We start from the raw sequence: 80,802 nt of genomic DNA, 5'->3' as shown, positions 1-80,802 counted from the left end.
GAGCACGTATTTCGCGGTGTACACGACCGCTTGCGTGTCGGCCCAGTTGGCCAGCGTGATCTTGATCGGCTCGGCCGGTTTCGCCGAGAGGGCGAACGTGAACGCGGAGACTGCAACGGCAGCCTGGAATGCGAAGCGTACGGACAAGACAGTCTTCATTTGACGTTCCTTGTGTCGACTTGATCGAAATGACGCTGGATGTGACGCGTGAAGCCGGGCTCCTTCGTTCATCTGTTTGTGGTGATTTCGGCACTTGCTGCGCGATATTCGTCAGCCGACTGAAAATCAGGCGATGTATGCAGGCGCCGCACCCCACAGTATTCGACCGTCAAACGAATCGTCAATATTCTTTTATTGATCCGATCATTGGCGCGCGCCATGCGTGAGCATCTGCCGGGCGCGATGCTTGTCGGGTTTTCCCTGAGCACGATTCATGTCGATTGCTGCGGTGATGCTTCGTCGTGGGAGTATGTCGAGACTCTTCAACCCGAGGTGAGCCAAACATGACTACCGGCACCGTCAATCTTCACCGCGTCCTGCGCGCGACGCCCGAGCGCATCTATCGCGCCTTCCTCGAACCCGATGCGATCGCGAAGTGGCTTCCGCCCTATGGCTGCACGTGTCAGGTCCATCAGATGGAAGCGCGCGTGGGCGGAACGCACAAGATGTCGTTCCGCAACTTCGGCACGGGCAACGGTCACTCGTTCGGCGGCGAGTACCTCGAACTGGTGCCCTTCGAGAAGATCCGCTATACGGACCGCTTCGACGATCCGAATCTGCCCGGCGAAATGCACATCACCGTCACGTTGCGCAAGGTGTCGTGCGGCACCGAGCTGACGATCGTGCAGGCGGGCATACCCGAAGCGATCCCGGTGGAGATGTGCTATCTCGGCTGGCAGGAATCGCTGATTCAACTGGGAAGACTGGTCGAACCCGAAATCCCCGATTGATCCGGAGCGCTTTAGTCGAGCCGCGTTCGCGTGGTGAGTCCGCTTGCCTTGTCCCACTGCTCGGACGTCATCCTTTGCACGGTGACGCCGAAGGTCCAGATATGGCCCTCGGGGTCTTTCGCGCGATAGGTACGGTCGCCGTAGAACTGCGTTTGCGGCTCCATCAGGATCGTTGCGCCCGCGGCGCGTGCGTGCTCGCAATGGGCGTCGACGTCCTCGCCCTCGGCGAGCTGAACATGCACGGACTGCGTGTTCTTGCCGCTGACCGAGCGCGGACTTTTATGGTCTTCGCTCCATTCGCTGCCGATCATGACGACGGAGTTCCCGTAGGTCATCTCGGAGTGGGCGAGATTGCCGTCCGCATCGAGAATGACGAACAGCGGCTCGAAGCCGAACGCGGTTTCGAGCCAGCGAAAGGCTGCCTTCGGATCCTGGTAGGAAAGCGCGCTGGACAGGCCTTTGCTGCGGTAGGCATCGGTCATGTGAGTTCTCCGGGTTGTGGTGTCGGGGAGGACTCGTCCAGCATCGAAACAATCGGCCGGAAATGCAAGCGAAATCCGTTTGCAGCTCGGGCGATTCAGGCGGATGACGCTCTCACGCGACCCTTCAAATCGAGCAACTCCTGCTCGTACACGCGCACGGCGCGTTGCAGTTGCTGCGAGCGCGCGTTGAGATCTCGGATCGAGGCGCGGCACTGCTTGCCCACATGCGCGGACAAACGCAGCACGCTTTCGCGTATGGCTTCCCCCAGCGCGGAGTACAGTCCCTGATAGTCGATTTCGACCGGGTCATCGAAGTCGATTCGCGCGAGCAGCGGATCTGCTTCGACGGTGTAATCGGACAACCGGCTCGCCGTCTCGCGGCTGAATGCTTCGAGCACGGAAGCGCCCAGCGTTTCGCGGATCGCCTTCATGTTCCCGTTGGCGGCGTGAGTGTCGAGCAACGCCGGCAGCGTTGGCGCGACCGTTCTCCAGACTCCGTTCTCGATGTGTCTCTGCTGTTGTTCGAGCGCATCCGGCGCGCTTTGCAAGGACACGTCCAGTTCGGCCAGCAAGGGCAGCACTTCGCAGCACAGCGTACCGAGCACGCGCTCTTCGAGATGATGCAGAAGCGTTTCCGCGAGCTTTCTGCGCTTATACGCGAGCGTCGGTTCGAGAATGCCCAGAAGCGCCGCGTAAAGCGCCTCGAAACCTGCCTCGCTTAAAGCGGCCCGCGATTGTCCCCGATCGCGCGCCGTATAAGTCGATACCGAAACGGGCGGCTTCAGCAGCGCGGCGGGCACGTTCATCGCCGTGAGTTTTTCGAGCGCGCGAGCCTTGACGTCGGCTTGTTGTTGCGCGCGATTCTGCTCGCTCTTGTTGCGAAGGACCTTGCGGATTTCACCATCGACTTCGTCCTCGTCGAACACGTCGCTGCGCGTGATGACGGGCAGCAGCGGCTTGTTCCGATGCAACTCGCGGCCGAGCTCATCGAGTTCCTGCACCTGGCCGGGTGCGGTGGAGCTGGTCAGCCACAGGACGCCATCGGCGCTCTCGGTGAAGCGTTGCGTGAGCGCGGCGTTCTCGGGCGATACCGAGTGCAAGCCCGGCGTATCCAGCAGCACCAGCTTGCTGCCGAGACGCACGCCTTGCAACCGCGCGGTTGTCTCGGTGACGCCTTCCGCGAATGGCTCCGACGTCTCCACGATACGGCCCGCATCGACATGAAAGTACTCGACCGTCTTGCCGTGAGCGGCGAATCGCTCTGCGAGAAAATTGCAGAATGAGCTCTTGCCTGCATTGAACTTGCCGAAGACGAGAAGCAACGCCTTGTCGTCGAAGGAACCGGCCAGGGCCTGTGCGGGTTCGAGATCGGACCATTGCCGTTGCCACGCCTGCGCGCTGTCCTGCAGCAAGTGATTGACGGCCTGCGCCTCGTACGCGAGCGCGCTGTTCGCGTCGAGCCCCGCGAAGGTCAACGGATGCGCCTGCAATTCCGATCTCAGGCGCGCGAGCCAGTTCTCCAGAGAATCGATGATGTGTTCCATGTCGCGCGCGATGAACTGGAACGCGTCGACTTCGGCGAGAAAGTGCTGCTCGTTGCTTACGTCGGACTTCATGCTGTCTCTTCCAGCGTAGCCATTGCGACCGCCGCGCCTTGCAAGGATGCAAGCGCTGCTTCGGCATTTGCGATCTGCGACGCCAGCGCCTTGCGGTCATCCGACAACTCGTAATAGTGCGTGAACGCTTGCTGCATGCGTTCGCGTCCCTGGGCGTCGCAAAACATGCGGCGCAGATCCTTGCGAAACTTCACCGACACGCCCATGACGGCGATCATCACCGTGTTCAGACTGCGCGCGACCGTGTGCTGCTCGCGCGGCAAGCCGATCACGCCTTGTCCCGCGAGAAAGCCGTCGATCTGAATACACGCCTTCGAATAAGCGATCTGAATATGCGCGCGTTCCCGCTTGCCTGCGGTGATGCCGTATGCGTCTTTCGCGGTGTCGGGAACGATAGCGTGATCTGCACCGAGCGCGTTCAGCATCGTCTCGATGTCCACGCTGACTTTTTCGATGACGGCTTTCAGGCCGTCATCGAACGCTTGTCTCTGATGCTTTTGCGTCTGGCGCAAGCCTTCGAGCGTCTGCTGGTTTTCGGCCCGCAGTCGATGCAGTTCTTCGTTGGTTTCGCGTAGCAGTAGCCCCGTCTCATACGCCCGGGCATGGGGCACGCGTGATAGCGCCGTGTCGAGCGCCGCACGCAGCGCAGGCATGCCGCTGCGTTCGAGAAGCAGATTCTTGCCTTCCTCAACGCCTTTGCGATGACGCGTGGACGAAACAGCGTTGAGCATGACGTCCGGCACTTGCGCACGAATCGCATCGCTCACGCGATGCAGTTCGGCTTCGTCGGCCAACTGGTCTATCTGAGACAGCACGAAGAACGTTTGCCGTTGCGTTCTCTCGCCATCCGCGCGCAGTTCGGCCAGCAACGCCAGTTCCTTCGCGTCCAGTTCGCCTTCCTTCGCGGCATGCACGAAGAGACGGATATCCGACGCCAGCCACGCCGCGTGCAGCGCATGACGGTCGTCCTCGGTGCCGACGTCGGCATCGAGACCGGGCGCGTCGAGCCAGCGCACGCCTTGATGCACGGTATCCGAAAGTCGCACGGTCTCGCGGCGGTCGGCGACAGAGAAGGTCTCCGCGCCGATCAACTCGTTCAGCAACCGGCTCTTGCCGTGGTTGTATTTGCCGATGACCGTCACCACGGGCGGATTGCCATTGCGCGACGCTTCGAGCCGCGCCAGATCATGCGCGCGATGGGGAAGCACTTCGATCACTTTTCTGGCTGCCTGCTCGCGAATCTCTGACGACACGTCTTTGCCTCGTATTCTTCGGTATCTGGATGGATGCATGCGCCTTACGCTGGCAGCACCGCCACGGCCTTGATCTCGATGATATAGCCCGCCGCGCCGCCGAGCATATGCGCGCCAATCGCGGTCCACGCGGGTAGCGGATCGGTGTTCAGATAGCGATCCCGTACCTTCATGAACAGGGGCAGGTCGCGCATGTCGGTATGAAACGTCGTCAGGTCGACGACATCGCGCAACGAACCGCCGCCGGCTTCGAGCACGAGCTTCAGATTCTCGAACGCCTGCACGATCTGTGCTTCGCGTTCTTCGACCAGTTGCATGTTTGAATCGCGGCCGATCTGGCCTGACACATAAATCGTATTGCCGACCTTGACGCCTGGCGCATAGCGAATCTTCTCGTAGACCGCTTCCATGCCCTTGGGAATGATGGCTTGTCGATCGCTCATTGCATGCTCCTCCATATCGTTCAAGTGACGAAAGCCGCAACGGCGAATTCACCGATGCAGCTTCAGATAAAGCGTTCTTCGATACAGCTTCAACCCGTGTCGCCGCCCGCGACCGGCAACACCGTGCCGGTGATGTATCCGGCCTCATCCGACGCGAGAAACAGGATCGGCGCGACTTGTTCGTCGATGCTTCCATAGCGCTTCATGAACGTGGAGCCGGTCACTTGCTGCACCGCTTCGTTCATCCATGCCTTCTCCTGCTCGCTGTCGCCGGCGGCGTTGCGCGGAACGCGTCGCGGCGGCGCGTTGGTTCCGCCCGGCGCGGTGGCGACGACGCGAATATTGTGCTCGGCGTATTCCATCGCGAGCGACTGCGTGATCGCGTTGACTCCGCCTTTGGCGGCGGAATAGGGCACGCGTCGAATTCCGCGCGTCGCATTCGACGACACATTGACGATCGTGCCGCCGCCACGCGCGAGCAGATGCGGCAGAACCGCATGGCACGCGTAGAGCGTGGGCATTAGCGAGCGGCGGATTTCCGCGTCGATCTGCGCGGGCTCGAACTCGCCGAACGGACGCATGCGGATCGCGCCGCCCACGCCGTTGATGAGAATATCGACGCCGCCGAATCTTTGCGCCGCGAAGTCGATCGCCGACTTCGCGCCCTCGTACGTCTCGAGATCGGCGACGAAGCCTGCGGTATCCGCGCCTTGCGCTTCCGCCGCGACTTCCGCGACGAAATCCGCGCGATCGACGAACAGCACCTTCGCGCCTTCGGCGGCGGCGCGCAGCGCCACGCTGCGGCCGATTCCCTGCGCGGCTCCGGTGACGACCATCACCTTGCCGTGGAAACGTTGCGCGCTCATGCAGTCACCGGCGCGGCGTTGGGCGTGAACTTCTCATAGTGGAAGCTGTTGGGCTTCACGCCGTTATCGTCGAAGTATTGACGGACCGCATCGACCATCGGCGGCGGGCCGCAGAGATAGACATCGACATCGCCGTCGTTGAGCGACTCTGCGGGCATGTGCTGCGTCACCCAGCCCTTGCGCGGATGATCCGACGCGGTATCCGCCACGACCGTGTCGAAAGTAAAGTTCGGCAGCTTGGCCTTGTACGCTTCGATCGCTTCGACGAGCACGAGGTCGAGATCGCGCGTCACGCCGTAGATCAGGTGCACCTTCTGCTGCGCGTTGGTGCGCGCGAGCACTTCCAGCATGGAGAGGAACGGCGCGAGTCCCGTGCCGCCCGCAAGGAACAGCACCGGGCGTTCGACCGCGCGCAGATAGAAGCTGCCGAGCGGCCCGGTGAGCTCGACCTTGTGACCGGCCTCGGCGGCTTCGAGCCACGTGCTCATCACGCCGCCGGGAATCTTCTTGATGAGGAAGCTGATCTTCGATTCACCCGGCGCGGACGAGAACGAATACGAGCGATGTTTGCCGCTGCCCGGTACGTCGATGTTCACGTACTGGCCGGGCAGGAAGACCGGCGCGTGCGAATCGACATCGAGTTCGAGCACGACTGCGGCGTCCTTGTGCGCCTCGATCTTCGTGACGGTCGCGGCGAACTTGACCTGCTCCGTCTTGCACGCCGTCGACGAAGCCGGGACGGCGATCACGCAATCGCTTTGCGGCACCATCTGGCAGGTGAGCACGAGACCGTGCTCTTTCTCGTCGTCGCTCAGCGCGTCTTCGATGTAATCGTCGCCGAGATCGTAGCTGCCGCTTTCGGCGCGGCACTTGCAGGTGCCGCACACGCCGTCGGAGCAATCCATCGGCAGATTGATTTTGGCGCGGAAGGCGGCGTCGAGAACCTTCTCGCCGGCCTTGCATTCGACGAAGCGCGTCACGCCGTCTTCGAAATTCAGTGCAATGTTGTAGCTGGACATGTTGCCTCCTACTTCGTGTCTCGTTCCTGCGGCGGGCATCAGACGTGATAGACGTCGAGGACCTGGCGGATGTAGTCGTTCTTCAGCGCGATCTTCTTGTGGCAGATCAGCAAGCGGTCGTCGACCTTGCGAAAGGTGACGTACATGGTGCCGAAGAACTGGTCGGTGACCTTATAGCGATGGCTGAGCGTGTTGAAGTTGTAGCGCACGTCGATTTCGTTCTCGCGCTCGGCCAGCACTTCCACGTTGGTCACGTTGTGATTCGTGCGCGGTTCGGGCATCGACGCGCCGCTGCGCTCGGTCTTGATGCGGAACACGCGATCTTCCAGGCCGCCGCGATCCGGGTAAAACATCAGCGAGATCTGGCTCTGGTGGTCATCGGTGAGCTTGTCGTCGTCGTCCCACGCCGGCATCCAGTACGTGACGTCCTCGGTATAGCAGGCGAGCCACTCGTCCCATTGGCGGTCATCGAGAAAGCGCGCTTCCTGATAGAGCGTCGCGCAGATTTTTTGGTAATCGAAGCTCATGACTGTGCCTCCGCTTGTTCCGCCTGTTCCGCTTGTTCCTTCCGCAGGGCGTCGCGCATCACGTTCACCCAGTATTCGTGCTGGACCACGAAGAGGCCTTCGTCCTCGCTGCGCTCTCCCGAGATGAGCGGCTTGATGCCCATGTTCTTCGCGTTCTCGTCGGGGCCGTGCACCCACAGCGGCGCGCCGCGCGAGAGATCGTTCCAAGCCGTGGCCGTGCCACCGTAGCCTGCCTGGCACGCGCGGAACTCTTCGAGGTCGTCGCTCGTGCCCATGCCCGACACATTGAAGAAGTCCTCGTACTGACGGATGCGCGTCGTACGATCCTCCGCGCTTTCGCCCTTGGGCGCGAAGCAGAAGATGCTGACTTCGGTCTTGTCGACGGAGATCGGGCGCACCACGCGAATCTGCGTGCTGAACTGATCCATCAGGAAGACGTTCGGGTAAAGGCACAGATTGCGCGTCTGGTTGACGATGTAATCGGCCTGCACGTCACCGACGCGCGCCTTGATTTCCTCACGATGCTCATAGACGGGGCGCACTTCCGGATTCATCGTCTTGGTCCACAGAAGAATGTGGCCATGTTCGAAGCCGTACACGCCCGCTACCGACTTGCTCCAGCTATTCGCATCGACTGCCTTGGTGCCTTCCACTTTGCGGCGGCCCATCGTCGCGGCGTAGTTCCAGTGCACGGTGCTGACGTGATAGCCGTCGCAACCGTTTTCCATCTGCATCTTCCAGTTGCCGTCGTAGATATACGACGAGTTGCCGCGCAGCACTTCGAGACCGTTCGGCGCCTGATCCACGATCTGGTCGATGATGAGCCTGGTCTCGCCGAGATAATCCTCGAGCGGCTGGACATCGGCGTTCAGACTGCCGAACAGGAAGCCGCGATAGCTCTGAAAGCGCGCGACCTTGCGCAGATCGTGCGAACCCTGCTTGTTGAATTGCACCGGATATTCGGTCGTCTTCTCGTCCTTCACCTTGAGCAGCTTGCCGGTGTTCGAGAAGGTCCAGCCGTGGAACGGGCAGGTGAAGCTGCCTTTGTTGCCATGCTTGCGGCGGCACAGCATCGCGCCCTTGTGTGCGCAGGCATTGATGACGGCGTTCAGTTCGCCCGTCTTGTCGCGGGTCACGACGATCGGCTGGCGGCCGATATACGTCGTGTAGTAATCGTTGTTGTTGGGTATCTGGCTTTCGTGCGCCAGGTAGACCCAGTTGCTCTCGAAGATGTGCTTCATCTCGAGTTCATACAGATCGGCGTTGGTGAAGATATCGCGGCGGCAACGGAAGACGCCGTTTTCCTTGTCGTCTTGCACCGCGGTTTCCAGCAACTCGTTAAGCTGCGCGGACTTGTCGAGAATGGCGGACATGAGTGCTCCCCCCAATGCGCTCCGGCGTGCGGAGAGTTGCATCGGTATCGAATGATTTGTGCGGAGAATGGAGCGGCGAGCGCATCATGCTCCGCCGCATCGTTCGATTTACGCGTTGACTGCGACGCGCAACCGGTTGACGAGCTGGTTATCCTTGCCCTGGACCAGCGTCGTGAGCTGGATATCGAACTCGATTTCCTTGTACGCGTCGGTCTTCATGCCGAGCGCATTGCCGCCGGTCTTTTCGACCACATGCGGCACGAGTTCTTCGCGAGTCGCGTAGGCGAAGTCGTCCCAGATCAGCGGATCGCCTTCGATGTTGATCTGCGTCGTCAGCTTGCGATGATTGTCGCTCGTCACGAAGAAGTGCACGTGCGCCGGACGGTTGCCATGACGCGCGAGCGTGTTCAGCAACTGCTGCGTCGCGCCATGCGGCGGGCAGCCGTAGCCCACCGGCATGAGCGTGCGGAACTCGTACACGCCGTCCGCGCCGGTCTTGACCGCGCCGCGCAGGTTGAATTCGCTTTGCGCGGCGGTCGGGTCGAAGTGCGAGTAGAAGCCCTTCGAGTTCGCGTGCCAGCATTCGACGAGCGCATTCGCGACCGGCTTGCCATCCGGGCCCGTGACCTTGCCGCGAATCACGAGCGGACCTGCATCGGCGTCGGCGTCGAGGTCGATCTTCGAGACGCCGTCGCGCACCGGTGCGCCCGCGACATACAGCGGGCCTTCGATCGTGCGCGGCGTGCCGCCGTGGATATCGGCTTCGCGGTCCGCGGCATCCATGCGGATGTCGAGAAACTTCTCGAGGCCCAGGCCTGCGGCGAGCAACGCCGCTTCGCCGTCCTGACCCAGCTTGTTGAAATAGTTGACGCCGGCCCAGATTTCATCGGGCGTCATGTCGAGGTCGTCGATGGCCTTGAACAAGTCGCCCAGCAAGCGATGCGTGATCTCTTTCGCGCGAGCATTGCCGTCCTGGCTACCGAGGTTGGCAGCGGCCTTCAGAAGGTCCTGCGCTTCCTTCGAATCGAACACTTTGACGCTCATTTGTCTGCTCCTGGCTCTCTATATCTTTGGTGGGGTTAACCCTTGTTTCAGGCCGGTCCGGATATGCTCGGAAGGTATAATCGGGCCTTGAAACAGAGCGTGAATGCAGAATAATGGCCATAAACGGCCCAGTCCAACACTGATTTAGTATTGGGCTATATCCAGGAGGTATTGAGATGGAGCTGCGGCATCTCCGCTATTTCGTGGCGGTGGCAGAGGAACGCAATTTCACGCGCGCAGCGCAGCGGCTTCATATCGCACAACCGCCGCTCAGCCGGCAGATCCAGCAGCTCGAAGAGTCGCTGGGCGTGCAGCTCTTCGAAAGAAACTCGCGTCCGCTGAAGCTCACGGAGACGGGCAAGTTCTTCTATTCGCACGCGGTGCAACTGCTCGCGCAGACCTCGGAACTCGAATCGATGACGCGGCGCGTGGGAAATATCGAACGCAGCATGTCGGTGGGTTTCGTCGCTTCGACTTTATATGGGCTTCTGCCCAAGATCATCCGGCGCTTTCGCGACGAGAATCCGACGGTCGAACTGAGTCTGCACGAAATGTCGACGACCGACCAGATCAGGGCGCTCAAGGACGGACGCATTGACGTGGGCTTCGGGCGCATTCGTCTGGAAGACGCGAATATCCGGCGCGTGGTTTTGCGCGAGGAAAAGATGATCGTGGCGTTTCCGCTCGGCCATCCGCTCGCGCTGTCGAAGCCGGTTTCGGCGTTGCGCGATCTCGTCAACGAAACGCTGATCGTCTATCCGAAGACGCCGCGCCCGAGCTACGCGGATCAGGTTCTCGCGGCATTTCAGGATCGCGGCCTGAAGCCTCGCAAGGTATATGAAGTCCGGGAAATCCAGATTGCGCTGGGGCTGGTCGCGGCCGGCGAGGGCATTTCCATCGTCCCGAGCAGCGTGCACGGACTCAAGCGGGAAGACGTGAGCTACAAGGACCTCGACGATCCGACCCTGGTCTCGCCCATCATCATGAGCACGCGCATGCTGGACGAATCGCGCGATATCCGCGAAATGCTGGAACTGATCTATCGCCTCTACGAAGAGGAGAAAATTCAGCACACACCCCGGCCCGAAGAGGAACATTAGCCTCCTCATACCTCGGGGGTATGGCACTAGACATCGATGGTCTTGGACACGAGTTGTAGACGCAGGCAATACTTTGGCAACCCTATCCACTCCCATCGGTCTAGTAATGAACGCCAAAATCACCTCCGTCGAAGCGATCCTGGTCGATCTTCCGACCATTCGTGCGCATCAGCTAGCGATGGCGACGATGCAGCAGCAAACCCTGACCATCATTCGCCTGCGCTCGGACGACGGCATCGAAGGTATCGGCGAGGCCACCACCATCGGCGGCCTTTCCTATGGTGAAGAGAGCCCCGAAGGCATCAAGCTGACCATCGATACCTATCTCGCGCCGGCGCTCATCGGGCAGGATGCGACCAACATCAACGCGGCGATGGCCCGGCTCAACAAGGTGGCGCGCGGCAACCGCTTCGCCAAGAGCGCGCTCGAAACCGCCTTGCTCGATGCGCAGGGCAAACGGCTCGGCGTTCCGGTCGCGACGCTTTTGGGCGGCGCGGCGCGCGCCACGCTGCCGGTGCTGTGGACGCTCGCGAGCGGCGACACGAAGCGCGACATCGAAGAAGCCGAGATGCTGCTGGCCGAGCGCCGGCACAATACCTTCAAGCTCAAGATCGGCCGGCGCAGCGTGCGCGAAGACGTGGCGCACGTGGCCGCCATCAAGAAGGCGCTCGGCGACCGCGCGAAGGTGACCGTGGACGTGAATCAGGCATGGAGCGAAGCGGACGCCGCTGTCGGCATCGCCGCGCTCGAAGCAGGCGGCATCGACCTGATCGAGCAGCCGACGCCGCGTGAGCAGCGTGGCGCGCTCGCGCGACTCGCGGCGCGCTTCATCGTGCCGATCATGGCCGACGAAGCGGTGACGGGCCCCGAAGACGCACTGGAACTGGCGCGAGGCGCCTGCGCCGATGTCTTCGCACTGAAGATCGCGAAGTCGGGCGGCATCTACGGCATGATGCGCACCGCCGCCGTGGCGGATGCGGCCGGCATCGCGCTTTACGGCGGCACGATGCTCGAAGGCAGTATCGGCTCGATCGCGTCGGCGCATGGTTTCAGCGCGTTGCCGCAGCTTGCATGGGGCACGGAGCTGTTCGGCCCGTTGCTGCTGAAGGATGACATCGTGACCGCGCGGCCGCAGTATCGGGATTTCGATCTGCATCTTCCCGAAGGCCCCGGACTGGGTCTCGCCATCGACGAAGAAAAGCTCGCTTTCTATCGCCGCGACAAACAAACTCATTGAGGAATCGACATGCTCTATCTCGTACGAATGGATGTTCATCTGCCGCACGACATGCCCGCCGACAAGGCCGAGGAAATCAAGGCGCGTGAGAAGGCGTATTCGCAGGACTTGCAACGTCAGGGCAAGTGGCAGCAGCTTCATCGCGTGGTGGGCGAATATGCGAACTACAGCGTGTTCGATGTCGACTCGCACGACGAATTGCACACGATTCTCAGCGGCCTGCCGCTGTTCCCCTACATGACGATGAAGGTCACGGCGCTCGCGCGTCATCCGTCTTCGATTCGCTGACGCGCGAGCGAGCGCTTTCATGAAGCCGGAGAATGTAGCGGTCGCGCGCATTAAGGCAAGCTGGTCCGTGTCGGCGATCACGGCAGGCCTGCTCGCCGTCGTCATCTCGTACTCGGGGCCGCTCGCGATTCTCTTTCAGGCGGCGCGTACGGCTCATGCGGGCAACGATGTCATTGCCTCGTGGGTCTGGTCGATTTCGATCGGCGCGGGCGTTTCCGGTCTGTTCCTGAGCTGGTGGCTCAAGCAGCCGATCATCACGGCGTGGTCCGCGCCGGGAACGGCGCTGCTGGTCACGATGTTTCCCGGCATGCCGATCAGCGAAGCGATTGGCGCATACATCAGCGCCGGGCTCGTCATGCTGATACTTGGCGTCACCGGCCTGTTCGATCGCATCGTCAAACGCATTCCGCATGGCATCGCCTGCGGCATGATGGCGGGCATCCTGTTTCAGTTCGGCACGAACGCATTCAAGTCCGTCGCCATCAATCCCGTGCTTGCTTTGGGCATGCTCGCGGGCTATATCGTTTTTCGTCGTCTGGCTCCGCGCTACAGTCTGCTGCTCGTGCTTGCGCTGGGATGCGCCATCGCAACGGGCCTCGGACTGACGAAGCTCGGCGCGGTCAGTCTGCAGATCACGCATCCCGTGCTGACGATACCCACCTTCACCTGGCAATCGACGATCAGTCTCGCGTTGCCGCTCGTGATCGTGAGTCTCACCGGTCAATTCCTTCCCGGCTTCGCAATTCTGCGGGTCTCCGGTTACAACACCCCGACGCGCCCCGTTCTCGTGACGACCGGCCTCGCCTCGATCGCGGTCGCGCTGACCGGCGGCATCACCATCGTGATTGCGGCGATCACCGCGGCGTTGTGCACGGGTCCGGACTCACATCGCGATCCTTCGATGCGATACATCTCGGGTATCGCGAATGGCGTGTTCTATCTGATCGGCGGCACGTTCGCGGGAACGGTCGTGATGCTGTTCGCGGCGTTGCCGAATGGTTTCGTCGCGGTGCTCGCGGGCCTCGCGCTGCTCGGCGCGATCACGGCGAACGTCGCGGGACTCATACACGACGAAGAGCATCGCGAAGCCTCCATCATCACGTTCGTATCGACGGCCTCCGGCATGAGCTTCATGGGCCTCGGTTCGGCGTTCTGGGGCATCGTCTTCGGGACGCTGGCGTACATCGTCCTTTCGCGGAAAAAGCATCGGCCGGAGTGAGTTCGGCGACTCTATTCCCAAGAGGTATGGAGCGACACTCAATCGGTATTGGACGATGTTCAGGCTGCTCGCCTATTCTGAGCCAACAATCAAATAACGATATCGCCGCGCAAAGCGAACGCGGACGGAGACACCGTCACACCGCAGCCTTGCTGTCCGTCATTTCAAGTCGTCTGTTTCTCGCATTTCCACGTTGACCGAAGTTCGCCGGCTGCGCGCTGACTAACGCGCGCTTCGGTTGGAAGCGCCTTGCTGCGAAAGCGAGGAGGGCGAACTCGTCCCCGAAAAACGAGCCCGCTGTGAGCGATCGAGTATTCGGCGAATACTTAGTAATTCGAAGCAACAAGATTGATTGCCGCGACCAGCGCTCGACCAGTTCGCATTGCCTTTGTGATTCAAGTCCTTAAAAACAGGAGACACCATGCGTCAGATAGACGTTCAGAAGTTAATCGATGAAGCACGCTTCAGGAAATTCCATCTCTTGCTGCTGTTCTGGTGCGCGCTCATCATCATCTTCGACGGATACGATCTCGCCGTCGTCGGAATCGCGCTCCCCTCGATCATGCACGACATGGGCGTGGCGCCGACGAGCGCCGGCTTCATGGTGAGTTCGGCCTTGCTCGGCATGATGCTCGGCGCGGTGTTTCTCGGAACGATCGCGGACCGCATCGGCCGTGTGCCCGCCATCGTCATCTGTCTGCTGCTCTTCAGCGTGTTCACCGCCGCCGCCGGATTGACGAGCCATCCGGTCATGTTCGGCATCGCGCGTCTGCTCGCGGGCCTGGGTATCGGCGGCGTGATGCCGAACGTCGTCGCGCAGATGACCGAATACTCGCCGCGCAGGATTCGCAGCACCATGGTCACGCTCATGTTCAGCGGCTATTCGGTCGGCGGCATGCTGGCGGCGCTGGTCGGCAAGGCGATGATCGAGCGCTACGGCTGGCAGTCGGTGTTTCTCGCGGCCGGCATTCCCGCGCTCCTCGCGCCGGTGATCTGGAAGCTCATGCCCGAGTCGCTCGCCTTTCTCGTGCGCAACGAACGGGCCGACAGCCTGAAGAAGATCCTGCCGGGTATCGATCCCGCATACGTCCCTCGCCAGGACGACAGGTTCTCGCTGTCCGACAAGGGCGCGGCAAGCGGCTCGCCGATCCGCCAGCTGTTCGCCGACGGCCGCGGCCTCGGCACGGTGATGCTGTGGGTCGCGTTCTTCATGTGCCTTTTCATGGTCTACGCGCTGAGCTCGTGGCTGACCAAGCTGATGGCGAGCGCAGGCTACAGCCTCGGCTCGGCGCTCACGTTCGTGCTCGTCCTCAATTTCGGCGCGATGATCGGCGCGATCGGCGGCGGCTGGCTCTCGGATCGCTTCAACATCCGCTATGTGCTGATCGCGATGTATGGGCTCGCGGCGGTCTCCATCAGCCTCCTTGGCGTGAAGGTTCCCACCGGCGTGCTGTTCCTGCTCGTCGGTCTCGCCGGAGCGTCGACGATCGGAACGCAGATCGTCACCTATGCGTTCGCCGGCCAGTTCTATCCGACCGCGGTGCGTTCGACCGGCATCGGCTGGGCGTCGGGCGTGGGACGCAGCGGCGCGATCCTCGCGCCCATCGTGATCGGGCTTCTCGTGAGCCGCGCGTTGCCGCTGCAGCAGAACTTCATCGCGATCGCGGTGCCTGGCGTCATCGCGATGCTGGCTGTCTGCTTCATCAAGGTGCGTCGCGCGCCGCAGGATCGTGTAGCCGATCCCGCGGGCCAGGCCGATCCCGCTTAAGAACACATCGCTGGACAACAAGATTCGTCGTTGAATAACAAGGAGACTTTACGTGCTTAGAAAGTGTTTATCGGTGGGCCTCGGCGTGGCCTGCGTTTCGACCGCGCATGCGCAGAGCAGCGTGACGCTTTATGGACTGGTCGATCTCGGCATCACGTATCTGAACAGCGCGCAGACGGGCCGCAGCGGAGGAGAGCTGAACGGCAAAAGCCAGATCGCGATGAGCGACGGGCACGCGACCGGCCTTTCCGGCAGCCGCTGGGGCCTGCGCGGCACCGAAGACCTCGGTGGCGGCCTGCAAGCGCTGTTCGTGCTGGAAAACGGCTTCATGGCCAACACCGGTTCGCTCGCGCAAGGCGGCGCGGAGTTCGGCCGACAGGCCTATGTGGGACTCTCGTCGTCCAGGGTTGCGACGGTGACATTGGGCCGTCAGTATGACCCGCTGGTCGATACCGTCCAGCAGTTCGCGGCGTCGGGGAACTGGGGCGGCTACATGTCGTCGCATGTCGGCGATGTCGATAATCTGAGCAACACGAACCGCATCAACAACTCGATCAAGGTCGCGCTCACGCCGCTCGCGGGTCTGAGGGCAGAGGCGCTTTACAGTCTCGGCGGCGTCGCGGGCAATGCGACGCAGAATCAGATCTGGTCGCTCGGCGCGTCGTATTCGGGCGGTGCGTTCAGCGTGGGCGCCGGTTATCTCAACGCGCGCAATCCGAATGTCTCGTTCTACGGCAACACGCCCAACAAAGGGCTGGCGACGGCGAACAACATCGGCTCGTTCGGTTCCGCGACGACGCCTCAGGTGTTGCCCGCGTACGCCGGTTTTGCGTCGGCGAACACGTTGCAGATCATCGGCGTGGGCGCGTCTTACACGATCGGCGCGGCGGCGATCAGCGCGGTGGCGACGAACACGCGCTTCCAGGGAATGGGCTCGGCATCCGGCCCGAACCCGCTCGGCTACACGGGCAACGCGACCTTCAACAGCGCGGAGCTTGGCGTGCGGTACTTCATCACGCCGGGCTTGCTGGCGGGCGCCGCGTTCGACTACACGCAACGCAGTTCCGTGAAGGGCGATGGCGGCGCGAAGTACATGCAGGTCGACCTCGGCATGGACTACCTGCTTTCCAAGCGCACCGATGCCTACGTTCTGACCGTGCTTCAGCGCGCGACGGGGCGCGATTCGCTGGGACAGGAGGCGGTTGCGAACATCAGCGGCTTCACGGCTTCGGCGACGGACAATCAGGTTGGCGTGCGCATCGGCTTGCGGCACAAGTTCTGATTCGATGTGGGAGTGAAGCGCGGCCGGGTTTCGAAACCTGACCGCGCTTCGCCGTTTACAACCAGGTGCCGCCTTGCCGATGGTTGGGCTCTTGCGAGAGCGCATCGAAGTCGTGAATCCAGTCCAGGTGATGCATTACCTTCTCGCGATCGCCGAGCCGCGCGTTGCGTTCCTGCGCGGCGTGACCATCGGGCAGATGCAGCACGTCGGCGGTCGTGATCGATGCATATTGCACCTTGCGCGTGCGGCCACGGCGCAGACGCTCATACGCTTCCTGCGCTTCGCGCCAGTTGCCCGGCCCCGCTTTCGCGAGTTGCGCGGCCAGCACCACGGCATCTTCTATCGACTGATTCGCGCCCTGACCGTGATGCGGCACGAGCGCGTGAGCGGCATCGCCGATCAGCGTCACGCGTCCTTTGCTCCAGCGCCCGAGCGGCGGACGATGAAACAGGCCCCAGCGCTGACTGATGGGCACCGCCGTGATCATCTGCACGACAGCCGGATGCCAGTCCTTGAACAGGCGCAGTTGCTCGCCCTCGCTCGCGGGCATGGTCCATTCGCGCGACGGCCACGGCGACGGATGACGCTCGACCAGCAGGAAGTTCTGGTCGCCCTCGCTGCCGATCGGATAGTGCAGCAGATGGCCGCCCGGCCCGACCCAGAACTGGATCGTCTCCGGGTCCGGCAGCAGATCCATGCGGTCGGCGGGCACCACGCCGCGAAATCCCGAGCAGCCCGAATACAGCACGTCGTCGTAGCCGAGCATCCAGCGCCGCGTGACGGAGCGCGCGCCATCGGCGCCGATGACCAGATCGGCTTCGATCGTTCGGCCGTTATCGAACGTGAGGCTCACGCGGTCTGCGTGTTGCGAGAGATCGACCATCCGATGACTGAGACTGATGTGTTCGAGGCCCACCGCCTTCGATAAAACCGCCTGCAGATCCGCGCGATGAATCCCCCAGTAGGAACCGCCGAACTGCTCGCGATAACTGGGCGCGCCACGATGATGCCCGATCACCGCGCCGCTGCGTCCGTCGCGATAGACGAGGCCCGGAACCTCCGCGCACACGTCCGCGAAGGCATCGCGCAATCCCATGCGTTCATAGAACCGCGTCGCGTTCGACGACAGCGCGACTGCCGCGCCCACTTCGCGCAGTTCGTCGGTCTGCTCGTAGATGTGCGCGTCGATGCCGTGCTCGCGCAATGCGAGCGCCAGCGTGAGGCCGCCGATGCCCGCGCCCACGATGGCGATTTTCAAATCCGTCTGCTTCATGACTTCGTCTCCGATCCATGTGTTGTCCGCCGCGCGCTTTCGCTGAATAGCGAATCGCGGTGTGACTTCATTCTCGGCAGGGCGCTCATATTCGGCAATAAAATGGCGAGAATCATCGACATCACTGAAATCAATGAGGCCGGGCGATGGAACTGAGCGATATCGATCTGAACCTGCTGCTGCTTTTTCATCGGCTGTTGCAGGAGCGACGTGTGTCCGCTGTCGCCGAAAAAATGCAGATGAGTCAGCCCGGCGTGAGCAACGCGCTCGCGAAGCTGCGCCGCCGGCTCGGCGATCCACTGTTCGTGCGCGGTCCGGGCGGCATCGTGCCGACGCCGTTCGCGCTTCGGCTGGCCGAGCCGGTGTCGCAGGCGCTCGCCACCTTGCATGCGGCGCTCAATCCCGTCACCGGTTTCGATCCGCTGCGCGCTGCGCGCACGGTGACAATCGGCATGACGGATATCGGCGAAGTGGTGTTTCTGCCCGCGCTGCTGGAGCGTCTGTCGCGTGAGGCGCCCGGATTGACGCTGAACACGGTGCGCGACACGAGCGTCAATCTAGGCGACGAGATGGCCGATGGCCGCGTCGACCTCGCCATCGGATTGCTGCCGCAACTGAAGGGCGGCTTCTATCAACGGCGTCTGTTCGATCAGCGTTATGTGTGTCTGATGCGGCGCGGCCATGCCCTCGAACACGCGCCGCTCACGCTCGCGGCGTGGCGCGAGGCGGAACATCTGGTGGTTGTCGCGGCGGGTACGGGGCACCGCAACGTGGATGACTGGCTCAGGAAGAACAGCGTGCGCAGAAAGGTTCGGCTGACGGTGCCGCACTTCATGAGCGTGGGGCATATCCTGCAACGCACCGATCTGATCGCGACGGTTCCGGAGCGGCTCGCGCTGCAACTCGTCGAGCCGTTTTCGCTCAGCGTGTGTCCGCTGCCGGTGAAGGTTCCCGCCGCGCCGATACATCTGTTGTGGCACGAACGCGTGCAGCACGACGAAGCCAATCGATGGCTGCGCGATGTGGTGATCGGCTTGTTCGCGGAGGCGCCCTCCGGACGAAGGTGAGGCTTATTCGAATGATCCGGTACGCACGTCGCCATGGCGCACGTAGCGCGCGATCACGACGCCGCCGGGCGTGACGGCCGAGTGCGCGAGCGTGAAGGCCGAAGGGCGTGCGTCGTCGTCGAACAGGCGTCGGCCGCGGCCGAGGATGACCGGATAGGTCAGCAGGCAAAGCTCGTCGATCAGTCCGGCGGCGAGCAACTGGCGCGCCATGTCGGCGCTGCCGAAGGTCACGAGATCGGCTCCGTCCTGATGCGTGAGGGCACGCACCGCGCCGGCAAGTTCGCCGTTCAGCGCGTGGCTGTTATGCCAGCGGAGGTCGTCGCCGCGATGCGTGGCGACGTGCTTGGCCACGGCGTTGAACTTGTCGGCGATGGCGCTGCTGTGCGAATCGGCCGGCACGTTCGGCCAGTACGACGCGAAAATGTCGTAGGTGCGACGCCCGAGCAGCAATTCGAACGGCTGCGAGAGCAGCCCGTGCACGTGTGCGCCGATGGCTTCATCGGCATAAGGAACGGTCCAGCCGCCGAAAGCGAAACTGCCGTCACGATCTTCATCCGGACCGCCGGGGGCTTGAATCACGCCATCCAGACTGATGAAAGCAGACACGGTGAGCTTGCGCATGATGTTCTCCAGGTCGATGGGCAGTATCGGTTCGTATAGACGACGAACGAAGCGCGGAGGAATCGACGCGAAGCATCGGCCGTTTTAGCGCGGCCGCAAGCCTTTCAAAACATCAGACAATTGTTCGCTCGGCGGGCTTGCGAGCGCGCGCGGCATTCGCGTTGCGTCGTGCGAGCGGGCTAGGAAGAAATCCGGGAAACATGATCTCGACCAGCGCCGTCAGTGAAAGAAACATGACGGCGACGAGCGCCACTGCACCAAGAAATTCGAGCGACGACATTTTGACCTCATCCGTGCGGCATTGCATTTGTCGAAACACCATGGCAACCAGTATGGATGCCGCGCCGCGGGATCAATGTCGGGAGAAGTCGCCAGAACAGGCCTCTGTTCGAGGCATGAGCGCCATGCCAGGCCGGGCTTTTCCATCGCGGGAATGCTAATGTGACGCCAGTCTGCTCCGCGTGGCCTATTCACTCCATCAGACCGGGACGAAGCTTTGGACCGTCTTGAATCCATGAGCCTGCTGCTCGCCGCCATCGGGAAGGGAAGCTTCTCCGCCGCCGCGCGCGATATGGGCATTCCGGTGCCGACGCTCACGCGAAAAATCACCGATCTCGAAGAGCAGCTCGGCACGCAACTGCTGATGCGCTCGACCCGCAAGCTGACCCTGACCGACGCCGGCATCGCCTATGTGGAGGCGGCGCGGCGCATTCTCGATCTGGTGGAGGAGCAGGAGCGCGCGGCGGTCGGCGAATTCATCGCGCCGCGCGGCGAACTGGTGATTACCGCGTCCGTGCTGTTCGGGCGGCTGCACGTGCTGCCCGTGATTCTCGAATTTCTCGCGCTGTATCCCGAGATCAACATCACGTTACTGCAATCCGACCGCAACGCGGACCTGATCGGCGAGCAGGTCGATCTCGCGGTGCGCGTCGGCAAGCTGCCCGACAGCGGCATGATCGCGACGCCGGTCTGCTCCATGCGAACCGTGGTCTGTGCAAGCCCCGCGCTGCTCGCCGAGCGCGGCACGCCGCAAACGCCCGAAGATCTCTTGCAATTGCCGTGCGTCATGTTCAGCGGGCCGAAGCTGTCGCCGGGATGGCGTTTTCGCGTGCCCGGAACGGATGCGTTCAACACGCTCGCGATCAAGCCGCGCCTGCGCGTCGCGACGCCCGACGCCGCCGCGCACGCGGCCAAGCGCGGCGTCGGCTTCGTGTATCTGTTCGAGTATCACGTCGCGGATGCCGTGGAGGCGAACGAGCTCGAAATCGTGCTGCAGGATTTCGAGGTGGGAACCATCCCGGTTCATCTCGTTCACGCGTCGCGCGCGCAGATGCCGATCAAGCTGCGCCGCTTCATCGACTTCGCGGTTCCGAAGCTGCGGCAATCCTTGTCGAAGCTCGGTCAGCGCTGATCGCCGTGTGCTTCGTGGAGCGCCTTGCAATCCGCGTTGAACACGCGTTCAGCCGATGGCGGGAACTTCGTCAGTTTCGATACGGGCCGTCGCGGACGCGCGACCAGTTCGCCGCCGCAGTTCGGGCATACGCCCTTCAACAGCGTGTCCGAGCAATCGCGGCAGAAGGTGCATTCGAACGAGCAGATGAGCGCATCGGCGGATTCGGGCGGCAGGTCTTTGTCGCAGCATTCGCATCCGGGACGAAGTTGCAGCATGGTGTTCTCCTTTTTGTCGATGTGGGTTATTTCGCGTTGCCGTTCGCAGGCTGATTCGACGCCAGCCAGTCCGCGTCCGGATTCAGCCCGTCCTTGCGATTCCAGCCGCCGCCGAGCGCCTTGATGAGCGAAACATCGGCGGTCATGCGGCGCGTCTGAATATCGATGGCGGAAAGCCGCGCGCCGCGTTCGATATTCTGCGCCAGGATCACTTCGTAGTAGTCTTCCAGTCCGCCCGGCTTCACGTGGTAATGCGAAATGACCGCCGGGGCGACGTTGCGCGTGATCGCCCCCAGCGCGCCGAGCCATGCGCGAGGAAGTCCCGCGCGAGCGCGCTCGCGTGTCCCCACAAGACCTCCGCGATGCCGGAGCCCGCGCTCAGGCGTCGCACGCCCGCGCGGCCGAGTGCATCGGCATCGGCGAGATCGGTGCGCGCCATCACGTTGAGCGGCAAACTCGTGCCCTTCACGACGGCTTCGATATCCGTCAGTTCGACGATCGCGGGCAGAAACATGCCATCGGCTCCGGCGTTGGCGCAGAGACTCACGCGCCGCAACGATTCCTCGACCCGATGCGGCGGCTCCGCGAGATTCGCGAGGAACACGTCGCTGCGCGCGTTGATGAACAGATCGAGCTTCGCGTTTGCGAGCGCGGCTTTGATCGCTCCGGTCTTTTGCGCCAGCAGCGAAGGGTCATCCGTGCCGTCCTCGATGTTGATGCCCGCGTCCCATGCGTTGGCGAGACGAAGCGGCGTCGTGTTTGTCGTGCAAGTCACGGAAGGTTTCGACGAGGTTCTTCATTTGTTTCGCCAGTAAAGAGGCAATCGACTGCTACGGGAAACGATGTAAATCAGATGGTCGCGGCGGCCTTCATCGACTTGCCGTTCTCGACGGCGTTGACACGCCATTGGGCGATTTCGGAGAACACGAGTGCAAGGACGACGACCGCGCTCCCTAGATAGCCGAGGCTGTGGCTGCCGATCACGGGAATCGCGGCAGCGCCCACCGCGCCCGCCACCGACACGCCTACATAAGTCGCCGACGTGTTGAGCCCCACCAGCACGGCGGCCATCGAAGGATTGAGACTCACGAGGCGATATTGCTGCGGCACGAGCACGCCCCACGCACACGCGCCCCAGACGAACATCGCGATGGCGGCGCTCCACAGATGGACGGTCGTCCACGGCATCGTGACGATGGCGGTGATCACGGCGATCAGCATCACGGTGACGACCTTGCGCGAGCCGATCCTGTCGAGCACGCGGCCCGCGAGCAGATTGGAGAACGTGCCGGCCAGCCCCCACAGCACGAGCAGCCCGCCGAGCACGCTCGGGCTGCCGCCGGTGGCGCGGTCGAACACCACCGCGACGTAGTTGTAGATGATGAACGTGCCGATCTGCGCGAGCACGGTCGTGGCGAGAATCAGCCCGACGCGCGAATCGGCGAGCGGCGCGAAGCGCTTGATGAGCGAGATTGCGGGCGGCAGCGGCACTTCCGGCAGCAGCGCCCACACGCCGACGAATCCCGCAATGCCCAGCGCGGCGACGAAGCCCAGCGTCCAGCGCCAGTCGGCCAGACCGCCGATGACCGCGCCCAGCGGCGTGCCCAGCGCGGTCGCGGTGGTGAGACCCGCGACGATCACGGAGAGCGCGAAGCCGCGTCGCTCGGGCGGAACCAGCATCGTGCCGGTGCCGCTCGCGGTCGGCGAGAACATCGCCGCGCCGACGCCCGCCAGCGCACGCGTGACCAGCGCGACGCCGAGGTTCGGCGAGAGGATCGTCCCGACGTTGGCGACGATGAACAATCCCATGCCGCTCAAGAGAAGGTGCTTGCGCGAAATGCCGGCGGCGAGCGCCGCGATGGTCGGCGCGAGCAGCGCGAACGTGAGCGCGTACACGGTGATCAATTGCCCCGCCGCGCCGATGCTGACGTGAAAGTACGCAGCAATGGAAGGCAGGATGCCTCCGAAGACGAAGCTGTCGGTGCCCAGCGCGAACATGCCGAGCGCGAGTGTGAGAAGACGGCGATCCATGGTTATCTCCCTCCGAAGAATGGTGCCTCGGGTTAGTGGTGTGACGAAACTATACGCAACGGAGTTTTGTCACGCCACTATCGATAATCGACTAGCAGTTCTTCGAAATTCGAGGAAATGACGTGATGGGACGCGCGAGACAAGCGGGAAGAAATGCCGTAGAGTTGCGTGAAGAAACTTCGTTCGTCAAGGAACCGGCATGTACAGAAAGCGCTTCGACGGAATGAATTGCTCGATCGCGCGCGCGCTCGATGAAGTGGGCGAATGGTGGTCGCTGCTGATCGTGCGGGAATGCACGCAAGGCACCACGCGCTTCGACGAATTTCAGTCCGAACTCGGCATCGCGAGGAACGTGCTGACCGCGCGTCTCGAACGGCTCATCGAGCTCGATATTCTCGAGCGCTATCCGCTCGCGGAACGAGCGAACACGTTCGGCTATCGTCTGACAGAAAAGGGTAACGAGCTCTACCCGGTGCTGGTCGCGCTCATGCAGTGGGGAGATCGGTGGCTCGCGCCGAACGGCAAGCCGCCCGTCGCGCTCGTCGATCAGGCGAGCGGCCAGCCGGTCAAGTCCATCGCGGTGCAAGGGAAGAGCGGGCGCTCGCTGTCGTTCCGCGACGTGCGTTTCGCGCCCGGGCCCGGTGCGACGACGAGAACGCAATCGGTCATCGAAAACCGCAACCGCCGCGTGCTCGGCGAAGAGAAGAAGAAAGGGTGATGCGCGCGCGGCGGCGCTGAACTATCGCGGATTGATCTGCTTGACGATATCCGCCGCGACCGCGCGCGCCTGCTTGTCGCTGGTGGGTGCGAAGATGCCCTGCCATGCCGACGACGACGTGTTGTAGCTGCGCTCGCCGAACACGCGGCCGCTCTGCAAGTCGCGGAACGTCACGCGCGCCTGAATGAAGGCGTTGCCCGTCATGATGCCGAGCGTATAGCGCGCGCCCGGCGCGACGAAGTGAAAGTCTTCCACATAGACGTCGACGACCGTGCCGCCGCCGCGCTGCTGCGTGCGCTTGACGGTTTCATCGACGAAAACCGAGTTGGCTTCCTGCGATGCGCCCTGCATCGCTTCGCGCCATTCGGTCTGCACGCGCGGCCAGTCGGACGCGCCCGTCGCGACCGATGAGCCGCTCATTCGCAGCACGATGGTATGGGTGGAAGCCGATGGCACCGTGATGCTGGTCTCGGCGGTTTTCTGGCCCGCGGGCGCGGAGCCTTGAGTTTGCAGCGAGGCGGCACATCCACCGAAGAGAATCGTGCTGCCGGTCAGAAGCAGAGTCGAAACAAGACGGTTACGCATGTCGATGTCGTGGGTTGGAGGCGCGTGACAGTATAGCTTCGGGTTGTGTCAGATAAGGGTGCCGACTCGCCGACAAACCATCAGAAGTCGATCTGCGCCGACAGCAGCAAGGTACGCGGCGCGGCGTTGCTGATGTACGTGCCCTGCTGAATCCAGTAACGGCTGCCGAACAGGTTCTCGACATTCGCGCGGAACACGACATCCTTCTGCGCGATGCGCACGCCATAACGCACGCCGACGTCATAACGCGTCCACGCCGGCAGACGCAGCGTGTTGCTCGCGTTGTAGTACTGCGCGCCGGTGTGGATGATGCGGCCGTTCACGCTCAGGCCCGGCACCCACGGCAGGTCGTAATCCGCGCCGAGGTTGAAGGCGAACTTCGGCACGCCCGCCGGATCGTTGCCATCGTTCACACCGCCTGCCGTGCCTTCGAGCTTCGGATCGTAGAAGGTCGCGCTCGCCATCAGGCGCAGGTTGCGGAACGCTTCGCCGTAGGCCGCGAGTTCGAGGCCGCGCACCTTGGTCCGGCCGTCATAGCCATAGATGTTGGTCACCGGATTCGTGACGCCGTTCGGCTGCGAGATCTGGAACACGGACACCGATGTCATCACGCGGCCCCAGTCTGCCTTCACGCCCGCTTCGTACTGGTTCGACTTGTACGGCGCGAAGGCTTGTCCCGCGTTGGCCGTTCCCGCAGGCGCGGTGTTGCCGTTGGAAAGGCCGGACGTGAAGTTGCCGTACACCGAGACATTATTAAGCGGCTTGAAGACGATGCCCGCGAGCGGCGAAATCGCCTGTTGATCGAGCGTGCTGGTGCGCGCGCCCGTGCCGGGGTCGTAGTTGTCGAGCCCGATCGTCTGACGGCGAAAACCGCCCGTGATCAGCAGACGGTCGTCGAAGAACGACATCGTGTCGATTACCTGCTGGCTGTTCAGGCGCGTCTGGCTGGTGCGCTGCATGTCGCCGCGCGGCGTGGTCATCGGCGGCAGGGGCGTCGGACTGTAGAGATTCGATGCCACGGTCTGCGAGACCGGCGCCAGCGCGTAGAAGTAGCCGATCTCCTGATTCAGGCTCGTCACGCCGGTGACCAGCGTGTGCTTGACGCCGAAGGTGTCGAAGTGGAAACGCAAGCCCGCATCGACGGACTTCGTGCGCGTGTACTGGTCGTAGTAGCCGTTTCTGACGTTGAACGCGCCGCCCGCCGTCATGCCCGTCGCCGACGGGAAATTCTGCTCCGACGTGCCGTAGTGCTCGCCCGCCGCGCCGTACACGGTCACGTACTTGTTGACGTCGTATTCGAGGCGCGTCATGAGCGCGGAGTCGCGCAGCTTGAGCTTCGAGCCCGGATAGAGATTGTTGTACGCCGAAGGCACGTCCGGCACCGCGGTCGCCGTCCCCAGGCCGATCTGCGAGCGGAGTTCGTCGGTGTTCTCGGAGACGTTGTAGGCGTCGAACGACCAGCGCAACTGCTTGCCGCGATAGTCGAGCCCGACCGCGCCGTCGCCCTGAAGCTGATTGCCGTGCGCAATGCCGGTCTCGCCGTCCTTGAACTGACCGTTGACGCGAATGCCCCATTGACCTTCGTCGCCGAAGCGGCGGCCGACGTCGGCGGCGACGCCGAACTGCGCCTTCGACTGATACAGCGCGGTGAGACGCGTCAGCGGCTGGTCGTCCGCGCGCTTGGTGACGATGTTGATCGCCCCACCGATGCTGCCGCCCGGTCCCATGCCGTACATGAGCGAACCCGGACCCTGCAGCACTTCCACGCGCTCCAGCAGATTCACCGGCACGCGCGCCGCCGAGACCATGCCGTACAGCCCGTTGAGCGCGACATCGGTTGCCTGGACGGCGAAGCCGCGAATCTCGAACACGTCGCCGAAGCCGCCGGCGCTTTGTTCGGTGCGCACCGATGCATTGTTGACGACGACATCGCCGATGGTGCGGGCCTGCGTGTCGCGGATGAATTCGTCGGTGTAGTTGGTCGTGTTGAACGGCTGGTCCATCACGTTCGCCGCGCCGAGCACGCCGATACCACCGCCTCGCGCCACTTGTCCGCCCGCGTAGGGCGCGGGCAATTCGCCGGGCGTCGCCGTGGCCTTGACCATCACGGCGGGCAGCGCGGTGGTTTGGGGCGCGTCGCTTTCCGTCGTCGCCGCGCTCTGCGCGTAAGCGCTTCCCTGCAGCGCGGCTGCGGCGGCCAGTCCCACGAAAAGACGTTCGACTGCCCATGACACCGCAGTACGTTGATTGAAGTGCTGCTGAGTTCCCCGACGTGACATGGCTCTGATCTTTTGAAGGAAGGGCGGGTTGAATGTTTGCTGGAATGCGAATCGTTCGCAATTGTAATGTAACAATTAAACACGTGGTACAAAACTTTTGCTGCGACGGGAGCGTTGGGAGAAAGCGACGCGGGCGGGGTTCGTGCGGCGCGCGACATTGCGGTACTGGCGCGCGCGCCGGGCGGCCGGACATTTGATGTACCTTAATACCCCGACGCCCCTTTCACACCCAGGAGACCGCGACACATGACGAAGACCAACGAGTATCAGCAGCAGATCGGCGAATCGGTGCCCGACTGGACACCGCGCGAACGGCCCGCGCGCATCGGCATCGACGGGGCGCATTGCCGCATCGAGCCGCTCGACGTCTCGCGCCACGCAGCCGATCTCTTCGAAGCCTATGGCCGCGCGCCGGACGGCAGCGACTGGACCTATCTCTTCGTCGGCCCGTTCAGCGACTTCGACACCTTCCGCGACTATCTGACGAAGGCCGAAGCCTCCACCGATCCGCTTCACTACGCCGTCATCGATTCCGCGAGCGGCAAGGCGGTCGGCACGCTCGCGCTGATGCGCATCGAGCCGGTGCATGGCGTGATCGAAATGGGCAGCGTGACGTTCTCGCCATTGCTCAAGCAGACGCGCATCTCGACGGAAGCGCAGTATCTGCTGATGCGTTATGTCTTCGACGACCTCGGCTATCGCCGCTACGAATGGAAGTGCGACAGTCTCAACGCGCCTTCTCGCAAGACCGCGCTGCGTCTCGGCTTCGAGTTCGAAGGCATCTTCAGGCAGGCGATCGTCTACAAGGGACGCAATCGCGACACCGCGTGGTACGCGATCATCAACCAGGACTGGCCGCGTGTTCGAAACGCGTTCGAGCGCTGGCTCGCCGATGACAACTTCGACGCAAACGGCAAGCAGCGCGCATCGCTCGCTCAGCTACGGGACGAGGACAAGCGCTGAATTTGCTATTCACGTTTCACTGCGTCAGCTAATCAGATTTGCTTCGTTTGATCGTCTCACGGCCCGCGTGAGAATGAGTGAGCAAGGCGCCGCCGGTCGCGCGGCGCCGTAACACTTTCACTCCTGCTCCTCATTCCGATCCTATGAAGGCGTCACTCTCGCATCATCGGCCACGTGCTGGCCGTCACCTGTTGCCTGCGGTTTGCGCGGCCGCCGCGCTGCTCCTGCTAGGCGGGTGCAAGCCTCATGACGAAACGGCGCGCGTCTCCGCGCCGGAGCCCACGCAGGCCGCGCGTCAGGAGGTGACTTACTTCAAGTATCCCGACAACCCCGCGTTCGATCTCGTCTATCTCGCCGACAAGCTCGGCTATTTCGAAGGCACGAGCACACGGCCCAGATACGTCGGGAAAATCTCCGCGCCGCAGATCATTCCGCTCGTCGGCACGGGAGAGATCGATTTCGGCACGCGCATGGTGCCGCTCGTCATCTCGGCGATCGCGAGCGGCGCGGACATCAAGGTCATTTCCGCCGGCGGCGAGACCTTGCCCGACGCGCCGCACATGAAGTACTTCACGCGCGCGGACTCCGGCATTCGCGGGCCGAAGGACTTCGAGGGCAAGACCGTCGCGTTCAACAGCTTTGGCGCGTGCGCGGAATTCGTCACGAAGAAGTATCTGTCGCAGCACGGCGTGGACGTGTCGAAGGTCAACTGGCTGGTCGTGCCGGATAACCAGTCGCAGCAGGCGCTCGTCACGAAGAACGTGGACGTCGCCATCATTCATCCGCCGTTCTCCGGCGCGGCCGAAGCCGATCCGCAACTGCACAAGCTCTGGAGCGACTGGGACGAGGACCACGGGCTCGGCGGCATGGCGCCCTACAGCGTGAACGGCGCGTTCGCGCGCGCGCATCCGCAGGCGGTCAAGGACTTCGTCGCTGCCATCGCACGGGCGGGAAACTGGGTCAACGCGCATCCCGACGAAGCGCGGCAGCTCACGGCCGAGCGGCTGGGCATCGACGTCAAGCTGGTCGAGCGTTACGCCTATGTGAAGGATCTCGTGGTGACGGAGCCGCCGATCCAGTACTACATCGACATTCTGGAGCAGGCCGGCAAGATTCCGAAGGGCAAGGTCCAGGTGAAGGACGTGTACACGAACCAGTACAACCCGCTGGCCGCGAAGGAGTCGCAGGCGAACGCGGCGCCAGCGAACGGATCGCGCTCATGAGCGGGACGTTCACGGCGCGCGAAAAGATCGTCGCACGCGATCTTTCGCTTGCATACCTCAACGAAGCGATGCAGTCGCGGCAAATCGTGCTCGACGGCTTCGACCTTAGCGTGCGCGAAGGCGAATTTCTCGCGGTGCTCGGGCCGAGCGGCTGCGGAAAATCGACCTTCCTCAACCTGCTCGCGGGCTTGACGCCGCCCACTTCCGGTTCGCTCACCATCGACGGTGAGTCCGTCAGCGCCGCGCGCCGCAAGCTCGGCTTCGTGTTTCAGGGCTATGCGCTGTTTCCGTGGCGCACCGTGCGCAAGAACGTGGAAACGGGGCTGGAGATTCGCGGCGTGACGCGCGCGCAACGGCGCAGCGAGGCCGAGCGCTTCCTGCGTCTCGTTGGTCTGCTCGATTTTGCCGATCACTATCCGCATCAACTTTCGGGCGGCATGCGGCAGCGCGTGGCGATCGCGCGCGCGCTCGCCTACGGCCCCGAGATTCTGCTGATGGACGAGCCTTTCGGCGCGCTCGATGCGCAAACGCGCGAATCCTTGCAGCAGGAGTTGCTCGGCATCTGGGAGCAGAGCGCAAAGACGGTCGTGTTCGTCACGCACAGCATCGACGAAGCGATCTTTCTGGCGGATCGGGTCGCGGTCGTCGGGCGCAGGCCGGGCCGCGTGAAAGAGATCATCGAAATCGATCTGCCGCGTCCGCGCCCGGCCTCGGTACGTCACGACGCCGCGTTCGTCGCGTTGCGGCAGCGCGCGTGGGCGAGCCTGCAGTCGGAACTGGATGGCGAGCAGAACGCGCGGCGCGTGCGCGGCGCCGAATCACTGACAGGAGCGTGACGTGGCAGAGCAACGAAGTGTGCGCGGTTTCCCGGTGCCGATCGCATCGCGGCATCGCGGAGTGAAGGCGCGCGGCGTGCGCTGGTCGGCGGCCTTCGAGCGTTCGATCGCCCTCGTCGTGTTCGCGCTGCTGTGGGAATTGCTGCCGCGAACGGGCGTCGTGAGCGCGGCGTATCTGAGCCCGCCGTCGCAAGTGGCGCTCGCCATCGCGCATCTGTTCGACAGCGGCGAAGTCTGGAGGCACCTCGGCGCGAGCGCGCTGCGCTCGGTCAGCGGCCTCTTGCTGGCGGTGGCCGGCGGCGTGGTCTGCGGATTCGCGCTCGGCTGGTTCCGTCGCGCGGAGCGAATCGTCGATCCGCTTTATCAATTGCTCCGGCAGGTCTCGGCGTTCGCGCTGTTTCCGGTGTTCATGCTGTTCCTCGGTATCGGCGAATCGTCGAAGATCGCCATCATCGTGTGGGCCGCATTCTGGCCGGTGCTGCTCAACACCATCTCGGGCGTGAAGCAGGTCGAGCGCGTGTTCATCGATTGCGCGCGTTCCATGGGCGCAGCGCAAGGCTTCATCTTCGCGAAGGTCGTGCTGCCCGCCGCGCTGCCCGAGATACTGACCGGTATCCGGCTCGCGGGCGCGTACAGCATCACCGCGCTGGTCGCGGCGGAGATGATCGGCGCGCGTTCCGGGCTCGGCTTCTACACGCTCAACTCGCAGGAGACATTCCAGATTCCCGACATGTATGCGGGCATCGTGCTGCTCGCGCTCTTTGGCCTGCTCATCAACAAGAGTCTTTCGCTGCTCGAGCGTCGCCTGCTGCGCTGGCGTGTCGGGCTCGCGCAGAATGGCTGAAAGCCGCTACGGGCCGATGCGCGGCTCCAGCCGATGGATGCGCTGGTTCGCCGCGTCCGTGATGGCATGCGTGGCGCTGTCCTCCGTGCCGTGGCGCGATCGTTTCGGCGCGGATCGGCCGTTCGCCGCCGCCGTTGCGCGCGGCGCGCTGATCGTCGCGGTGCCTTCCCGTCCCGCGCCGATGCTCAACGTCGGCCGCGTCGATCATTTCGCGCGGGCGCCGGACGGCTTCGCGGCGGCGCTCGCCGATGACATCGGACGGCGCGCGGGACTGCGCGTCGTGCTGCTGCCGGCCGACGAGCGCGACGCGCGTGAGGCATTGCGCTCGGGCAGGGCGGATATCGCCATCGCCGGGCTTGCCTTCGGCGCGGACCGCGCGCTTTCGTATGCGCCGAGCGCTTATACGTCCGGGCGCGGCGTGGCGCTGGTATTGCGGCATGGCAAGGTGCGCGAATGGCGCGACCTGTCGGGCGCTTCGATCTGCGTGTCGCGCGGCAGTCCGTTCGCACGGGACGCCGCGCGTCGCGCGCACGCGAGCGTGCACGACTACGACCGTCCACTCGATGCGCTGCTCGCCTTTCAGGCGGGCGAATGCGCCGCGCTGGTCGACGACGAGTACGTGATCCGCAAGCTGCTCAGACAGCCGGACTGGGCGTACTACCGGACTTTGCCGGGCACGCTCGGCGCCGCGCCCGCATTCGTCGCGACGCGCGGCGGCGATTTCGCGAGCGCGCTGTTCATCGAAAACGTCTTGCAGGACTGGCGCAGACAACGCTGGCTGACAGCCGCGCGCGAGGACCAGGCGACGCAACTCGCGTTCGAGATGTTCAACGCGCAGAACGATCTGTATTGCCACTGATAACTCAAAGGATCATCCACCCATGACTCGACGAAGCGGGCATCTGCACCTCGGCGCATTTCTCTATCCGACCGGGCATCACATCGCGGCGTGGCGGCATCCGCACGCGGTGGCCGATGCCGGCAGTAATTTCGCGCACTACGCGCAGCTCGCGCAGGCAGCGGAAGCGGCCAAGTTCGATCTCGTTTTCCTGGCCGATGGCTCCGGCACGCGCGGCGACGACGCGCAGTTCCTGAGCCGCACCGCGCACAGCTACGTCGCGCAGTTCGAGCCGCTCACGCTGCTCTCGGCGCTTGCGGCGCTCACGGAGCGCATCGGTCTGGTCGGCACGGCGTCGACTTCGTTCAACGAGCCGTATCACATCGCGCGCAAGTTCGCGTCGCTCGATCACATCAGCGGCGGGCGCGCGGGATGGAATCTCGTGACGTCATCAAGCGAGCATGAAGCGCGCAACTTCGGTTTCGACGAGCATCTCGCGCACGCGCATCGCTACCAGCGCGCCGCGGAATTCGCGGATGTGGTGACGGGCCTGTGGGACAGCTGGGACGAAGACGCGTTCGTGCGCGACAAGGCATCCGGGCGTTACTTCGATACGGACAAGCGGCATGTGCTGAATCATCGCGGCGAGTTCTTCAAGGTGCGTGGGCCGTTGAACGTTGCGCGGGCGCCGCAGGGACATCCGGTGGTCGTGCAGGCGGGATCGTCGGAGGCGGGGAGGGAACTGGCTGCGCGCACGGCCGAGGTGATCTTCACGGCGCAGCAGACGCTCGATGACGCCGTCGCCTTCTATGCCGACGTAAAAGGCCGCATGGCGCGCCATGGCCGTCATCCTGACGCGCTCAAGATCATGCCGGGCGTGATGCCGATCGTCGGCCGCACCGAATCCGAAGCGCGTGCGAAGTTCGACGAGTTGCAGGCGCTGATCGATCCGGTCGTCGGGCTCGCGATGGTGTCGAATCTGACCGGCGGCTTCGATCTGTCCGCGTATCCGCTCGACGGGCCGATTCCCGAGCTGCCCGAGACCAATGCGAGCAAGAGCCGCCAGACCTTGATGATCGACCTCGCGCGCCGCGAGAACCTCACGATCCGCGAGCTGTATAAACGCATCGCGGGAGCGCGCGGACATTGGCAACTGGTCGGCACGCCCGCGCAGATCGCCGATGCGCTGGAGGAACGCTTCGTCCATCACGGCGCGGATGGCTTCAACGTGATGCCCGCGCTGCTGCCGGATTCGCTGAATGATTTCATCGAACTGGTGTTGCCGGAACTGCGCCGGCGCGGACTTTTCCGCAACGAATACGAAGGCCGCACGCTGCGCGACCATCTCGGCCTCGACAAGCCGCGCTCGCGTCACGCGCACGAGCAGGCGGCCTGATCCCTTCACGAAGCCGCGCCCGTCGATAGGGCGCGGCGCAGGCTTCACATCAGAAGCGCACCCGCACGCCGCCGAACGCAGCCACCTGCCGGTTGGTCGATGAAGGCGCACCCGCGTCCGCAATCGCCGCGACCTTCTGATATCCGTTGCCGACTCGGGTCGACGCATCGCCGGATGCGAGCTGATACACCGCCGACAGATACAGGTCCGTGCGCTTCGACAACACGTAATCGACGCCCAGCGTGAACTGATGCCAGCGCGGCTTGAGCGATGCGCCATTGGTGCCGGGCAGATTGTTGGCGCGGCCGTCGGTGAAGGTGTAGACGCCGACGAGCGTCGTGGTCGGCGTCACGTTGTAGCGCCCGTTGACGTCGTAGTTGTTGAACTTGCGCGACGAGCCGTCGTTGTAGTCGAGCTGCGTATGGCTGAAAGCGAAGCCCAGCGTCGCCGCGCCGCCGAACGCGTAGTTCGCGCCGGCCACCGCGATCTGCTGACGCGTCACGCCGCCGTTGATGCCATAGAAAAACGCGCCGCTGTAGTCGTCGCCACTGGTGGTCGATGCGCCGCCCACCGCGCCGCTGGTGTTCGTCGCGACGTTCGGATGATCGAGCCGCACATAGCCGCCGCCGAGCGAAAGCGGCCCGTTGACGTAATTCGCCGCGACGCCCCACGCACGATTGTTGCCGAAGCCCTGACCCGCGCCATTGCTGGCCTGATTGCTGAAGCCGTAGAGCGCGTCGACCGTGAAGCCGGCGAAGGTGTCGCTGCGGAACTTCACGGCGTTGTTGATGCGGAAGGTCTGGTTCAGGTTGTCGTTGTCGCCGACGTGTGTCGACGGCGACCAGAATCCGGGACCCGCATAGGCTGCGACCAGATCGGTATTCGGATCGTACTGACGGCCAAGCGTGAACGTGCCGATGCCCGACTTCGCGACGCCCACGAAGGCTTGCCGGCCGAATTCGCGGCCGCCCTGCGCCAGCGCGCCGTCGTTCACGCGGAAGCCGTTTTCGAGCGTGAACAGCGCCTTGTAGCCGCCGCCCAGATCCTCGACGCCTTTCAGGCCCCAGCGGCTGCCGTTGAGCTTGCCGCTCGTCGCCTGGAAGTTATGCGCGCCGCGCTGATTGTTCGTATAGGCGATGCCGGCGTCGACGAGTCCGTACAGCGTAACGGAGCTTTGCGCCTGCACGATGCCGGGAAGGGCGACCAGGATACCGGCTGCGCCGGAGAGTGCGACTCGCTTCATTTGCTTCCTTTATTTACGTGTTAACCACGAGTTCTTGGGGAAGCCGATCTTACGGTCACGCTTACCGAAGCCGAACAATCCATTTCTCATGTGTAATGACGCAGATCAATAATTTGTAATCCTGAGAGGAATGGAAAATGGATGAAGGCGGCAGGCGATATCGAGATGATCAACGCATGCCGTCGCTGATTAGCTTTCGCCAAAGCATTCGTTGGTATCGCGCGCGTCGGTGACTAGCATGTACCGCATGGGACGATTTCGTCCGGAAAACGCCTTCGTGGAAAGACTTCATGCGATACAAGGGATATGACGTTGCGCCTTCCGCGCATGCGCTGCCGAGCGGACTCTATGCGGCGAACCTGACGATCGAGAATCGCACGTCAGCGTCCGGCGCCTCCTTTACGTTCGACGCGCTCGACTACTTCTTCGAAGCCGAGCACGCGAGAGCCTATGCGGCGCGCTGGGCGCGGCTATGGATCGATCAGCGCAGCACGCGCACGCGCCGCGGCCCGTCGTGAAACTCGCGGCGCGCTGCGGCAAGTCAGGCGAGGTTCGGCGGCGCGGCCTTCAACACATCGACATGTTTCGGAATGAGCCCGAGATCGACGAAGGTATCCGCAATCTGCTGCTGCTCGCCGATGATCGCGCGCGTAATCGCTTCGGTGCCGAACACCTGCCGGCTCACCGCGAGATCGACCACGGGTTTCGGCAGACCCCAGAGGCGTGCGAGCTCGCTCGCTAGCTGGTCGGGATTCTGCTTGCCCCATTGATCCGCCGCCTTGATGTCGTCGATCACCACGCGGATCACATCGGGATTCTTCGCCACATAGTCCTGCGACGAGAAGTAGTAAGCGCGATTGCCGACCACGCCGCTCGCATCGGCCAGGATGCGCGCGTTCAGGGACGTCTGCGCGGCGGCGAGGAACGGGTCCCAGATCACCCAGGCGTCGATCGAGCCGCGCTCGAAGGCCGCGCGCGCATCGGCGGGCGCGAGGAAGGCGAGTTCGACGTCGCGATACTGCAGGCCGTGCTGACGCAGCAGCCTGACCAGAAAGTAGTGCACGTTGCTGCCCTTGTTCAGCGCGACGCGCTTGCCCTTCAGCTCCGCCACGGTCTTGATGGCCGATTGCGCCGGCACCAGCACGGCTTCGGATTTCGGCCGCGCGGGCGTGGCGGCCACATACACGAGCGGCGCGCCGGCGGCTTGCGCGAAGATGGGCGGCGCTTCGCCTACATCGCCGAAGTCGATCGAACCCACGTTGAGCGCTTCCAGTTGCACGGGGCCGGCGGAGAACTCCGTCCAGCTCACGGTCACGCCGAGCGCGCCAAGCCGCTTCTCCAGCGTGCCGCGTCCCTTGAGCAGATTCAGATAGCCCTTCTGATTGCCGATGCGAAGCACGCGCGGCTGTCCGTGCGCGGGCTGCTGCGCGAACGATGCCGGCACGGCCGCGAAGGTCGCGGCGCTCAGCGCGGCCTTGGCGGAGAAGGAAAGAAACGCGCGGCGGTCTTTGTGTGTTCTGGTGTTTGACATGAGGTGGATCAATGGATGAGGAGCGCGACGAGCGCATTTCGGGAGCATCGATGCTAAAGCGCGCTTTGACCGCGGCCAACGTAGCAATCGACATATCGACATCGCGGTGGCCGTCATATGCATTGCTTTTTTGCGAGATGGCGGCGCTTGCCGGCCCGCCAAAGATCGATTTCTGCTTTGCTCCGCAGAGCGAGCGATATACGCACGATGCGCGCCGCCCGCCTGTGCGCGTTCAGGAATAGAACGACAGCTTCGGCTTGCGCCCGTTGAGCGTCCAGTCGCCCAGTTCACGTACCTTGTAGTCGAGCGGATCGTGTAGCGTATGCACGCGCACGTTGCGCCAGAAGCGGTCGAGTCGCAGCGCCGCCGTGGTCGAGCGCGCGCCGGTCACGTCGAACATGCGATGCGCCACGTCGAGGCCCGCGCGCGCCGCCGCCACCTTCGACGTCGCCACAGCCACCGCGACCTCGCCGCGTTCGATCTCGCTGAGCGCGAGTCTGCGCGACCAGGCGCGATCGAACGCCTGCATCGCGCGTTCCACCAGCAGTCTCGCGCCCTCCAGCGCCACCCAGAACTCGCCGTAATGCGTGAGCACGTAGGGATCGTCGCCGGGCCGCTGCGCCTGCGAGGCGATCCACGGTCGAGTCTGCGCGAGCGTTGCCTCGCGCGCCGCCTGCAACGCGCCCTCGCCGATGCCGAGATAGATGTGGCTCAGGATCGCCTGAGCGAGCAGCGGGCGAAGGCAGGCGAAAGGACTCGAAAGCGGGCCGGGATCGTCGAGCAGCTCGTCCGCTGCTATGGGCACGCGCTCGAACAGCACCGTGCCGCTGTCGGTCTGACGCTGCCCCATGTTGTCCCAATCGTCGAGCACGACGATGCCTGCCCGGTTCGTCGGCGTGACGCCGATCAGGAGCCGTCCATCGTCATCGAAGGCGGACGCGATCAACTGGTCCGAATCGCGCGCGCCCGAACAGAAGCTCTTGCGGCCGTCGAAGTCATAGCCGCCGTCACTGGCGGCAAGCGCCCGCGTGCCCTTGTCGAGCGGATTGAGCGCGTTGCCCCAGAACCAGCTTCGCGTAACAGATGCGCAAGCGAACTGTCCACTTGCGCCATGCGCCGCACGACGTCGAGCGTGGTCGACCATGGCGCGCCTTCGCCGCCATGTTCGAGCGGCACGGAGAGCCGCAAGAGGCCGCTTTCGCGCAACAGGCGGCGTTCATTGAACGCGGTGCCGCCCGTCCTGTCGCGGGCTGTGGCGGTGCGCGCCCATTCGCGCAACAGCGCGTCGAGCGCCTCGGCCCATGCGGGTTCTCGCCGGTCATTCATTGCTTCTTCTCCCGATGGTGAAGCCTGTCTTAATGCGTTTCAGGCAGTTGCATATCGATAGAAATTGGATGGCCAGGCACGCGCGCGGCGTTAGCATGGCCATCCCTCGACTACGACTTTCCGCGACTCAAAGCGATGCCATCCAATCTTCCACGCTTCGGCGTCTGGGCGCTCGTGCACGGCAGCCGCGCCGCGCTTCAGGACCCCGCAGAACCCTACGATGCTTCCTGGGCGCGCAACAAGGCGCTCGTGCTGGAGGCCGAACGCCTCGGCTTCGACTCGGTGCTCGTCGCCCAGCACACGATCAACCCGCACGATCCCGCACTCGATCAGCTCGAGGCTTGGACGGCTTCGGCGGCACTGGCGGCGCTCACGTCGCGCATCGAGATCATCGCGGCGATCAAGCCTTATCTCTATCACCCGGTCGTGCTCGCCAAGATGGCTCAGCAGATCGAACACATCAGCGGCGGACGTTTCGCGATCAATCTCGTGAACGCATGGAACCGCCCGGAGCTCGAACGTGCCGGCATCGGCTTCGCGGAACACGACGAGCGCTATGCGTACGGCCGCGAATGGATCACCGTGGTCGACAGGCTTTTGCGCGGCGAGACCGTGCATCATCGTGGCGACAACTTTCGCATCGACGACTACCGGTTGCGCCCCGCCGATCCGTTTCGCGCGCGTCCGCGCATTTATGTCGGCGGCGAGTCGGAACCGGCGCGAGCACTGGTCGCGGCGCACGGGGACGTATGGTTCATCAACGGCCAGCCGCCCGAGGACGTCGAACGCCTGATCGCGGATCTCGCCGCGCGTGCGCGCCCGGCGGGATACGACGCGTTGCGCTTCGGACTTTCGGCCTTCGTGATCGCGCGCGCGACGCAGGCGCAAGCCGACGCGCACCTCGAACATCTCTTCGCGCTGGCCGAGCTCGACAAGCCGCTGCGTGAAACGCAGAAGGCCAATACCGATCCCAGCGCGGTGATGCATCAGACCTTCGCGCGATCGGCGCGCGTCGGGTCCAACGGCGGCACCGCGGCGGGGCTCGTCGGCGACTACGATACGGTCGCGCGGCGCATCGCGGCGTTTCATCGTGCCGGCATCGAACTCTTCATGCTGCAGTTTCAGCCGTTCGAAGCCGACATGCGCATCTTCGCGGAAGAGGTCGCGCCGCGCGTGCGGCGTCTGCTGTCCGCGTAATCGAATCGCGCGCCCGCGCGGCGCGCGATTCGAACACAAGGCTGCCGCGATCAGAAGAACGCTCCGGTGGGCGGAAGCTGTCCGCTGAGCGCGTTCTGTCCGAGCAGGCGTTCCTTGTAGAGCCGGGGATTGTGCGACGCGATCACCTTGATGTTGCGCCAGTGCCGGTCCAGCGCGCTCGCGCGCGAGACGACCGAGCCCGAGCCGAGGTCGATCAGCCAGTTCGCGATCTGCGGCGCGAGATCGTCGATCACGACCTTCGCTTCCGCGGCCGCGAAGGTCGCGGCGAGCGTGGCTCGATATTCATCGCTCGTACCGCGTGCATCCGCTGCGCGCTGCAACGCCGCGACGGCGCGATCGGCAATTGCTTCGACGCTCGCGGCGTAAGCGCGGATGCGCCCGAGCAGCGCCTGCAACACGGGCTCGCCGGTCGGATGATCAGCCTCGCCGTGATAGAAGTTGCGCCCGCGCGCGCGAAGCACCTCCACGGCGTCCAGCGCCACGCGCCGCGCGATTCCCGCAATGCAGTTGGTCAGATAGACCTGATGGAAGGTGAAGCCCCAGGGCGCCGCTTCGTCGGGCCGTGGCGGGTCCGGCGGATAGACGTGCGCGGGCGGCACGGCGACGCCGCGAAACGTCGCCGTGCCCGAGCTTGTCAGGCGCTGGCCGAAGCCCTGCCAGTCGTCGTGGTCGCTGACGCCTTCGCTTCGCTCCAGCACGTATTGCACGGTGCGTCCATCGCGGCTTTCCACCGCCACGCCGACGAACGCATCGTTATACAGATTTCCCGTCGCGTAGACCTTGTCGCCCGAGCCGATGTAGGCCTGGCGGATCTCGTCCCATTCGAGCCGCGTGAGCACCTTGCTCGGGCGCGCACCGGCCGCGACCGCATCGGTTTCGGTGAAGCTCAACCCGACGGTCTTTCGCTGTCCGGTCAGTTCGATCACGTGCGCATGAAAAGGATGCTCGCGATGTCCGAGCGCCGCCTCCACCTGCCACAGATGATTGCGAAAGGCGTGCGCGACATTCGAATCCGCCGCCGCCACATCGCGGGCCACGACGAAGAGTTCGCCAAGCGTCGCCCCGTGTCCTCCGGCATCGGCCGGCAGACGCAGTGCGCCGAAACCGCGCGCCTTCAGGCTCGCGATCTCTTCATGCGGCAGACGATGTTCCCGCTCGCGCGCCGCCGCGCCCGCGCCGATCTCCGTGATGATGTCCGCGAAGCCGAGCGACGCGGACAGCGGCGAGACGAGTGGCGTACCGCGCGCTTCGGTCTGGTTCGTATCCGTCATGGTCTGGTCTCCGTCACACCTTGATGCTGTAGTCCGCGACCTTGATGCGCGAGTTGATGATCTTGCGCTCCGCGAGCCAGTCGGCGGCGCGCTGGAACTGCGTGAGGAATGCGGCGTCGTCGGCCTCGTGGAACTGGTTCACGCGCCTGAGGCTCGCCAGATAGTCGCGCACCTGATCCGGATATTTGCCCTCGCGCTGCACGAGCTGTTCGGCTTCGGCGGAATGCGTCGACTGCCATGCCCCTTCGACGTGGTACGCGTCGATCACCGCGCGTATCAGCTCGGAGTTCTCTTCGGTGAACTTGCGGCGCGTGACGAGCGAGCTGTAGTCGATCAGGAAGTCGAGATCGCGGCCTTCGTTGAAGACGTCCTTGGCGTCGTTCGAGAAGCGCGCGATGTCCACGCCCGGCGACCACATGGACCATGCGTCGACCTTGCCCTGCGCGAACGCGGGCGCCGCATCGGGGGGATTCAGGTAGACGAACTGGACCTTGTCGCGATCGATGCGATGTTTCTCCAGCGCCGCGATCAGCAGGAACTCGCCCAGCCCGGAACGATTGACGGCGACCTTGCGGCCCGCGAGATCGGCGACCGAATCAATGCCGCTCGACTTCTTGACGATGATGGACGTCGAGCGCGGCGAATAGACATCGAACGCATTGAAGACGATCGGCGAGCCGGCGAGCATCGCGGCGAGCGCCGGGGTCGTCGAGCCCCAGAAGCCGAAGTCCGCGCTGCCGCCGACCACCGCCTGAATCGACGGCGCGTGGTTCGGGAACGGGCCGATCCATTCGACCTTGATTCCCTTTGCGGCGAGCGTCTTCTCGAACACGCCGCGCTGCTTCGCGATGTCCGGCAGGCTGCCGTAGCCCCAGCCGATACGAACGATATCGGTATTGCGCGTCAGCTTGCGCGGCTGCGCGGCGCGCGTCGAAGCCGGAAACAGGCTGCCGGTGGCGGCGCCGGCCAGAAGGCCTCCCGCCGCGCGCAACACCCGGCGGCGGCTCAGTGAAGAATCGGTCATGCGTGGTCAGTCCTTGTCGTTTGGCGAGCGGTTTGTCGAGCGGCATTGCGGACGATCCTCAGTGGGACCGGACGCCGAGCTCGTCGAGCAGAATGGGCCGCAGTGTCTGCGGCGTGTGGTTTTTCGGCTGGAAGGACGCGGCGATGCGCCCGGCGCGCATGACGAGAATCCTGTCGGCGAGCGTGAGCGCTTCATCGACGTCATGCGTGACGATCAGCACGCCCGGCTGATGCAGCGCGACGAGCTCCCGCACGAGCCCGTGCATCTTGATGCGGGTGAGGGCGTCGAGCGCCGCGAAGGGTTCGTCGAGCAGCAGCAGCGCAGGATCGCGCACGAGGGCGCGCGCCAGTGCGACGCGTTGCGCCTGCCCGCCCGAGAGATTGCGCGGCCAGTCGTCCTCGCGGCCGGCGAGCCCGACTTCCGCGAGTGCGCGCGACGCGCCCGTGCGACCGACCGTGGCCTCATGACCGAGCGCCACGTTTTGCCATAGCGGGGCCCAGGGCAGCAGCCGATGCTCCTGAAACACGACCGACGGCCGCTCGGGCGCGTGGATCGCGCCGGCGTCGGGCAGATCGAGCCCCGCGAGCGCGCGCAGCAGCGTGGTCTTGCCGCATCCGCTTTCGCCCAGCAGCGCGACGAACTCGCCCTTGTCGATATCGAGATCCAGCGCATCGATGACTACACGGTTGCCGTAACGTCGCTTCAGGCCGCGCACCGAAACAGCGAGCGTCGTGGAGAAGGTGGCGCTCATCATTACGCTCCCTTTGCGTAGTTCGCGTGCCACGAGAGGAAGCGCGCTTCGAGCAGGCGCACCAGCGCATCCGCCGCCACGCCGATGATCGCGTAGATGATCATGGTCAGAAGGATCACGTTCGTATTCAGGAATTCGCGGGCGTCCATCGCAAGAAAGCCGATGCCTTTGGTCGTGGCGAGCGTTTCGGCGATCACGAGCGCGAGCCACGCATGGGCGAGGGCATAGCGCACGCCGGTGAGGATCGAGGGCATCGCGCCCGGCAGGATGATCCGCCGCACGATAGCCGCCCGTCCCAGCCCGACGACCTTTGCAAGCTCCATCAGCTTGGGGTCGATCTGGCGAATGCCGAGCATCGTGTTGATGTAGACGGGAAACAGCACGGCGAGCGAAACCAGGAATATCTTCGCGATCTCGCCCACGCCGAACCAGACGATCACGAGCGGGAGCATCGCGAGAAAGGGCACGGCGCGCACCATCTGGATCGGGCGGTCGAGCAGCGCCTGCGCCAGCGGTGAGAAGCCGACCAGAATGCCGAGCGCGAGCCCGAGCGCGCCGCCGATCACGAAGCCCGCGGCCGCGCGCAGCAGCGAAACGCCGAGGTGAACGAAGAGATCGCCGCTGCGGGCCATGTCGAGGGCGGTTTCGACGACCCGGCTCGGAGCCGGCAGAACTTGCGGTGCGATCACTCCGAGGCGCGCGGCGGCTTCCCACAGCAGCACAACCAGCGCCGGGACGATCCAGGACAGCAATCGATAGAGCGCGGCCTTCGAAAGTCCGACTCCGGGCTTCGTCCGCGCGACATAGCGGGTACGGGGGGTGATCAGGTCGGCCATGTCGTTTCCGTGCGGGGCATGAGAGAAGAGTGCTTGAATGAGCGGCGAGGCGAAAAAGGAGCTTGCTATTAGAGGGCGTCGGGTATCGCGATGACAAACGGTTTTTTATGCTTTGCTTTTCAGGCAAAGCAAAGCCTTGCTTCGTCTTCGCGGATCAAATGACTTTGCACGCCGCGTCACAAGCTTTTCCGAATCGCATGCTTTTCATATGCCGAAGCCTTCGTTCCCCCGCTTGCGATGCCCCTTTATCGTGAGCGGATGCGGCGCAGCACATGCCGTCATCGAACAACGCACACAGAGGAACGGCATTACATGGCAGGCTTCAATCGACGTGATTTTCTGGTCTCATCCGGCGCGGCGCTCGCGTCGGCCAGCCTGTCCTCGCTCGCATTCGCGCAAGACGCATCGCTCAACGCAGCGCCCAGGCGCGGCGGCACGCTCAACATGCTGATCAACCCCGAGCCGCCCGTGCTCGTCTCGATCTTCCAGACGACGGGGCCGGCGCTCGTGGCAAGTTCCAAAGTGCTCGAAGGCCTGCTCGCGTATGACTTCGACCTGAAGCCGAAGGCGCAACTCGCGACCGCATGGAACGTGAGCCCGGACGGCCTCAAATACACCTTCACGCTGCGCCAGAACGTGAAATGGCACGACGGCGAGCCGTTCACGTCGGCGGATGTGGCGTTCTCCGTCGATCTGCTGAAATCGATCCATCCGCGCGGACGCAGCACCTTCGCCAACGTGACGCGCGTGTCGACGCCCGATGCGCGCACCGCGATCATCGAACTGTCGAAGCCCGCGCCGTATCTGCTCAAGGCCCTGTCGGCGGGTGAGTCGCCCATCGTGCCGAAGCATCTCTACGCCAATGGCGATCCGCTCGCGAACCCGCACAACAACGCGCCGGTCGGCACGGGGCCGTTCCGCTTCAAGTCGTGGACGCGCGGCGCGAGCATCGTCTATGAACGCAATCCGGATTACTGGGACGCGGGCAAACCGTACATCGACGCACTCGTGTTCAAGGTGATTCCCGATGCCGCCGCGCGCTCGGCCGCGTTCGAGACCGGCGCGCTCGATCTCGGCGGCGAAAACCCCGTGCCGCTATCCGACTTGCCGCGGCTCACGCAATTGCCGCAACTCGCCGTCGAGACGCGCGGTTATCGCTTTCTCGAACCGCTCTCGGAAATCGACTTCAATCTCGCGCATCCGATCCTGAAGGACGTGCGCGTGCGCCAGGCGATCGCGCATGCGATCAATCCGCAGATCGTCCAGAAAACGATCGCCTACGGTTACGCCGATATCTCGCCGACGCCGATCACGCCCGCATCGCCTTATCACGACGCGAAGCTCGCGCCGCATGCATTCGATATCGCCAGCGCGGAAAAGCTGCTCGACGCGGCGGGCTATCCGCGCAAGAACGGCGGCGCGCGCTTCCAGTTGACGCACGACTTCCTGCCCTACGGCGACATGTATCGCCGGCAGGCCGACTACGTGAAGTCGGCGCTCGCGCGCGTGGGCATCGACGTGACCGTGCGCTCGCAGGATCTGCCGTCGTTTCTCAAGCGTGTGTATGCGGACCGGCAGTTCGACTTCACGAGCATCGGCGTGAACACGCTGTTCGATCCGAGCGTGGGCGTGCAGCGGCTCTACTGGTCGAAGAACATCCGCCCCGGCGTGCCGTTCTCCAACGCGCCGCATTACAGCAATGCGGAAGTGGATGCGTTGCTCGAATCGGCGTCGATCGAAACCGACGAGAAGAAGCGCGTCGCCCTCTATCAGCAGTTTCAGCAGATCGTCTATCGCGACTTGCCGATCCTCACGCTCGTCGCGCCGCGCATGGTCACGCTCGCCAACCGGCGCGTGCGCAATCACACCGTGTCGGCGCAAGGGCTGGAAGGCAATCTCGCCGATCTCTGGCTCGCTGCGTGAGGCCGACGCGATGAACCGACGCACGCGCTTCGCCGCCATCGTCCGGCGCACCGCATGGCAAGCCCTGCCGACGATGCTCGCCATCGTGATCCTGAACTTCTTCCTGCTGAAGCTCATGCCCGGCGACGCCGCCGACGTGCTCGCCGGCGAATCCGGCTCCGCGACGGTCGAAACCTTGCAGGCGCTGCGCGCGAAGTTCGGTCTCGATCAGCCGTTGCTGCATCAACTGGGCGCGTATCTGTCGCATCTCGCGCATGGCAGCCTCGGCTATTCGCCGCGTTACGACGCGCCCGTCATGCAACTGATTCTTTCGCGCCTGCCGAACACCTTGCTGCTGATGGGCACGGCGCTCGCGCTGGCGATCGTCGTGGGCATCGCGCTGGGCGTGGTGATGGCGCACTGGGCGGGCAAGTGGCCGGATCGCGTGCTGTCGGTGCTGGCGCTCCTCTTGTATTCGACGCCGGGCTTCTGGATCGGCCTGCTCGCCATCGTGCTGTTCTCGGTGCACCTCGGCTGGCTCCCGAGCGGCGGCGACGTCACCGTGGGTGCGTCCTTGCGCGGCTTCGCCTATTTCGCCGATGTCGCGAAACACGTGCTGCTGCCCGCCGTGACGCTCGCGACTTTTTTTGTCGCCATCTATGCGCGTCTGACGCGCGCCGCGATGCTCGAAGTGAAGCGCCAGGATTTTGTCCGCACCGCGCACGCGAAGGGACTGCATCCGTTGCGCGTCACCGTGCGCCATGTGCTGCGCAACGCGCTAATGCCGCTCACGACGATGGTCGGCATTCACTTCGGCACGCTGCTGGGCGGCGCTGCCGTCACGGAAACGGTCTTTAGCTGGCCGGGCCTCGGGCGTCTCGCGCTCGATGCCGTGATGGCGCGTGACTTCAGCGTGCTGCTCGGCGTGCTGCTGCTTTCGTCGCTGCTCGTGATCGTCGCCAACGTGGCGGTCGATCTCTTGCAGGCGTGGCTCGATCCGCGCATCGCCTGAACATCCAAACTGAAAAACGCATGTCTACCGATTCGACCGATCTCGTTTCATCCGCCGATGGCTCGGCGTGGCGGCGTCAGCTCACCGGCGCGCTGTTCGGCTCGCGCCGCACGCAGCGCGCATCGCGCGCCCGCGCCTCGCCCGGCGTCTGGCGCGCGCTGCTGCGCAATCCTTCGGCGCTCGCGGGCATCGTGCTGCTGGCGGCGTTTATCGCGCTCGCGCTCGGCGCGCCGCACTTCTTTCCGGGCGATCCGCTCGACATGGTCGCGACACCGTTCGAGTGGCCCGGCAGCGATCCTCTGTACCGGCTCGGCACCGATTCGCTCGGCCGCGATGTCGCCGCGGGCATCGCGCACGGCACGCGCGTGTCGCTTCTGATCGGCGCTTCGGCGGCGGCGATCGGGCTCATCATCGGCACGCTCGTCGGGGCGATCGGCGGCTTCTTCGGCGGCGTCATCGACGACATTCTGGTGCGCATTACCGAGTTGTTCCAGACCGTGCCGTCGTTCCTGCTCGTGATCGTGATCGTCGCGATCGGGCGGCCGAGCGTGACGGTGATCGCGCTCGCCATCGGCATTGCGTCGTGGCCGACGGTCGCGCGCATCGTGCGCGCCGAGTTCCGCACGCTGCGCGCAACCGACTTCGTGCTCGCCGCGCGCAGTCAGGGCTTCTCCAGCGCGCGCATCATCTTCGGCGAGATTCTGCCGAATGCGCTGCCGCCGGTGATCGTCACGGCATCGGTCATGGTCGCGAGCGCGATCCTGATCGAATCGTCGCTGTCGTTTCTCGGCATGGGCGATCCGAACGTCGTGACGTGGGGCGGCATGATCGGCGCGGGCCGCGATGCGCTGCGCACCGCGTGGTATCTGACGGCGGCGCCGGGCGCGGCGATCGTGCTCGCGGTGCTCGCGCTCAACCTGCTCGGCGACGGCCTCAACGATGCACTCAATCCGCGCCTGCGCGAACGTTCCTGAGCGAGACGCGACCATGACGAATCTTCTCGAAGTACGCGATCTGCGCGTGAATTTCGGCGCGCATCGGGCGGTGCGCGGCCTCGACCTCGATATCGCGGAAGGCGAGACGCTTGCGCTCGTCGGCGAATCCGGCTGCGGCAAGTCCGCGACGGCGCTCTCACTGATGCGCCTCGTGCCCGAGCCGGGCGTGGTCTCCGGCAGCGTGCGTTTCGACGGGCGCGACGTGCTCGCGCTGAGTCCGCGCGACATGCGCGATCTGCGCGGCAGCCAGATATCGATGATCTTCCAGGAACCGATGACCTCGCTGAACCCGGTGCTGCCGGTCGGCGCGCAGATCGTCGAAACCTTGCGGCGGCATGAACGGCTCTCGAAGCAAGCTGCGCACAGGCGCGCGGTCGAACTGCTCGATCTCGTGCACGTTCCCGAAGCGCATCGGCGCGTGTCCGACTTTCCGCACGAGCTTTCGGGCGGGCAACGTCAGCGCGTGATGATCGCGATGGCGGTGGCGTGCCGTCCGCGTCTGCTCATCGCCGACGAACCGACCACCGCGCTCGACGTGACCATACAGGCGCGCATTCTCGATCTTCTGGCTGAGTTGCGCCGCGAATTGTCGATGTCGCTGCTGCTCATCACGCACGATCTCGGCGTGGTCGCGGAGCACGCCGATCGCGTCGCCGTGATGCTCGCGGGCGAGAAGGTGGAGGAAGCGCCGGTCGCGCAACTCTTTACGCGGCCACGGCATGCTTATACGCGCGGCTTGCTGGGCGCGTCGCTGAACGTGGCCACGGAGCTGCATTATCGCGACTGGAAGCTGCCGGAAATTCGCCACATTCCGAGTGCCGATGGCAAGTCCGCGTTCAACGTCACGCCGCTCGCGCCGATACGCGTGCCGGATACTCAATTCGACGACGAAGCGCCGCTTCTTTCGTTGCGCGACTTGAAAGTCGAGTACGCGCATCGGCATGGCAAGGGCGCGTTGCGCGCCGTCGATGGCGTGTCGTTCGATATCGCGCGCGGCGAGACGGTTGGTCTCGTCGGCGAGTCGGGCTGCGGAAAATCGACGCTCTCGAAAGCGATCCTGCGGCTCGTGCCCGTATCGGGCGGCGCGATTCACTGGCGCGGCGCGGATATCACGGCGCTTTCCGAACGTGTACTGCGGCCATTGCGCGCGCAGGTGCAGATGGTGTTCCAGGACCCGTATGCGTCGCTGAATCCGCGCCGCAGCGTGGGCGAAATACTGGACACGGTGATGGCCGTCAACGGCATCGCCGATGCGCGCGAACGGCGCCGCCGCGCCACTTCGATGCTCGATCGGGTCGGCTTGCCGAACACCGCGCTCGATCGCTATCCACATGAGTTTTCCGGCGGTCAGCGGCAACGCATCGGCATTGCGCGCGCGCTCGTGCTGGAGCCCGCGCTGCTGATCTGCGATGAACCGGTCTCCGCGCTCGATGTATCGATACAGGCGCAGATCCTGAATCTGCTCGTCGAGCTGAAGCGCGATCTCGGGCTCGCGTATCTCTTCATCTCGCACGACCTTTCGGTGGTGCGCTATATCGCCGATCGCGTGCATGTGATGCATGGCGGGCGCATCGTCGAGAGCGGAGGTCATCGCGAGATATGGCGGGCGCCGCAACATGCGTACACGCGCACGCTGCTCGACGCGATCCCCGGCAAACGATTCGACGCGCAAGCCGCATAGAACCCGCATCAAACCGCATCAACGAAAACAGGAATTCAACGTCACATGTCGAACAGGAATCAGGAACTCGAAGCCGCGCTTGCCGCGTTGCCCGGACTTGCTCAGGCCATCGGCGAAGACGCGGCCGCGCGCGAAGCGCGTCGCGAACTGCCATTCGAGGCGTTCGCGCTCTTTCGTCAATCGGGTCTCGGCAAGCTGCGTTTGCCGCTTGAATGGGGCGGACTCGGCGGCACGCTCGAAGATGTTTTCAACGTGATCGCGACGCTCGCCGCGCACGAAAGCAATGTCGCGCATGCGCTGCGCATTCACTTCGACCAGACCGAAGCCTTGCTGCTTTCCCCGCGCACGCCGTTCAACGAACTGCAGATTCGCCGCGTGTCGGAAGGCGCGATTTTCGGCGGCGCATCCACGGAAGCAGGCACGTCGCGCCCCGGCGAAATCACGACGCAATTGCGGCGCGACGGCGACCGCTTCCGTCTCACCGGCCGAAAATACTATTCGACCGGCACCGCGTTCTCCGACTACGCGCGTCTGAACGTGCAGGACGAGCACGGCGAGCCGGCGCTCGCGGTCGTGCCGGTGCGGCGCGAAGGCCTGCGCGTGATCGACGACTGGGACGGCATGGGTCAGCGCATGACCGCGAGCGGCAGTCTTGAATTCGATGAACTGATCGTCCACGCCGACGAAGTCACGCCGCGTGTGCAGACGACGCTCGCCGGCCGACACGGCGGCGCGCTGCGGCAGTTGCATCTGGTGGCGGTGGCGGCGGGCATCGTGCGCAACGTGATCGCTGATGCGCAGCGCTATGTGCTGAAGCATGGCCGTCCGGCGTTGCACAGCGCGGCGCCGTCCGCGCGCGAGGATGCGTTCATTCAGCAGGTGATCGGCGAACTGACGGCGAACAGCCATGCGATCGATGTGCTGGTGCGCGACAACGCGCGCGTGCTCGATCGATCTTCGCAGGCGATCCGCAACGGCTTCGCGAACGCCGACGCGCTCGTGCTCGAAGGCGCGCTCGCGACAGCGCGCACGCAGATCGTCGTCAGCAGGCTCGCGTTGAGCGCGGCGGAGCGCATGTTCGAGGCGGGCGGCGCATCGGCGACGTCGCGCGCGCATAACTTCGACCGGCACTGGCGCAACCTGCGCACGATCTTCAGCCACAACCCGCTGCTGCACAAGGCGCGCGTGATCGGCGACCACGCGCTCAACGGCGTGACGACGCATCTCACGGAAGGCCGCGTGTTCTGATGCTCAAAGCACGGCGCGTGATATGGATGTGCGAATTCGTTGGTGGCGGAGCATGACGCGCGCATCGGAGAATCGTTGGCTTCATACGTCGTGGAGAAATCTGTCATGAGCCCGAGCGGCCGCGCCCCGCGCCAGTTGCATCTGAATATCAACGCGCTTCATTCCGGCTTCGTGCCGTCCGCCTGGCGTCTCGCCGATGCCGATCCGCGCGCATTCCTCGATGTGAATCATTACGTGCGGATCGCGCAGATCGCGGAGCGCGCGTGTCTGGACGCAATCTTTCTCGCGGATAACGCCGCGATCGCCGATCAGCTCGACTTCCGACCGATCACCGCGCTCGAACCGACGCTGCTGCTCGCAAGCGTTGCCGCCGCGACGACGCACCTCGGGCTGATCGCGACGGCGTCGACGAGTTACAACGAGCCGTACAACCTCGCGCGGCGCTTCGCGACGCTCGATCTCATCAGCGGCGGACGCGCGGGCTGGAACATCGTGACAACGGCGGATCTGCCGTCCGCGCGCAACTTCGGCCTCGACGCCGTGCCGGATCACGCGCAACGTTATGCACGCGCGGACGAGTTCGCCGCGCTCGTCAAGACGCTGTGGAATAGCTGGGAAGACGGCGCGTTCATCGGCGATAAAGAGGCGGGACGTTTCGTCGATATGGCGCGCGTGCATGCCGCAGCGCATCGCGGACGCTTCTTCGCGGTGCAGGGCGCGCTCAACTTGCCGCGCTCGCGTCAGGGGCATCCGGTGCTGGTGCAGGCGGGCGCATCGGGCGACGGGCGCGAGCTTGCCGCGCGTCATGCCGAAGCGGTGTTCTCGGCGTCGCAATCGTTCGATGAAGCGCGTGCTTATCGCGACGATCTCAACGCACGCGCCGCGCGTCACGGACGCGGACCGAACGCCGTGAAAGTGCTCGCGGGACTGACGACGATCATCGGCGCGACCGAGGCCGAAGCGCTGCGCCGCCGCGATGAACTCGTCGATCTGATTCCGTGGAGCTATAGCCTCAACCGGCTCGCGGGCATTCTCGGCGTGAGCGTCGACACGCTGTCGCTCGATGAGCGCCTGCCCGACGACCTGCCGCCGCCCGGCAATGGCAACGGCAATCACACGTTCTTCAACGCGACGCTCGCGCAGGCGCGCGCGCATGGCTACACGGTGCGCGAACTCGTGCGCGCGCTTGCGGGCGGAGGCGGGCATCGCGTGATCGTGGGCACGCCGGAGCAGATCGCCGACGACATCGCGCACTGGTTCGAGCGCGGCGCCGCCGATGGCTTCAACCTGATGCCCGACGCGCTGCCCGGCGGACTCGAAGCGTTCACCGAAGGCGTCGTGCCGATTCTGCAGCGGCGCGGCATCTTCCGTCGCGAATACGACGGAACGACATTGCGCGAGCATCTCGGTCTCGCGATTCCGGCGGACGGGCGCGCGGTGCTTCAGCACGAATACGCATGACGTAAGCACGATTCGCGATAAGCGCCGCTGCAATGCTTATCACGATTTCTCGCTTAGCCGGCGCGATGTGCGTTGCTAGGATTCCCGGGACTGAACATTGCTCGAGGAAACCACGCATGTCACACGAAAACAAGCCTGAATCGCCCGCGCGCCGACGCGCGATCGTCACGCTCGCGGCGCTCGGCGCAGGCGCATTCACCCTGAACGCCGCGCACGCCGACGATGCACCGAAGACGCTGCGCATCGGCTATCAGAAATACGGCAACTTCGTCGTATTGAAGGCGAGCGGCGCGCTGGAGAAGCGGCTCGCGTCGCAAGGCGTCAGCGTGCAATGGCTGGAGTTTCCGGCCGGGCCGCAACTGCTCGAAGGACTGAATGCGGGCGCGATCGATATCGGCACGGTCGGTGAGACGCCGCCGATTTTCGCGCAGGCGGCGGGCGTCGATTTCGTCTATGTCGCCAACGAACCTTCCGCGCCGCGCGCGGAAGCGATCGTCGTTCCGAAGGATTCCGCCATTCGCTCGGTCGCGGAGTTGCGCGGCAAGAAAGTCGCGCTGAACAAGGGCTCGAATGTGCATTATCTGCTGGTCGAGGCGCTGAAAAAAGCGGGACTTTCATACGCCGACATTCAGCCCGCCTATCTCGCGCCTGCCGATGCGCGCGCGGCTTTCGTGCAAGGCAGCGTCGATGCGTGGGTGATCTGGGACCCGTATCTCGCCGCGATCGAACGTCAGGCGAACGCGCGTCAGATTGCCGACGGCACCGGGCTCGTGCGCAACATCCAGTACTACCTCGCGACGCGCAAGATCGCCTCCACGCAGCCGCAACTCGTGCGCGCCGTGCTCGAAGAACTGGATCGCGTCGATCGCTGGGCGCGCGACAACGTACCGGCAGTCGCGGCGCAACTGTCGCCGCTCGTCGGGCTGGATGCCGGGACTATCGAGCATGCGCTGAAACGCACCGCTTATGGCGTGGAACAGGTATCGCCCGCGACGCTCGCGTACCAGCAGCAGATCGCCGACACCTTCGCGAGCCTCCGGCTGATTCCGAAGAAGCTCGACGTGACCGAAGCGCGCTGGAACGTCGCGTGATGAGCGTCGCACGCTAAGCAGAACAGTGCATTTCCTTAGCGCGAATCGATGGTTCGCCCGCCGACGATGCGTCTTTACACTCGTCGGAGGAACGCCGCATCTCCCTACACAAGACTTCGAGAGAAACGCATCAGCATGAATGTTTTCTGGTTCATCCCGACTCACGGCGACAGCCGATACCTCGGCACCTCGCAAGGCGCGCGTGCCGCCGACTCCGATTACTTCCGCCAGATCGCCGTCGCCGCCGATACGCTCGGCTACGAAGGCGTGCTTCTGCCCACGGGCCGTTCGTGCGAAGACGCGTGGGTCGTCGCGTCGAGTCTGATTCACGCGACGCGGCGCCTCAAGTTTCTCGTCGCGATTCGGCCGGGTCTGAGCTCGCCGGGATTGTCGGCGCGCATGGCGTCGACCTTCGACCGGCTCTCGAACGGGCGTCTGCTCATCAACGTGGTGACGGGCGGCGATCCGAACGAGCTCGCGAGCGATGGCGTCTTCAACGATCACGACACGCGCTACGAAATCACCGACGACTTCCTGAGCATCTGGCGCGGCCTGCTCGAAAGCTCGCATGAGAAGGGCAGCTTCGATTACAGCGGCAAGCATCTGCGCACCGAGGGCGGCAAGCTGCTGTATCCGCCGGTGCAGCGGCCGCATCCGCCGCTGTGGTTCGGCGGGTCTTCGGCGGCCGCGCACGAGATCGCGGCGAAGCATATCGACACGTATCTCACGTGGGGCGAGCCGCCCGCCGCCGTCGAAAAGAAACTCGCGGATATTCGTCGCCGCGCGCAAGCCGAAGGGCGCGACATCAAGTTCGGCATTCGACTACATGTGATCGTGCGCGAGACCGAAGAGGAAGCGTGGGCCGCCGCCGACAAGCTCATCAGCAAGCTCGACGATGAAACCATTCAGCGCGCGCAGGCGCAGTTCGCGAAGATGGATTCCGAAGGCCAGCGCCGCATGGCCGCGCTGCACGGCGGCAATCGCGACAAGCTGGAGGTCTATCCGCATCTGTGGGCGGGCGTCGGGCTCGTGCGCGGCGGCGCGGGCACGGCGCTCGTCGGCAATCCGCAGCAGGTCGCCGGGCTGATGAAGCAGTACGCCGAACTCGGCATCGAGACGTTCATTCTGTCGGGCTATCCACATCTCGAAGAGTCGTATCGATTCGCGGAACTGGTGTTCCCGTTGCTGCCGCGCACGCAAAAGGCGCCCGTGACGGGTCCGCTGTCGGGGCCGTTCGGTGAAGTGATCGGCACGAGTGAATTGCCGAAAGCGGCGCAAAGCTGAGGACCTTTCATGCAAACGAACCCAGTTCTTCGGCGCGCCGGTGCGCGCGCGTTGCCGTGGCTCATGCCGTTGCTGATTCTGCTCGCGTGGGAAATCGCCGCGCGCACGGGCGGACTCTCGGCGCGCGTGCTGCCCGAGCCGCTCGCGGTGGCGAAGGCGGCGTGGTCGCTGATCGAATCGGGCGACTTGTGGGCCAACGTGAAGGTGAGTGCGTGGCGCGCGTTCGCGGGCTTCGCGATGGGCGGCGGCATCGGCTTCGTGCTCGGTCTTGCAACCGGGCTCTTCAAACCGGCGGAAGTCCTGCTCGATTCCACCGTGCAAATGATCCGCAACATCCCCGCGCTCGCGATGATCCCGTTGCTGATCCTCTGGTTCGGCATCGGCGAGGAGGCGAAGCTCGTGCTGGTCGCGCTGGGCGTATTCTTTCCGGTGTACGTGAACACGTATCACGGCATCCGCTCGGTGGATCGCGATCTGATCGAGATGTCGAAAAGCTATGGGCTTTCCGGCTTCGCGCTGTATCGGCACGTGATTTTGCCCGGCGCATTGCCGTCGATTCTCGTCGGCGTGCGCTTCGCATTCGGGCTGATGTGGGTGATGCTGATCGTCGCGGAGACCATTTCCGCGCAATCGGGCATCGGCTACATGACGATGAACGCACGCGAGTTCCTGCAAACCGATGTCGTCGTGCTCGGCATCCTGCTTTACGCGCTGCTCGGCAAACTGGCCGACATGGCCGCCCGCGCGATCGAACGCGCAAGCTTGCGCTGGCATCCGGCGTATCAGAACAAGGCGCAATCATGAACCTGATCGAACTCGATACTTTCGCGCCCGTGTTGCGGCGCAAGGAACCGCTCGCGCGCACGCGCACGGGCCGCGATCTCGCCGTGTCGCTGCGCGGCGTGGAGAAGCGCTTCGGCGAGCGCCGCGTGCTGGAGAACCTGGACTTTTCCATTGAGCGAGGCAGCTTCGTTTCGATCGTCGGGCGCAGCGGTTGCGGCAAGTCCACCTTGCTGCGCCTGATCGCCGGGCTCGACGATGTGTCCAGCGGCGTCGTGCAGCGCAATGCCGCGACGCCGGACGCCGCGCTCCAGGTTCGCATCATGTTTCAGGATGCGCGCCTGCTGCCGTGGAAGAGCGTGCTCGACAACGTGATGATCGGCCTGCCGCGCGCGCGACGCGACGAAGCGCGCGCGACGCTCGCGGAAGTCGGATTGTCCGAGCGCGAGAAGGACTGGCCGTCGCGGCTGTCGGGCGGTCAGCGGCAACGCGTGGCGCTGGCGCGGGCGCTGGTGCATCGGCCGGATCTGCTGCTGCTCGATGAACCGCTCGGCGCGCTCGATGCGCTGACGCGCATCGAGATGCAGGGCTTGATCGAACGGTTGTGGCGCGAGCATGGATTCACCGCGCTGCTCGTCACGCATGACGTGCAGGAAGCGGTGTCGCTTGGGGATCGCATCGTGTTGATCGATCAGGGGCGCATTACGCTGGACACGCCCGTGTCGCTGCCACGCCCGCGCTCGCGCACGGCCGATGGCTTCGCCGAACTGGAAGAGCAGGTGCTTTCGCGCGTGCTGCGTCCGGACTGATCCGCGTTATCGGAACGCAAAAAGAAACGCCGCGCGATTGCGCGGCGCTTTTGTTTCGGACGCCGCGCGTGAGAGCGCGGCGCGTTCCGGCCTAGTCCTGCGTCACCGCCACCTTTCTTTCCACCGCATGCCACGCGTCCGCGCGCTGCGCGCCGAACGCCAGCGCAAAGTTCGACGCCTGCTGCCCGACCGTTCGAAGCTGCTCGACGACCTTCGGGTCCGAGCACGTATCGGCCGATTCGAAGCGCGTCTCCAGCGTGTTGACCGCCGCGCCGAACGGCGTCGGCCAGCCGCGCAGCGCGTGCACGATCGAGCGCAGCGACGTCAATACCGTGCCCGCGGCCTGCCATCCATACGCGGTGACGATGCTGCCGACCGCACGGCCATCGAGATACGGGCGCTCGTCGAGACGCAGTTCCTCGAGCGTATCGAGCGCGTTCTTGACGAGTCCGGAGATGCCGCCGTGATAGCCGGGCGTCGCGATGACGAGCGCATCGGCGGCGCGCACCGCTTCGATGAGTTCGTGCTGCTCGTCGGTCAGTTCGCGCGTTTCGGGCGCGTAGTGCGGCAGGCTGTGCAGGAACGCGCCGCCGAACAACTGCACGCGCGCGCCGGACTCCTGTGCGCCTTTCAATGCGAACGCCAGCGCGCGCTCGGTCGATGATGCGGGCCGCGTCGTGCCGCCGATTCCGACGACGAGCGGACGGCGCGATGATTCAGTTCGGGTCAAGTTCAGTGCTCCGGAAATGGCAACGGCGAAAGCCGTCAGATGAACCATCATAGCCAGCGCACACGCGGACCGGAACGCACGATTTTCGCTAAGGATATGCGGGATTCAGCGGGTGCTTCATGGACGAAAGGCGCTGCCCCCGCAGCGCCTTCCATCTCACTGCGTCTGCGCCCACGCCAGCGCGGCGACGCGCTCCAGCTTCGCGCTCATCGCCTGAGCATGCGCGCTTGCCGCCGTGCCGCGCGCGACTCTTCCCCGAATGCCGTGCAGGATCGCGGCCAGTCGAAACAGATTGAGCACGATATAAAACTTAAGCTCCGGAATGCCGCTGCGCCCGGTCCGTTCGCAATAGGCCCGCACATAGCCGGCCTCGTCCGGCAGGCCATGCGCCGCGAGGTCCGTACCGGCCAATCCTCCGAGAATGTCCTGAGGCATTCGATACATCATCAGGTGATAGGCGAAATCGGCAAGCGGAGACCCAAGCGTCGAGAGTTCCCAGTCGAGCACCGCCACCACGCGCGGTTCGCTCGGATGAAAGATCATGTTGTCGACGCGGAAATCGCCATGCACGATGGAGGTTTCGTCATCTTCCGGGATATGTCGCTGCAGCCATTCGATCAGCCGGTCCATGTCCGCCAGCCTGCCGGCGAGATCGTCCTCGCGATATTGCTTCGACCATCGCTCGATCTGGCGCGCCGCATAGTTTCCGCCGCGACCGTAATCACCGAGGCCGATCGCGGCCGGATCGATGCGGTGCAGCCGCGCGAGCGTGTCGTTCATCGCATCGAACATGGGCGCGCGCGCGTCGCGCGGCAGGTCGGGAAACGCCGCGCTCCAGAAGATGCGCCCCGCGACGCAGTCCATCAGATAGAAGCTGCTGCCGATCACCGACGCGTCTTCGCACAAGCCATGCACGCGCGGCACTGGGAAGCCTGCGCCGTCGAGCGCGGTAATCACGCGCGCTTCCCGCTCGATCGCATGCGCGCCCTTGAGCAACTGACCGGGCGGCTTGCGGCGCAGCACATAGTCGCGTTCGTTCGTGCGTATGCGATAAGTCGGATTCGACTGGCCGCCCTTGAACTGCTCGACGCGCAGCGGCCCCGCGAATCCTTCGACATGCGCGCTCATCCAGTCGAACAGACGTGCTTCGTCGAAGCGATAGCCTTCGCGCACCGCGGTGGTGTCGTCGGCGCTCATGCGCTTTTCCCGTGCGAGTCGGAATGCTGACGCTTGATGTGCTTTGCGATCGACCATTTGTGCACTTCGGTCGGGCCGTCGTAGATGCGGAACGCGCGCAATTCGCGGAAGATCAGCTCGACGAGCGTGTCGCCCGACACGCCGGTGCCGCCCATGATCTGCACGCAGCGATCGGCCACGCGATACAGCGCTTCCGACACCGACGACTTCGCGATCGAGCTCTCCAGCGTGCCGCGCGAGCCGCTGTCGAGCACTTCCGCGCACCAGTCGATCATGAGCTCGGCCTGCTGCAGGTCGGCGACGTTATCGGCGAGCATGAAGCCGACGCCCTCGTGATCGATGAGCGGCTTGCCGAACGCCTGACGGCGGCACGCATAGGCGCTGGCGATTTCATGCGCGCGCGTCGCCGCGCCGTGCCAGCGCATGCAATGCGACAGACGCGCGGGCGCAAGCCGCACCTGCGCATAACGGAAACCTTCATCGACTTCGCCCAGCACCTGATCCGCGCGCACGCGCAGATTGTCGATGACGACGATCGAGTGGCCGCCCGGCGACGAACTGTCGATGGTGTCGAGAATGCGCTCGATGCGAATGGCCGGATTCGGCAACCCGACGAGGAACATGGTTGCGCGCACCGCATCGGCCGGACCGGTGCGCGCCATGACGATGCCCACCTTCGCGCCGACCGCGCCGGTGATGAACGCCTTCCTGCCGTCGATGACCCAGTCGTCGCCGTCGCGCCGCGCGCTGGTGCGCAGCATCGACGGATCGGAGCCCGCCCCGTTGTCGGCGGCCGGCTCGGTCATGAAGAACGCCGAGCGCGCGCGGCCCGCGACGAGCGGCGCGAGGAAACGGTCCTTCTGCGCCGGCGTGCCGATCGCGCCGATCAGGAACATGTTGCCTTCGTCCGGCGCCGCGACGTTCACGGCGACCGGCCCGAGCGGCGAAAGGCCGGCGCGCTTGAGCACCGCCGCCGTTTCGAGCTGCGTCAGATGCGAGCCGTCGGCCAGGATGTGCGGCGTGAGCAGCCCCGCCTCGCGCGCGCGTTCGCGCAGTTCGGCGACGAGTTCCTCGGACGGGCCGTGCCGGTCGCGGCGCGGATCGTTCTCGTACTGAATGACGACGTTGCGAACGAACGCTTCGACGCGCGCAGCGAGCGCCGCGCCGCGTTCGGTCTTCACCAGATTCATGCTTGCCATGGACTTTCCTTTGATAGAGCCGCGTGTGTCAGAGCGAGGCGACGAGATGACCGCCATCGACGGCGAGCGTGACGCCCGACATGTAACGCGATGCATCGGACGCGAGCAGCAGCAGCGGTCCGTTCAGATCAGGCAGCTCGCCCAGCCGCCGTTGCGGAATCCGCTGGATGAGCGCCTGTCCCGCGCTCGAATCCCAGAAGTCCGCGTTGATTTCCGTATTGAAATAGCCCGGCGCTATGGCGTTTACGCGAACGCCATAGCGCGCGAGTTCGAGCGCGAGCGTGGCCGTCATCTGGATCACGCCCGCTTTCGACACCGCATAGGGCAGCACGCCGCCCGCCTGCCGCAAGCCCAGAATCGACGCGATATTGACGATCGAACCGCCGCCGCCCTCGCGCATCAGCCGGGCCGCGCCCTGCGCCATGAAGAAGCAGCCGCGCAGATTGGTGTCGAGCACCGCGTCCCAGTCCGCCTCGCTTTGTTTGAGCGCGGCATTCTCGCGGACGATGCCCGCGTTGTTGATCAGCACGTCGAGCCGGCCGCAGGCGGCGAACGCTGCGTCGCGCGAGGCCGTATCCGTGACGTCGAGCGCCTGGGTCGCGACCTTGCCGCCGGATGCGCGGATTTCGTCCGCGAGGCGGTCGAGCGCTTCCGTGCGGCGCGCGGCGATCACGACTTCCGCGCCGGCTTGCGCCAGCACCTTCGCGAAATGCGCGCCGAGCCCGCTCGATGCTCCCGTGACGAGCGCTTTTTTCCCCTCCAAAGCGAAGATCTTGTCCAACGTTGTCTCCCCATCATTATGTCGGATTGGATTGTAGGGCAATAATATAGGATTGTGTGAGGCTATAATCACGACCGTCATCAAAACATCGCGCAGTCACGGTCCTTTCCATGTTCAAGAAAAAAGCGCTCGCGGCCTCGGCGCCCGCGGCCGGCGTGATCCAGTCGCCACCGGTCAGCGCGACTCAGCTCGTTTATCAAGGCATCGCGCGGGGGCTCGAACGCGGCAGCTTCGTGCCGGGGCAGCGGCTCGTCGAGGGCGATCTAGCCGATTTCTTCGAGGTCGGACGCAACTCGGTGCGCGAGGCGCTGCAGCGGCTCGCGGCGGACGGCATCGTCGATCTGAACCGTAATCGTGGCGCGTCGATCCGCTCGCTGAGCCTGCAGGAAACCCACGACGTACTGGAGGTGGCGGAGTTGCTGACCGGTCTGCTCGCGCGCGTCGCCGCGCGCAATGCGCGCCTCTCGCCCAACGCGATGCAGCTCGAAAACGTGCTCGAGGAGCTCGACGCCTTCATGCCCTCGAGCGATCCCGAAGCGTTCGGGCGGCTGCGGCGGCGGTTCTATCGCACCTTGCTGGAGCTGGCGGAGAACAGCGAACTGAACCGCATGTTTCCGGCGGTGCAACTGCATATCGTGCATGCGCAGTTCCGTCCGCTGAACCTCACCGCGCTGCGCATCGCCGATTACGCGAAGATCGGCCAGGCCGTGCTCGCCGGCAACAGCAAGGAAGCCGAGCGCGCGGGCGTGCAGCACGTGCGCCATGTGCGCGAGCTCATCGACGAACTCGCGGCGCAGCCGCAGGACTGACGCGCGCAGCCGGTCAGACACTCCGGTCCGGACGTTCGTCCGGATTTCACATCCCTCTGTTTTACTTTCGACGACCGCGTGCGCGCCTTGCAGGGCCACATCGGCGCATCGTCCGGATGCGTGCAACGCACGCTTTTGGCGATGTTTGGCTAACTGGTTCGTTCAGTCACACGAAGGTTACCGCCACAATGTGGAAAAAATAGGGGTTAGTCCGGTGCATGCTCCCGCGCCGCAAAAGCTCTAATGAGAGCACCGAAGTCAGTGCGGTCCCGGCTGACCACGCGAGCGAGCGAATGCTTCGCCGCGATGGGTAGCCGTTCACACGGCAGACGCGACGCGCAGCCAGTGCTTACCCTGCGCGCCTGACCTTCAATCTTTTTCCAGCGAACACCCGCACTGCGCAGGGTGCGGTGGCGACTCGTGCCGACGAATTGCATCAACGCGGCGTCAAATCGGCATCAGCGAAAACTCGATAATCGACCACAAGAAAGACCATGAGACATTTTTCTGGCGGCTTCAAGATACTCGCTCCGCTTCTCGCAGCGGCGGCCTTGCACGGACAGACGGTCAAGGCCGAGCCCGCGGCCGGCGTCTACAAGATCGGCTTCGTCACGGAAAACACCGGACCGCTGGCATACGCGGGGCAGTCTTACTGGAACGGCGCGCAGCTCGCGCTGAGTGAAATCAACGCGAAGCATTATCTCGGCGCCAGCGCGACCATGGCGCTCGACGGCAAGGAAAGCGCGAGCGACGCGGCGCGCGCGATTCAGGCGATGCGCCAGTTCATCGGCGACCGCTCGGTGATCGCGACGAGCTGCTGCATTCTCTCGCCGGTGGCGAATGCGCTGAAGCCGGTCGTGACCAGCGGCAAGGTCCCGCTGGTGATTTTCGGCGCGACGGGTCCGGGCCTGCCGCAGCCGCCGTGGATCTACAACATGACGATCCTGCCGGGGCCGCAGGACGTGGCGACGGGCGTGGACGTCAGCAAGAAGCTCAATCTGAAGAGCGCCGCCTACATCCTCACGTCGGATAACGACGCCTTCAAGGGCCGCATGGAAGACACGCGCCACGCGCTCGAAGCGCAGGGCGTGAAGACGACGGGCGTGGTCAACGTGCTGACGCGCGACACCGACTTCACCGCCGCCGCGACGCAGGCGATGGCGATGAACGCCGACATGATCCTCGTCTACGCGACGCAGGGCGCGGCGACCGGCGCGATCACCGCGCTTCGCGATCGCGGCTACAAGAAGACCATCGTGACGACGGACGTGGTGTCGCCGGCTTCGGTCTTCAAGAAGATGGGTTCCGCGCTGGTGGGCGTGCCGTATCCGATCAGCTTCTCGGACTCGCTCTCGAGCTCGCCGGAAGCAAAGGCTTTCGCGAGCGACTACCAGAAGCGCTTCGGCGCGACGCCCGACATCTATTCGGCGCAGGGCTATCAGGTCGTCTGGTTCGTCGCGCAGGGTTTGAAGTCGCTGAGCGGCACGCCGACGCGCGAGCAGCTTGCCGAAGCGCTCGCGAAGATCAAGACGATCGAGCACACGGTCTACGGCTCCGAAGAAATGGTGGCGGGCCAGGCGACGACCAGGGGCACGCTGATCGTCAACCGCACGTCTGACGGCAATCTCGTGGCCTGGGCGCCCGCGAAATAGCACGGAGAGCATCGATGCAGCTTCTATTCGAACAGCTTGCCAACGGCATAGCGCTTGGCTCGCTCTACGCAATCTTCGGGCTGGGATTCGGGCTCGTGTTCGCCACGCTCGGCATTCTCAACGCGGCGCATGGCACGTATGCCACCTGGGGCGCGATTGCGGCCTTATGGTCGGTCGAACAATTCGGCTTCACCTTCCCGATGGCGATGCTGTTCGGCGTCGTATGCGGCGGCGCGCTTGCGCTGGTGGTGGATCAGGTGGCGTTCCAGCCGCTGCGCAAACGCAATAGCGGCATGCTCGGCGCGCTGATCACGAGCATCGCGTGCTGGATCATTCTCGACAGCCTGGCGGGCATGGCCACCGGCCAGCAGAGCCTGAGCTTCCCGCGCGAGAGCTATCCGCTCGCCATTTTCGACATCGGCGGCGTGCCGGTGCCGGCCATGCAGGTCATCACGGTGATCTTCATGCTGGTGCTGTCCACGGGTCTCTACTTCCTGATCCGCAAGACGCGCTTCGGCGCGGCGATGCGCGCGGTGGGCTGGAACCAGACCGCGGCGGCCATCGGCGGGGTCGACTCGAAGCGCATCGTGTTCTTCACGGCGGCCTTGTCGGGCGCGCTGTCGGCGGCGGCGGGCGTGCTCGCCGGCATCTCGACGCAGAACGTGTCCTTCACGCTCGGCGAAGGTCTGCTGCTCAAGGGCTTTTCCGCCGTCGTGGTGGGCGGTTACGAGGACGTGCGCGGCACGGCCATCGCCGGCGTGCTGCTCGGCGTGCTCGAAGTGATGACGGCGCAATACCTGTCCTCCGGCTTGCGCGACGGCATCACCTACGCCTTGCTGCTCGTCTTCCTGCTGGTCCGGCCGCGAGGTCTGTTCGGCGGCGTCGCCACCTCCCGGGCGTAAGAAACCATGAATGTCCTTTTCGATTTCTTCTCGTCGTTCCAGGGCACGATCGCCTTCGCGCTGGTCAACGCGGTGCTCGCGCTCAGCACCTACGTGGTGCTCGGCTGCGGCGTGCTCAGTTTCGCCACGGTGTCGTATGCGGCGATCGGCGGCTTCATCGGCTCGCGGCTGTTGCTGCAAACCGGAATCGAGCCGTGGATGGCGATCGTCGCGGCGACGCTCGCGGGCGCGGTGCTCTCGTATGTGATCGCGGCGATTTTCCTGCGCCTCGAAAGTCACTGGATGGCGCTCGCCACGCTCGCCCTTGTGCTGATCACGCGCGTGATCGTCGTCAACGTGCCGTCGCTGACGGGCGGCGTGAACGGCATCGCGTTGCCGACGAACATCTCGCTCGGCTGGCTCGCGATCATCTGCGCGCTCGTGATGTTCATCTTCTGGCGGCTCTCGACGTCATGGTTCGGCATCGCATCGCGCGCGGTGCGCGAGGATCAGGCGGTGGCGTCGAGCCTCGGCATTCCGCCGCGCCGCATCCAGACGATCGCTTTCGTGATCTCGGGCGCGGTCGGCGGGCTCGGCGGCGTGCTGATGGCGATGACATTGCAGTTCATCTCGCCCGACACGTACTTCATCAACGTCGCCTTTACCGTGGTCGCGTCGGTGGTGCTCGGCGGTTCGTATCACTGGCTCGGCGCGGTGGTCGGCGCGGCGGTGTTCACGGCGTTGCCGATCCTCGCGCAGTCGATCGTGCCGTCGCTGCAGGATGCGGCCAACGGTGTCGTGCTGCTGCTGATCATGCTTTTCCTGCCGCGCGGACTGATCGATCCGGATGCGCGCCTGCGCCGCCGCGCGCAAAAAACCAGCGAGGTCGCGACGTCATGACGAGCAGTCAATCTTCAATGCCCTTGAACCGCGCCGCGGCGCATCAGGCGCATGGCAGCGTCACGTCGGTCACCGCGCGTCAGGGCGATCACGCGTCGTCGCAGCGCGCGCCCTTGCTCAAGGTGCAAGGACTCACCAAGCGCTTCGGCGGCATCGCGGCCGTCTCCGAAATGGCGCTCTCCGTCGCGCCCGGCAGCGTCGTCGGACTGATGGGGCCGAACGGCGCGGGCAAGACCACGACCGTCAGCCTGATCAGCGGCCTTCTGCAATGCGATACGGGCACGGTCGAATTCGAGGGCGCCGAGATTCAGCGGCTGCCCGCGCACAAGATCGCCTTGCTCGGCATCGCGCGCACGTATCAGAACATCCGGCTCTTCAGCGGCATGACGACCTTGCAGCAGGTCATGTCGGGCTACTTCGCGCGCTCGGGCGCATCGATGCTCGGTGCGTTCCTCGGCCTGCCGAAATCGCGTGCGATCGGCAAGCAGGCGCGCGCGAATGCGCTGGAACTGCTCGAACGCGTAGGCCTCGCGCACCGCGCCGACGTGCTCGCCGAAACGCTCTCGTATGGCGAACAGCGGCGCGTGGAAATCGCGCGTGCGCTGGCGACGAATCCGCGCCTGCTGCTGCTCGACGAACCGACGGCCGGCATGAACATGCAGGAAGCGACCGACATCGGCCGTCTCGTGCACGAACTCAAGGACGCGGGCCTCGCCGTGCTGATGATCGAGCACAACGTGCGTCTGGTGATGGACTTCTGCGAACACGTGACGGTGATGAACTTCGGCCGTCTGCTCGCGAATGGCACGCCGCAGGAATGCATGTCGCATCCGCAGGTGAAAGAAGCTTATTTTGGAAAATCCGACGATGCTAACCGTTTCCGGACTTCAAGCTAGTTACGGCGCCATTCGCGCAGTCAGCGACATCAGTTTCGAGGTGGGCGCCTCGAAGATGGTTGCGCTGCTCGGCGCAAACGGGGCGGGCAAATCGACCACGCTCAAGAGCGTGGCGGGCATGCATCGTCCGATACGCGGTTCGATCCGCCTGAACGATCAGGAGATCTCCAGCCTCTCGCTGCATCAGGTTGTGCGGCGCGGGCTCGCGATCGTGCCGGAAGGGCGGCTCGTGGTCGCGCCGCTCTCCGTGGAAGAGAATCTCGCGCTGAGCGCCTACGCGGGCCGCGGCAACGAGGCCGACATGCTGGCGCGCGTCTATGAGCTGTTTCCGCGGCTCAAGGAGCGGCGCCGCCAGATCGCCGGACTCATGAGCGGCGGCGAGCAGCAGATGCTCGCCATCGGCCGCGCGCTGATGACCGATCCGCGCATGCTGGTGCTCGACGAGCCGTCGATGGGCCTCGCGCCCTCCGTCGTCGATCAGGTGTTCGACGCCATCGTGCGGCTGCACAGGCAAGGTCAGGCCATTCTCCTCGTCGAGCAGAACGCGGAGATCGCGCTTTCGGTATGCGACTACGCGTACGTGCTCAAACGCGGCTCGATCGTGTCGCACGGCACCGTCGAAGCGCTGCGTGGCGAAGCCAATCTGCTCGAAGCATATCTGTCCTAGGAGACAACGACATGTGGCATACAAGAATAGGCGCCATCGAAGTGATGCGCGTCGAGGAGATGCTCACCCCGGGTTTCGAGCCGGGCTTCCTTCTGCCAGATTTCACGCAGGAGATCATGCAGGAGCATCCACAGCTCGCGCTGCCGAATTTCTATCATGGCGAGTCGGGCAAGCTGATGTCGAGCATGCACTCGTGGCTGCTCAAGACCGACAAGCACGTCATTCTGATCGACACCGGTTGCGGCAATCACAAGTTCCGCAGTCACGCCGCGTTTCAGCGATTTCATCAGCTCGACCTGCCGTATCTGGACCGGCTCGCCGATTACGGCGTGCGGCCCGAGCAGGTCACGCTCGTCATCAATACGCATCTGCATGTGGATCATGTTGGCTGGAATACGCGTCTCGAAGGCGATGCATGGGTGCCCACGTTCCCGAATGCGCGCTACATCATGGGTCGCGCGGAGCTGGCGCACTGGCGCGATCCGGAAGGCGGACTGCGCTGCCATCCGATGGGCGCGGAGGTGATCGTCGACAGCGTCGATCCGGTGATCGAAGCGGGACTCGTCGATCTGGTGGACTTCAACGAAGAGTTCCTGCCCGGCATTTCCGTTCATCCGATGCAGGGCCACACCGCCGGCCAGCTCGCGGTGCGCGTGCATTCGCGCGGCGAGACCGCGTACTTCACGGGCGATACCTTCCATCACCCGATTCAGGTGTATCAGCCGGACTGGAGCAGCCGCTTCTGCGAGGACCGCGCCGTGGCCAACCAAACGCGCCGCTCGCTGTTCGAAATCTCGGCAGAAGAGCAGGCGCTGCTGTTTCCTGCGCATTTCGGCTTTCCGCATGCGGGCCGCGTGACTCGCCGTGGCGAGAACTTCACGTTCGTGCCGCTTGAATCCGTCAACTAACGAGGTCACGAACATGAATGCGAATCCGAATGTGCAGGAAGCGAACGAAGTTGCCCGGCTGTTGAGCGGCATCGTCCCCGCCGAAACCATCCTCGACGACGACGCAACGCGCGCCTATTACTCGAACGATGTGTTCTGGCAGCCGGGCGTCACGCCGCTCGCCATCGTCATGCCGGGCTCGGCGGCGCAGGTCGCGGACGCGGTGCGCGCGCTGACGGCCGCCGATATCGCCGTGGTGCCGCGCGGCGGCGGCATGTCGTACACGAAGGGTTATCTGCCGGCGCGCGATCGCTCCGTCGTGATCGACAGCCGCAAGCTGAATCGCGTCATCGAAATCAATACGCAGGATCTATACGTGACGGTCGAAACCGGCTGCACGTGGGCGTCGCTCAACGAAGCGCTGAAGGACACGGGACTGCGCACGCCGTATTGGGGACCGCTCTCCGGCATCAACGCGACCGTGGGCGGCGCGCTCTCGCAGAACAGCGCGTTCTTCGGTTCCGCGCTGAACGGCACGGTGGCCGAAAGCGTGCTGGGCGTGACGGTCGTGCTCGCCGATGGCCAGCTCATGACGACGGGCTCGGGCGGCCGCGTGGACACCAAGCCGTTCACGCGCGAAGGGGGTCCGGATCTGACGGGTCTGTTTCTCGGCGACAACGGCGCGCTCGGCTTCAAGGTCGCCGCGACCATCAAGCTCGTGCGCGTGCCTTCTGCGGTCGACTTCGTGTCGTTCGGCTTTCCGAGCATCACGGCAATGGCCGCCGCGCAAGTGGAGATGGCGCGCGAGCATCTGGTCTCCGAAGGCTTCGGCATCGACAAGACCAAGGTCGAGCACTCGGCGAGCGTGAACCGCATCAGCGATGGCCTGAAGATTCTCGGCAATGTCGCGAGCGCTTCGACATCGCGCCTGAGCGGCATCAAGAACGCGCTCAACGTGGCCGTGACGGGCACGAGCTTCCTGAAGAATCACGAGTTCACGCTGCATCTCGTCATCGAGCGACATGATCAGGCCGCGCTGGAGACGGCGCTTGCGCGCGTTCGCGCGATCGGCCGAGCGTACGGCGTCGAGATCGACAACGCGGTGCCGCGAGTGATGCGCAGCAAGCCGTTCAGTCCGGTACGCGGAATGCTCGGCAAGGACGGCGAACGCTGGGTGCCGATACACGGCGTTTTTCCGCTCAGCGAATCGAAGCGCGTGCTCGACGCCAACGATGCGTTCTTCGCGAAGCAGAAGCCGATGATGGACAAGCACGGCATCAAGTACTCGGTGATGACCATGACGACGGGACAGGAGTTCTTCCTCGAGCCCGCGTTCTACTGGATGGACGAGATCACGCCGCTGCATGAAAAGAGCGTCGGGCACGATGTCGTCGCGCCCTGGCTCAAGCGGCCGGCGAATCCGGAGGCGCGTGAAGCGGTGGCGCGTCTGCGGCGCGAAACGCAGGAGCTTTATGCGAGCCTCGGCGGCGTATCGTGGCAAGTCGCGCGCGATTATCCGTTCACGGAAATTCTCAAGCCCGCGACGCGCGGCGTGCTGGTCGCGCTGAAGCAGGCGCTCGATCCCAAAGGCCTCATGAATCCCGGCTCGCTGGGCCTGGCGGTCTGACGATGAGCGCGACGCCGGACTATATCGATACCGCGCACGGTGAAATGCGCGTATGGCGCGCGGGCAGAGGCGCGGCGGTAGTGGTGCTGCCTGGTCTCGTCGCCGCGGCGAGCGTGGTCGCGGAGCGCCTCGCCGGCGCGCACGCCGATACCTCGTTTCATGTCATCGAGTTGCCGGGTATCGGTGGTTCGGCGTCCGTGCGCTTCTCGTCATTCGAGGATGTGGTGAATACGGCGCGAGAGGCCATGCATGCGCTCGGTCTGGCACACGCGCCGCTGCTCGCATTCGATCTCGCCGGTGCGATTGCGTTGCAACTCGATCCGCAAGCGCTTTGTCTGCACGCCGACCATGCGCTCGGATGGGCGGCACGCAAATGGACGCCGCCCGATCTCACGCCGCGCAACGATGGCACGCATCTTAACGCGCTGTTTTCGCATCTGCGAGACGCGCATGTTCTCGACGCTTCGAGCGGGCGGCAAGTGGCGAAAAGCGGCGATCCGTTTCTTTCGCCCGAAGCGATGAACGCGACGTTTGTCGCGGCCGCGATGTCGCCATTGGCTTATATGAAGCTATGGTCGCTGTGTTCCGCGCATGCCGGTTGCTTGCGCGAGGCCGCGAATACGCGCGGTGTGAGCGAAGTCTTGTCTGGCGCGATTGCCCGGAACGTTTCGCCTGCACCGCGAACACCGGGCGACGTATGGCGCGATTATGTCGACATCCCGCACGGCAGAGTGCATTTGAGACTGAGCGGCCCGGACCGCGATCCGGTGATCGCATTGCATTCCGCACCGGGTTCCTCTGCGCCGCTGATGCCGTTGCTGAAGGGTCTTGGCGCGAAACGGCGCGTGATCGCACCGGACTACATCGGCAATGGCGAATCCGCGAGGCCCGACGAGCCGGTCGATATCGCCACGCTCGCACGCGACGTGATCGCGCTGGCCGACAAGCTCGATCTGAATACATTCGACCTGTGGGGTACGCACACCGGCGCGCTGATTGCGCTCGAAACGTCGCTGCTCGCGCCGGATCGCGTGAGACGCGTGGTGCTCGAAGCGCCGCCTATCCTCGACCCCAGCTTCTCCGCCGACATCCTTGCGAATTACTTCATCGATCTTTCGCCGGATCAGTGGGGTCTGCACGTGCAGAAGGCCTGGCAGATGCGGCGGGACATGTTTCTGTTCTGGCCGTGGTATCGCGCCGAGCGCGCGGCGGGTCGTCCCTTGCAGGTTCCCGATGCCGCTTTCCTGCACGACTGGACGGTGGGACTGCTGAGCAGCGGCAAAACCTATTCGCGCACGTATCGTGCGGCGTTCGAATACGACACGCGTGAGCGCATGGCCGGATTGAAGTGCCCGGCGCTGTTCTGCGCAGGAGCATCCGACATGCTGGTTCAAGGTCTCGACGCTGCGCGCGAGATGAAATCCGGGCGCTTCTTCGTCACCGGAACACCCGCCACAGTGTGGTATCCCGATCAGGCCCCTGAAGCAGTCGAGGAGACGATCGCGACGTACGCGCGGTTCCTCGACCACGGCCGCATCTGAAGCTTCACGCCTGCTGCATCGCGGCCTTGATGTGGCGGATCTGGCTGGCCATCTGCCTCGCGACTTCAGCCTGACGGGGAGGAGCGAGGCGGCTCGAAATGGCCGCGACGCTCAGCGCCGCGACCGGATTATCGGAAGGAAAGGCAATGCCGATGGCGGCCATGCCGGGCGTGCCCACGCTGTCGAGAAAGGCATAGCCGCGTTCGCGTCCGAGCTCGACGGCTTCGCGCAGCAGCGTGGGCGTGAACGCGCCGAATTTTTCGTAGCGGTCCGCGTTCTCGTTGATGATCGATTCGGCTTCTTCGGGATCGAGCGCGCAGAGAATCGCGAGGCCGCCCGCGCCCACGCCGAGCGGACGCCGGATGCCAACGTCCAGCGAGAGCGAACGGATCGGATAGTCGCCCAGCGCGCGGTTCGTGCAGACGGCTTCGACGCCGCTGCGCTCGCTGAGATAGATGGTGTCGAGCGTGAGATCGGCGAGCCGTTGCATGGGCACGTCGCACAGATCGGCAAGGCGGTAACGCGGGCGTGCGAGCAGACCGAGTTCGTGAATCAGCGGACCGAGATAGTACTTGCGGGTGTGCTCGTCGCGAACCACGAGACCTTCGATCTCGAGGCGGCTCAGCAAACGGAAACATGTGGAAGTAGCAAGCTCGCTGGCGGTGGCGATTTCGCCGATGCGCATGCCGCGCCGGCCGCGCGATGCAACGGTTCTCAAAAGCCCGATCGCGCGTTCGATGCTTTGCGTTCCGGAGCGTGTTTCCTTGGAGTCTTTTTTCATGTTTGAGCGTGATCGCGCAATAGAAACCGGTGTGGAGATTCTACGCCACATTGTGGCGAAAAATGGGGTTAGCCCGCATCCGTGACCCAGGGTAAATCGGTTCTAATCCTTAGCACGACAACGCAGTGACACTTGACCAAAACAGCCGTCCCCCGGAGTACACATGGCTCAAACGATCGCGGAAAAAATTCTGGCGCGAGCAGCAGGAAAGGCCGAGGTTCACGCAGGCGAAGAGATCATCGTTCGACCGGACTATGTCATCGCCTACGATTTCCCGGGCTATACCGATGTCTTCTTCAAGGAGTCCAGAGAAGAATTCGGCGTGGAGCAGGTGTCGAGCCCCGAGCGCATCGTGCTCTTCATCGACCACATGGTGCCGGCCGCATCGCCGAAGGAAGAAGAGTTGCACAAGCAGACGCGTCAGTGGGGCAAGCAGCAGGGCGTGCCCGTCTATGAACGCAAGGGTATCGGGCATCAGGTCGCCGCGGAACTCGGCTATGCGACGCCCGGCGCATTCGTGATTCATTTCGACGGCCACGTGAGCCAGATGGGCGCATTCGGCACGCTTGCGATGGGTGTGCGCAAGGCCGTGCTCGAAGGCTTCGTCTCCGAGCATATCGCGCTGAAAGTGCCCGGCACGGTGAAGATCGAATTGAAGGGCACGGTGCGTCCCGGCGTCATGGCGCGTGACATCTTCCATCATCTCGTGCGCGTGATGGGGCCCGCGTCGTGCCGCTTCAAGGTCGTCGAGCTGTGCGGGCCGGTGATCGATGCCATGAGCATCGAAGGTCGTCAGACGATCTGCGGACAGGCCATGTTTCTCGGCGCCACCACGATGATCATCGCACCGGACGCGAAGACTCTGGCCTACACCAACGAGCGCCGTCAACTCGATCTCGAACCCGTGCATGCGGATGCGGACGCCCATTACGACCGCGTCGAATCTATCGATATCAGCGAGCTGGCGCCGATCGTCGTCGCGCCGCCGAGTCCGGCGAATACGCGCGATCTGACGGAATACATCGGCCTGGAAGTGCATACCGGCTATCTGGGCAGTTGCGCGAGCGGCCGTATCGAAGACCTGCGCGTGGCGGCTCAAGTGCTGAAGGGCCGCAAGGTTGCGGAGGGCTTCCAGCTTCACGTCGTGCCGACCTCCGCCGAGATCATGGCGCAAGCCGCGCGCGAAGGCCTGATCGAGACGATCGTGGAAGCAGGCGCGTTCGTCAGCTCGCCGAGCTGCGATTACTGCTTTGGCCGCATCGCGACGATGTCGGACGGCATGCGCGCCGTGTCCACCGGCACGCTGAACACGCCGGGCCGCATGGGCAGCGCGGATACCGAGATCTTCATCTGCAACGCTGCGGTGGTCGCGGCATCCGCCGTCGAAGGGCGCATTGCCGATCCCCGCCCGTTCCTGAACAAGGAGTAACAGAGATGAGCCTTCCGATTCTCGACGGCCGCGCGGCCTGGATCTATGAAGAAGCCAATTACGACATCGACCTTATCGTCGGCATCAAGAACATCAAGATCACGGACCTCGACGAACTCGTCAAACACACGATGGCCAGTTACGACCCGGCGTTCGTGCAGTCCGTGAGCAAGGGCGATCTGCTGATCGCAGCCGATAACTTCGGTTATGGGCATCCGCACTATCCGGCCATGAAGGCGATGCGGCGACTCGGCATCGCGGGCGTGATCGCCGATTCGTTCTCGCCGGGCTTCTTTCGCGGCGAACTGGCGATGGGCTTTCCGCTCGTCACCTGTCCTGGCATCAGCGAAGTCGTGGCGCGCGGCGAGCATGTGCGCGTCGATTTCGAAAGAAACGTCGTGATCAACGTCGATCGCAATATCGAGCTGCCAGTCGAGCCGTGGTCCGATACAGAACGCTCGATGATCGAACTGGGCGGACTCAATCCTTATCTCAAGGCACGGCTCGCCAGGAGCGCTGCCGGCAATCTGAACGCTGCATGAGTGAATATCGGGAGAAAGCTATGAATTCGCAAAGAAAGCAGATTCGTCAAAGCATCGCATCGGGCAAGACCTTCTGGTTCGGCGGTGCGCAGGACGCGCTGTCGGCATTGCTGGTCGATCAGTCCGACTTCGACGGCGTGTTCACCACGGGCTTCGGCATTTCGGCTTCGTTGCTGGGCCAGCCGGACATGGAGGTCTATACGCTGACGGAGAACGCGGCGCTGGTGAATCGCATTGCCAACGTCGTGAAGAAGCCCATTTTCGCGGATGCGGATACGGGCTACGGCAATGTGATCAACGTGGCGCGCACGGTGCGCGAGTTCGAGAAGGCGGGCGCCGCGGCGATCTCGCTCGAAGACCAGATCAGCCCGAAGCGCTGCCCGGCCGCTGCTGCGGTGACGCCGGTCGTTTCACTCAAGGACGGCATCGCCCGCATCAAGGCGGCAGTCGATGCGCGGCACGACGATGATTTCGTGATCGTCGCGCGCACCGATGTGACGGACCCGTCCGAGGCGATCGATCGCGCCGCGCACTACGCGGAAGCGGGCGCGGACGTGGTGCAGCCCATCTCGCGCACCTTTTCGAGCTTGGAGGAACTGAAGCAGCTTCGCGAGGCCACCGGTCGCCGCCTGTCGCTGCAACTGATGGCGGGCACGTGGATGGCCGCGCTCAGTCGCGAGCAGATCGAATCGGTCGCTGCGTTCGCGAGCTATCCGCTCATCACACTGATGTCGACAGTGGACGCGCTGCAGAAGAACCTGGCGGCGCTCGCGGCTCGCCGCACCGGCGACGCCGGCGATCTTCCCGTCGGTCAGGTCACGATGAAGGAGTTCAAGTCGGTGATCGGCTGGGCGGAGATGGAAGAGCGGCAAGCGCATTACGAGAGCAACTAGCATTCATTTCTGATCCAAGACCGTGGAAAATTCGCTGACTTCATCCTATACGGATAGTTTGCTCATCAAGCAACTGTTGCATACGCCGCTGCAGATTCGGCCCGAGCAAGAGATTGTTTCGGGCAGCCGCAGACATAGCTATGGCCTGTTCAGGCAACGAATCGGCAAGCTTTCGAGCGCGCTGAGTTCTATCGGCGTTCGTTTCGGCGACACGGTCGCGGTGATGGACTGGGACAGTCACCGTTATCACGAGTGCTACTTCGCGTTGCCGATGATGGGTGCGGTGCTGATGACCGTGAATGTGCGGCTCTCGCCGGAGCAGGTGCTCTATACGCTGAATCATTCGCGCGCGTCCGTCGTGATGGTGCATCGGGATTTTCTGCCCCTGCTCGATTCGGTCCGCGCGAAGCTCGAATTCGCGGATCGGTTCGTGCTGATCGGAGACGAAGACTCGTCCTTGCCCGCATCGCACTTCGTGGGCGAGTACGAGCAACTGCTCGCAGCGGGCGACAGCGCCTACGCGTTTCCCGACTTCGACGAGCGCACGCGCGCCACCACCTTCTACACGACCGGCACGACGGGCACGCCCAAGGCGGTGGCGTTCACGCACCGGCAACTGGTGCTTCATACGATGGCCGGCATGGCGGCGCTCACGAGTCCGCGTGAGAAGGGCCGGGTGCATCGCGACGACGCGTATATGCCGATCACGCCGATGTTCCATGTGCACGCATGGGGCATGCCGTTCATCGCAACCGCGCTCGGCCTCAAGCAGGTTTATCCGGGGCGTTACGCGCCGGACAAGCTGCTCACGCTTATTCGGGATGAGGGCGTCACGTTCTCGCATTGCGTGCCGACGGTCCTGAGCATGATCCTGCACAGTCCGCTGGCCGAATCGATCGACCTGTCTTCGTGGAAGGTCATCGTCGGCGGGTCTCCGCTTTCGAAAGGGCTCGCGAAAGCGGCGCTAGAACGCGGCGTCGATGCCTACACGGGATATGGCATGTCGGAAACGTGTCCGCTGATGTCGTTCTCGCGCGTCGATCCGCTCACCGAGGCAGACGACGATCTCGACGCGGAACTGGCGCGCCGCACCAAGGCGGGTTTGCCGTTGCCGCTCATAGACATGCGCATCGTCGATGAGGAGATGCGCGACGTGCCGCGCGATGGCGTGGCCGTGGGCGAAGTGGTCGTCAGAATGCCGTGGGCCACGCAATGTTATGTGGGCAACGAGGAAGCCACTGCGCAACTGTGGCGGGGCGGCTTTCTGCACACCAACGACATAGGCCTGATTACGCAAAGCGGCGGCTTGCAGATCACGGACCGCATGAAAGACGTGATCAAGACGGGCGGCGAGTGGGTGTCGTCGCTCGAGATCGAAGACATTCTTTCGCGCCATGAGGCGGTGCGTGACGTCGCGGTGATCGGCGTGAAAGACGACAAGTGGGGCGAGCGCCCGCTCGCCATCGTCGTACTCAACGAGGAAGAGGCGGGAAGCATAGGACCGGAGCAGCTTCGCGCCCATGTGGGAGAGGCCGCGAGCCGCGGCATCATTCCGCGTTTTGCCGTGCCCGAACGGTTTCTGATCGTCGACATGATCGAGAAGACGAGCGTCGGGAAGATCAACAAGCGTGCGCTCCGGGAACGTTACCAGAACGTCTGAAGTTCGCCTTCCCGGAAGTTCAATTCAAAAGTCCTATCAACCCCGCTGAAAGCAAGTTCATAAAAATTAGGTATGCAAATGACGTTCGGAGACTCGAAGATGAAAAAGCTGCCCCTTCTGATGCTGCTCGCACTGGCGCCCGCGTATAGCCAGGCACAAAGCAGCGTGACGCTCTACGGTATCGCGGATGCCGGCGTGCTGTATGTCAATAACTCGGGAGGGCATCAGTTGTACTCTGTCGCGAGCGGGAACGAACAGGGTACGCGCTGGGGCTTGCGAGTCGTCGAAGACCTGGGCAGCGGCCTGTCGGCGGTGGCCCAACTGGAGAATGGAACCAACATCATGACGGGCGCGGCGCTGCAGGGCGGCCGCATGTTCGGACGTCAGTCGTGGGTCGGGCTTTCGCACACGCAATACGGTACGTTGACACTGGGTCGTCAATACAACCCGATGCAGGACCTGCTCGCGCCGCTGCAGATCGCGTCCAGCACGTCGCTGACGGCGTTCGGCTCGCATCCGTTCGACAACGACAACATCGGCCTGCTGGTGCGCCAGAACAACACGGCGAAGTACATGACGCCGACGATCGGCGGATTCCGCGCGGGCGCATCGTATTCGTTCTCGAACAACACCAACTTCGCGCGTAACCGCGCTTACAGTGCGGCATTGACGTACGCGATGGGCCCGGTGACCGTCGCCGCGGGCTACTCGCGCTTCATGAATCCCGCGGTATCGACCGACGGCGCGCTGCCTTCGGACAACTACTACAGCGCGGCGACGACGCCGTTCCTCGCCAGTGCGCAAACCGTCCAGCAATGGGGCGTGGGTGCGAACTACAAGATGGGCTCGCTGATTCTCGGCGCGATCTACACCGGCGCCCTGTTCGAGAATCCCACCAGCGGATCGCTGTTCTCGGGCGCGACCGGAAGCGGCGGCGGCACGGGCTCGGTGCGATTCCAGAATGCCGAACTGAGCGCGCGCTATTACTTCCGTCCAGACATTCTCGCGTCGATCGGCGAGTCGTACACGCATGCGACGCAGGGCAGCGGCTCGGGCAATTACTGGCAGACGAGCGCCGGCGTTCAGTACTTCCTTTCGAAGCGTACCGATCTCTACCTGAATGGCCTCTTCATGCAGACGTCTTCGAATTTGCGCGCGTGGTTCGCCTACACGCCGGCGCCTTCGTCCACGGATCGGCAGGTCGCGGTCGTAGCGGGTATTCGTCACAAGTTCTGAAGCACGGTTCCTGCACGGTTCCTGCACGGTTAATCAGCAGGTGGGTTCGCCGGACGGCCTTCAGGGTCGCCCGGCATTTTTTTATGCAAACCAGGATCAACGGATGGAACGCGCATAACCCAAAGTAATGCGTCGATGAAAAATTAGCGCATTGACGGCGTCGTTGCACGGTCGAATACTCCGGGGAGGCGAGTAGCGGTCGCTTCCTCGCATCGCATTCGAAAGTGAGACCGACGATGTCACGATCGTTGCCCGACAAGATGCACGCCGTCCTTCTGACCGGGCTGGGCGGCTTCGACAAGCTCGAATATCGAACCGACGTGCCGGTGCCCAAGCCAAAGCAAGGCGAGGTGCTCATTCAATGCCGCGCGTCCGCGGTGAATAACACGGATATCAACACGCGCATTGGCTGGTATTCGAAATCTATCGACAGCGACACCGGTTCCGGCGGCAAGGAAGGCTTCGCCACTGTGAACGGCTCCGATGCGTCGTGGTCCGACGCATCGCTCGATTTTCCCCGCATTCAAGGCGCCGATTGCTGCGGTTATATCGTGGCCGTGGGCGAAGGCGTGTCGCCTGGGCGTATCGGCGAGCGCGTGCTGGTGAGCAACCTGCTGCGAAGCTATGTCGATTATCGGCCGTTCGAATGCTGGACCTTCGGTAGCGAATGCGACGGCGGTTTCGCGCAATTCACCGTCGCGCCCGCGAGAGAGACGCTCAAGGTCGATTGCGACTGGACCGATGCCGAACTGGCCTCCATTCCGTGCTCCAATTCGACGGCGGAGAACATGCTGCATCGCGTGAAACTCGGCGTGGAAACGGTGCTGGTGACGGGTGCTTCCGGCGGTGTCGGATCGGCGGCCGTGCAGCTTGCCAAGCGACGCGGCGCTCATGTGATCGCGCTATCGTCGCCGGCCAAGGCGGCGGCGCTTCGTGAGCTCGGCGCGGACCGTGTGCTCGACCGCAACGCCGATCTCGTGGCGGTGCTCGGCGAAAATTCCATCGATGTAGTGATCGATGTCGTTGGTGGCGAGCAATGGCCGAAGCTTCTCAAAGTGCTTCGTCTGGGTGGCCGTTATGCGATCGCAGGCGCGATTGCCGGGCCGATTTCCCGCATCGATCTGCGCACGCTCTATCTCAAGGACCTCACGCTGATGGGCTGCACCTTTCAGGAGGAGGAAGTCTTTCGAAATCTGATTTCGTACATCGAGAAGGGCGAGATCAGACCCTTGGTCGCGAAGACTTTTCCATTGAAAGATATTCGTCTGGCCCAGGAAGAGTTCCTGAACAAAGGACATCTCGGCAAACTCGTGCTGAACATCCCGGAGGCGTAAACATGAAGATCGAAGAGATTCATCTGTATCAGCATGAGCTTCCGGTTCTCAACGGCCCGTATCGCATGGCGCGGGCAGATGTCTATTCGCTGACGACCACGCTGGTCAAGCTCGTCGCGGACAACGGTCTGTTCGGCTGGGGCGAAACCTGTCCCGTCGGCCCGACTTATGCCGAGTCGCATCCGGCGGGCGCGCTCGCGGCGCTCTCGGCGATGGCGCCCGGCCTCATCGGCGCCGATGTATTGCCGATGCCCCTGCACGATCGCATGGAAGGTCTGCTCAACGGGCACAGCTACGCCAAGGCGGCTGTCGATATCGCCATGCATGACCTGCTGGGCAAGCACTACGGCGTCAGCGTGTCCGATCTTCTCGGCGGCGCGCTCGCGGACCGCCTGCCTTCGTACTACGCCGTCACCATCGGCGCGCCGGACGAGGTCGCGCGCGTCGCAGCGGAAAAGCGCGCCGAAGGTTATCCGCGTCTGCAACTGAAAGTCGGCGGACGGGCTATCGAAGAAGACGTGGCAGCGGTTTCGAAGGTATGGGAGGCCATTCGCGGTTCGGGCATACGTCTCGCGGTGGATGGCAACCGCAGCCTGACTACGCGCGACGCGATCCGCCTCAGTCAGGAATGCGCGCATATCCCCTTCATCCTGGAGCAGCCTTGCAACACGATAGAAGATCTGCAGAAGATCCGCGGCCATATCAACCACGCTCTCTATATGGACGAGAATTGCACGAGCCTCGGCACGGCGATCACGGCAGCGGGCACGGGCCTCGTCGATGGCTTCGGCATGAAGGTCACGCGGCTCGGCGGCCTGCATCCCATGCGCGGCTTCCGCGACGTGTGCGTTGCGCGCAACCTGCCGCATACCTGTGACGATGCGTGGGGCGGCGATCTCATCGCGGCGGCGTGCGCGCATATCGGCGCGACCGTTCCGCCCGCATTGCTCGATGGCGTCTGGATCGCCGCGCCGATGATCGAAGGGCATTTCGACTCGAAGAACGGCGTGAGCGTCGAAGGCGGTCATGTCAGGCCACCGAAGGGCGTGGGACTCGGCATCGTTCCGGAAGAGGGGATGTTCGGCAATCCGCTGGCGTCTTTCTGATGCCGGGCTGACCAGCGGGCCCGGCGCCCGCTGGCGCACTTCGGTTCAGGCAAGCAGCCGCGAGATCAGATCGGGCGTCGCGTTCACGCCGTACTTGCGCAACAGGCTCGCGCGATGAATGTCCACCGTGCGCGGGCTGATGTTCAACTCCTTGCCGATCTCCTTGCTCGTCATGCCATGAACGAGAAAAGCCGCGACGTCGCGCTCGCGCTCCGTCAGCGTGCTGGCGATATCCGATTGCTTGCCGTTTTCCGAGAGATCGGTGAACGTCCAGATCGCCAGTTCGAAAGGCCGCTTCGGGTTATAGCCAAAGCCGCAGACGGTGACCCAGAAATGGCTGCCGTCGATGCGCCGCATGATGCGGTCATCGCTGAAGAAGGCGCGCTTCGCGATGAGCGGTGCGAGGCGGCGACCGGTCGTCGTGAAATCTTTTTGCTGCGGATAAAGTTTCGAAAACGACTGATCGACTATGTCGCCGCGCTCGGCCCTGAAGAGTTCGAGCGCTCGCGCGTTGCAGTCCACCATGACCCGTTCCCGCGCGACGATGACAGCTACCGGCAGATGCCTGAAGAGATCCTCGTAGTCGAGATTCGACGTCTTGTCGGTCATGGTCGGCGTCTGCTTGCGTGTGGGTAGGCTCCCTGGCGATTGTAGCGCTCGCACAGAGCAATCACGCTACGTGAAAAACGCAGCAGTCATGCCCTTCGCCTTTGCATTGCGTCTCGGATGACGTCGCGCGCGGCCCTTTCTTCGCGCTGTCTGGCGCGGTGTCGTTGACCCAGTCCATCGCGCCGGCGAACCAGCCCGCGAACATGTAGCAAAGCTTTCCGTGCTTGCCTGGCTGCGCCAGAACGAACGATGAATGATGAACGTGGATGCGCGCCTGCGATTTCCCGGGGTCTGCCTCGACGATGGAGAACAGACCCCAGCCCCGCTGCGACAGGCGCTTCAGATAGTGCTCGAAAACCGCCATGCCGCTGATGCCGTGCTGGTCCGCTTCCTTCTCGCACCAGTGGTAAGCCGATTTATAGCCCGCTTTATAGAGAATCTCGGCATAGGCTTCGCGGCCGAGCGCCTCTTCGACAGCTACGTGGTTGTTGGTGAAGAAGTGCCGCGGCACGTAGAGCATCGGCAGGGCGTCGGTGGTCCACACGCCGGTTTGCGGATCGACTTCTATCGGCAGTTGCGGTTGCATGTCAGACGTTCCAGACTTCGCCGAACACCCGCAGCCAGTTTTCGCCCATCACCTTCTTGATGCGCGATTCGCTCCATCCCGCGCGTTCCATCGAGGCGGTGAGATTCGGGAATTCGCCGATCGTGCGAATGCCTTCCGGATTCACCACTTTGCCGAAATCCGTCAGACGGCGATAACGGCCTTTGTCGTGCGTGATCCAGTCGAAGAACTCGGTGCTATAGCCTTGCGTGAAGTCCGTGCCGATGCCGACCTTGTCCTCGCCGATCACATCGATCACGTATTCGATCGCTTCCAGATAGTCTTCGACGGTCGCGTCCGCGCCGCGTCGCAGGAAGGGCATGAACATCGTCACGCCGACGAAGCCGTTCGCCTCCGCGATCTCGCGCAGCTGATCATCGGTCTTGTTGCGCGGATGCTCCTTGAGACCCGAAGGGCAGCAGTGCGAGTACGTGACGGGCTTCTTCGAACAGGCAATGGCGTCCGACGAAGTCTTCGCACCTACGTGCGAAAGATCGACCATGATGCCGACGCGATTCATCTCCTGAATCACTTCGCGGCCATATCCGGACAGGCCGCCATCGGGTTCATACGAACCGGTGCCGACGAGATTCTGCGTGTTGTAGCAGAGCTGCACCACGTTCACGCCGAGCTCCTTGAACACTTCGATATAGCCGAGGTTGTCCTCGAACGCATACGAGTTCTGGAAGCCGAAGATGATGCCGGTCTTGTTCTCCTTCTTGGCGCGCAGGATGTCGTCGGTCGTGCGCACGAGCGTGAGAATCTCGCTGTATTCGCGGATCTGCTGCTTCATTTCCGCGATGTTGTCGATGGTTTTCTGAAAGTCGTCCCAGACGGAGACCGTGCAGTTGACGGCGGTGACGCCGCCACGGCGCATGTCTTCGAACACGGAGCGCTCGAATTTCGAAATGTTCAGACCGTCGATGATGATGCTCGAATCGTGGAGGCTGCTCATTGCTTTGATCCGTTCGTTTTCAATGTGTGAGTGTGAGTGGAGAGTGGCGCGCGCGCTCAGACGGTTCGCTTGATGCCGTGCTTGACGGCAACTTCGTCGCTGTCGCCGTGAGTGGGCGAACCTGCATGCTCCAGCGAAGTCTTCGACGTTTCGTGCAGCGCGAGACCACCGATCATCGCGAAGATCGACACTGCGATCAGGTAATACGCCGGCGAGAGATTCGTTCCCGTCGAGGAGATCAGCCATGTCGCGACCAGCGGCGCGGTGCCGCCGAAGATCGTGTACGCGAGGTTGTACGTGATGGCGGAGGCGGTGTAGCGGGTCTTCGTCGCGAACACTTCCGACATGAGCGGCGCGGTGACCACGCCCGAAACCACGGCGCCCACGGCGAGCAGCGCGACGCCGAACAGCGACTTCGAAAGATCGCCCGAACCGCCGAGCGCGAATGCGGGATAAACCGAAGCGATGATGAAGACGCAGGTGCTCGCGATAGTCGCGCGGCGGCCCACCTTATCGGAGAACAAACCGGCGAGCGGGCACAACGCGGCGGCGAAGAAGAGCGCGAGCACGGTCACCAGCAGCGACGTTCCGCGCGACAGATGGCCGGCCACTTGCAGATAGGTCGCGAAGTACGTCGTGAACGTGTAGAACGAAAGGGCCGTGACCGAGACGAACGCGCCGAGCTTCACGATGTTCCACGACTGTGAGCGCAGGGTCTCCATCAACGGGGCGTGCGCGACCTCGTGCTTTCCTTCGAGCGCCTGGAAAGCGGGCGTTTCATGCAGATTCACGCGCAAGTACACGCCGATCAGACCGACCGGCGCCGCGATCAGGAAGGGAACGCGCCATCCCCATTCGACCATCGCAGCGGATGAAAGCGACGATTCGAGCGCATAAGCGACGATCGCGGCGCACGCGAACGACGAGAAGGTGGAAACCGGAACGAAGCTGCCGAAGAATGCGCGGCGGCGGCGCGGCGCATGTTCCATCACGTAGGCGCAGGCGCCCGCGTACTCGCCGCCCGCGGAAAACCCTTGCACGCAGCGAATGATGGTGAGCAGCAGCGGGGCCCAGTAGCCGATGCTCGCGTAGGTGGGAAGGAGGCCGATCAGAGTGGTCGAGCCGGCCATCAGCAGGATGGTGAACGCCAGCGTGCGCTTGCGGCCTATCCTGTCGCCGATAACCCCGAAGAAGATTCCGCCGAGCGGACGAAACGCAAAAGCGACCGCGAAGACCGCGAAGGTTTTTAGCAGGCCGACAGTCGGATCGCCGCTCGGAAAAAATTCTCGGGTCAGAATGGTGGCGAGAAATCCGTAAGCGGCGAAGTCGAACCACTCGACAAAGTTTCCGATCGACGCAGCCGCGATGACACGTCGCAGCGTTTTGGTATCGACTTCATGGGCGTTCTGGGTTGGCATGGTCCTCTCCCGTTTCACGTATCGGTTTTCATCCGATGTTGAAAAGAGAGTAGGTGCTCAAATTACTTAGGTCTATACGTGTCAATTACCTAGGTAATCAATCTCGGCGGTTCGTCTACTGCTGAAGCCATGCCTGAACCTTCTCCGGATGCGAGTCGACGAACTTCTTCGCCGCCGCGTTCCAGTCGTTGGTCGC

77 protein-coding genes and 2 pseudogenes are annotated in these 80,802 nt (G+C 63.9%); 45 read left to right on the top strand and 34 right to left on the bottom strand.

Annotation, left to right across the window (positions count from 1 at the left end):
- The first annotated feature begins 188 nt into the window (after nt 1-188).
- Both AWB79_RS39795 and AWB79_RS31885 read left to right on the top strand, forming a co-directional pair.
- On the top strand, nt 189-386 hold the full coding sequence (locus AWB79_RS39795) for a hypothetical protein (RefSeq protein WP_157695892.1): 198 nt from the start codon (nt 189-191) through the stop codon (nt 384-386).
- A gap of 117 nt (nt 387-503) precedes the next feature.
- Nucleotides 504-950 (top strand): SRPBCC family protein, encoded by a 447-nt coding sequence (locus AWB79_RS31885; protein ID WP_061171429.1) that lies wholly within the window; start codon nt 504-506, stop codon nt 948-950.
- Between the two features lie 11 nt (nt 951-961).
- On the opposite strand, the gene AWB79_RS31880 is transcribed toward AWB79_RS31885, so the two are convergent.
- The 9 genes from AWB79_RS31880 to catA all read right to left on the bottom strand — a co-directional run bounded on the left by AWB79_RS31880 (nt 962) and on the right by catA (nt 9,573).
- Nucleotides 962-1,432: a VOC family protein gene (locus tag AWB79_RS31880; protein ID WP_061171428.1), complete on the bottom strand. Its 471-nt coding sequence runs from the start codon at nt 1,430-1,432 to the stop codon at nt 962-964.
- Between the two features lie 95 nt (nt 1,433-1,527).
- Nucleotides 1,528-3,048, bottom strand: a complete 1,521-nt coding sequence (locus AWB79_RS31875) for a GTPase (RefSeq protein WP_061171427.1) — start codon at nt 3,046-3,048, stop codon at nt 1,528-1,530.
- Nucleotides 3,045-4,301: a GTPase gene (locus tag AWB79_RS31870; protein WP_061171426.1), complete on the bottom strand. Its 1,257-nt coding sequence runs from the start codon at nt 4,299-4,301 to the stop codon at nt 3,045-3,047. Before AWB79_RS31870 ends, AWB79_RS31875 begins: the two co-directional genes overlap by 4 nt.
- Before the next feature lie 44 nt (nt 4,302-4,345).
- Nucleotides 4,346-4,744 (bottom strand): RidA family protein, encoded by a 399-nt coding sequence (locus AWB79_RS31865; RefSeq protein ID WP_061171439.1) that lies wholly within the window; start codon nt 4,742-4,744, stop codon nt 4,346-4,348.
- An 89-nt stretch (nt 4,745-4,833) separates the two neighbouring features.
- Nucleotides 4,834-5,610 carry a benzoate diol dehydrogenase BenD gene (benD, locus tag AWB79_RS31860; RefSeq protein WP_061171425.1) on the bottom strand — a complete coding sequence of 259 codons (777 nt, stop codon included), beginning with the start codon at nt 5,608-5,610 and terminating at the stop codon, nt 4,834-4,836.
- Nucleotides 5,607-6,629 carry a benzoate 1,2-dioxygenase electron transfer component BenC gene (benC, locus tag AWB79_RS31855; protein WP_061171438.1) on the bottom strand — a complete coding sequence of 341 codons (1,023 nt, stop codon included), beginning with the start codon at nt 6,627-6,629 and terminating at the stop codon, nt 5,607-5,609. The genes benD and benC overlap by 4 nt, the downstream gene beginning before the upstream one ends.
- 38 nt (nt 6,630-6,667) lie before the next feature.
- Nucleotides 6,668-7,156: a benzoate 1,2-dioxygenase small subunit gene (gene benB, locus AWB79_RS31850; RefSeq protein WP_061171424.1), complete on the bottom strand. Its 489-nt coding sequence runs from the start codon at nt 7,154-7,156 to the stop codon at nt 6,668-6,670.
- Entirely contained in the window at nt 7,153-8,529 is a 1,377-nt protein-coding gene (locus AWB79_RS31845; protein ID WP_061171423.1) for a Rieske 2Fe-2S domain-containing protein, read from the bottom strand. The genes benB and AWB79_RS31845 overlap by 4 nt, the downstream gene beginning before the upstream one ends.
- A gap of 108 nt (nt 8,530-8,637) precedes the next feature.
- Nucleotides 8,638-9,573, bottom strand: coding sequence for a catechol 1,2-dioxygenase (catA, locus tag AWB79_RS31840; RefSeq protein ID WP_061171422.1), 936 nt, complete (start codon nt 9,571-9,573; stop codon nt 8,638-8,640).
- Between the two features lie 176 nt (nt 9,574-9,749).
- Here catA and AWB79_RS31835 point away from each other — a divergent pair, with 176 nt between their 5' ends.
- The 6 genes from AWB79_RS31835 to AWB79_RS31810 all read left to right on the top strand — a co-directional run bounded on the left by AWB79_RS31835 (nt 9,750) and on the right by AWB79_RS31810 (nt 16,467).
- On the top strand, nt 9,750-10,673 hold the full coding sequence (locus AWB79_RS31835) for a LysR family transcriptional regulator (RefSeq protein WP_061171421.1): 924 nt from the start codon (nt 9,750-9,752) through the stop codon (nt 10,671-10,673).
- Between the two features lie 106 nt (nt 10,674-10,779).
- Nucleotides 10,780-11,910 (top strand): muconate/chloromuconate family cycloisomerase, encoded by a 1,131-nt coding sequence (locus AWB79_RS31830; RefSeq protein ID WP_061171420.1) that lies wholly within the window; start codon nt 10,780-10,782, stop codon nt 11,908-11,910.
- Between the two features lie 9 nt (nt 11,911-11,919).
- Nucleotides 11,920-12,198: a muconolactone Delta-isomerase gene (gene catC, locus AWB79_RS31825; RefSeq protein WP_061171419.1), complete on the top strand. Its 279-nt coding sequence runs from the start codon at nt 11,920-11,922 to the stop codon at nt 12,196-12,198.
- Nucleotides 12,199-12,217: 19 nt separating this feature from the next.
- Entirely contained in the window at nt 12,218-13,417 is a 1,200-nt protein-coding gene (locus AWB79_RS31820; protein WP_061171418.1) for a benzoate/H(+) symporter BenE family transporter, read from the top strand.
- A gap of 421 nt (nt 13,418-13,838) precedes the next feature.
- Nucleotides 13,839-15,185 carry an MFS transporter gene (locus tag AWB79_RS31815; RefSeq protein ID WP_061171417.1) on the top strand — a complete coding sequence of 449 codons (1,347 nt, stop codon included), beginning with the start codon at nt 13,839-13,841 and terminating at the stop codon, nt 15,183-15,185.
- A gap of 52 nt (nt 15,186-15,237) precedes the next feature.
- The gene (locus AWB79_RS31810; protein WP_061171416.1) at nt 15,238-16,467 is read left to right on the top strand and encodes a porin; all 1,230 of its coding nucleotides are present in this window, start codon (nt 15,238-15,240) and stop codon (nt 16,465-16,467) included.
- 55 nt (nt 16,468-16,522) lie between these two features.
- On the opposite strand, the gene AWB79_RS31805 is transcribed toward AWB79_RS31810, so the two are convergent.
- Nucleotides 16,523-17,740: an FAD-dependent monooxygenase gene (locus AWB79_RS31805; RefSeq protein WP_061171415.1), complete on the bottom strand. Its 1,218-nt coding sequence runs from the start codon at nt 17,738-17,740 to the stop codon at nt 16,523-16,525.
- A gap of 146 nt (nt 17,741-17,886) precedes the next feature.
- On the opposite strand from AWB79_RS31805, the gene AWB79_RS31800 reads away from it, so the two are divergent.
- The gene (locus AWB79_RS31800) at nt 17,887-18,807 is read left to right on the top strand and encodes a LysR family transcriptional regulator (RefSeq protein WP_061171414.1); all 921 of its coding nucleotides are present in this window, start codon (nt 17,887-17,889) and stop codon (nt 18,805-18,807) included.
- A 3-nt stretch (nt 18,808-18,810) separates the two neighbouring features.
- Here the strand turns inward: AWB79_RS31800 and AWB79_RS31795 are convergent, their stop codons facing one another.
- Both AWB79_RS31795 and AWB79_RS31790 read right to left on the bottom strand, forming a co-directional pair.
- Nucleotides 18,811-19,428 carry a dihydrofolate reductase family protein gene (locus AWB79_RS31795; RefSeq protein WP_061171413.1) on the bottom strand — a complete coding sequence of 206 codons (618 nt, stop codon included), beginning with the start codon at nt 19,426-19,428 and terminating at the stop codon, nt 18,811-18,813.
- A 112-nt stretch (nt 19,429-19,540) separates the two neighbouring features.
- Nucleotides 19,541-19,708 carry a hypothetical protein gene (locus AWB79_RS31790; protein WP_157695891.1) on the bottom strand — a complete coding sequence of 56 codons (168 nt, stop codon included), beginning with the start codon at nt 19,706-19,708 and terminating at the stop codon, nt 19,541-19,543.
- 234 nt (nt 19,709-19,942) lie between these two features.
- Between AWB79_RS31790 and AWB79_RS31785 the strand changes: the two genes are divergently transcribed.
- A complete protein-coding gene (locus tag AWB79_RS31785) occupies nt 19,943-20,839 on the top strand; it encodes a LysR substrate-binding domain-containing protein (protein WP_061171411.1) in 897 nt (298 codons plus the stop codon).
- Here the strand turns inward: AWB79_RS31785 and AWB79_RS31780 are convergent.
- From AWB79_RS31780 to AWB79_RS31765, 4 genes are all read right to left on the bottom strand, one after another.
- Nucleotides 20,830-21,096, bottom strand: coding sequence for a DUF1272 domain-containing protein (locus AWB79_RS31780; protein ID WP_061171410.1), 267 nt, complete (start codon nt 21,094-21,096; stop codon nt 20,830-20,832). The two genes, AWB79_RS31785 and AWB79_RS31780, sit on opposite strands and share 10 nt — an antisense overlap.
- Nucleotides 21,097-21,122: 26 nt before the next feature.
- Nucleotides 21,123-21,341, bottom strand: coding sequence for a hypothetical protein (locus AWB79_RS31775; RefSeq protein WP_061171409.1), 219 nt, complete (start codon nt 21,339-21,341; stop codon nt 21,123-21,125).
- Entirely contained in the window at nt 21,338-21,871 is a 534-nt protein-coding gene (locus AWB79_RS31770) for an isocitrate lyase/phosphoenolpyruvate mutase family protein (protein ID WP_061171408.1), read from the bottom strand. Before AWB79_RS31770 ends, AWB79_RS31775 begins: the two co-directional genes overlap by 4 nt.
- A 74-nt stretch (nt 21,872-21,945) precedes the next feature.
- Nucleotides 21,946-23,127 (bottom strand): MFS transporter, encoded by a 1,182-nt coding sequence (locus tag AWB79_RS31765; protein WP_061171407.1) that lies wholly within the window; start codon nt 23,125-23,127, stop codon nt 21,946-21,948.
- A gap of 199 nt (nt 23,128-23,326) precedes the next feature.
- On the opposite strand from AWB79_RS31765, the gene AWB79_RS31760 reads away from it, so the two are divergent.
- Entirely contained in the window at nt 23,327-23,845 is a 519-nt protein-coding gene (locus AWB79_RS31760) for a winged helix-turn-helix transcriptional regulator (RefSeq protein WP_061171406.1), read from the top strand.
- A 21-nt stretch (nt 23,846-23,866) separates the two neighbouring features.
- Here AWB79_RS31760 and AWB79_RS31755 read toward each other — a convergent pair whose 3' ends face one another.
- Together AWB79_RS31755 and AWB79_RS31750 are read right to left on the bottom strand one after the other, a co-directional pair.
- Complete coding sequence (locus AWB79_RS31755; RefSeq protein ID WP_061171405.1) at nt 23,867-24,430, bottom strand: hypothetical protein; 564 nt, start codon at nt 24,428-24,430, stop codon at nt 23,867-23,869.
- An 80-nt stretch (nt 24,431-24,510) separates the two neighbouring features.
- Nucleotides 24,511-26,709: a TonB-dependent receptor gene (locus AWB79_RS31750; RefSeq protein ID WP_061171404.1), complete on the bottom strand. Its 2,199-nt coding sequence runs from the start codon at nt 26,707-26,709 to the stop codon at nt 24,511-24,513.
- Nucleotides 26,710-26,955: 246 nt separating this feature from the next.
- Here AWB79_RS31750 and AWB79_RS31745 point away from each other — a divergent pair.
- From AWB79_RS31745 to AWB79_RS31720, 6 genes and pseudogenes are all read left to right on the top strand, one after another.
- A pseudogene (locus AWB79_RS31745) lies at nt 26,956-27,654 on the top strand (GNAT family N-acetyltransferase); the annotation flags it as partial.
- 161 nt (nt 27,655-27,815) lie between these two features.
- Nucleotides 27,816-28,895 carry an ABC transporter substrate-binding protein gene (locus tag AWB79_RS31740; RefSeq protein WP_061171402.1) on the top strand — a complete coding sequence of 360 codons (1,080 nt, stop codon included), beginning with the start codon at nt 27,816-27,818 and terminating at the stop codon, nt 28,893-28,895.
- Nucleotides 28,892-29,731, top strand: a complete 840-nt coding sequence (locus AWB79_RS31735; protein ID WP_061171401.1) for an ABC transporter ATP-binding protein — start codon at nt 28,892-28,894, stop codon at nt 29,729-29,731. The genes AWB79_RS31740 and AWB79_RS31735 overlap by 4 nt, the downstream gene beginning before the upstream one ends.
- 61 nt (nt 29,732-29,792) lie before the next feature.
- Complete coding sequence (locus tag AWB79_RS31730; protein ID WP_232471083.1) at nt 29,793-30,575, top strand: ABC transporter permease; 783 nt, start codon at nt 29,793-29,795, stop codon at nt 30,573-30,575.
- Nucleotides 30,568-31,434 carry a transporter substrate-binding domain-containing protein gene (locus AWB79_RS31725; protein ID WP_061171400.1) on the top strand — a complete coding sequence of 289 codons (867 nt, stop codon included), beginning with the start codon at nt 30,568-30,570 and terminating at the stop codon, nt 31,432-31,434. The genes AWB79_RS31730 and AWB79_RS31725 overlap by 8 nt, the downstream gene beginning before the upstream one ends.
- A gap of 22 nt (nt 31,435-31,456) precedes the next feature.
- Nucleotides 31,457-32,809 carry an LLM class flavin-dependent oxidoreductase gene (locus AWB79_RS31720; protein WP_061171399.1) on the top strand — a complete coding sequence of 451 codons (1,353 nt, stop codon included), beginning with the start codon at nt 31,457-31,459 and terminating at the stop codon, nt 32,807-32,809.
- 49 nt (nt 32,810-32,858) lie between these two features.
- On the opposite strand, the gene AWB79_RS31715 is transcribed toward AWB79_RS31720, so the two are convergent.
- The gene (locus tag AWB79_RS31715; RefSeq protein WP_061171398.1) at nt 32,859-34,052 is read right to left on the bottom strand and encodes a porin; all 1,194 of its coding nucleotides are present in this window, start codon (nt 34,050-34,052) and stop codon (nt 32,859-32,861) included.
- Between the two features lie 290 nt (nt 34,053-34,342).
- Here AWB79_RS31715 and AWB79_RS31710 point away from each other — a divergent pair, with 290 nt between their 5' ends.
- On the top strand, nt 34,343-34,570 hold the full coding sequence (locus AWB79_RS31710; RefSeq protein ID WP_061171397.1) for a hypothetical protein: 228 nt from the start codon (nt 34,343-34,345) through the stop codon (nt 34,568-34,570).
- A 23-nt stretch (nt 34,571-34,593) separates the two neighbouring features.
- Here the strand turns inward: AWB79_RS31710 and AWB79_RS31705 are convergent, their stop codons facing one another.
- Both AWB79_RS31705 and AWB79_RS31695 read right to left on the bottom strand, forming a co-directional pair.
- The gene (locus AWB79_RS31705; RefSeq protein ID WP_061171396.1) at nt 34,594-35,583 is read right to left on the bottom strand and encodes a sulfonate ABC transporter substrate-binding protein; all 990 of its coding nucleotides are present in this window, start codon (nt 35,581-35,583) and stop codon (nt 34,594-34,596) included.
- 232 nt (nt 35,584-35,815) lie between these two features.
- Nucleotides 35,816-36,909, bottom strand: a pseudogene (locus AWB79_RS31695) (acyl-CoA dehydrogenase family protein).
- 135 nt (nt 36,910-37,044) lie between these two features.
- Here AWB79_RS31695 and AWB79_RS31690 point away from each other — a divergent pair.
- Nucleotides 37,045-38,106 (top strand): LLM class flavin-dependent oxidoreductase, encoded by a 1,062-nt coding sequence (locus AWB79_RS31690; protein ID WP_061171394.1) that lies wholly within the window; start codon nt 37,045-37,047, stop codon nt 38,104-38,106.
- 50 nt (nt 38,107-38,156) lie between these two features.
- Here the strand turns inward: AWB79_RS31690 and AWB79_RS31685 are convergent, their stop codons facing one another.
- The 4 genes from AWB79_RS31685 to AWB79_RS31670 are packed head-to-tail and all read right to left on the bottom strand — an operon-like array spanning nt 38,157 to nt 42,009.
- Entirely contained in the window at nt 38,157-39,398 is a 1,242-nt protein-coding gene (locus tag AWB79_RS31685; protein WP_061171393.1) for an acyl-CoA dehydrogenase family protein, read from the bottom strand.
- A 13-nt stretch (nt 39,399-39,411) separates the two neighbouring features.
- Entirely contained in the window at nt 39,412-40,422 is a 1,011-nt protein-coding gene (locus AWB79_RS31680; protein WP_061171392.1) for an NrtA/SsuA/CpmA family ABC transporter substrate-binding protein, read from the bottom strand.
- Nucleotides 40,423-40,480: 58 nt separating this feature from the next.
- Entirely contained in the window at nt 40,481-41,173 is a 693-nt protein-coding gene (locus tag AWB79_RS31675; RefSeq protein WP_074169461.1) for an ABC transporter ATP-binding protein, read from the bottom strand.
- 2 nt (nt 41,174-41,175) lie between these two features.
- Nucleotides 41,176-42,009 carry an ABC transporter permease subunit gene (locus AWB79_RS31670; protein ID WP_061171390.1) on the bottom strand — a complete coding sequence of 278 codons (834 nt, stop codon included), beginning with the start codon at nt 42,007-42,009 and terminating at the stop codon, nt 41,176-41,178.
- A gap of 312 nt (nt 42,010-42,321) precedes the next feature.
- Between AWB79_RS31670 and AWB79_RS31665 the strand changes: the two genes are divergently transcribed.
- The 10 genes from AWB79_RS31665 to AWB79_RS31620 all read left to right on the top strand — a co-directional run bounded on the left by AWB79_RS31665 (nt 42,322) and on the right by AWB79_RS31620 (nt 54,272).
- On the top strand, nt 42,322-43,932 hold the full coding sequence (locus AWB79_RS31665) for an ABC transporter substrate-binding protein (RefSeq protein WP_061171389.1): 1,611 nt from the start codon (nt 42,322-42,324) through the stop codon (nt 43,930-43,932).
- A 10-nt stretch (nt 43,933-43,942) separates the two neighbouring features.
- The gene (locus AWB79_RS31660) at nt 43,943-44,923 is read left to right on the top strand and encodes an ABC transporter permease (RefSeq protein WP_061171388.1); all 981 of its coding nucleotides are present in this window, start codon (nt 43,943-43,945) and stop codon (nt 44,921-44,923) included.
- A 20-nt stretch (nt 44,924-44,943) separates the two neighbouring features.
- On the top strand, nt 44,944-45,897 hold the full coding sequence (locus AWB79_RS31655) for an ABC transporter permease (protein ID WP_061171387.1): 954 nt from the start codon (nt 44,944-44,946) through the stop codon (nt 45,895-45,897).
- Between the two features lie 13 nt (nt 45,898-45,910).
- On the top strand, nt 45,911-47,599 hold the full coding sequence (locus AWB79_RS31650; RefSeq protein WP_061171386.1) for an ABC transporter ATP-binding protein: 1,689 nt from the start codon (nt 45,911-45,913) through the stop codon (nt 47,597-47,599).
- Between the two features lie 45 nt (nt 47,600-47,644).
- Nucleotides 47,645-48,847 (top strand): acyl-CoA dehydrogenase family protein, encoded by a 1,203-nt coding sequence (locus AWB79_RS31645; RefSeq protein ID WP_061171385.1) that lies wholly within the window; start codon nt 47,645-47,647, stop codon nt 48,845-48,847.
- Between the two features lie 105 nt (nt 48,848-48,952).
- Nucleotides 48,953-50,308 (top strand): LLM class flavin-dependent oxidoreductase, encoded by a 1,356-nt coding sequence (locus tag AWB79_RS31640; RefSeq protein WP_061171436.1) that lies wholly within the window; start codon nt 48,953-48,955, stop codon nt 50,306-50,308.
- Nucleotides 50,309-50,424: 116 nt separating this feature from the next.
- On the top strand, nt 50,425-51,399 hold the full coding sequence (locus AWB79_RS31635; RefSeq protein WP_061171384.1) for a sulfonate ABC transporter substrate-binding protein: 975 nt from the start codon (nt 50,425-50,427) through the stop codon (nt 51,397-51,399).
- A gap of 135 nt (nt 51,400-51,534) precedes the next feature.
- Nucleotides 51,535-52,683 (top strand): FMNH2-dependent alkanesulfonate monooxygenase, encoded by a 1,149-nt coding sequence (gene ssuD, locus AWB79_RS31630; RefSeq protein WP_061171383.1) that lies wholly within the window; start codon nt 51,535-51,537, stop codon nt 52,681-52,683.
- A 9-nt stretch (nt 52,684-52,692) separates the two neighbouring features.
- Entirely contained in the window at nt 52,693-53,487 is a 795-nt protein-coding gene (ssuC, locus tag AWB79_RS31625; protein WP_061171382.1) for an aliphatic sulfonate ABC transporter permease SsuC, read from the top strand.
- A complete protein-coding gene (locus AWB79_RS31620) occupies nt 53,484-54,272 on the top strand; it encodes an ATP-binding cassette domain-containing protein (RefSeq protein ID WP_061171381.1) in 789 nt (262 codons plus the stop codon). The genes ssuC and AWB79_RS31620 overlap by 4 nt, the downstream gene beginning before the upstream one ends.
- A gap of 91 nt (nt 54,273-54,363) precedes the next feature.
- Here AWB79_RS31620 and AWB79_RS31615 read toward each other — a convergent pair whose 3' ends face one another.
- The 4 genes from AWB79_RS31615 to AWB79_RS31600 form a co-directional block, all read right to left on the bottom strand.
- On the bottom strand, nt 54,364-55,050 hold the full coding sequence (locus tag AWB79_RS31615; protein ID WP_374728578.1) for an NADPH-dependent FMN reductase: 687 nt from the start codon (nt 55,048-55,050) through the stop codon (nt 54,364-54,366).
- Nucleotides 55,051-55,158: 108 nt separating this feature from the next.
- Complete coding sequence (locus AWB79_RS31610; protein WP_061171380.1) at nt 55,159-56,199, bottom strand: phosphotransferase family protein; 1,041 nt, start codon at nt 56,197-56,199, stop codon at nt 55,159-55,161.
- Nucleotides 56,196-57,389, bottom strand: coding sequence for an acyl-CoA dehydrogenase family protein (locus tag AWB79_RS31605; protein ID WP_061171434.1), 1,194 nt, complete (start codon nt 57,387-57,389; stop codon nt 56,196-56,198). Before AWB79_RS31605 ends, AWB79_RS31610 begins: the two co-directional genes overlap by 4 nt.
- A gap of 37 nt (nt 57,390-57,426) precedes the next feature.
- Nucleotides 57,427-58,179 (bottom strand): SDR family NAD(P)-dependent oxidoreductase, encoded by a 753-nt coding sequence (locus tag AWB79_RS31600; RefSeq protein WP_061171379.1) that lies wholly within the window; start codon nt 58,177-58,179, stop codon nt 57,427-57,429.
- Nucleotides 58,180-58,289: 110 nt separating this feature from the next.
- On the opposite strand from AWB79_RS31600, the gene AWB79_RS31595 reads away from it, so the two are divergent.
- The 9 genes from AWB79_RS31595 (at nt 58,290) to AWB79_RS31555 (ending at nt 68,039) form a co-directional block, all read left to right on the top strand.
- A complete protein-coding gene (locus AWB79_RS31595; protein ID WP_082862531.1) occupies nt 58,290-58,988 on the top strand; it encodes a GntR family transcriptional regulator in 699 nt (232 codons plus the stop codon).
- Nucleotides 58,989-59,482: 494 nt separating this feature from the next.
- Nucleotides 59,483-60,640: an ABC transporter substrate-binding protein gene (locus tag AWB79_RS31590; protein ID WP_061171378.1), complete on the top strand. Its 1,158-nt coding sequence runs from the start codon at nt 59,483-59,485 to the stop codon at nt 60,638-60,640.
- A 14-nt stretch (nt 60,641-60,654) separates the two neighbouring features.
- Nucleotides 60,655-61,542: a branched-chain amino acid ABC transporter permease gene (locus AWB79_RS31585; protein WP_061171377.1), complete on the top strand. Its 888-nt coding sequence runs from the start codon at nt 60,655-60,657 to the stop codon at nt 61,540-61,542.
- Nucleotides 61,543-61,548: 6 nt separating this feature from the next.
- Nucleotides 61,549-62,421: a branched-chain amino acid ABC transporter permease gene (locus AWB79_RS31580; protein WP_061171376.1), complete on the top strand. Its 873-nt coding sequence runs from the start codon at nt 61,549-61,551 to the stop codon at nt 62,419-62,421.
- Nucleotides 62,422-62,438: 17 nt separating this feature from the next.
- Entirely contained in the window at nt 62,439-63,317 is an 879-nt protein-coding gene (locus tag AWB79_RS31575) for an ABC transporter ATP-binding protein (RefSeq protein ID WP_082862530.1), read from the top strand.
- Nucleotides 63,289-63,984 carry an ABC transporter ATP-binding protein gene (locus AWB79_RS31570; protein ID WP_061171375.1) on the top strand — a complete coding sequence of 232 codons (696 nt, stop codon included), beginning with the start codon at nt 63,289-63,291 and terminating at the stop codon, nt 63,982-63,984. The genes AWB79_RS31575 and AWB79_RS31570 overlap by 29 nt, the downstream gene beginning before the upstream one ends.
- A gap of 11 nt (nt 63,985-63,995) precedes the next feature.
- Nucleotides 63,996-64,892: an MBL fold metallo-hydrolase gene (locus AWB79_RS31565; RefSeq protein ID WP_063963595.1), complete on the top strand. Its 897-nt coding sequence runs from the start codon at nt 63,996-63,998 to the stop codon at nt 64,890-64,892.
- 13 nt (nt 64,893-64,905) lie between these two features.
- Nucleotides 64,906-66,498 (top strand): FAD-binding oxidoreductase, encoded by a 1,593-nt coding sequence (locus tag AWB79_RS31560; RefSeq protein WP_061171373.1) that lies wholly within the window; start codon nt 64,906-64,908, stop codon nt 66,496-66,498.
- 2 nt (nt 66,499-66,500) lie between these two features.
- Nucleotides 66,501-68,039 (top strand): alpha/beta fold hydrolase, encoded by a 1,539-nt coding sequence (locus AWB79_RS31555; RefSeq protein ID WP_061171372.1) that lies wholly within the window; start codon nt 66,501-66,503, stop codon nt 68,037-68,039.
- Between the two features lie 4 nt (nt 68,040-68,043).
- On the opposite strand, the gene AWB79_RS31550 is transcribed toward AWB79_RS31555, so the two are convergent.
- Nucleotides 68,044-68,820 carry an IclR family transcriptional regulator gene (locus AWB79_RS31550; protein WP_063963594.1) on the bottom strand — a complete coding sequence of 259 codons (777 nt, stop codon included), beginning with the start codon at nt 68,818-68,820 and terminating at the stop codon, nt 68,044-68,046.
- Between the two features lie 163 nt (nt 68,821-68,983).
- Between AWB79_RS31550 and AWB79_RS31545 the strand changes: the two genes are divergently transcribed.
- The 7 genes from AWB79_RS31545 (at nt 68,984) to AWB79_RS31515 (ending at nt 77,020) form a co-directional block, all read left to right on the top strand.
- Nucleotides 68,984-70,249, top strand: a complete 1,266-nt coding sequence (locus tag AWB79_RS31545) for a 3-isopropylmalate dehydratase large subunit (RefSeq protein ID WP_061171371.1) — start codon at nt 68,984-68,986, stop codon at nt 70,247-70,249.
- 5 nt (nt 70,250-70,254) lie between these two features.
- Complete coding sequence (locus tag AWB79_RS31540) at nt 70,255-70,791, top strand: 3-isopropylmalate dehydratase small subunit (RefSeq protein WP_061171370.1); 537 nt, start codon at nt 70,255-70,257, stop codon at nt 70,789-70,791.
- Nucleotides 70,792-70,811: 20 nt separating this feature from the next.
- Complete coding sequence (locus AWB79_RS31535; protein ID WP_061171369.1) at nt 70,812-71,684, top strand: isocitrate lyase/PEP mutase family protein; 873 nt, start codon at nt 70,812-70,814, stop codon at nt 71,682-71,684.
- 22 nt (nt 71,685-71,706) lie between these two features.
- Nucleotides 71,707-73,344: a fatty acid--CoA ligase gene (locus tag AWB79_RS31530; protein WP_061171368.1), complete on the top strand. Its 1,638-nt coding sequence runs from the start codon at nt 71,707-71,709 to the stop codon at nt 73,342-73,344.
- 99 nt (nt 73,345-73,443) lie between these two features.
- Nucleotides 73,444-74,580, top strand: a complete 1,137-nt coding sequence (locus AWB79_RS31525; RefSeq protein ID WP_063963596.1) for a porin — start codon at nt 73,444-73,446, stop codon at nt 74,578-74,580.
- A 236-nt stretch (nt 74,581-74,816) separates the two neighbouring features.
- A complete protein-coding gene (locus tag AWB79_RS31520) occupies nt 74,817-75,914 on the top strand; it encodes an alcohol dehydrogenase family protein (protein ID WP_232471082.1) in 1,098 nt (365 codons plus the stop codon).
- A gap of 2 nt (nt 75,915-75,916) precedes the next feature.
- Nucleotides 75,917-77,020, top strand: coding sequence for a mandelate racemase/muconate lactonizing enzyme family protein (locus AWB79_RS31515; RefSeq protein WP_061171366.1), 1,104 nt, complete (start codon nt 75,917-75,919; stop codon nt 77,018-77,020).
- A 45-nt stretch (nt 77,021-77,065) separates the two neighbouring features.
- On the opposite strand, the gene AWB79_RS31510 is transcribed toward AWB79_RS31515, so the two are convergent.
- From AWB79_RS31510 to AWB79_RS31495, 4 genes are all read right to left on the bottom strand, one after another.
- The gene (locus tag AWB79_RS31510) at nt 77,066-77,629 is read right to left on the bottom strand and encodes a PAS and helix-turn-helix domain-containing protein (RefSeq protein ID WP_061171365.1); all 564 of its coding nucleotides are present in this window, start codon (nt 77,627-77,629) and stop codon (nt 77,066-77,068) included.
- Nucleotides 77,630-77,690: 61 nt separating this feature from the next.
- The gene (locus AWB79_RS31505; RefSeq protein ID WP_061171364.1) at nt 77,691-78,215 is read right to left on the bottom strand and encodes a DUF5943 domain-containing protein; all 525 of its coding nucleotides are present in this window, start codon (nt 78,213-78,215) and stop codon (nt 77,691-77,693) included.
- 1 nt (nt 78,216) lies between these two features.
- Complete coding sequence (locus AWB79_RS31500; protein WP_061171363.1) at nt 78,217-79,188, bottom strand: dipeptidase; 972 nt, start codon at nt 79,186-79,188, stop codon at nt 78,217-78,219.
- A 56-nt stretch (nt 79,189-79,244) separates the two neighbouring features.
- On the bottom strand, nt 79,245-80,606 hold the full coding sequence (locus AWB79_RS31495; protein WP_061171362.1) for an MFS transporter: 1,362 nt from the start codon (nt 80,604-80,606) through the stop codon (nt 79,245-79,247).
- Nucleotides 80,607-80,802: the final 196 nt, after the last annotated feature.

Origin of the sequence: Caballeronia hypogeia (assembly GCF_001544875.2) — a bacterium.
Taxonomy (GTDB): Bacteria; Pseudomonadota; Gammaproteobacteria; order Burkholderiales; family Burkholderiaceae; genus Caballeronia; species Caballeronia hypogeia.
Note: the sequence above shows the minus strand (reverse complement) of the source record. Positions and strands in the feature narration are given on the sequence as shown.

Coding starts and splice junctions, on each gene's coding strand:
- AWB79_RS31780 (WP_061171410.1), bottom strand. CDS start 21,096: ATGCTGCAACTTCGTCCCGGATGCGAATGCTGCGACAAAGACCTGCCG.
- AWB79_RS39795 (WP_157695892.1), top strand. CDS start 189: ATGACGCTGGATGTGACGCGTGAAGCCGGGCTCCTTCGTTCATCTGTT.
- AWB79_RS31575 (WP_082862530.1), top strand. CDS start 62,439: ATGCCCTTGAACCGCGCCGCGGCGCATCAGGCGCATGGCAGCGTCACG.
- AWB79_RS31740 (WP_061171402.1), top strand. CDS start 27,816: ATGAAGGCGTCACTCTCGCATCATCGGCCACGTGCTGGCCGTCACCTG.
- AWB79_RS31805 (WP_061171415.1), bottom strand. CDS start 17,740: ATGAAGCAGACGGATTTGAAAATCGCCATCGTGGGCGCGGGCATCGGC.
- AWB79_RS31560 (WP_061171373.1), top strand. CDS start 64,906: ATGAATGCGAATCCGAATGTGCAGGAAGCGAACGAAGTTGCCCGGCTG.
- AWB79_RS31685 (WP_061171393.1), bottom strand. CDS start 39,398: ATGACGGATACGAACCAGACCGAAGCGCGCGGTACGCCACTCGTCTCG.
- AWB79_RS31515 (WP_061171366.1), top strand. CDS start 75,917: ATGAAGATCGAAGAGATTCATCTGTATCAGCATGAGCTTCCGGTTCTC.
- AWB79_RS31640 (WP_061171436.1), top strand. CDS start 48,953: ATGAGCCCGAGCGGCCGCGCCCCGCGCCAGTTGCATCTGAATATCAAC.
- ssuD (WP_061171383.1), top strand. CDS start 51,535: ATGAATGTTTTCTGGTTCATCCCGACTCACGGCGACAGCCGATACCTC.
- AWB79_RS31505 (WP_061171364.1), bottom strand. CDS start 78,215: ATGCAACCGCAACTGCCGATAGAAGTCGATCCGCAAACCGGCGTGTGG.
- AWB79_RS31525 (WP_063963596.1), top strand. CDS start 73,444: ATGAAAAAGCTGCCCCTTCTGATGCTGCTCGCACTGGCGCCCGCGTAT.
- AWB79_RS31705 (WP_061171396.1), bottom strand. CDS start 35,583: ATGTCAAACACCAGAACACACAAAGACCGCCGCGCGTTTCTTTCCTTC.
- AWB79_RS31670 (WP_061171390.1), bottom strand. CDS start 42,009: ATGGCCGACCTGATCACCCCCCGTACCCGCTATGTCGCGCGGACGAAG.
- AWB79_RS31690 (WP_061171394.1), top strand. CDS start 37,045: ATGCCATCCAATCTTCCACGCTTCGGCGTCTGGGCGCTCGTGCACGGC.
- AWB79_RS31565 (WP_063963595.1), top strand. CDS start 63,996: ATGTGGCATACAAGAATAGGCGCCATCGAAGTGATGCGCGTCGAGGAG.
- AWB79_RS31590 (WP_061171378.1), top strand. CDS start 59,483: ATGAGACATTTTTCTGGCGGCTTCAAGATACTCGCTCCGCTTCTCGCA.
- AWB79_RS31735 (WP_061171401.1), top strand. CDS start 28,892: ATGAGCGGGACGTTCACGGCGCGCGAAAAGATCGTCGCACGCGATCTT.
- AWB79_RS31715 (WP_061171398.1), bottom strand. CDS start 34,052: ATGAAGCGAGTCGCACTCTCCGGCGCAGCCGGTATCCTGGTCGCCCTT.
- AWB79_RS31875 (WP_061171427.1), bottom strand. CDS start 3,048: ATGAAGTCCGACGTAAGCAACGAGCAGCACTTTCTCGCCGAAGTCGAC.
- AWB79_RS31535 (WP_061171369.1), top strand. CDS start 70,812: ATGAATTCGCAAAGAAAGCAGATTCGTCAAAGCATCGCATCGGGCAAG.
- AWB79_RS31545 (WP_061171371.1), top strand. CDS start 68,984: ATGGCTCAAACGATCGCGGAAAAAATTCTGGCGCGAGCAGCAGGAAAG.
- AWB79_RS31790 (WP_157695891.1), bottom strand. CDS start 19,708: ATGTCGTCGCTCGAATTTCTTGGTGCAGTGGCGCTCGTCGCCGTCATG.
- AWB79_RS31865 (WP_061171439.1), bottom strand. CDS start 4,744: ATGAGCGATCGACAAGCCATCATTCCCAAGGGCATGGAAGCGGTCTAC.
- AWB79_RS31660 (WP_061171388.1), top strand. CDS start 43,943: ATGAACCGACGCACGCGCTTCGCCGCCATCGTCCGGCGCACCGCATGG.
- ssuC (WP_061171382.1), top strand. CDS start 52,693: ATGCAAACGAACCCAGTTCTTCGGCGCGCCGGTGCGCGCGCGTTGCCG.
- AWB79_RS31580 (WP_061171376.1), top strand. CDS start 61,549: ATGAATGTCCTTTTCGATTTCTTCTCGTCGTTCCAGGGCACGATCGCC.
- AWB79_RS31610 (WP_061171380.1), bottom strand. CDS start 56,199: ATGAGCGCCGACGACACCACCGCGGTGCGCGAAGGCTATCGCTTCGAC.
- AWB79_RS31655 (WP_061171387.1), top strand. CDS start 44,944: ATGTCTACCGATTCGACCGATCTCGTTTCATCCGCCGATGGCTCGGCG.
- AWB79_RS31510 (WP_061171365.1), bottom strand. CDS start 77,629: ATGACCGACAAGACGTCGAATCTCGACTACGAGGATCTCTTCAGGCAT.
- AWB79_RS31665 (WP_061171389.1), top strand. CDS start 42,322: ATGGCAGGCTTCAATCGACGTGATTTTCTGGTCTCATCCGGCGCGGCG.
- AWB79_RS31680 (WP_061171392.1), bottom strand. CDS start 40,422: ATGACCGATTCTTCACTGAGCCGCCGCCGGGTGTTGCGCGCGGCGGGA.
- benB (WP_061171424.1), bottom strand. CDS start 7,156: ATGAGCTTCGATTACCAAAAAATCTGCGCGACGCTCTATCAGGAAGCG.
- AWB79_RS31615 (WP_374728578.1), bottom strand. CDS start 55,050: ATGGTTCATCTGACGGCTTTCGCCGTTGCCATTTCCGGAGCACTGAAC.
- AWB79_RS31765 (WP_061171407.1), bottom strand. CDS start 23,127: ATGGATCGCCGTCTTCTCACACTCGCGCTCGGCATGTTCGCGCTGGGC.
- AWB79_RS31675 (WP_074169461.1), bottom strand. CDS start 41,173: ATGAGCGCCACCTTCTCCACGACGCTCGCTGTTTCGGTGCGCGGCCTG.
- AWB79_RS31585 (WP_061171377.1), top strand. CDS start 60,655: ATGCAGCTTCTATTCGAACAGCTTGCCAACGGCATAGCGCTTGGCTCG.
- AWB79_RS31755 (WP_061171405.1), bottom strand. CDS start 24,430: ATGCGTAACCGTCTTGTTTCGACTCTGCTTCTGACCGGCAGCACGATT.
- catA (WP_061171422.1), bottom strand. CDS start 9,573: ATGAGCGTCAAAGTGTTCGATTCGAAGGAAGCGCAGGACCTTCTGAAG.
- AWB79_RS31800 (WP_061171414.1), top strand. CDS start 17,887: ATGGAACTGAGCGATATCGATCTGAACCTGCTGCTGCTTTTTCATCGG.
- AWB79_RS31495 (WP_061171362.1), bottom strand. CDS start 80,606: ATGCCAACCCAGAACGCCCATGAAGTCGATACCAAAACGCTGCGACGT.
- AWB79_RS31785 (WP_061171411.1), top strand. CDS start 19,943: ATGAGCCTGCTGCTCGCCGCCATCGGGAAGGGAAGCTTCTCCGCCGCC.
- AWB79_RS31750 (WP_061171404.1), bottom strand. CDS start 26,709: ATGTCACGTCGGGGAACTCAGCAGCACTTCAATCAACGTACTGCGGTG.
- benC (WP_061171438.1), bottom strand. CDS start 6,629: ATGTCCAGCTACAACATTGCACTGAATTTCGAAGACGGCGTGACGCGC.
- AWB79_RS31720 (WP_061171399.1), top strand. CDS start 31,457: ATGACTCGACGAAGCGGGCATCTGCACCTCGGCGCATTTCTCTATCCG.
- AWB79_RS31880 (WP_061171428.1), bottom strand. CDS start 1,432: ATGACCGATGCCTACCGCAGCAAAGGCCTGTCCAGCGCGCTTTCCTAC.
- AWB79_RS31550 (WP_063963594.1), bottom strand. CDS start 68,820: ATGAAAAAAGACTCCAAGGAAACACGCTCCGGAACGCAAAGCATCGAA.
- AWB79_RS31645 (WP_061171385.1), top strand. CDS start 47,645: ATGTCGAACAGGAATCAGGAACTCGAAGCCGCGCTTGCCGCGTTGCCC.
- AWB79_RS31555 (WP_061171372.1), top strand. CDS start 66,501: ATGAGCGCGACGCCGGACTATATCGATACCGCGCACGGTGAAATGCGC.
- AWB79_RS31830 (WP_061171420.1), top strand. CDS start 10,780: ATGAACGCCAAAATCACCTCCGTCGAAGCGATCCTGGTCGATCTTCCG.
- AWB79_RS31725 (WP_061171400.1), top strand. CDS start 30,568: ATGGCTGAAAGCCGCTACGGGCCGATGCGCGGCTCCAGCCGATGGATG.
- AWB79_RS31500 (WP_061171363.1), bottom strand. CDS start 79,188: ATGAGCAGCCTCCACGATTCGAGCATCATCATCGACGGTCTGAACATT.
- AWB79_RS31820 (WP_061171418.1), top strand. CDS start 12,218: ATGAAGCCGGAGAATGTAGCGGTCGCGCGCATTAAGGCAAGCTGGTCC.
- AWB79_RS31795 (WP_061171413.1), bottom strand. CDS start 19,428: ATGCGCAAGCTCACCGTGTCTGCTTTCATCAGTCTGGATGGCGTGATT.
- AWB79_RS31845 (WP_061171423.1), bottom strand. CDS start 8,529: ATGTCCGCCATTCTCGACAAGTCCGCGCAGCTTAACGAGTTGCTGGAA.
- AWB79_RS31620 (WP_061171381.1), top strand. CDS start 53,484: ATGAACCTGATCGAACTCGATACTTTCGCGCCCGTGTTGCGGCGCAAG.
- AWB79_RS31595 (WP_082862531.1), top strand. CDS start 58,290: ATGTTCAAGAAAAAAGCGCTCGCGGCCTCGGCGCCCGCGGCCGGCGTG.
- AWB79_RS31650 (WP_061171386.1), top strand. CDS start 45,911: ATGACGAATCTTCTCGAAGTACGCGATCTGCGCGTGAATTTCGGCGCG.
- AWB79_RS31760 (WP_061171406.1), top strand. CDS start 23,327: ATGTACAGAAAGCGCTTCGACGGAATGAATTGCTCGATCGCGCGCGCG.
- catC (WP_061171419.1), top strand. CDS start 11,920: ATGCTCTATCTCGTACGAATGGATGTTCATCTGCCGCACGACATGCCC.
- AWB79_RS31885 (WP_061171429.1), top strand. CDS start 504: ATGACTACCGGCACCGTCAATCTTCACCGCGTCCTGCGCGCGACGCCC.
- AWB79_RS31710 (WP_061171397.1), top strand. CDS start 34,343: ATGCGATACAAGGGATATGACGTTGCGCCTTCCGCGCATGCGCTGCCG.
- AWB79_RS31605 (WP_061171434.1), bottom strand. CDS start 57,389: ATGAATCTGGTGAAGACCGAACGCGGCGCGGCGCTCGCTGCGCGCGTC.
- AWB79_RS31540 (WP_061171370.1), top strand. CDS start 70,255: ATGAGCCTTCCGATTCTCGACGGCCGCGCGGCCTGGATCTATGAAGAA.
- AWB79_RS31570 (WP_061171375.1), top strand. CDS start 63,289: ATGCTAACCGTTTCCGGACTTCAAGCTAGTTACGGCGCCATTCGCGCA.
- AWB79_RS31835 (WP_061171421.1), top strand. CDS start 9,750: ATGGAGCTGCGGCATCTCCGCTATTTCGTGGCGGTGGCAGAGGAACGC.
- AWB79_RS31520 (WP_232471082.1), top strand. CDS start 74,817: ATGTCACGATCGTTGCCCGACAAGATGCACGCCGTCCTTCTGACCGGG.
- AWB79_RS31815 (WP_061171417.1), top strand. CDS start 13,839: ATGCGTCAGATAGACGTTCAGAAGTTAATCGATGAAGCACGCTTCAGG.
- benD (WP_061171425.1), bottom strand. CDS start 5,610: ATGAGCGCGCAACGTTTCCACGGCAAGGTGATGGTCGTCACCGGAGCC.
- AWB79_RS31635 (WP_061171384.1), top strand. CDS start 50,425: ATGTCACACGAAAACAAGCCTGAATCGCCCGCGCGCCGACGCGCGATC.